The organism is uncultured Clostridium sp., from assembly GCF_963527835.1.
In the GTDB taxonomy this organism is placed as follows: Bacteria; Bacillota; Clostridia; order Clostridiales; family Clostridiaceae; genus Clostridium.
In genome coordinates this window covers 1-115,343 of record NZ_CAURTC010000001.1, presented here as the reverse complement: position 1 = coordinate 115,343, position 115,343 = coordinate 1, and the positions used below count along the sequence as shown (strand labels likewise).

The window sequence follows — 115,343 nt, the reverse complement described above, 5'->3', positions numbered from 1 at the left end:
AAATATATTAAATAAAAATAAAAAGCATATAGATATAGCTTTAAATGAAATTATAGATGAAATAGAAGAACATGAAGATACTCATAATGGAAGCATAATAATTATGAAAAACAATATGTAAATTAAGTTAAATGCAATGTTTTAAAATAGTGTTGATATTGTAGTATAAAGCTCATGGACAGGGGAATTTACTTTAAGAACTCTAAAATAAAGCTTAGTCCAATTAATGCATGCTCCCAATCATAGATTGTTGACAAGCAATTAATTGTAAGACTAAAAGGAAACTCGACTCATGTACATTCGCTGAGTAAGTTCGAGTAGCAAAATATAAAATTTTGACTCTTACTTAAGAGTTCTAAAAAGTAAATTCCAATGCCAGTTCGCCCTTATACTACAATATCAACATTCACTTAAAACATAGCCTAATAGATAAACCTCATGGATTGAGGAATTTATTTAAAACATAGAGTAAAAATAAGCGCATTTTAATAAGTTAGGGTGAGACAAATGAGAAAGTTGAATTCAAAATTTAAGACAAGCTTTATATCAGAAGAAGGAACATATCTTCAAAATAAAGATTATTTTGCCTTTGTAGAGCTTGATAAGTTTGGATGTTATGCAATTGCTGATGGCATTGATAATGACACAGAAAATGACACTGCTCAAATTGCAGTAACAACATTCATTAAATTATTTACACAAAATCCTACTATGAATAAATTTACACTAAAAAAGTATTTAAATAAAGTTAACGAAGAAATAGTAAAGACAAGTAAAAATGTACGACTTAAAGCATCTATGACAATAGCTATAACTAATTACAGTAAAGTTAGGTACATTGTAATAGGAAATTCAAGATTCTGTTTTTTCAAGGATGGATATTTAAAAGAAAAAAGTAAGGATTTATCTTTAACACAACAACTTAGTGATAAAGAAATGATTGCCTTAGACAAGGTATCAAAACATATAGAAAGAAATAATCTTTCATGTTATTTAGGACAAAATAAATTAAGCTCACCATTTATATCTAAAAAAATCAAACTTAACGATGGTGATGTATTTACATTGCTTACAAAAGGTATATGGGAAAATTGTGATGAAAAAGAAATAGAAGATGCTCTAGAGGGGGCAACAGAACCACAAGAAGTTGCAGATAGAGTTGAGGATATGATTTTATCAAAGCAATTAAATAAGTTAGAAAACTATACACTAGCTGTAACATTTGTTGAAAAAGCATATATAAATCCAAAGAAAAAAGCTATGATAAAAAAAATCTTATTTGCAGCAATTCCAATAATCTTAGTTTTAGTTATAGCATTAGTAGTATTTAATGTAAAGCAAAATAAAAAAAGAGAAGAAATTGCATCTATGAATAATTATATAAGTGAAGCAAATGGATACATAGAAAATGAACATATTGAAAAAGCAAATTCAAAATATGAAGAAGCATTAAAAATAGCAAATAAATATAAACTTAAAAATGACATAAAAGAAATAGATGGTGAATGTAAGTATACAGAAATAATACTTGAAGGTGACAAAAAGCTTGAAGAAAAGAAATTTAATGAAGCTTTAGATCAGTACTTATTAGCAATGCAAAAAGGCGAAGATGTTGATGATAAAGCAAGAGATTATATTTCAAAGAAGATAGATATAACTAAAACTTGTATTAGTGTTGCTGATCTTTTAGAATTTGCAGATAGCCAGTTGGAAGCTGGAAAAGAAGAAGAAGCAGAAGCAAATTATTTAGAAGCAAAAAGACTTGCTTCAAATTATTATTTAAAAGATGAAAAGCAAGAAGCTATAGATAAACTTAAAGGAATATATGAAAAGCAAGGCAAAGAAGCAGAAGCACAAAAGCAAGATGAGGAAAAGGCTAAGGCAGAAGAGGAAAAAGCAAAAGAAGAAGAAGAAAAAACTAAGGAAAAAGAAGAAAAAGCTAAAAAGGAAGATGATGATCTCCAAAGTAAAGCTATAGACCTTAGAAAAAATGGTGATACACAATATGTAGCAGGTGACTATGTAGGAGCAAAAATGTATTATGCTTTGGCAAAAGAGGCATTTGAAAAAATAAATTCAAATAGTTTAGCAAATGAATTAGAAGAAAAAATAGTTCTTATGGATAAAAAAATAGAAGGGCAATCGCAAACAAAAGCTGAAGGTGATATATATTTAAATGAAGCTAATGAAAGATATGTTAAAGGTGATATAACTTCTGCTAAAGTTTTATATACACTAGCAAAAGATGCATATACTCAAGTAGGCCTTACAGAAGAAATAAAATCAATAGATGAAAAATTAAAGGTATTAGATAAAGAAATAGCTAGTACAGGTGGTAAAAATGAATAGAATTTATGAAAAATTAAATGAAATAAGCGATTTAAATGATAGAGTAATGCTAAAAAAAATAATGAATAGTGTATTTACTTCATTAGAACAACATAGTGAAGATAGATTTAATGATTTAGAAGAAAGAGTTTTTGATGAAATACAATATTTAGAAGAAAAATATAATGTGTATTCAACAATAATTGATAGAAAACATTTAGATGTAACTAATGAATTTTTATTTCCAATGATAGAAGAAGATACAGAGGAAAAAATATATGATGTAAAAACAATTATAGATAATTTAAATGATGATGTATCATCTAAAATGTTTAATATATTTCTAAAATGTGACTACAGTACTTTTAAACAATTTATATCTGAGAATTCAGAAATAACAGGAACTATTGAAACAAATAAAAAAATCCATAAAGCTTATTTTAAAGTAAAACCAAATACTGAATATAAAGAGAAGATAAATACTCTATATAAGTCTTTTATAAATAATAATGCTATGTGGAAAACAGTTAATATGCCTTATATTAATAAAATAGCACAAATATTTCTCACAAAATGTGAAGATCAAATAGATGAAGAAGAAGAAATTGTAAAGATTAACATAGACTTTGGTGATTATAGCAAATATATAAAATACGATATGGTGCCACTTTGGAACATTAAAGAGATTAAATTAAAATGTGCAGGGTTTCCAGTACCTTGTATAGATAAAGTTAATTATGAACATGATATTTCAATTGAAAAAGAAGGAACAAATCATGGTTACTTAGTTAATTTAGATGAAGAAAATATGGATTATGTAACAATAAAAAAGAATTATATAACCATAACATCAAAAATCTCTGCTTCATCTCCATGGCTAGTCTATAAGATTGTAAATTATAAAGAAGATAATACTAAAAAAGATAATTATGAAATTATGAGTAATTACAAGAACGTTAATTTTTCAAATAGATTTTTATTTAATAATAGGTATGTTATAAAAACAAAAAGTGAAATAGCAAAGCTTATAAATTCATTTGAAGTGTCAAAACATTTAAGATTTAGAGATTTAAAAATAGAAGAATTTAAATTCGATGAAGACAAAGAAACCTACGATGCTAATGATTTTATAATAGATGAAATAAGAGAAGATAACATAAAAAAATCTTTAGTTCTATACTTTGAAGCAAAGAATAAAGAATATTATTTAAATAATGATATTTTAAGTTTTTTAGTATCAGAAATACAAATTATTTATCCGGAATATAAATGTGAAGGAAGATTAATATGAATTACATTTATGACATCTTTATAAAAGCAATAGAAGAAAATACGCCAACAGAAGGAATTAAATTTAAACAAGCTGAGATATATAGTCCATATATGGAGTTAGCTATTCAAAACATTAATACAAATAAATTACCACAAAGTGAATACATTGAAATAAATGCTTTATATAGATTTCAAGAGATATTTGGAGAATTGTTTGATATTAATTTTAAAGAAAACACAGAATTAAAAGATGTATTATTTGATATATTAATTCATTATTTATGTGAGTTAGATTTAAAACAAGGATTAAACAAAAATGAATTTTATAAGAAGTTTTTATTTAAAGACGTAATAAATAATGTATATGGAGAAGAGTTAGCTAAAGATATACTTTGTTTTAATAAAGAAGAAATAGATATATTTTTAAATAGTTTTATAACTTTATATAAAACAGGAACTTCACTGCAACTTTTTAATGAAATTTTAGCAAAAATATTTAAATACAGCATAGTGTATTTAAATAAAGAAAGTTCAAAAGATATATATATTTATTTAAGTGAAGTTGAAGATAAAATTCTAAAAGGCAAAATAAATGCCATTATAAATACCTTTTTACCTATAAATATGAATGTGTATTTATTTTGGGACAAACATTTTGGAATTTTAGGTTCTGATAATACCATGAAAATTGATGACATAGTAATGATTGAATAAAAAGTTATAAATATAATTTGTATGTTTTTTCTTTTTCATTGAAAAAATGAATTGAAAAGTATAGATGTTATTAACAATTTAAAAACAACCAAAAATCAGGAGGAAAAAATGGGATTATATACATACAAGTTGCATAAAAAACAAGAAGAAAATATTTCAAAAAGATATAAAGAAAAAGACTTAATATTAATGACAACTTTTCAATTAAGAGAGATATGTAATAAAGAAAAGTTGGTAAAAAGTATAGTAAATCCTTTAGATAAAGAAGAACTTATAAAACTTATAATGAAGTATAGAGGAGAAAAAGATAGTCGTTTAATAAATCATAATATAGATGGCGGTATAGAAAGAGTAGAAAAATTTATAAAGAGAAGTAATAAAAAAGAAATGCAAAGTCATATTACAGACTACTCAGGAAAAATAGTAATTTATAAAGGCTTATCTCTTGATATTTATGATGAATATGAAGTGAAAAGTACTAAAGAACTAGAAGAGGGTAATGTACTTTTAGTTGATAATAATTTTAATATTTCTACTGTACTTAATATAAAAAAGATAAAAATGAATAATGAATATAAATACTTTTTAGTAAAAGGTAAAGATGTTTTTATTCAAGAAAATGAAAGTAAATTTTATAATCTAATATTTTTACTTCAAAAAGAGTCAGAGCTACTTTATGATATATATGAAAATAAAGTGGATTTTCAAAATTATAATTTAGAGTACTCATCTGTGCCTATTTTACAACTTGAAATAAAAGAATTAGAAGAGACAATAATGCCAATTGCTATAGATTTTGGAACATCAAATACTACAGCAGGGATTTATATAGATAAAGAAGTATTTCAAGGATTAAATGATAATTTAATTAGAAATATAAATTTAGAGGATTATGAAGATGATAAAGTAAAATTAGTAAAACTTTTAGATACAACTAAAAAAGATTATAGCATAACTCCACTAATTCCAAGTGTAGTAGGCATTAAATATATAAATGAAAATGAAGATGAAGATAATGTGAAATATATCTTTGGTTATGATGCATTATTTGCATCAAAAAAGAGATATATTGATGACAGTTTAACAGTTTTTTATGATATAAAAAGATGGATAAGTGATTTTGAAAAAAGTGAAAAAGTAATAGACATTCATGGAAAAACAACACTTGTAAAGAGAAAAGATATCATAAAAGCATATTTAGAATATGTCATATCTTTAGCAAACCAAAGATTTAAATGTAAATTTAAAAATATTTACATTTCATGTCCATCAAAACAAAAGTATAAATTTCATAAATTATTTGAAGAAGTATTAAGTGATTATAATGTTGAAAGCAAAAATATGATAGAGGAAAGTGTCGCTGTCCTTTATAACACAATAAGTGATTTTATAGATAGAGATAAGTATTCAAACGGAGATGAATATAAGGCATTAATCATAGATTGTGGAGGGGGAACTACAGATCTTTCAGGATGTAGTTTTAGTATAAGAGATAATAGGGTTTCATACAAAATAGATATAGAAACATCTTATGAAAATGGAGATACAGACTTTGGAGGTAATAACCTTACATTTAGAATTTTGCAATTTATAAAAATATTAATGGCAAATGCATTAGCTAGAGATAATTATTTAGAAATTAAAAAAGCTATAGTGGATGAATTTAAAATAGATATATTTAGAAACATAGATAAATATGGAATTGATCAATTATATGAAGACTTAAACCGTGAATATGAAAGAGCTGAAGAAATAATCCCAACAAAGTTTAAATTATATGAAACTAGAAATAAAGAAGACTATTGCAAAGCTAGAAACAACTATTATTTCTTATTCAATTTAGCAGAAGAAATTAAGAAAATATTCTTTAGTAATCCAGAGCTTATAAAGATAATATTAAGTCCAAATGAAGTAAAAGAAAATCTAGAAATAATATATAGTGCTCAAATTATATATGATAAATGGAAACTATCATATATAAACAATGGAAAATTGCAAATTATAAAAGAGGCACCAACATTAAATCTTACAACATATGAAATAAGTACATTAATAAAAGGTGATGTATATAACATAATAAAGAAATTCTTAGAAACTTTATATAAAAATGATGAGCTCTACGAGTATTCATTAATTAAACTTACAGGTCAATCATGTAAGGTAGACATATTTAAAGATGCTTTAAAAGAATTTATACCAGGAAGAATAATTGAAATAAATAAAAGTAAAAAAGATGCGAGTGAAGATTATGATCTAAAGTTAAGTTGTATTAAAGGAGCATTAAAGTATCTTTATTCTAAAAATTTTGGATATGCTGATATACAAATTCAAAATAATATGCCAACACTTCCTTATACACTTACAGCATTTACACATAAAGGAGACGAAATCACATTAATTAAAAATAAAGCAATAAAAAGAGGTTTCGTTTCAAGATTTATGGACCGAGTTATATTAAAGCTTTATTTAAAAGATAGTAGCAATAATGTGAAATACGAGTATGATTATAAGTTTAATAATGAAGAATTAGAAAAAACTGATGCTGTTAGCATTATAGAAAATTATTCTAATATAAGTCAGCATGAAACAGATAATATTGAAAATGATGAAATAAAGTTTTTTGTTTGGGCAGAAGAAGAACTTTGGGGATTTTATGTACTTGCTATATTGAGAAAAGATCATGAATTGTACATCAGTAAAGAAAAGTTCTTTTATTTTGAAAATGATAAATGGGAGAAAAATTTCTTTGATGGTCTTAAGTAGTTTTAAGGTTAGTGGCAAAAATCGAAATGAAAGGCATACGTTTGCTCGGTTACTGAAAAGTTTATTGGGTGTTTCTAACATTACAAGTTGTACCCAAAATGCTAGCTTCAAAGATAAACTTTGAACAAGCACATTTGGAACAACTTATAATGAAGAAACACTAACCAAAAACTTTTTTAATGTAACACTACACAAAAGATACCTTTCATTTCTAATTTAACAATTAGCTTAGAGTATCACATCTATTAAAAATATTTTAATACGGTGTTGATATATGTATAAGTAAAATGGACTGAGTAATTAAACTTAGGAATACTAAAATGACTATAGTCCCATTTTAGCTTGCTCCAATATAAAATTGAGACAAGCAGTAAATGTGACAATACTCATTAAGAATTCTCAAAGTCCAATTACAATGCCACTTTACCTATTACATATATCAACACATGTTTAAAACAAATATAGAATTTATTGCAAAGAATTAGATAAAGAAGGTGATTTGGTGTTTGAAAATAGATATCCACTATTTGAGAGTGGTAGACTTTTGAAAATAGATATGCTTAATGAGCTTAGGGATTATCCAAGAACATTTATTGACATAATGCTTAAAGAGTATTGTGATGGAATAATCTCTGGATGTTCAATAGATGTAGTAGATGATTTTTTGATGATAAGAAAAGGGATAATTAAATATGATGAAGTGATCTATATTTTAAAAGAGGATACAAAAATAAAATATGAATGTAACAATAAACTTACTATATTAAAGGTAAGATTTTTGAAGCAGGTAATAGAAAAGGATTGTATAGAAAATTGTACAGAAATTTATTTGGATGATGAACATGAATTAAAGGAAGATGAAATGGAACTATGTAGATTTCAGCTTAGAGAAGGAGCACATTTAAGAATAAATTATACTGGTTTTGAAGATTTATCAACGGAGTATGACACTGTAAATTTAATTAATGTTCCTCATGCCACTAAAAGCATAAAAGGTCTATCACCAATTATTTTAAGTATGTTTGGCAAGGAACTAATAAAGTGCAATATTAATGAAGCATGGGACATAACTTTTGCTACTATGTGCATTCAAAATAAGGATGCAATTGAAAAAGATATAATAATAAGCTACTTATCATATAAGCTAAATATTAAAGAAAAAGATTATTCAAATGAAGAATTATATTTATATCTCTTAGAGGTACTAAAAAAACAAAGGGAAGATTCAGGAACAAGTAATAATCATAAAAGAGGAAGGTATAAAAAGATATTGATAGATTAAGGGAGGATAAGAAATTTTATGAAAGAAAATTTTATAGCATATGATAACCTTAGAATAGCACCATATGAACTTCAATATATACAAAATATGACTATAGAAAATGAAATTAATGATCATGGTATTTTAAAACTTACAGGTGTTATAGATGATCAATATAAAGATCAGTATGTTCAATCAACAGATGAAGATACTGTTATAGAAATATTTTACGAAAAAGATGGTTTGAAATCAGGAGTATTTTATGGTGTAGTTACAAATATAAAAGTTACTATAGTAAATTCGGTATATACATTATTTTTAGAAGCGAGAACTATTGATTATCAATTAGATTTAGAAAAGAAAAAAAGAGATTTTCAAGATGTAAATATGACAACACATGAGCTTATAGATGAGGTAATGAAAAATTATGGTAATGCTAATTATCAAATAAACATACCAAATGAAGCAATTGGTAAATTTGTACTTCAATATAATGAAACTGATTATGAGTTTTTAAAACGTATAGCATCTAAATACAATGAACCGCTTATAAGTGCAATGGATATGAAAAATATGCACATATATATAGGAGTACCTGATATTAAGGTAGAAAATAAAGAGAATATTATTGACTATTCCATTTCGAAAGAAATTAATGAATATAATAAAGTCAAAAATAATGATAAGGAAAATGTATCAGAGACAGCGTTTATAACTTACAAAATAAGAACTCAACAAATATTTAATGTTGGAGAAAACTTTAATTTTGCTTCACATAGATTTTATGTGAAAAAAGCAATATATAAAATCGAAGGTGGACTTTTAATAAATAACTATGAATTAAGAACAAAAGAGGGGATTAGAACTAATACTTTATATAATATGAATGTTATAGGAATATCAGTTAATGGGTCAATATTAGATGTTCAGAGAGATAAAGTAAAAGTTAAGCTTAATATAAATACTAATATTGATACTTCTAAGGCTTATTGGTTTCCTTATGCAACAGTAGCTTCTTCACCAGATGGTGGGGGGTGGTATTGTATGCCAAAGGCAGGAGAAGAGATAAGACTTAATTGTCCAACAAAAGATGAAAGTGAAGCTTTTGTTGTTAACGCTATATCAGGAGCATCAGGAAAGAGTGGAGCAGAAGCAAAAAATGATAGAATGTCTAATCCAGATATTAAATCATTACAAACTGATTCTGGTCAAGAAGTAAAATTTACATCAAGTGGTGTTGTTATAGAATGTGGTGGAAGTGCTGCATCTATGAACTTAAATAAAGATGGTACCATACAAGTTACAGGACAGAAAAACATAAATATAGCTTGCGCAAAAAAACTTTCATTAAGAGCAGAAAATGAAATGACAATTGGTGCACAAAAAAGTATTGACTTATTATGTGATTCAGGAAGCAGTTTGATTATGTCTGAAGGAGATGAAATATTGATCTCTGGAACTAGAACTCTTAATAATGGATAAATTTAAAAAATAGATTTGAATAAGGAGCATAAAAGTGAATAATATTGATGAAAAAATAGCCAAACTAAAAATGTCTCAAAGGTTACAAAAAGAAAATGTAGAAAAAGAAAGCTTAAAAGAAGAAGTTGAAATAAAAGAACAAAAAATTACTCTTGAAGAAGTTATAAAACAAATAGAACAAGGTGAGGTTAGAATACAAGAAACAAAATTAAAATTTGAGAAAACCTCATTTTTAAATGGAATATTAGAAATGCATATTCCAATAGGGTACTTTGAAGAAAAAGGAAATAATAGCAATAGTATTTCTTTAGTAAATGAATTTTATGGAGTTAGCTTTACAGCAAATTATATTCCAAAAGGAGCAGTAAAACAAAGTTTTGCTAAGTTTAAAAAAGGTATGGAAAAAGGATTTAAAGAAATGGAACTTTATTTGGAATGGATAGAAGAAGGGGAAATAGGAGAAGGCTTTAATAAGATAAATTATGGTGTATATAAAAATCCAACAGGGAAAGGTAATTTATATAATGTTATCTTTTATAGACAAAAAAAAGATACTGTATTTATTGGAAATTATAATTGCTTTTTTAAAGATATAGAAGTTTGGGAGCTTATTATAAAAGCCACTATGCATTTAATTAAAATAAATTAATTTATATGAGAATATGCAGAGAGAAGGCGGGATAAAAATATGGATACTAAAAAAACACCAGAAGCTATTAATTATGAAAAAATTAGAGTTGATGGTTATAATGTACTTTCAATAAAGTATATGAAAATAGATACAACTATAAATGAACATGGTACATTAAAACTTAAAGCGATATTAGAAAATGGAGATATTAATGATATATATTCAACGACAGATAATAAAACTATAGAAGTTTATTATGATGAAACTGAAAAAACAACATTGTTTTATGGGGTAGTTACTGATGTAGAAATAAGTGTAGAGCTAGGAGTATATACAATAGAATTAGAAGCAAAAACTTTGTCATATTTAATGGATATAAAATTAAAATTAAGATCTTTTCAACACATATCTTTATCAACTCATAAACTTGTGAATCTTATAATGAAAGATTATCTAAATGCAAATTACATTCTAAATATACCAGATGAAGAAGTAAAAGAACTTATTATTCAATACGAAGAAAGTGATTGGGAACTTTTAAAAAGAATTGCTTCAAAGTATAATGTTGGGTTATTTCCAGTTATAGATGATAAAACAATAAAATTTACTATGGCCATACCAAATCAGGAAAAAGAATTATTATCTGATAACATAAGCCATGAAATAAAGAAAGATGTAGAAGAATATAGATATATGCTTATAAATAATCTAGAAGATGCAAAAGAAATTGATTATATAACATATAAGATAACAAACTATGAAGTTCTTAAACTTGGGGATAGCATTAACTTTATGGGTCAAAAATTCTTTGTTTTTAAAGGAGAATATGAAATTAAAAATGGAATTTTAGAAAATACCTATGAATTAAGAATAAAAAATGGACTGCGTCAAAAAAGAATATTTAATACAGCAGTTATAGGAAGTTCAATTAATGGAAAAATAATGAAAATTCAAGGGAGTCAAGTGAAAATCCATTTAAATATTGATAAGTCCCAAGATGAAAGTAGTGCTTACTTGTTTGATTTTTCTACAATGTCAGCGTCAGAAGATGGAAGTGGATGGTACTGCATGCCTGAAATTGGAGATAGTGTGAAAGTTTATTTTCCAACAAAGGATGAAGATGAAGCTTTTGCTGTAAGTGCAGTTAGTGAATATAAGCAAATGGCTACAGAAAATGAAGATAGTATGGGAAATCCAGATAATAAATATTTGAGAACAAAGCATAATAAACAGGTTAAATTAACACCAGGTGGAATTTTTATATCTTGTGATAGTGGACAAGCACAAATGAACCTTTCAAATGATGGAGTATTAAGTATTTCAAGTCAAAAGGATGTAAATATAAATGCAAAGGGAAACATAAAAATTCAAGCAGAAAAAAGCTTTTTAATAAGTTCAACAAAAAGTATAAATTTCGCATGTGATAAAAATGGAGGATTAAACTTTGACAGTGAAGGGCAAATAAAAGAATTGGGTACTAAAGTAAATAATAATTAATTAGCTTTAAAGGGGCGATAATGTGAACAGAAGGGAAGCTTTGAAAGAATTTAAAGAAAAGGTTTGTTTAAATTTAATAGAAGATTGTAAAAGTAGATTTCAAGATAATGTGATAAAAAATGAAGAAAAATTAAGGGACTTAACAATAAAAGGTATTAAACAAGTAATAAAAAAGGCAAAAGATTTTCAAAAAATAAAAGAGGATTATAAAATAGCAGTTTTTCAATTTGAATTTTTAAGAGTAGACGTGTTAAATGAAAATTATAAAATATGTATACATGGTTATGACAGAATGTGGTATTTAGATGAAAATTCAATAGTTGAATATTTAGACTTGAAATTTTTATATGAACCGTTTATAGAGCTTAAAGAAAAATTAATTAAAGAGAAAAAAATATATATTGGAAAAGTAAATAATTATGATGTTCAAGAAATAATTATGAACTTAGCATACCAATGTTATGAAAATTTAAAAGAAAATATAAGAAATATTTTTTGGGATTGTGATGAAGAAGAATATATGAAATCAGATTCAATAGAAGATTTTTATACCATAAGGTGGAGTGATTACCATGGGAAAAGTGAAATTGTCTTTGCTATGGATAATAAAGAAAAAACAAAAGTAGATATTTTAAAATTAAAAAAAGAGGATAAAGAAAAATTACCATTTGTATATACTGTTTGGAAAAATAGTCTTATAGAAGATAGTAATTTAGCAAATGAAAATTTATTATTTATTAATTTTAAAGGAAGCACTTTAAAAAGAATTGACTTCTCAAAAAGTGAAATAGTAAGAAGTCAATTTAAAGATAGTAAAATAAATAACTGTGAATTTAAAGAAGCTAATTTGGTAGGAACAAGCTTTAAAAATTCAGATATTGAGTATACCAATTTTAATAAGTCTAATTGTATAGCTACAGATTTTCAAAATACAAATTTAAAAGATGTAGATTTTGAAAATGCAGATCTTAAAGGATCAAAATTTATAAATGCAAAATTTCATAATGTGGATTTTAAGGATGCAAATTTAGAAGATGCAATTTTTAATGAAAAAGATATTCCATTTATTCATCTAACTTCAGAACAATTACAAGCAATATATATATGTGGAGGAGATGAAATTTGAGGTATTTTATTTTAAAACAAGATAGAAATTTAGAAAATGCAATTGAAATAGAGGGATTTAATAATAGTCAAAAAATGATCTTATTAAAAGCAGATGAAGATAAATTCAAGGATTCTACTAATGTTCCTGTGAAAGGTAATGAAAATAGTGTGTATCCCGATTTAATTCAAGCACCAGTATTGCTTGTCTCAGAAAATCTACATAAGATTTTTAAAATACATGAGAATACAGTAATATATAAAATTGCTGTTTTTACTGATATAAAAATGGAAAAACAAAATGTATATAGGCTTGTTTTACCAGAGTTTATAGATGGTTTAAGTGAAAATACAATATATTTTAAAAATGGTTGGGTAGATAAAATAGTTTTAGATAAAAAGAAAGTAGGAGATTACAATGTTTTTCAGATAAAAGCAGGAGTAGAGTACTACTTTATTGTTTCTTTAGATGTAGTTGAAAGTATGCTGAAACGAAATTTATTTGTTGGAATAAATTTCCATGAAGTGGAGGTGGAATAAATGTCAAATGAAAATGAAGAAAAGTATGGACAACTTATAGGAACAGTAAAAAATGAGCTTGAAAAAGGTGTAAAAGATACTTATGATTCAGTAACAGCTATAGGCACAATGGCTAAAAATGTAGGTGGATATTTAAAAAGAGATGCTGAAAATGGAGTAGATTGGCTGTTATCTTCTAAAGAAGAAAAACAAGCTAAAAAAGAAAAGGAAAAAGCAGAAGAAGAGCAAAAGAAAAAAGAGGAAGAAGATGCACAAAAAGCAGAAGAAGCTAGATTAGCAGAACTTCAAAATAGCTATATTCTTCATACCGCTGTTATTTTATGCTCATATGCAGCACGACATAGCTTTCTTGTTGTACCTCAAAGTCATGGTGAATTTATACATGGAATACCTCAATTAAATGTTGAAGATAGTAAACCTAATATTAATATAATAAGTTTTGGTGTATGCACAAGTCCACAAAATCCTAATGTACAAGCAGCGGCAAAAGAAATAGCAAAAGAAATTAAAGAAAGGAAAAAAACTTTTACAGAAAAAGTTTTGGATTTATTTGCTAAAAAGCCATCTGAAGATATAGGAGATGATTTGGTTAAGCAATGTGCAGGTAAATGTGAAGCAACAATACTTACACCTTGGATAGATGGAAAAGAAGATGTGCTTATTGATGGAAAGTCAGCTTTACTTGGTAAATGTAAGCTTGAATGTAAGTATGATGGGGATATAACAATATATACTAGTGGACAGATTACTGAATAAATAAAAAGAAAGGGAGGAGCTATATGATACTCACCTATAGGGGATTAAAAGTAGAAGTACCTTATGATGGTCTAGAGGTACAGAATATAGAAATAATCGAGAAAATTAATGATCATAGTAAATTGAAATTAAGGATATTAGTGCAAGAAGAAAAACTATCTGAATATATAAATAAAGATATAAGTGAAGAAAAAGTAACAATAACCAATGCTTTAAAAGAGAAGTGTAGTGAAAATAAGTTATTTGTTGGAAAAATAAGTAATGCTAAGATATATTTTGAACGAGGACTTTATGTAATGGAACTTCAATGTATATCTTATACAAAAGACTTTGATATTAAAAAAAATAGCAGAACTTTTTGCAATTTAGATATGACTTATGTTGAATTTATAAATAAGATCTTAGAAAAATATGATAGAAAAAGTTTTATAGACAATTTAACACAAGAAAAAGCAATAGAAGAATTTATACTTCAATATGAAGAAACAGAATGGGAATTTTTAAAAAGAATAGCAAGTCGTTTTAATGGTGTTCTAGTTTCAGAATGTACAGAAGATTATGGAAGATTTCATTTTGGAATTCCTGAAATAAATAATAATAAGGAATTAAAAATTGATGAATATGAAGTAGTTAAAGATATACACAACTATAATAAGCATGAAGTAATGAATTTTCAAGAGAATTTTCTTCAAGAGTACACTAACTGGGAAATTATAAGCAATATTGAGATGAGTTTAGGAGAAGAAATTTTATTTAATAATGTAAAATGTGTTATATCAAAGATAAAAATTGAAACATATAAAGATGATATAAGAAGAATTTATACATTATCATTAAAAAGAGGACTTAGAAGCTTAGAAAAACTTAATCATAAAATTTTCGGAATGAGTTTACCCGCAACAGTTAAAGAGGTTAAAGGTAATACAATGTGTGTTCATTTTGAAATAGATAAGCAATATGCAACTTATGCAAATCAAAAGTATTTTACTTATGCAATAGAAAGTAGTAGCTGGTATTGCATGCCAGAGAAAGAAAGTAAGGTCCATATTTATTTTCCAACAAATGATGAAAAAGATTCAATAGCAATTCATGCAGTGAGAGCAAATTCAGGAGATGCTAAATATTCAAGTAAAACTCAAAATCCTGATATAAAATCATTTTCGCATACAGGTGGAAGTGAAATGCAGTTAACGCCAAGTGATATGAGCTTTGCAGCTGATGAGGGGAGAAGTGTTGTTTTAACTTTATCTCAAGGAGGAGACGTTTCTCTTAATGGTCAAGATATTACTTTTAATGCATCAGAAGATTTTCAGCTTGGAATAAGAAATGGTGATGGAGAAAATCCACCATTTAGACCAGAGACAGTTGAAATTTCAGCTAAAAATCAAATAGCTTTATCAAAGGGCGCTATTGGGGTTCAAATGGCAGAACAAATTTTTGTTAATGCTTCAGTTATAAAATATGATGGGAGTATTAAAGACGCAGTAGCTTTACCTGATGAAATCGCAAATGTCGGAAGTAAAGATGGTGATATGATTGAGAAAATTAATAATCAAGCTAAAAGTGAAATGGAGCAGAAACTTCAAGAGGCAAAAAGCAAAACTGGCTTTGGATTAGTTGCAGCAGCTATTGGAGCTGTTGCGGTTTGCGTTGGAGTTGCTGTATTTGCAGCGGCAACAGTTGCAACAGGAGGTTTAACATTAGCTATTGCAGGAGTAGCAGTAGCTTCAGGTGTAGCAGCAACTGCAGTAGGATTTGCTGAAGTAGGGGAAGGATTATCAGATTATAGTAAGGTTCAGAGTGGGGACTATTCAAAATCTACTAATTTTATGCGAGACACAATTTGTAAAGGAAATGAAGGACTTTACAAGGCAATAAAGTATGGGTCAGTTCTTATAGCTGGAGCAGCAACAGCAGTATTAACAGGAGGAGCAACAACAGAAGCTTTAGTAAGTACATTTAAAAAAATGGGTGTAGATGCTGCTATGGATGCAGGTTTTAATTTATTAGCAGATTATGCTGATGATGGAAAAATAAATAGTGGAATTGAAAGCTATATAAAATCTCTTGTAACTTCTAATTCATTATCTAATATGAATATTGCTGGAATGAATAAGTTTAAAAAACTAGAAAAAACTAAAAATATTTCTTGTGATACTTTAAAGGTAATTAGAATTTCATCAGATATTGGATTGGATGTATTAGGGCAAATTGGAACTAGTGGAGATGCTAATATTACAACAGCAGTTTTAAAGAAATATGTAGGAAATAAGCTTTGTTTTTCAGATCCAGTAGATGGAGCAACAGGAAGTTTATATATACCAGCAACAGATATAGTATTACCTGATATTCATGAAGAGTTTAAAGTAGAAAGAAAGTATGAATCTTTAAATCATAGATGTGGACTTTTAGGCAGAGGATGGACAGTAAATTTTGAGACACTTTTAAATGAAGTTGAAGAAAAAGTAAATATACTTTGCAGTGATGGCCATATTGAAACTTTTTATAAGATTAATAATGAGTATATAAATGATAAGGGTGGAGCTAGGTTATATTCATTAAATCGATATGAGGATTATTGGGAATTTAAATCTTATCCAGAAAAGAAGACTTATAGATATGATAATGAAGGAAAACTTATTGATATAACTGATAAAAATAATAACAAGCTCTATGTAACTTATGTTGAAAATCATATTGAAACATTAACAACCTTCTCAAATTATAAATTATTCTTTACTTATAAGAATAATAAGATAATTGAAATTAGAGATGAGTTAGGCAGAAGTGTCCAATATAAATATGAAGGAGATTATTTAACACATGTTGTTCATGTGGATCAAGGTATAACAAAATATTCATATAATGAAAATGGACTTATAGATTCAATAACTGATCAAAATGGACAAACTTATACAAAGAATTTCTTCGATAAAAAAGGAAGAGTAATAAGACAAGATTTCCCTAACAATGATAATTGCGTAATAACTTATGATGATATTAATAAAGAAGTTAGTTTTTATTATGAACAAAGTAAAAGAACCGAAAAAACAAGATTTAATAAAGATGGATTAATAACACATTTATTTTATGAAGATGGTACAACAGAAGAATTTAAGTATGATGAATATGAAAATAAAAATTATATAAAAGATAGAAATGGATTTGAAACTTTCAAAGTATTTAATGAATATGGAAGTTTACTAAAAGAAACATTATCAAATGGTTTAGTTAAAGAGTATGTTTATGATGAAGAACAAAATTTATTAAAAGAAAGAGATAATTTAGGAAAAGAAATACTATTTTCTTATGATAGTAAAGGAAATTTATTAGAGAAGAAAACAAAGATTTCAGTTGGAGAATATAAAACTGAAAGTTACACATATGATTCTTATGGAAGAATATTAGCTAAGGTTGATGGAAATGGAAATATTTCAAACTATGAATATGATAGCGGTAGTTTTATAGAAGGTAAAAAAGGAAAAGCCCCTGTAAGAGTAACTACTAACAGTGGTTATGATTATGAATATGAATATGATGAAGTAGGAAGAAACACTTCAATATCAACAGGTTATGGAACTATCAAATTTGGTTATAATAATCTTGACTATGTTTCAAAAATAAAAGATGCAAATGGAAATGTAACATTAAAAAATTATGATAAAATGGGTAATCTTATAAGTATTTATACTCCTAATGCATGCTTAAATAATAGGCAAAATGGACAAGGTTATCACTATAAATACGATCACATGGATAGACTTATATCAATAAAGAACCCACTTGGAATTATAGATAAAAGTATACGAGATAGTGAAGGAAACATAATAAAAGAAATAAATCCTAATTATTACGATGATAAAACTGAGAATGGATTAGGAATAGAACATGTTTATGATAAAGATAATAGAAAAATAAAAACTATTTACCCAGATGGTGGAATTGAAAGATTTTATTATGATGCAAATGGAAATGTTATAAGGCATATAAGCCCAGAATACTACAATAAAGAAACTGATGATGGAATAGGATTTAGTTATACTTATGATAGTATGAATAAATTAACTTCTATATATAATGAAGAAACAGAAATTACAGAAAAAACTTTTGAATATGATCTTCATGGAAATATAATAAAAGAAATAGATAATGATAAAAATGCTACATTGTTTAAATATGATTTATCTAACAACTTAATTGAAAAGAAGGTTCCTGTTGAAATAATAAATTCAGATTCAAATGAAAGCTCAGATAATAAAAATTCAGAAAGTAAAACAAAGTATCAAGTAACTTCTTATTGTTATGATAAAAATGGAAATAAGATATTAGAAAAGCATGGAATTGATGCTATATTTGAAGATGAAATATGCAACAATTATAATGAAATTTACTTTACTTATGATAAAGAAAATAGACTTATAGAAGTTAAAGATAAATGTGGAGCTAAAGCAAGATATAAATATGATTGCTTAAACAATAAAATATATGAAAGTTTTAAAATTAATGATAGTACAAATAAAATAATTCATTATGTTTATGACAAAATAGGAAATTTAATTGAGAAGAAAGAAGAGATAGATGGTAAATTTATATCTTCTAAGAATAAAGGAAAAAATATTTGGTCTATAACAAAATATGAATATGATAAGAATGGAAATTTAACGAAGATAATAACTCCAAAAGGTTATGAAATAGTAAAAGTTTATGATGAAATTGATAGAATTATAGAAGAGCATGAAAAAGATGAAACAAATAATATATTTAGAAGTCGTGTTTATACCTATGATAAAGCTAACAATATAATAAGCATAAATGAATATAGTGGCGAAGAGGCAAAACTTATAAATTCTAAATATTCAAGTGAATTTAATTATGATTTAGATATATTAAAGAGATATGAAAACAAGAAGGAAAACGAAAAACTATTTAAAGAGATTGACTTTAAAATCGATAAAAGGAAAAAGAACTATACTTATGATTCACAAAATAGACTTACTCATTTCACTAATGTAAGTGGAAACACAGCAAGATTATTTTATGATAAAAATGATAGAATAATAAAACAAATACTTCCAGAACAATATGATAATGAAAAAGATAATGGGGTAGGAACAACATATAAGTATAATATTAAAGGACAAGTTGTAGAAGTTAAGAATGCTTTAGGAGAAACAGTTACTAAAAATACTTATGATCCAAAAGGAAATTTAAAAACTTCAATTGATGGAGAAAATAATAAGGTTGAATATACTTATACATTATTAGGGCAAATAAAGGATGTTGTAACTCCAAATTCAAGAAAAGAAGAAAGATTAGCTCAAAGCTATAAGTATGATGCTAGAGGAAATATCACAGGAATTGCCGATGGTAATGGAAATGAAACAAGTTATCTTTTAGATGGTTGGGGAAGAATAATTCAAATAACAACTCCTGAAGGTGGAATAGAGAAATACACATATGACTATGCAGGAAATATAACTTCAACTACTGATGCAAATGGTGGAACTATTGAATATTTCTATAATAGTTTAGGACAAGTATGTGAAATAAAAGATCAAGAAGGAAGTAGCGAATACTTCTATTATGATGAAGAAGGAAATTTAATAAAGCACATTGATAGAAATGAAAATCATATTGATAGAAAGTATAATGTCGATAGAAATATAGTTTCAGTTGAAGCATATAAACTCGACAATAAAGCTATAGAAAATGAAAAAATAGAATTAAAACAAAAAGAAAGACCTAGAAGAACAAGAGACTTTAGAAAAAGAGTATTAGAAAATCTGGAAAGAAAAGAAAACGGCTTAGAAAACAATTATCCATATAAGACAGAAAATAATATTAATAATAACTCTAATGATGAAGTCAATGAATATGAAAAGTATAAGCTAAATGTAATAAGTCAAAGATTTAAATATAATCCAGATGGAACACTTAATAATGCATACACTGGAAATATGATATATAATTACACATATAATGATGAAAAATTACTTGAAAGTAAGAGTGCATCAGGAAGAACCTTAATAAGTTATACTTATGATAAAAATAATAATATCAAGAGTATAAAAGACATCACAGGAAAGAACAGTATTTATAGTTATGATGATGCTGATAGAGTAAAGACAATAGTAGATGATAATCAAAACACTTTAGCATCTTATGATTATTACCAAAATGATAATATAAAATCTGTAACTTTAGGAAATGGAATAAAATCAGATTATACCTATGATGGTGATGGAAATGTAGAAAGTCTAGTTACAATAACATCAAATGGTGAAGTATTAGTAGATTATAAATATGCTTATGATTTAAATGGAAATAGACTACAAAAAGTAAGTTCAAAGCACAAGAATTTCTATTCTTATGACAGCATGAATAGATTAGTTGATAGTAGCTATGATGAACGATGCGAAAGCTTTACTTACGATAAAGTAGGAAATAGATTAAGTAAGACAACTAATGATATAACAGAAAAGTATGTTTATAATGTAAAGAATCAATTAAAAGAGCTTCATAATAAAAATGGGGTAAACTACTTTACTTATGATAAACAAGGAAATACAATAAAAGAAGAAACAAAAGATGGAAATGACATCTTTGAATATAATACCTTAAACCAAGCAGTAAAAGCTATAACTAAAGAAGGAAACACTTTAGTTAGCAGGTATGATACAGAAGGTTTAAGATGTGAAATAGAAGAAAATGAGAAATTAAGAAGATTTATTTTCAATAAAAATGGAAATATATTAGTTGAAAGTGATGAAGATTATAATGTAATTTCTAGATTTACTAGGGGTTATGAAGTTGTTGCAGCTGATATTGCTGACAAAACAAACAGCTCCATAAATTACAGTTTGTCACGATATTATTATTCTGTTGATGAACAGGGCAGTACTGATTTTATAACAGATGATTCTGGAAATATTAAGAATGAATACTATTATGATGCTTTTGGTAATGTACTACATTCAAGAGAAGAAGTTCATAATAGAATAACTTATACAGGACAACAATTTGATGGCATTACAGGGCAATATTATTTAAGAGCTAGATTCTATAATCCTGTTGTTGGCAGGTTTACTCAAGAAGATGTATATAGAGGCGATGGGTTAAATCTTTATGCTTATTGTGGAAATAATCCAGTTAGGTATTATGATCCTAGTGGGTATTCTTGTGAGACTAAAGCGAGTGCTTTTGGAGAAATGTCTTATGAGGATGGAAAAAGATATAAAGAGCATTGGGAAAGTTTAAGTAATGGTAACGTAGATTATGAAACAAAAATAAGAAATTATAGGGGAATTGATATTAGTGGAATTGATTCTAAATATTTAGGTGATCCAAATTATATTGTAGAAATGCCATATGTAGGCAAGAATAAGAACAATAGTAATTCTCAAGGATGGAAGAGGGATTCTAAATTTTTCTTCAAACAACTACAAGCTCAACAACCAGAAATTTTTAGTAAAAAAAATTTAAATCGAATAAATAAGGGTAAGATCCCGATAGTAGATGAAAAATTTATAAAATATTTTCCTCAGTATTCTGATAACCTAGATGAAGTAATTAGGCATCATCATATAGGAGGAGGTAGTCAAGCTATGCCAATACCAGATAGTTTACATCCAGGATATGGAGGTATTCATAATATAGAAAAAGATTTTGGGATTTTGGTAGAAAATACATTAGATGAACTATTTGCTAATGAAGCAGAAATAATAAAAAATAGTACAGTTAGAACTAAAAATTGGAATAAAATTAAATAGAAGGAGTATAAAATAAAATGAGTGTGAAAAAAGCATTAAATAAATATTTTGAAAAAATGATAAATGGATATAGTAAAACAAAACAAGGATTGCCAATGAGACCAAAAAAAGTTTTAGATAATGAAAATATATATGTAGGTATGCCTGATGAAGAAGGATGGTGTAAGTGGAAACCTATAAAGAAAAATAAAATAAGTAATTTTGAGGATATAGAGAAGATTTTTGGGGTTAATATAAACGAAGATATTAAAGAATATTTTAATTCATATTGGTTTTTAGAATTAGAAGGGGAATTTAAGAAAAAAGATATAACTCTTGAGGTTGTAGTACCAGAAAGAGAACTAGAAGTGTTCCAAAAGAAGTTAATAGGGTATAAAGAAGCTCATAACAATGAATTAAAATATATACCTATAGGTATGGAAGAAGAACATGGATACTTAATTGTTATGGAAAATAGTACAGGAAAAATAAAAATTGAAAATCATGATAAAGGTACATTTAGAACAATTGCTAACAATTTAGAAGAATTACTTACTATTTTAGAACCATCAATAATTGATTTAGATTAGTAATAAATAATTTTTTGTAATTAATATCCCTCATTTTAGTATTAATTAAGGTGAGGGATTTATAATTATTAAAATTTCTACAAAAGTGAAAATATAAATCTAAAGTATAAATGATAAGATAAGAATGATAATGTAATTTCTAGATTTACTAGGGGTTATGAGATTGTATCAGCAGATATTATAGATAAAAATGTGGATTTAGATGAAAGTGAAAATTCAAATTTACCACTTGAAGCTAAATATAATAAATACTTCTATACTGTTGATGAACAGGGCAGTACAGTATTTATAACTGATGAAAATCAAAGAGTTAGAAATGAATATTATTATGATGCATTTGGAAATGTGTTAAGCAGTAAAGAAGAAATCCATAATAGAATAACTTATACAGGTCAACAATTTGATGGAATAACTCAGCAATATTATTTAAGAGCTAGATTCTATAATCCAGTTATAGGTAGGTTTACTCAGGAAGATGTTTATAGAGGCGATGGACTAAATCTTTATGCTTATTGTGGAAATAATCCTGTTGTCTATTATGATCCAAGTGGATATGCTAGCAATTCAGGGAAGTGTTGGAGTAAAGAAAATCCATTTAACTTAAATGATGAAAAAGAAAAATATAGTGATAAAGCAAAACAATCCACTAAAATAAATAGGGACTATATTGAGAGTGCTCAAAATAGTGATATTTTAAGATCAGAATTAAAGAATGCAGGAATTCAACCACCACCTTATGGAAATGCAGCTCATCATATTGTTGCAGCAGATGCACCAGATGCGCAAATTGCTAGAAATATATTATCAGAATATGGTATAGATTATAATTCTGCTTCAAATGGTGTATTTTTACCATATAAAAAGAATGATTATGTTTCAACAGAAACAATGCACGTAGGGTCACATAATGGTAAGTATTATGAATATGTAAATAACCAATTGCAACAAGCAATAGAGGAAATTGAAATAAGTGGTGGAACTGTGAGAGTTCATGATATTACAAATACATTAGATAATATTAGAAAAGGATTATTAAATGGAACTGTAAAGTTAAATAATCCTAAATAGGAGGTATTTTTATGAAGTTGTATGAAATTAAATTTAAAGAAGGCTATAGAGATGTAATTTTGAAAAATCATACTGATGATGTTAAATATATTAAAATGTTAATAAATGATTATAGTATAAAAGAACAATGGCCTAAAATAGAAATAAAAATAAACCATAAGGGAAAAAAAAGTGATGGGCCGTTTTTTTGGTCAGTAATAGGAGCTTTAATCATATCAGAAAAAGCTAAGAATGAATTAGAAGATTTTTGGAATAATGATAAATTTGAATTATTGCCACTTTATTTAGAAAATGAAATTTACTATATTGTGCATATCTTGGAATTGCAAGATGTTGAATTCAATATTAAGAAGGATGCAGAAGGTAATTTTAGCAAAATATTCAATAAAAAGGAATTGTCATCTAAAGATATAGCTTCTAAAGGAATTTTTAGAATTCGTTTAAAAAATGGGAAACCATATTACTCAATATTTATTACAGAAAAATTTATTGAAATAGTTAAAGATTCTACCCTAAAAGGATTTAATTTCGAAGAGATGTGGGATTCAAGTTCTACAGGAGAAGTATAAATGTTAATTGAATCTAAATTAATGAAATCAATAGAAAATGAAATCATAGAAGTATGTAAAAATGAAATAAAAGCAGGAAATTCTAAGGAATTATTAGGGGTAGAAATTCAGTATTTTTATGATGGTGAATTTGCTGATATAGGTTATAAGATTATTATATTTGATATTAAAAAAGATGAAGGATATAGTATATATAAATCACTAACTGTAGATTATCAAGAGATAAAGGAAAGTCTTTTAAGTATAGTTGATAAGGAAGAGGAATCAAATAAATATACTGTAATACGTACTATAGCAAAAGAAATAAAAGAGCATATAGAAAAAATTAAATGGAATAAAATAATGGAAATCTCAGAAGAACTTTATTTTGATTTAATAAATTATGATTAATTTATAATGGCACTGGATAGTTAAAATAACTTATGTTGTGCAAAAAATTAAAGCCTAGAGTTAAATTGCTTTAGGCTTTTTTTCTGATATATTCTAAATATAATAGATATTTCTATACTGTTGATGAACCGGGCAGTACAGTATTTATAACTGATGAAAATCAAAGAGTTAGAAATGAATACTATTACGATGCTTTTGGAAATGTTCTAGATAGTAAAGAGGAAATCTATAATAGGATAACTTATACAGGGCAGCAATTTGATGGAATTACGCAGCAGTATTATTTAAGAGCTAGATATTATAATCCTGTCATTAGTAGGTTTACTCAGGAAGATGTATATAGAGGCGATGGACTGAATCTTTATGCTTATTGTGGAAATAATCCGGTTAGGTATTATGATCCTAGTGGATATGATAAAGAAATACCTATGTGTGAAACTGTAGGTCAAATAAAAAATAAAAATAACGGAAAAGTAGTAGTTGGAAAAGACAAACACACAGAGGTATATAGAGTTATTAGACCAGATGAATTAGAAAATTTAAATAAAGGGATTATACCTAAAGATATAACCAATAAAGTATATACACCAGAAGATCATGTGGCAAATTCAAATAATAAAACATCTTATAATTCAGCATCAATTAATATATCAAAATCTAATACACAATCTAAAAGAAGTGAAAATAGGATTGTTCAAATTGATATAAATAAATTGTCTAATGATCAAGTAATAGTTGATTTATCAATAGATGATAAAACAAGAAGTGTAAGATTAAATGGAAATAAGAAAGCAATGAATTATGCAGCTAATTCTTCAGAGGTATTAATAAAAGGTAAAATACCACCAGAAGCTGTTACACTTTTAGATGAGTCAGACATAAAAAGAATTAGGAATACACCTAAACAAATAAGTACAATAGATAGAGATTATAAAGAAAAGGGAGAACGTCTTAAAAAGAAAAATGCATGTATTGGAAAGGGAAAAAGTTTCAAATAGGAAGAGGAATTAGATTATGAAAAATAACGAAATTATAGCTGATATTGAATTGTTAAATAAGTATGAATATTATGCATGGGAAATTTTATCTGAATTAAGGGCAGCAGAAGGACTAAATCATGAAAAAGTAAAAGAAGTTTTTGAAATATTGGAGCAAATGATAGAAATATATAAAAATGAAAATCAAATAGAAAAATTAGTAGCAGAAACATTTGTATTAATACCAGAAAATATAATGGCAATAGGTAAAATAGATATAATAGAAGGGCAGGAAATACAAGTTGTAGCTAATAAATATTTAGAGTTTAGAACTTTAATATTAGGGCAAAAGATAGATAGTAAACAGACAATAGTAAATAAAGAATTAATAGATGAGTTTAAAGAAAACAGCATAGGAAAAAAAGGATTTTTACCTTTAATTAAAAAAAATAATAAATTAGATATGGAAAAGTTAAAAAATACATTTAAAGCTTTGAATGATATGGTGAAAATATATGAAGATTATCATATAATAGATAAAGAACTTGTTGAAATAATAATATCAATTAATTTCTATCTATATGAAGAAAATTTACAAACTAATGGACAAATTTCAAATAATTTTGTTGGACAATTTCAAAATTATAAAAGAAAATTATTTGAAATTAAAGAGTAAAATTGAGGTGATTATTTTGAGTACAAAGAGAGTATTTAGAATTATAAATGATAGAGAAATAGAATCAGTAGATATAGAAATTAATGAACTTCATAGAGCAAGCTACAAAGAAAAACAAAATTATGTTAGGATATTGCATAAAAAATTTAATAATATTTATAAGAATGAAAAAGTTTTAGAAATATCAACAAAGTCCCCTATTGATTTAGGAAAGAAACTTAGTGCATTTAATTTAGAGTATGAAATTAAGAATAACAAATATTTTCTTGAATGTGTGTTCCAATCAAGTAAAATATTTAAAAATGGAGGACCATATAAAGATTTTCTTTTAATGGAGCCAGTAGATGTAAAAAGGGATAAAAGGTTAAGGAATTCAGGTGAACTAGTAGGATTTAGGCTTGAAGGTGTAGACTATCCTTTAGAACCTAAAACGTTATTCTATGATTGGATTTATGTAAATGCATTGTACAAGCAACCTAATTTATACAAGAAAATTATTGAATATAGTGCATTTACAGATATTGAATTTAATCCTCAAAGAGCTATAAATTGTCAAGCAAAATCTGTTGCATTATTTGTATCTCTATACAAAAGAGGATTAATTGAACAAGCATTATCAGATATAGATATATTTAAACAATATGTGTAGTTAATAGCAAATTACTCGTAAACTTATGATAGCTACCTTGGAGGTGTAAAATTTTCTAAATATGAATTTCAAATAAATAAAAAAATTATTAAAGCAGATGATAAATGATATGCTTCCTTTATAGTAGACAGTAAAAATAATAAAACTGTTTCTATAAAGGGAGTATTTTTGTGTCAAGAAAGAGAAATTATTCATTAAGTAAAAGTCTTAAAGTAATCTATAACGTGTCAAAAAATTGCTGTCTAGATAATGCCAAATCTTATGGTTAAAAAGGAACAGATGTGAAATGGGGAAAACTTGTAGAAAAATTTTCTTCTTACGGAGGGATGTTAGATAGTTTCTATAAAGAAAATAGTATTAGTAGAAGTCAGTTTTACTATTACAGAAAAAAATTGAGAAAGACCTATCCCATTTAGAAAAAATAATACTAGTATATTAACAATAACTAATAATATTGTAAACATTAAAAATTCTAGGTTTACGTATATGATTTATCTAACAACTTAATTGAAAAGAAGGTTCCTGTTGAAATAAGGGAACCTTTGAATCTAGACAAGATATGATTGATAAATATAATATTCAGAAACCTACAAAAGAAGGAAAAACATACAATGTGAGAGGTAAAGAAGTAGACGAAGCTACTTTTAATAGTTTAAGGCAAAAGGCTGTAGATGGAGCGTGGAAACAGGAAAAAGAATTAGTAGTAGATACAGGAAAAGGATCTAGGGATTGGTCAGATGAAGAGAAGGTGATATTGATAGAGAATGGAAAGGTTCCAGGATATGAAGGTCAACATATGAAATCTGCAAAGGCATATCCTGATTTCGTAGACAATCCTGATAATATACAATTTTTAAAAGGTAGATACATGGATGATAATGAACATATTACAGCTCATGAGGTAAATTATCAGAACCCTACGAATTGGTATTATGATCCTAATACAGGAGTATTCGTAGATTTTGGAGATAAAGTACCGTGGGACCTTAATTAGGAGAAAAATAAATAATAAAAATTATACTAATATATAAGTCAAAAGGAGAAGAATTATGAAAAAAGAAAATATTGTTTTTGAACCAATATGTAGAGAAATTAAGAACTATGCAAACGGAATCCATAAAATGAATTCAGGAGCATTAAAAACAGATATAGAACAGGCAGAAAAGGATCTTAATCTTAAACTACCTAATTTGTATAAAGAGTTTTTACAAATATATAATGGTGGCGAACTTTTTGCTATCCCAGCAGGAACAACAATAGCAAAAGTAAAGGAAAGTTCAGAAGAAAAAAAACAAGGAATTGGATATATAAATGATGCATTTGATGAAAAAAAAAGGTGGCCAGGAATGCCTAATAATTTTATAATAATTGCAGATAGGTGTTATGGGGATTGTATATGTATGGATATTGAGACAATTACAGAAGATGATGCAATATTTATTGAATGGGATCACGAAGAAGGAAGAGTATCTAAATTTTGGGAAGGAATAATTAAATGGCTAGAAGATGAAATGAGAAATGGAAAAAGCCTCGTTAAATATGATGGAACAGAGATAGACGATGGTTTGTTTTAAGTAATATAAAAATTATAAGAAATTTGATATTTTTAAATTAGAATAATTATATTAGCCACTGTAAGCGTCAAAAAGGTTCTTTCCAATGTTATTGGAATTTTTATAAAAATACTGTATGATGTATCTATACATTAGTTGGAGGAATAATTATGGACGGCATAATAAAAATGTTAGATAGATCGTTAGATTATATATCACATGAGTTAATAGATAATACAATATATATAACTGTTGCTTCAAATAAAAAAGAACTACAATGCCCTATTTGCGGCAATGAAAGAAATAAGGTACATTCAAGATATCCTAAAAGATTTCAGGATCTACCTATACAAGGGAAAAAAGTGATAGTACTATTAAAAAATCGAAATATGTTTTGTGTAAATGAAAGCTGTGATAGATATACTTTTTCAGAAAAATTTGATTTCTTAGATTCAAAAGCTAAAAAAACAAAACGTCTAATAGAAGAAATTGTGAGAGTTTCATTGACTCAAAGTTCAGTTTCTGCCAGTAAATATTTAAATGAAACAACAGTAGATATAAAAAAGAGTTCTATATGTAATTACTTAAAAAAAACAATACAAATAAATAAGGAAAAAGTAACTCATATATGTATAGATGATTTTTCAATTAAAAAAAGACATACATATGGAACGATTATGATTGATATAAATACTAGATGTATTATTGATATCTTAAATTCAAGAGATACTCAAAATGTGGCAGAGTGGTTAAAAGAATACCCAAACTTAAAATTTATAGTAAGAGATGGTCTTATGTCAATATCTTGGACACCAAAAGTCAAATTTTTTAGGCTGCAATCCTTGCTGAAATTATAATTAATAAGATATAATAGAGATATGAAAAAGCGTATTAAAAATATAAAAAAATGAACTTTTTTAAAAAAAGTGAGGTGAATAGCTTGTCAAAGAAGCATGACTATGATGCAGCGTGGAAAACAATACTTGAAGCCTTTGAAGTGGAAGTTGTAGAAGTATTATTCCCTGAAATATTTGATGAAATAGCATGGGAACTTGGGACTGAAAGTTTAGATTTAGAGCTTCAAGAAATTCAAAGAGAAATTTTTGATAAAGATAGTGCTGAAAAAATAATTTCAGATAAGATAATAAATGTAAAACTTAAAGATAATAATATCAAGATTTTATTTATTCATGTTGAAGTTCAAAGTTATAGTAGTGATGAAGATGCTTTCGGCGAAAGAATGTTTAGGTATTTTTATCGAATATGGGATAAGTTTAGATATAAAAATAAAGATAAAAGTGAAGTTATTGCAGCCGCTATATATACATATAAAGGAGAACGCGGAAAAGATACAAAATATGTATATAAAATACCTAAACTTAATGACGAAATTTTAATTTATAATTTTAGAACTATAGATGTTGAAAAAATAGAGTTAGAAAACATAAGTTATGATAATCCATTAAAATTAGTATTTAAAATGGCAAAAACACTACTTGAAACAAAACCTAAAGATGAGGATATTTATAAAGCAAAAATACAGCTCGCAGAAGAGTTAGTTGAATACGATAAAGTTAAAAATGAAGAACAAATAAAAGCATTAGCAGATTTTTTAGAATATTTATTCTTAATTAAAGATAAAGAAGTTGAAAAGAAATTTGAAGAATATAAAAGAGAAAGAGGAGTGCTGTAAGAATGACTGTTGATCAAATAAGACAAAAGTATTATGAACAAAAAGGAATTGATAGAGGGATACAAAAAGGTAAAGAAGAAGAAAAATAAAATTGCAAAAAATTTATTAGATGTTTTAGATGATGAAACTATAGCATTAAAGACAGGACTAACGGAAGAAGAAGTAGATGCTCTTAGGAAGAAAGAAAGTCATTAATATATTTTAGAAACACTTAGGATTTATTTATCTTAGGTGTTTTTTATTTCTTTCGTTTATTTAATCTAAATAAATTAATTAAATGTACGAAAATATAAATAATATAATTAAAATAAAATGTAAGATTAGGTAAATTGTAGGGATTAATTTTAATACAGAAGGATGTGATAATTATATAGTAAAACATGTTCATTCAGATAAACAAGATATGTATGAAGATATAGAATCTTTTAAGCTGATATGAAAAAATAACTTAATAAATTATAAATTTTTTAAAGGGGTAAAATAATGACGGACGAAACAAAAAGGGGAACTTATAAATCTAATGAAGAGGATATTAGTAAAATAAATTATGAAAAATCAACTAAAATAGAAGCAAAAACTCAAATAGTTCAAAACAAAGAGAGTATTGAAGATGGAATTCAAATTAGAGATAATAATGAGAAAAAATTCCATGTAGATGATGAACAAAGTGATTATAATTCACAAGATAAAAAGATTAATAAAGATAATAAAAAATTAATAATAACCATGGGATCTATTATAGTAGCTATTGCATTAATTATAGGATTAACAAGCCTCTCTCTTATGAATAATTCAAAAATAAAAGTGATTAAAGCTCTTAAAGAAACTAATAATGAAATAAAGTCAAGGAAAACTTTTTTTGAAAAAGTAACTGAAAAAGATGATTTCCTAGCTTCATATAAACATGGAATAAGTGAACAAGCACAAATGAATATAGTACATAATACTATGATTGACACAGTTGATATTAATAATGCAGTGATTAATTTAAATGCACAAATAGATGAAGACAATAAAAAAGTTATGATGTCTTTAAATGGGTCAAATCAGGGCTACAACTTAGGAAGTATAAATTTGTATACAGATAATAATATAATGATGGTAAATTTTCCAAATGTTCATGATGCATGGTTTACATTTTATTGCAAAAACATTGAAAAGCAATATAATAGATCTTTTTTAGGGAAATATGGACAATTACCAGATGATGAAATTACATTGCAATTATTTGATGATGAAGTAGAAAAAATTGGAACCTATAAAGAAATTAACAAAATTTTAGTTGATGGTTATTTAGATTCTTATAAAGATCAATTAAACGAATTAATTGAGAACATGGAAGTTAAAAAATTAGATAATTCAAAGGAATTTGACATAAATGGGAAAAATGAAAATTGTACTGGATATAGTATAGATATTAATAAAGAAGATGTAGATAAATTTTTAGAAAGTATATATAATTATATTAATTACAATAATCAAGCTCGAGTTGCTTTAAATTCATATTTAAATATGATTAACTTTGTAGAAGGATTAGATGACTCTTCTATAAAAGAATTTAATGATTCAAGAGAGTTTATTAATTATTACAAAAATAAAATTTCAGTAAATAATATATCAATGAAGGTTTATATTGATAAAAAAGGAAGAGCAGTTGGAATAGATGTTGATACTAATATAAATAAAGAAGACAAAAACTTTAATATTAACTATTCAAGTAACTATAAAGGTATAGATAATATAAGAAATGATATAGATACATTTATAACAGTTGATGATGGACTTTCAAAAAATAATATTGAAATGAATATTAAAAAAATAGATGAAGGAAAAAGTACTAATAATGTTCTATCAATGAAAGTTATTTCTGATGATAAAGTAATAAATATTAATGGAAATGCTAAATACGATATTTTAACTAAAACATTAGAAGGAATATTTTCAGCACAATCAGATGATGAAAGTGTGAATTTTAAATATAATGGTACTTATGATTTTGATGAAACAACCCAGGGTTTACAATTTAATTTTGATCAAATTATGTTTGAATCAAATGAGGATAATACACCTAAAAATTTAACTTTTAGTTTATCATATGGAATGGAGCCATATAATGAACTTATTAAAGAACCATTTGGAGAAAAAATAGAATTATTTGATATGAGTGAATATAAATTTATAGATATTTTAGAGGAAATAGAAAATAATTCTGAAATATTAAAAGATGCTTTAAACTTATACTAAAAAATGATTAATAATCTAATTAAAACAAAGATACCTATATAACATGTAAAAACTAATTTGAAAGTTTTTACATGTTATATAGGTATCTCTTTTTATTGTTTAGACTAAATTGAATTGTTTTAAATTACTCTTTTTACTTTAGCTTGGAAACTTAATGTAAATAAATTGCCAATGTAGACTAAAATATACTTATATAAATTATATTACTAAAAATGGAATAAATTATTATAAATTTAAAGTAGCATAAGAAGCTAAAAAATATGGGGAATAACTTAATAATATGGTTGTAAAAATTATTAAAAAAAATATTGAACTATAAAATAAAAATCACTTTTTAAATCCATAATAGAGGTGATTATAATAAAAAATGTGAAGTATAACATAGGAAAACTAGAATTTGTAATATGAAAAAGGAAAACATGGGAATGAATAATTGCCATTATTGGAATTGATTTGGGAACTACTAATAGTTTGGTATCCTATTTTACTGAGGATGGGTCTGCTATTATACAAAATAGATTAGGAGATTTATTAACTCTATCTGTAGTAAGTATAGATGAAAATGAGCAAAAGTGTACCATCATATTTTAATGATGCTCAACGTAAAGCAACTAAAAGAGCAGGAGAACTTGCTGGATTAAAAGTTGAAAGATTAATTAATGAGCCAACAGCGGCTACAATAGTTTATGGACTTAATCAAAAGAAGGAACTAGTACCCATATTGGTAAGAAATCTTTTTCATCAAGAACTCAATTGAGAGATATAATAATTCACAAGGAATTACATCAAAGATGGTGGGAAAGAGGTATTTATGCCCATCATCCTGTTGGAACAGAAATGGAAGCTAAATTTTACAAAACAATTGAAAGATAATTTAGAATGAGAGGTTTGGAGACTTTAAAAGAATATGAGTCATCAAAATCAAGATTATTAGAACCGTAAAATATAATATAAAGTCTATATAAGTTCGAGTTAAATAGTAACTCTTATAAAAATGTAATTTAGGATTATGATGTAATTTGAAGAGCAAAATCAAATATATATTATAACTAAGAACAGAACCAATGCTTATAATTGAGGAAACATTGGTTCTATTTTTATGCAAATAAATTGAAGGGAGTAATAACAATGTGTCAAATAATTGAAAAATTCAAAGTAAGTCTAATTGAGGATGAAAAGAGTCCTAAAACAATAGAAAGCTATGTTGGTGATATAATAAGTGGGTATAAATAAGGAGGATGATTATGGAATTAGATAAAAATTATATTATTCATGAACTTGAAAGCCAGGTATCAGGATTATTAAAAGAAAGATATATGCCTGAAGAAAGATCTATTCAAAGTGTATTTCAAATAATTTATGAACCTTCATTTGAAGAAAAGGTAAGTTGGGAAGTATTCAAGACTATTAAACAAGAAAGTACAGAATGTTATTTTGTTGTAAAATCAATGTGGAATAAAACTGAGGATTGTAGTAATTTAGATATACCTTTAGTAGCACTAAAAGCTAAGTATAAAAAAGGTCAAATTATACCTACAATAAAACGAAAAAAAATACAGATTGATAAAGGAATTGTTGATAAAATGCTGTTACAATTCACAAATATTAAAGTTTCCCCTATACCAAATCAGGCGAGTGAAGGGTTTGATGGTACAACGTATGAATTGAAGATTAATTCAATATATCATAATTGTCATTTTAGATGGTGGGAAGAAGGGCCTAAAAATTGGAGTGAATTAACGGCATACACAGTAAAAGCATTGGGATATCTTCGTAATATCGAAAAAGACAGTTAAAGCTTCTTCATGTAGGGTAAAGTTGCTGCAGTAGATGAAAAAAGGTAAAGCTTCATTTAAATATAGATGAAAGTCAAGATGTTAGTAAAGCATCATGGTTTAAGTATGCTCCACCAACAGGAAACATAATGTATGCGATGCCTATAGTTGGAGAAAGCGTAATGCTCTATTTTCCTAATAGATATGATGAACCTATTGTAACTGGATGCGTAAGAAAAAACGGAAGTAGTTGCTCTAAATTATCAAATACAGATAATAGATACTTTTCAACTGAAAGTGGAAATAATTTAGAAGAAGTAAATTTTGATTTTGAATCTGTTGGAAAGTTAGATAGCTCTGGAAGACATAATCTTATTGTAAAATAGGTTTAAGCTAAAGAAAGGAGAGTTCGACTTAAATAATTATTTTGATGATTCGTTGAAAGAATATGTAGATAATATTAGTGAAATAGATATAGAAAATTCTCCAGCTTGCATATGGTATTTTGAATGTAGCAAATTTAATAACACTAAATATAGGACACTAGTATATGTATCAAAAATAATTTCTATATTTCACATTCAGCATGAGTTTGAGGTAGAAGATAATAATCCAGATAAAATGGGTCCAACGTTAGAGGGATTCGGAGTAGAATCATATAATAGACAACAAGCAGAGATAATGGGGATTATTAAAAACAGAATGACTAAATCTGGATATGAAGAAATTGACTATTATGATTTTAATGATATTATCTTAATGAAAAAGGAGATATTACAGAAATTTTGGATGGAGAAAATTATATCATATATAGTTTATTATTTAACGATGTTTTAGATATAAATGATGAAGAAGATTACAGGTAGTAATAAATAATTTAACTATGATTAATAGAATAGTATTAAAAATAATTAAAGAGTTCATATTTAACTTATATGTATAATGAAGAATTAATATACAGATATAGACTTTATAGAAAAAATGGAATATGCAAGAGAAAATATATAACCAGAAATTTAAATAGTGAATCAGATAAATCTGGCAATAAAGAGGTTCAAAAAGCAATAAATAAAGGGCTTTAAGTATTAGGTGAAGAAAAATATTTCAAATAATAATTTTCGGGAGGATATAATGATTAAGTATAACAAAAATATGATGGATTTCCTAAATAGAATAGATATATATCATAAAGATTTTTTAGATAAAATAATGAGGAGATGGTCAGAGTTCTTTGAGATAAAAGGGTTTGTGCTACTAAAAAAATATAAGGACACTGTTGAAGAATTAGATGAGAATAAAATATTATCAGTTTATTATGATAGAACTGGATATGAAGCGAGCTACAACGAATTTCGTATAGAAGATTATTTTGATTGGTACATAGGAAAACCTATGGAGGGCCTTGCATTGGCTATTAAGTTATCTGAGATTTGGGAATATAAGTTGAAAAGAGATTTTCCAAGTTACAAGTTCCATATAATCATCGGATTTGATGGTAATTTTACAACTATTAGATTTCATAGGCTTAGAGATGAGGATGGTAGTTGGATAGCATTAGACAATTTAGATGAGTACAATGGACAATCTATTGCTGTTAGAATTGTTGAGTAAAATCTAACTACATAACAAGGAACGACTTACTATAGAACTATTTAAGGTAGTTACTAGAATTTACAATACTATGATATTTATGAATTTCAGTCAAGCTGGTAAGTAAAAAGCTTACTAAGGAATATGGGGATTATAGGATTTACGAATAATACAATGAAATTTGCTAATTGATTTCAAAAATTAAAGCAAGTACACTGTTTCTAGATACATGGTATAATGACGGAATTATAGGGTCTGTACAAAAAGTATGAGATACTCCAAGTATAGCTGTACGTCCTAGAGATAGGGCAACACTCCACAGAGATATTGTAATTGTGTGCAAATTGAAGTTATTAAAGAAGGAGATATTGTAACTAGTGGGTATCCGATAGGTGGAGGGGCATCTGGATTTCTAGCAGAATTTCAATAATACCTGAAAAATTACATTAATACTTATTATATTTATTATAGAAGGCATCAAGTAAAAGAAAATTTATTATTATTCAGGAGGGATTAACATGTATGAAGAATTAGATGAATATCTATCAGGTTACTTTACAGAGGATTACTGGTATGATGAGGGCTTTGGAATTGCTAGTGATATTTTAGAGAAATTCAATAAAAAGGATTGGGAAAAGTTATTTAATAATATTTTTTCAAAGTCTATAGAGTGGCAAATAAGATTTGCTTATTGTACTGATTGTGGCATTAATGATGAAGCCATAATAAAAAGTTTAATTTTACTTTCTAGTATAGATAATGATGAGTTATTTGAAACATGTGTCGATGGTTTAAGAGTGATTGCTAATTCAGATAATATAGGGATAATATCAAGTGATAAAACAATAATACAACGAATTGAAAAAATACTGACAAAATGTGGTATAGCTACACGAAAAATGTTTGAGGATTTTATTAGAAAAGTACAAGAATAAAATGGAAGCATACAGCATAATTTTAATCATTAATATCTTTTAGAAACACTTAGGATTTAATTATCTTAGGTGTTTTTATTTGTTGTTTTAGAATTCGGATGTAAATAAATTACTAAAATGTACGAAAATATAAAGGGACTTGTTTCTTTAATATAATAAATAAAGTAATATAGAAGTAAATTTTAAGAAAAATATGGTTTGGAGGATTAAAGAAAAGGATAATCTAGGAGCTTGTGTAGGAAATAATAAAGATATTGGGAAATTTGATTGTTGTGTAAACGTAAGTGATTTTATTGGTGGAGAATTTTCAATATCAATGAGAGCAGCAGATTAAGGAGGTATAGCTTGAGCAAAGCAAGAGAATATTCATTTGGATTCAAAGAGTTAAAGTTCATGATATTTAATAAAAAATTTTGTAAGATATGTGGAACTAAAATGAAAAAAGTTAAAAATGAAAAGTATATAGGTAAAAAAAGGTATGTAAATGTTGATGGAATAGGTTCAGATGCAGAAGCATACGAAATTACAATTTTTTATTATTGTCCTAAATGTAATAAAAAATTCTCTTTAGAGGAATTATCAGATTGAAGTAAGGAAAATGGAGAAATGTAATATGAATAAATTATTAAATATGATATTAAAAACCAAAGTACATATAGTAAGTTTAATAATTTTGTTAAGCGTCACTAATATATTAAGTGGATGTGAAATACAAAATAAAAAAGTTAATGTAAATAGTGAACAAAATATAGAATTTGATAAAAATAAATTGTTACCAATAGGATCAATAGTGCTATTAAAAGATAGTGATAAAAAATTAATGATAGTAGGTCGTTTACAAAAACAAGTAGGAGATGAAAAAGAAATTGAGTGGGATTACTCAGCTTGTTTATATCCAGAGGGAAATCTAAGACCAGATAGTTTGTTTTTATTTAATAGTGATGTTATTGAAAAAGTATACTTTGTAGGTTATGAAGATGAAGAAGAAGTTAAATATAGTAAAAAGATAAATGAATATAGAAATAACAAAAAGTAGTATGACTAATTAAGAAGAATTATGAAGCTAATACGTTAATTGGGATGTATTAGCTTTGTTTAATTAAAGATTAATAACTTTAAAACAATAGAAATAAGAACTGGATTGACAGAAGAAATAGATGCTCTTAGGAAAAAAGAAAGTAATTAATTTAAAGAAAAAATTCACTAGAAATATAAGTTTTCTAGTGAATTTTTTTAATAATTATAGTTACTACAAATTTAGTTAGCGGATGCATTAAGAAGATTTAACACTAATTTAATTGCTATCATATCATCAATAAATCCAATAGGAAATATAAAATCAGGTATAAGATCAATTGGTAGAACAAAATAAATTAAGGCGGCTCCTATCAAAATAAATTCTTTTTCTGTTATATTTACAGAACAAAATTTTTCATAAAGTTCTTTAAGTGTTGATATAAATGAACCTGTTTGTGATAAATTTTCTATTTTATTATTAAAGTCTCTATGGATTAAATCTCTTCCCTCCTCTGTTTGTACATATTTTTCACATTTATTTAATTCTTTTTTTATATTTTTTTCTAAATTTGCATCTTTTAGCTTATCTGAAAATTTTAATATATTATCTGTATCAAAATAATCCTCTTCAATAGTTGTATGAGCTAAATCAATTTCTTCAGTTAAGCTATTTTCTTTTAAATCAACACCAGAGGCTTTAAATAATTCTTCTAATGATACATTTAATACTTTTGAAAATTTTTTCAAGTGATTTATATTTGGTTTTTGTTTGTTATTTGCAAGTCTAGATATAGTTGATTTATTAATACCCGTTTCAATACTTAATTTACCCATAGAAATTTTATTTTTTGAGAGTAATTGTTTTAAAAATTCACCGAAATTTTGATCATCTCCCATAATTACACCCCCTTTGTAGATAAGATAGTATAAACTTGTTTACACTACGCTTTTAATTTTTTCTTTATATATCAAGGGTTCGACCGTTTTTTTGTATAAAAAAACAATGACCCCCTTAATTTCGTGTTAAAATTGAATCTCTAACCAAACAAAATAACTACGAAAGGTTGTCATTGTCATGGATTCAATTATAACTTATTTACTTTTATATAATCAATACTTAGTTAAAACTATTTGTGAATTGCTACTATTCATTTCGAAATATATACCACTTAAACAAATGAGCTTTGATGATTCTAATAGTCCTGAATATCAAAAGTTTAAAGTTGATAAGCTACCTACAATTCTTAAATTTGAGAAAGTAGATTATAAACTTCTTTTAGCTTATTACAAACATAAATATAACAAGGTTTTAAAACCCGTCCAAAGACGTAACGGTAAGTCTATATCTGAATCAACTATATGCCCTAAATGTGGTGCTCCACATGAATACATATATGACAATAATGGGAATAAAGGTCAGTTTCAATGTAAAGTTTGTGGTCTTACATTTAAAGAAAATAATAATGCAACTAAACCTTTAGTCTTTAAATGTCCTTATTGTGGTCATACACTTGCTGTACAGAAAGAACGTAAACATTTTAAAATACATAAATGCCATAATTCAGAGTGCTCTTATTATGCAACAAACTTAAAAAAGATTCCAAAAGACTTAGATGATAAAGAAAAATACAAATATAAACTTCACTATATTTATAGAGAATTCAAAATCAGCTTTTTTAAGATGGATTTATATAACTTACCTGAAAATGCTGTGAACTTGAGTTTTAAGAAGTTTAATCCACATATATTGGGGCTTTGTTTGACTTATCATGTTAATCTTAAGCTTTCAACAAGACAAACCGCTCACGCATTAGCGGAGGTGCATGGAATCAAAATCTCACACACTATGGTTGTTAATTACGCATTAACTGCCGCAGCTGTTATAAAGCCATTTGTTGATACTTTTGATTACAAGCCTTCTAACATATTTTCTGCTGATGAAACCTATATTAAAGTTAAAGGAATCAAGCATTATGTTTGGATTGTTATGGACGCTTGTAAAAAATCTATCTTAGGTTATCAAGTATCAGATACAAGAGCTGTTGGCCCATGCATTCTAGCTATGAGGATGGCTTTTGATAAGTGTAAATCTATCGCCAACAGGACACTTAAGTTCATTGCTGATGGATATAGTGCTTACCCTTTAGCTAAACAACAATTCGAATTAGAATCAGATATAAAATTTAACTTAACCCAAGTTATAGGACTTACTAATGATGATCCAGTATCTGAAGAATATCGTTGGGTTAAACAAGTTGTAGAACGATTAAACAGGACTTTCAAGGCTTCTTACCGCGTTACCTGTGGGTACGGAAGTGATGACGGTGCTATTTATGGTTTTTCTCTTTGGGTTGCTTACTACAACTTTTTACGTCCTCATCCATACAACTACTGGCGTCCATTAAATGAGCTTAGTCAATTAAATACTGCTGATAACATGCCTGCTAAATGGCAGATTCTTATTAGTCTTGGTCAACAAACCATTATGCATATGCAAGAAAATAAATCCTGAAAAATAAAATTTAAAATATTTTCCATTGCCTGCGGCGCCGGAGGCCTTTTTCTAATACTCAAATTTAAGTGTATTTTTACTAATTTTAACTTATATTGATTATCTAGTTATTTTATTTTTTGTGTTATTTTTTCATAGCGTACTTTACACTATCTTTTTGAAACTAGTAATATTTCAATATTTTCTTTAAACCATGATAATTGTTCATTCGATAAAGGTGAATCTGTTATAAAAATATCTATATCCTCTAATTCATTACCTTTAAAGGAAGCACTTTTTTTGAATTTTTCACTCTCTGCTACAAGAACAACTTTTTTAGCATTTTTTATTGCAGCTGACTTAATCCATGCGTCTTCTTTATCCTCAAAGAAAACTCCGTGGCTACTTATGCTCGCAGCGCCTATAAACACAATATCAAAAGAAATTGAATTCAATTTTTTTATCTGATCTGGTTCATAAAAAAATCTATTTCTTGAATAAAAATCTCCTCCCAAAAGATTTAAACTCGGTTTCATTTTATTGGTGATTGCTATGCTGTTGTCTATGGAATGTGTATAAATTGAACAATTTATATTGACCAACTGTGAAAGCTTTGTCATAGTTGTTGAAACGTCAAAGAAACATATATCCTGTTCTTCAATTAACTTTAAAGCAGCTTCAGCCATTTTAATTTTTACTTTTGAAAATCTGATTAATCGTTCTTCATAGCTTGGTATGTGTGTATCAAAATCTAAAGAAACTATTCCACCGTGAGTTCTTTTTACTTCTCCTCTTTCGGTTAAAAGAAGAATGTCCCGTCTGACAGTGTCCTTTGAAACTTTTAAAAGCTCAATTAAATCATTTGTTGTAAGTTCTCCTTTTTGTGCTAGATATTCTTTAATGTATCTTAATCTTTTTTCTTGGTGCATTTTCTTATCACCTTCCTTAAATATATCATAACATATTTCTAAGTTTTTTCAAGCTTTTATAAGCTTTTGTAAGTGTTTATAAGTTTTTACTTAATCATTTAAGTTTGAAATTATTTTTTCAGCTTTATTCACAAATTTAATATGTCTTTTACATACCTAATTATGTCCTTAAACTTAATGTTGACATATATAGATTGAAAAGATTAAAGAAAAATATTCTATAATCAGTAAATTTAAAACTATAAAGAATTTAACTGATGCCATGATGCAAGCCATAAAAGAAGATTGGACAATAAATGGCATTAGTAATAGAGCATTTAATAATTTTGAACCTAGAGAATATGATTATGAGGATTTAGAGAAAAAGTTGCTTGGGTGGGATAAGTAGTAAAATCCTTTATACAATATAACTTAGATATAAGTATAAAAAGTTCAGTATTTTTAATAATTTTTTATTAAATTATTTTTAAAATATTGAGCTATTTTTTATTTTAAAATATTATAATAACTACTCATATTACTTATATTTACTAGATTTAACACTATATTTTTGTAACAAGAGTAGTAACTAATTTTGTTACATAATATGTGACATATAATATTACTTAAAATGTAACTTATTTAGTTATATTTTTTAAAAGAGAACGAGGGCTAAAACAGATATTGATGCAACAAGTGGAAAGATAATTTACTCAGGAGAAAAAACTTATGATGAAAATGGTGAAGCTATTTGGGCCCCATTTTAAATAATATTTATTAATAAGCATTATTTAATAAAGTAAGAAAAGGTCACTTGGTGGATATTTAAGGAACTTTTCTTTCTTGGAGTATATAGAGAATGTTTTTTATTTCCATATCAATTCTATATATTACTGTTACTACAACCCGGAATACTGACCTTTAAAGCCGCCTAACATCTTTAGCCTTTGCGGGAGCGTGAACGCTTTTCCACGCTCCTGTATTTTTTTATACCTCAGCTTGTATATTTCCGTCAAAAGAAATATAATAAAATTATGGAGGTGTTATGCGTGGATTATATAACGACAAAAGAAGTAGCGAAAAATTGGGGAATCACAGACAGAATGGTAGTGTACCATTGCTCTGCTGGACGGATTAAGGAATCTAAAAAAATGGGAAATACATGGCTTGTTCCGGTTGACGCTGAAAAACCGGCTGACGGACGATACAGGAGCAGTAAAATAAAGGATGGTGAAAATAAATGAAACGGATATTTTTGGTTGAGGACGATAAGGCAATCGCCAGAAACCTTGTACTTCTGCTCCGCTCGGAGGGATTTACAATCACTCACGCCCCTACGCGGAGTGAAGCCATTGCCGCGCTTGCCGGGAATAAATTTGACTTGGCGTTGATTGATATTTCTTTGCCTGATGGAAATGGCTTTACGGTTTGCACGGAAATCAAAGAAACGCAAGATGTTCCCGTTATCTTTCTGACGGCTTCCGGCGATGAGGCGAGTGTTGTTACCGGGCTGAACATTGGCGCGGACGACTATATCACCAAGCCTTTTCGTCCACGTGAATTGATTGCGCGAATTGGAACCGCCCTGCGAAAAAGCGGGCGTTCCGGGTCGGATTTTAAAATTCGCGGGCTTCATGTCGATACGGCAAGCGGCGTTGTGAAAAAAAACGGCAACGAGGTTTTTCTTTCAGCATTAGAATACCGCTTGCTGTTGGTGTTTATTAGCAACCCTAAAAGTATTATCACGAGGGGCAGGCTACTTGACGAATTGTGGGACGCGGCGGGCGAGTTTGTCAATGACAATACATTGACCGTGTACATCAAACGCTTGCGAGAGAAGATAGAGAACGACCCATCAAGCCCGCAAATAATTCTGACCGTTCGCGGGACGGGGTATAGATTGGGGGGCGAGTATGCTTCGGAATAGAGAGTTTCGGCAGTTTGCCATTTTGTTCTCCTTAATAGCTGCCGCCGCTGTAATGCTGGGATTTGCAATAAATACGGCGGCGGGAATCCTTGCCATTGCTTCTGCCGCCACCTTTGGCACAGCGTTTTTCGCGTTTACCAAAGCCCGATACAAAAGCATTGCGCGGATTTCAAATCAAATCGATCTTGTGCTTCATAATGCTGACCATCTGTATATTGGTGAATCGGACGAGGGCGAACTTTCCATTCTGCACAGCGAGATAACAAAAATGACGTTGCGCATTCGGGAGCAAAACGACACTCTGAAAAAAGAAAAAGAACATCTTGCGGATTCGTTGGCCGACATAGCCCACCAACTCCGAACCCCGCTCACATCCGTGAACCTCATTCTGTCATTGTTAGCGAATAACTCTGATGAAAATGAGCGGAAAGCATTTGTGCGGGAAACAGAGGAATTGCTTGTGCGGATGGATTGGCTGATTACTTCTCTATTGAAGTTATCCCGCTTGGACGCGGGCATTGTGGTGTTCCAAAGCAAGCAGATAGATGTAAACAACTTGATATGCGCCGCCCTTCGCCCGTTCCTAATCCAAATGGAACTGCACCATATTGATTTTCAAATAGATGCACCGAAAGGGATGATTATTCAGGGCGATTCAGGTTGGCTTTCGGAAGCAATTCAAAACATCCTGAAAAATTGCATAGAGAGCGCAGGCGAGAACGGGAAGATTGAGATTGTCTGCACGGACAACCCATTGTTTACCAAGATTGCCATCCACGACAGCGGCGCGGGCTTTGAAAAAGAAGATTTACCATGCCTGTTTGACAGGTTTTATCGTGGGAAAAATCCAAACACTACAGGATACGGCATTGGATTGGCTCTATGCAAGATGATTATAACACGGCAGGGAGGGACGATTACCGCAAAAAATCACCCGCAGGGTGGCGCGATATTTGCCATTCGTTTCCCAAAGTGACGAATCTCTCACCTGAAAGTCACAGAGATGTAAGTTGAAGGTTCTATTATATAGGTAAACCATGAGAAAGGAGACTCACATAATGGAATTTTTAAAAATTGAAAATTTATGCAAGGTCTACGGCAAGGGCGAAAACCAAGTTACCGCGCTTGACCATGTTTCGCTTACAATCGAAAAGGGGGAGTTTACCGCAATCATCGGCTCCTCCGGCTCCGGCAAATCCACATTGCTTCACATCATCGGTGGCGTGGACGTGCCGACAAGCGGAAAAGTGTATTTGAACGGGCAGGATGTATATGCCCAAAGCAATGAAAAACTTGCCATTTTTCGCAGGAGACAGGTCGGACTGATTTACCAGTTTCACAACCTCATTCCCACCCTGAATGTAGTGGAAAACATCACCTTGCCTATCCTGATGGACAAGCGCAAGGTCAACGAGGAACGGCTGAATGACCTGCTCGAAATGCTTGGGCTAAAAGACCGCAAAACCCATTTACCTAATCAGCTTTCAGGCGGTCAGCAACAACGTGTTTCCATAGGACGCGCTTTGATGAACGCCCCGGCGGTCATGCTTGCCGACGAACCAACAGGCAGTTTGGACAGCCGAAATGGACATGAAATCATCAAACTGCTGAAAGAAAGCAATAAAAAATATGGGCAGACCCTGCTTCTCGTCACCCATGACGAAAATATCGCCCTGCAAGCAGACCGCATTATCGGCATATCAGACGGTAAAGTAGTGAGAGACGAGAGGGTGAGACCATGAACATTTTTAACAAAGTTACTTTGCAAGGCATGAAAAAAAGCCGTACACGAACAATTGTCACGATTATCGGAGTTATCCTGTCCGCTGCCATGATTACGGCAGTGGCTACCTTTGGCGTTTCCCTGCTAAACTATCTGGCAAACGGCGCAGCCCAGAAATACGGCGGTTGGCACGTGGAGTTTTTGAACGTTGATTCCTCTTTCGCACAGGAACGAAACCACGATAATGAAGTTGCAAACACAGCAACATTTGAAAATATCGGCTACACAAAACTTGACGGAGGGAGAAACCCAAAAAAACCATATCTTTTTATAGCCGGATTTAGCAATGAAGCCTTTGATAACTTGCCCATAACAATGGTTTCAGGTAGATTGCCGAAAAACAATGGGGAGATTGTTGTTCCAATGGGCGTTGAAGCAACCGGCGGCGTTAAATTCGTGGAGGGTGACACGCTTTCACTTGATGTGGGAAGCCGCATGGAGGGCAACAAAAACCTTGGTCAACACGACCCTTACATTTCCGGGAAAGAAACTCTTATGCCAAAAGCCAAGAGAACCTACACGGTTGTCGGTATATACCAAAAACCCGGTTTTGAGGAATCTTCCGCACCGGGATATACCTTGATAACGAAAGCAGATGCTCAAGACAAAGGAGACAGCTTCAGCACATTTGTCACACTTAAAAACCCGCGTGATGTTCACGCTTACGCAAGCAGCACAGCCAAAAGCCAAGCTTACGTCTTTAACGATAATGTGTTGCGTTTTATGGGTCTTTCGGAAGATAATATATTCAACACGTTTCTATACTCACTTGGCGGTATTTTAGTTGTCATAATAATGATAGGTTCGATTTTTCTGATTTATAACTCGTTTAACATATCGCTAAATGAACGTACACACCAGTTCGGGATTTTCTCGTCGGTGGGAGCAACAGCAAAGCAACTGCGAAATTCGGTGTTGTTTGAGGGACTTTGCATTGGAGCGATTGGAATACCAATTGGCGTTATCATTGGTATTGGAAGCATCAAGCTTGTGATTTCCGTTGTCGCCAAGAATTTCGGGAACGTTATGTACAGCAACGTACCTTTAACCTTGAAAGTTTCCATCCCCGTGATTGTCGGCGCGGCGGCGGTCAGCATGGTTACGATTTTAATTTCGGCTTATATACCAGCTAGGAAAGCAGCAAATACTCCCGTTATGGAAAGTATTCGCCAGACAAACGAGGTCAAAGTTAAATCCAAAGCGGTGAAAACGTCAAAACTGGCACAGCGTATTTACGGTTTGGAGGGAATCCTTGCGCTAAAGAATTTTAAAAGAAACAAGAAACGCTATCGCAGCATTGTGCTATCACTTGTTTTAAGCGTAGTACTGTTTATATCAACCAATGCTTTTGTAACGTGTTTGAAACAGACCTCGAAGCAGGCAGTAGAGTCTTATACTTATGACATCGGTTTGGCCACGGAGGACATGGACGATAGCGAAATGTTGCAGCTTTACGACAAACTAAAAACTGCAAACAGTGTTTACGAAAGCTCGTACCAAGCGCTTATGAAGCATTCATCCCCTGTCAAAGGAAGCGATCTTTCAGACTATTACTGGGAATCCGCGGGTTTAGATTCGCCGGACGAAACTGTTAATCTTCCAATGGACATTCAGTTTCTTGATGACAGTACCTATTTGAATATTATCAAAGACTTGGGCTTGCCCGCAGAGGAATATACCGGGCAAAATGCGAAAATAATCGCTGTTGCCAAAATTACAGGCAATCAGAAAGAGGAGTTTGACACTCCTATTGATATGTTCAAGAGTTCTTCCATGAATTTTACCATCGCTCCCGAAACAAATGGCAATCCTAAGATGGAACATGAGCAAAGTGCAAGCATTACGTTTGTCGATACCGTGCCACCTGATATACTACCGAGCCTAGAAAACTCTGGATCGAATATCAATAATCCGTTCTTTTTTAGGGTGATGGCTCCTTATTCGCTCAAAGATAAATTTGAAACCCCTGATACTCATGTGGCTAGTAAGGGCTTGACATTTAACTCAAAAAATCCCACACAGTCGGCGTCTGAAATGGAAGCGATGGTTAAGGGTGCGGGAATTAAATCTAATTATACCCTGTACAATTCTCATGAAATGTTTGATGAGTCCCGAAATTATATATTCATTTCCAACGTGTTCTCTTATACTTTTATCATTATGATTTCGCTGATTGCGGTTGCCAATGTGTTCAACACCATTTCCACGAATATCAGATTGCGTAGGCGAGAACTTGCTATGCTCCGCTCTGTGGGGATGTCTGACCGCGATTTCCAAAGGATGATGAATTTCGAGTGTGCCTTTTATGGCATGAGGGCGTTGATTTTCGGGCTTCCCATAGCAGCAATTTCTTCGTGGCTTATTTACAAATTTATGTTTGACGGCGGGGCGGACAATATACATTTTGTATTCCCGTGGGGCAGTATGGTAATCAGCGTGTTCAGCGTGCTCTTTATCGTGTTCATTACAATGCTGTATGCCATTAGCAAGATAAAAAAAGAAAATATCATTGACGCGCTTCGAGATGATATGACTTAATTTAAAACCGATATTAACTTGATAGAAAATCAAAAAATATCTGCGTGATTGGGTTCAAGTGATTTGCAATCGCCCCGAAAGGCGATTTAGACATTGAAAATATGGAATCCATCCTACAGAAGTAATGTAAATTACAAAGTAATGTTACCCTGCGGTAATAAAAAAAACGGCAGTTGTGGCAGATGATGTTTTGCAGCAAAAATGTGGCCATGCGGGGGTTTTGAAATAACAATCAAAACTCCCGTTTTCCTTTTATATTTTTAATGCTAGAAACCTAGTTTAAAAATTAATTTCTCAGTACTTTTTATTAAATTTCATATAATTTTACTTATAAAATTAAAAATTAATAAAAAATACTCTAAAATCATTTAACCCCTTACAAATACTGAATTAATGTTCCTTAACGCTATAAGTCCGCAAAAAACGGACGCTATCCCAAGGTGCATTTATTATTAATAATATAATGCTATAAATATAAATGTCGAAAGATTTTTGTAATTTTTTTAAAAGATAGTCCTAATATTCGACACAATTACTGAAAATATTGTTATAAAATGAATACCAGAAATACGTAAGAAAACAAGATAAGGCTTATAAGAAATTATAAGGAGAGAATGATATGTTTAAAATTTTACTAATTGAAGATAACGATACAATTGCTTTTGCAGTTAAATCGTTTTTATTGAAAAATAATTACAGGGTTATTCATGGGAAAAATATAAAAGAAGGAAAAGATGTTTTTAAAACAGATATAGATTTAATATTACTGGATTTAAATCTTCCTGATGGATCAGGATTTGATTTTTGTCATTATATAAAAAAAATTAAAGATATACCTATTATTTTTCTTACTGCCATAGATGAAGAAAGTACTATGATAAAAGGGCTAGATATGGGCGGAGATGATTATATTACAAAACCTTTTAAATTAAGCATTTTGCAGTCACGTATTACTGCTGTTTTACGAAGAACCCTTAAACAGCACATAGAAGAAGATGTTTTATGGTGCAAAAATATTAAAATAATAAAGTCAGAAGCAAGGGTGTATAAAAATAACCATGAAATAGAGTTGACAGTTGGTGAGTATAATCTATTACTAAAATTATTAGAGAATAAAAATCGTACTTTGACCAGAACTATCTTATTGGAAAAGCTGTGGGACTATCATGGAGAATTTGTAAATAATAATACATTATCAGTAGCAATGAAGCGTCTTAGAGAGAAGCTAGACGATGATTCTATTATTAAAACAGTGAGAGGAATAGGCTATAGGTTGGAGGATTAAAATTTATATGAACAAAAAAAGTATGACAGTATGGTTTTTTACTAGTTTTTTATATATAACATTTTTTTGTGTTATATTTGGTGGATTCATTTATGCCCAGGCAGGGAATATCTTTTATGAAAAAACAGCACAACTTATAGCAGCTGGAGTTAATGCTAATTCTGATATTGAACAAGCTTTGGTATCGTCACTAAAAAAGAAAAATGAAACAGAGGTAAATAGGGGCAAGGAAATATTAGAGCAATATGGTTATGCTGAAGAATTTAAAATTAATTTTAATAATTATCAAATGTTTAGTAAAGTACTTATTAGTGTTTTGTTATTAATTGCTTTACTATTTTTTTATTTTGGAGGCTCACTAATAGTGTCAAATATTATAAAGCGTAAGCGTATAGATGATTTAGCAGAATATCTTTATGACATAAATCAAGGAATTTATAGAATGCAGACTAATAAAAAAGAAGATGAATTTTCAATTTTAGAAGATGAATTATATAAAACAGTTATGATGCTTAGAGAAAGTCGGGAAAAAGAAAAAGAAGAAAAAGAAAAGCTATGTAATAATCTTGCAGATATATCCCATCAACTTAAAACCCCACTTACATCCATGTCATTGATGATTGAATTATTAGAAATCAGCTCTATTGAAGGCGATGAAGTCTTATATATTGAAAGTATTTCAGCACAAATATATCGTTTAAATTATTTAGTATCCTCATTGTTAATACTTTCAAAAATAGATGCAGATGCAATGACATTAGAATATAAACCCATTAATGTTCATGAATTGGTATATACCGCTGTTGAGCCGTTACATTTAATGATAGAAAAAAAGAATCAACAACTTTTTATAAAAGGCAATAGTGATATATTTTTTACTGGTGATTTTCATTGGACCAATGAAGCTACTCTAACTGTTGAAAAAAATATATTATTACCTATGCTTTTAGATGGCAGAGAGCCTAAAAGAAAAGAATTTGATAAGATTGTAAAAATGCTTGGTTTAAACGAAAGGCTTAATCATCTACCAAACCAGCTTTCAGGTGGGCAGCAGCAAAGGGTTGCTATTGGTCGTTCATTAATTTATAGACCTTCTATTATTCTAGCAGATGAACCCACTGGAAACCTTGACAGGAAAAATTCTGAAAGTATTCTTGAAATGTTAAAAATTTCAAATAAGGAGTATAACCAGACTATTGTAATGATTACCCATGACGAAAAAATTGCATTATCAGCAGATCGAATGATTAGAATAGATGATGGTAAAATTGTATCAAATGAGGTGATTAAGTAATGAATATCATGAGCGAGTATACATATAATCATTTGAGAAAGAATAAGCGGCATACAATTTCTATAATAATTGCTATTACAATTGCCTCAGCACTTCTATGTTCATTATGTATATTTGTACATACGGTATGGAAAGGAAAAGTAAACTCAACAATTGAACATGCAGGTTATTGGCATGGGGAATTATGGGATTATATATCAGGTGATAAATTAAAATATGTAACAGAAAACCCAGAGGCTGAAGCCACCATGGTTAAAGGATCGTGGATTACTGCTAAACTTTCAAATACAAAACGTCCCTATTTAATAATGAGAGATGCAGATGCAAATTATTGGTCGGATATGGATTTGAAAGATAATCTTACGAAAGGTAAATTTCCTGAAAAATCTGGAGAAATTGTTGTATCACAATTATTCTTCTTGGATAATCCCTCCTATAAAATTGGCAATAAGTTAACTCTTCCCACAGGTGATCGTATGTTGGGTGATAAAATAATTAGAGGCAATAGTTACAAACAATCAGGGGAGACTTTCAAGGAAATAGATACTAAGACCTATACCATAGTTGGGGAAATAGATAATTCTGGAATATATATGTATCCTGGATATATTGCTATGGGATACTTGGATCCTTCGCAAATTCAAGCTGAAGATGAACTTACAGTTTATATGCGTTTGGTGAACCTTCGTAAAATATATGAGACATTACCTGAAATCGCTAAGTCTACGGGATTAACTAAGGATGAATATGGACAATATAAAGTTAATTACAATACACGTTTATTAACTTTATATGGAATTAGCAATAAAAATGATGAAAACACTCAAATCATTGAAATGATAGTAATGGTAATAATACTTGCTTTACTAGTTATGGGAACATTTATTCTTATTATCTATAATGCATTTTCTTTATCTGCTAATAGCAGAATTAAACAACTAGGTATTCTAAAAAGTTTAGGAGCAACTCCAAGGCAAATTAGGCATTCTGTTATATATGAAGGATTTTTGCTATGGATTGCTCAATTACCAATTGGTATCATCATAGGATATCTATTTAGTTATGGGGTTGTTTTTAAAATTAATGAAATTCTTAGTGCTACAGAAGATTTTAGGAAAATAGATATTTCCTTCTCATGGGTAGTAGTTGGTTTTGCTATTATTATTTCATTGATTACCGTTTTAATATCAGCTTATATTCCAGCAAGAAAAGTGGCGAAAGTACCAGCTATTGTTGGAATACGTCAGAATAGTAATAGAGTAAAATTAAAAAAACAAAAAAGCCACCCAATAATTAAAAAAATATTTGGTACAGAAGGTGAGCTAGCAAGATCACAATTTTCAGCTAACAAAAGAAGTTTACGCACGGCTGTACTATCTCTTTCAATATGTTTTAGCTTAATAGTTGGGTATATTGCCTTTATAGCTATATACAATTTTGGTATGTCCCAGAGCCGTGAAATGACCAAATATGATATGAGGGTTAATCTAAATATTGCTGATGAACCAAGTGATGAGATGATAAATAAAATTCTTTAGCTGCCTGAAGTTAAGGAGAACGTAATCAGAAGAGACGTACGTACTTCAACCTATGTAACATCAGAACAGGAATCAGATGTTTTTGCTGAATCGGGAGGGTTTGATGGGGTAAACACCGTGAAATATAATGTATTGAATGAAAATGGAAAGCATAGAATTATAGCAAATTTAGTTGGATTAAGGGATGAATCATTTAAAAAGTACTGTAAGGAAATTGGTATTGATTCTGAGAAGTATTATGAAGATGGTGTAACCACAGGAATATTATTAGACAGCACATGTGATCCAAAAACTAGACAAGAAATGCCATTGTTAAATATAAAAGAGGGTGATGAGCTAGTTTTAAATGAAAAAGTAGAGAATGATATGAATGCAAATTATGAATTTAATTTTCAAGTAGGAGCTGTTACAGAGGTTTTTCCAGGTGAACTAGGAATAGATAAATACAGCGTAGCTTGTATAATCCCTATGAAAACATATCAGAAAATAGTTAGTAATTTTATGCCAGAGCGTATAATTGAATCCGGCAGTATGTCAATTGATTTGTTGGTTGGTGATGAGGCTAGTCCAAGCACAAAGGAAGAATTAACTAAGATTTGTAGTTCTTATCTTGGAGCTGAAGATTTTAGGATATGGAGTCTATTGGAAGAAAAAAATCATGAAGAATTGGTTCAAAGATCTATAGATATTAGTGTTTTTGCTACAGCTTCCATGATTGGTTTAATTGGTATTTTTAACGCTTTTTCTACCATTTCCAATAATCTTAGATTACGCAAGAGAGAATTTGCTATACTTAGATCAGTAGGATTAACACCAAAGGGGTTAAATAAAATACTGATGCTAGAAGGTTTATTCTTCGCTGCAACACCCATTATGGTCAGTATTCCAATAGTATTATTTATTTGTTGGATTATATTAAAAATAACGCTAGTCACATTGGCTGAATTTATATCCGTTTTGCCATTAGGAGTAATTCTAGCGTATACTATGCTTATAATTGTATCTATTTTCTTATCGTATTATTTTTCTTCAACATGCGTTAAAAAAAGTAATGTAGTAGAATCAATTAAAAACGAAATAGTATAATAGCTATGATATGCCTATTATTAATTTGTCTAACTCTAATTCTGTCTAAGGTTTTAAATTGCTTATAAAATATGATACAAAAAGTGTAACAAAAAACGTAACATTAAATGTTACGTTTTTTGTTATGTAAATGGCTTAAATACTACTTCATAATAAGAATATAGAAATATATAATCTTAAAAATACATATTCTTATTATTATATATTTTTATAAAAATTAAATGTTTAGTTACATTTTACATTGAAATTCATGACAAATGTATATTATCCATAAATAATTTAAATTCCTATTAATTAGTTTTAATATATGAAGTTATTGGGTTATAAGAATCTTTTTTTATAAAAAATCTTTTTAGAGTTTTAAAAATTTCTGAAGCTATGATTACAGAAAAAGCAAGACAACATATCTTCATCCACATTCCATAAGTAAGAGGAACTGTTCTGAAAAATGCTCCGCCAAATTGTGTAATAATAATTTGTAATAAAAATGTAATTCCAAAAACAAGTAGCATAATTTTATTTTTTGTTAGATTAATAAAAATACTTGTGTTTGAAAGCTCACGACTATTAAAAGCATTAAATAAATGAAACACTACAAATAAAGTAAATAGTATTGTAGATTGTTGCTGTGCTGTTCCTCCTAAGATGTTTGTAGTAGTTTGCAACATGAAAATAGACGAAATAAAAACACCATTAAATACTATTCTTGATAACATTTCTTTTGATACAATATTTGAATCTCTTGCTATTGGTTTTCTGTCCAATAGATCATTTCTAATAGGTTCAAGTCCAAGTGTAAGTGCAGGTGGTCCGTCCATTATTATATTTATCCACAATAATTGTAATGCAGTAAATGGAGACTTAAATCCTGCTAACAGTGATACTAATACCACTATAACTGATGATAAGTTAACGGTAAGCTGAAACTGAATAAATCTTTGAAAGTTTTCGTAAATACCACGTCCCCAGTGAACAGCTTTAACAATAGTTGAAAAAGAATCATCTAACAGAACAATATCACTAGCCTCTTTAGAAACCTCAGTACCTGCAATACCCATTGCTATTCCCACGTCTGCATTCTTTATTGCAGGTGCATCGTTTATTCCATCCCCTGTAACTGCTACCACATTACCAATTGATTTAAGAATATTAACTACTCTCATCTTAATTATTGGAGTACTTCTTGCAATAACCTTAATTTTAGGGATAATTTCAAGTAGTTCTTTATCTGATAATTCATCAATTTCTTTTGCTTCTAATGTAAGGCTACCATCATTTAATATTCCTAATTTATTTGCTATAGCTTTTGCAGTGATGATATTATCACCAGTAAGAATTTTCAAGTCAATGCCAGCAGTTTTGCAATGCTCAACAGCTTCAAATACCTCTTTACGAAGGGGATCAGTTATAGCAACAAATCCATCATAAATCATTTCTGACTCAATAATTTTTCTACTGTTTTCATAATCTAACTTAACTGAAAACTCTTTATGTGCAAATGCAAGAACACGACATGCGTCCTTTTGGAATGACATTATTTTTTCTTCTAAATCAAAAATTATATCATTTGTTAATTGACAAACCTCACCTTTAATTATAATTTTGTTACATTGAGAGAGAATCTTTTCTGGAGATCCTTTTGAATAAGCAATAAACTTTTTATCATAGCTTACTACAGTTGTCATATTTTTTGTATCTGAACAAAATGGGTAAGAGGCCACAATATTCGCATTTTCTCTAACACTTCTATAAGCATCTTCCTTAGATACAGATTCTGTATAGGCAACAATCATTGCACATTCTGTAGGACTACCAATAAACTTAGGTTTATGCTCTGAATATTCAATATGTGCTGTGCTGTTTATACAGAAGTTATCTGCTAAGTATCCATTATTTAAATCCTTTGGCTTACATAAAGAGCCATTGGTATAAATATCTGTAACTGTCATGCGATTTTCAGTTAATGTACCTGTTTTATCTGAACAAATAACATTAATACATCCAATAGTCTCACAAGCGATAAGTTTTCTTACAAGAGCATTTTGTTTCGCCATCTTAATAATATTAATTGCAAGAGATACTGCAACTATTGTAGGCAGACCTTCTGGTACTGCTGCAACAATTAAAACTATACTTGTTATAAAAGCTTCTGAAACTGTTGCTAAAGAAAACGTGCCATTTAGAGTAAAGATTATAAGCTGTATAATAAATACTATAGCTGCCATGGATGCCCCTAAAATTGTAATTACCTTTCCTAATCGATCCATCTTTTCTTGTAATGGAGTACTTCCATTTTCACTGCCTGATAACTCTTTTGCAATGTTTCCAAACTCTGTATTATCACCAACTTCTGTAACAATTACGGTTCCACTACCACCAGTTATAAAACATCCTGAATAAAGCATATTACATCGTTCAGCAAGTGGTGTTTTGTCATCATAAAATACTATATTAGCATCTTTTTTTACTGGTAAACTTTCTCCCGTAAGGGATGATTCATCTACTCTTAGAGCCACAGCTTCAATAAGTCTACCATCAACTGGTATTCTATCTCCAGTTTCAAATTGAACAATATCTCCTACAACAAGTTCTTGTTGAGGTAATAAGAATATACTTCCATTTCTAATGACTTTTACCTTAATGTCTTCTTTAATCTTATTAAGAGATTCAAATGCTTTTTCACTTCGACCTTCCATTATAACTGTTATAGCAACAGCAAGTGAAATCGCTGCAAATATTCCTATACACTCAATAAACTCTGCTTCACCATTGTTAAAATACCTTATAAAATTTACACCAAGAGTAATAATTGCTGCAATAATTAACATTATAATCATTGGCTCTTTTGCAGCATCAACAATTCTCATAATGAGTGGTTTGGATTTTTCTTTTTTAAATTCATTGATGCCGTATTTTTCCCCATTGATTTTTACTTCTCCTTCATTTAATCCCACTTGTGGATTTGTTCCTAACCTTTTAAGTGTTTGTTCTGGATTCTCTTTGAATGCTTTCATAAAACTCCTCCTAATTATTTATGAAGTAAATAAAAAAAGACTTTTAGCATAACCAAAAAAGATTATGCTAAAAGTCTCGTTACCTTAAGGTCATAAAGCCAGGTGCACTTGCACCAATATGTTGACTTTATAGTTCCAACTACTCCCTTTTAACAATATAATTTTACAAAAAAAAGTTTATGTTTGTCAATAACAAAATTCACAATTTTCATCTTTATATTATATTCTTAAAAACAATCCTACCTAAGGTTTCAAAATTGCTTATAGAAAGTAATACAAAAAACGTAACATTAAATGTAACATTTTTTGTTACGCTTTTTAACTTAAATATTTTTAATACGGTATTTACTATTACCTATAACTACATTAGTTAAGCCATTAATAGATAGTGTTAGAGCATCTATTTTAGATTCAAATCTTATTAAAAGATAAGATGTAACTGCAATAGGAAATCCAACATTAGTTATTAACATTATCATATCTTCCATAAAAAGACCTCCTTTATTTAGTTGATAGTGTAAACAAGTTTACACTATCTTTTACATTTAGGAGGGGCAAAATGAATAGGATTTTTAAGTATATTCTCAAATATAAACTATGGGTAATCATAGGAAGTTTGGGAATGATGAGTGTTATAGGACTAGATTTATGTATACCGTATCTTCAAAAAGAGTTTTTAGATAGAGGAATTATTGGTGGAGAAACACAAGTAGTTAAGCCTATTATCTTAATTCTTATAGGAATAACAATATTAAAGGCTTTATTAGGATTATAGCTAGTAGTGAGATTCACGAAGAAATAAAAGATGATTTATTTAGTCATATACAGACTTTGGAATTTAAGTATTTTGATGATATGAATACTGGTGAACTTATGTCAAGAATAGGTGAGGATGCTGAAACGATTTGGGAAACCATAGGGTTTGGATTAAGATTTTTTATAGAAAATATATTGTTTTTTGTAGCATCATCTATAATTCTATTTTATCTAAACTGGAAATTAGCACTAGCATGTATAGTGGTTATGATTCCAATTAGATTTATAGGAATAAAGCTTGAAAATAAATTTGATAAAACTTATGGAAAAATAAGCGATAAAACAGCAGAGATAAATACATCTGCACAAGAAAACATTGCAGGAGTTAGATTAGTTAAGGCATTTACAAGGGAAAAATATGAAATTAAGAAGTTTATGAAATTAAACAGAGAGTATTGTGACTTAAATATGGAACAAGCAGATTCAATTGGAAAATATTTTCCACCTATTGAGTTTTTAACTAATTTATCTTTAGTTATTATGATTGTATTTGGTGGATATTTTGTGATGAATGAGGAAGTTTCTTTAGGAATATTAATAGCTTTTAGTGGTTATATATGGAATCTCATATGGCCTGTTAGAAATCTTGGAGAACTTTTAAATCTTTTATCAAGAAATACTGCTTCAGTTAAGAAAATTTTTAAGATTATGGATAGAAAATCTGAAATCATAAGTAAGAAAGAAAATTATTCACCTAAAAAGATAATGGGAGAAATTGAATTTAAAAATGTTACTTTTAAATATTGTGATGAAGAAGTATTAAAAGATGTTAATATTAAAATTCCAGCATGAAGTACAGTTGCTATTATGGGAACTACAGGTTCAGGTAAAACTTCATTGATAAGTTTAATTGGCAGACATTATGATATTCTAGATGGTGAAGTTTTAGTAGATGGAGTTAATGTTAAGGAATATGCTTTGAATTCATTGAGAAGTAATATGAGTATAGTACCTCAAGATACATTTTTATTCTCTGATACTATTATGAAAAATCTTAAATTTAGTAATAGTAAAGCTACCTATGAAGAAGTTGTTAATGCTTGCAAAACAGCTTGTTGTTATAAATTTATTGAGTCTTTAGAGGATGGATTTGAAACAGAGATAGGGGAAAGAGGATTAGGTCTTTCAGGGGGACAAAAACAAAGACTAGCAATTGGAAGAGCACTTTTAAGAAAATCATCTATATTAATTTTAGACGATGCCACATCTGCTCTAGATATGGAAACTGAACATCAATTATTATTAAATTTAAATAATAGAGAAATGTCGTGTACAACTTTTATTATTGCTCATAGAATTTCAGCAGTAAAGAATGCAGATATAATACTTTATATTGAAGATGGAAGAATAAAAGAAATGGGAAATCACAATGAATTACTTAATAAAAGAGAAAATTATTTTAAGATATATTCTGAGCAATTTAAAGATTTTGATGCGATTGAAAAAGAGGTGATATAATGGCTGCAAATACAATAAAAAAAGATGAAAAAACAACTAGAAGAAGCAAAAAAGAACTTATCAAAAACTTATTAGTTTATTTAAAACCATATAAGAAAGAATCATTGCTTGTTATCATATTAATGTTATATGTAATGTTATGTGGAGTTTTAAATCCTTATTTATTGAAAATAGCTATAGATGATAAGGTGATTAATGGTGATGTAAGAGGTTTAATTAATATTAGAATAATACTTATAGGATTAAATTTAGTTGCTTGGGTAGTATCTGTAATAAGGTGGAATAAAATATATTCAATTACTAATAATATATTGCTTAATATAAGAGGGGAATTATACACTCATATACAAACTCTATCTTTTGATTTTTTTGATAGCAGACCAGTAGGAAAGATATTAGCAAGAGTTGTTGATGATGTTAATTCTCTAAAAAATTTATTTAATCAAAGTATTCAATACTCATGAAGAATTTTCAGGGGTTAAAGTAGTGCAGTCTTTTGCAAAAGAAAAAGATACTAATGATGATTTTCAAAAATTAGTAACGGAGCAAAAGAAAACATGGAATGCTGCAGTTAGACTTAATGACTTATTTTGGCCTTTAGTTGAATTAGCATCAGGTATTGCAACAGTGGTAGTACTTGCAGTAGGATATAAATTAGTAACTAAAGGAGAGATAGAAATAGGGACTTTAATAGCTTTTTCAATGTATGCAGGAATGTTTTGGAGACCTATAATGAATCTTTCAAGTTTTTATAATACACTAATAACTAACCTTTCAGCAGCAGATAGAATATTTGACATTTTAGATGTTAAACCAGGTATAGTTCATGTTTGTAATGCTAAAAAGATAGGTGAAATTCAAGGTATGATAGAATTCAAAAATGTTAGTTTTGCTTATGAAGAAGGTAATTGAGGCTGCAAAAGCTGTAAATGCTCATGAATTTATTATTAAACTTGAAAAAGGATATGATACTGAAGTTAATGAAAGAGGATCTAGGTTATCATTAGGTCAAAGACAGTTAGTGTCATTTGCAAGAGCACTTTTAGCTAATCCAAGAATATTGATCCTTGATGAAGCAACTTCGAACATTGATACTCAAACAGAAAAATTAGTTCAAGATGGTATAGAAAAATTATTAGAGGGTAGAACTTCATTTGTTATTGCTCATAGATTATCGACTATAAGAGATTGTGATAAAATTATGGTTATAGATGATGGAAGAATTATTGAAGCTGGTAATCATGAACAGTTAATTAATAAGAAAATGGCTTATTATGATTTATATATGGCTCAATATGAATTTTTAAATCAAGGGGCTTAAAATAAAGTAATGAATAAAAATTATTTAAGGGCAATTTAGGTATTTAACATTTAATTAAAAATAATTAGAATTAAAATAAATATTACTATTATATAAAAATAAAATTAAAATTTTTAAAAGAATAATAAAAACATATCTATCTGTAATAATTTTCTTATATAAATATATTTATAAAAAAGTTAAAGTGACTCTTTACAAATAAAACCATATAATGTATTATAAATACATAAAGTCAAATTGATAATATCTAAAAGATATTATTAAAGAAAAACAATCTCTTAAAAAAATAAGTTAAATGTTATAGAGGTGAAAAGTATGAAGAAAGAAATTTTAGATATAGATGAAAAAATATTTTTAAATAACTATGATGTTAACGAATTTGAAAGGCCAAGTGTCACAAATGATGTAATAATCTTTACTACTGATGATATGGTAGAAGAAAATTCACGCAAAGTTCCAAGAAAAGGCATGCAAGTACTTTTGGTAAGGAGAAATGATTATCCTGATAAAGGCAAATGGGCAATTTCAGGAGGGTTTGTGAAAATGCAGGAAAGCTTAGAAGAAGGAGCTGTAAGAAGATTAAGAGAAGAAACTGGAATAGATAATGTTTATATTGAACAGTTATACACTTTTGGAGAAGTAGAAAGAGATTCAAGAACTAGGGTTATAAGTGTTGGAAATATAGCCTTAATAGCAAAAGAAAATATTAATTTTAATAAAGCAAAAGATACTATGGAAACAAAATGGTTTTGGATAAAAAAAGACTTAATTGAATCTATTAAAGATGAAAAATATATAATAAATAAATATATTTTAGAACTTAAAGCTGAAAATTGTGAAGAAACAAAGCTATCTTATGAAATAACTGAAAAAATAGAAAAACGGATATTAAGAAGAAAAGTTGTTGATTATAAAGTAATGAAGAATTCAAATGAGGAATTAGCTTTTGATCATTATAAAATATTAGATTATGCCATTGATAGAGTAAGAAATAAAATAGAATATGCACCAATTGCACTAAACTTATTGCCAAGATTATTTACGGTAAAGGAACTTCAATTTGTATATGAGGCAATTATGGGGAGAGATATTTTAAACTTCAGAAGAAAAATGGATGACATGATTATAGAGACTGATGAAAAAATAGAAGGTAAGCCTTTTAGACCTGCTAAGGTATTTAAGTTTAATGAAAATTTTGAACATAAATTTTAAGTTATTAAATTATACTGTTGATATTACAGCATAAAGCTCGTGGACAGAAAGATCTACATTAAAATTCTAAAGGTAAAATTAGAATGCTGATTTTTATCTATTTATTGTATGTATCAACACATATTTAAAACAGATAAAATTAAAAGTTATGTTACACAATATATGAGAGAGGTGGATTTGGAAATGCTATATTTAAATGGAAAAAAGGTTAATATAAAAAAATTTCCTAATGGAGAATCACTAATTAGTAGTGAAAACTTAATTATAAATGAACAAATTAATGAGATAAAATTAAAATTTGAAAGTGATGAAGATATAACTAAATTAATATTTCTTAGAGGTCATTTAGAGGAATTTAATTTAAGATGTAATTTAGTTATGGGATATATGCCATATAGCAGAATGGATAGAACTGAAGGTATGACAGTATTTACATTAAAACATGTTTGTAAATTGATAAATTCATTAGATTTTGAAAATGTATATATTTATGAACCACATTCAGATGTAAGTGTTGCATTACTTGATAGGGTAAGAGTAGTTAATATGTCTAAAGAATTAACAGAAAAAGCTTTAGATGAAGTTGAAAAAGTTAAAGACGAGCCTATTTATTTAGTTTATCCTGATGCAGGAGCGGCTAAAAGGTACAGTAAACAAATTGAATTTGATAAGGTATTAACTGCAAATAAGGAAAGAGATTTTAAAAGTGGGTATATTAAAAAGCTTGATATAAATGGAATTTTAGATAATAACAAGTTTAAAGCGATTATTGTAGATGATTTATGCTCAAAAGGTGGAACATTTACACTTACAGCAGGTAAACTTAGAGAAATGGGAGCTACAGAAATATATTTAGTTGTGACTCATTGTGAGGATACTATATTTAAGGGCGATATTCTAAAAACGGATTTAATTAAGAAAATTTATACAACAAATAGTATTTTAAATAGAAAACATGAAAAAATAGATGTAACTGAAGTAATCTAAAAAATAACAGATGTTTACATTTTCTATAAAGCTTGTGGACAGAGAAAATTACAATTATTTTTAGGAGGAATTTAAAATGAAAAAACTATTAGTAGTTATAGATTATCAAGAGGATTTTGTAAATGGAACTTTAGGATTTGAGAAAGCTGAAACTTTGGAAGAAGGTATATATAATAAGGTGAAAAGTTATTTAGATAATGGAGATAAAGTAGTATTTACTTACGATACTCATTATGAAAATTATCTAAATACTAGAGAAGGAAAGAATTTGCCTGTACCACATTGTTATATAGGAACTAAAGGTCATGAACTATATGGTAGATTAGAAGAATTTAAAGATGCAAAAAATACATTCCATTATAATAAAGAAGCTTTTGGAATATCACCAAAGGATATGATTAGGTTAGGTGAAGATGTTGGATTAGATATAGCTGAAATTGAATTTGTAGGTGTAGTAAGTAACATGTGTGTAATAAGTAATGTAGTTATATTTCAAGCTCAATATATTAATGCACAGCTTCTAGTAGATGGGAGTCTTTGTGCAAGTTTTGATGACATTTTACATGAGAAGGCATTAGATATAATAGAATCTTTGCAAGTTAAAGTAAATAGATAAGTTTAATTGTTAATTAAGCTATGTTTTAAATATGTGTTGATATATGCATAAACAAAATGGACATAGCAATTAAACTTAGGAATACTAAATACAGATATTAATTAAAATGGGGAAGTGTGAGATTATGAGTCCATTACTATTAACTGATTTTTATAAAACAATACATCATATGTGTTATGCAGAAGGAATGACAAAGCTCGTGAGCTATTGGACACCTAGAATGTCTAGAAAAGAAAATATGAATAAGGTTGTTATGTTTGGATTACAATCTTTTTTGAAAAAATATATGATTGAATATTTTAATGAAAATTTCTTTAGTGTTCATAAAGAGCAAATAGTAAGTTCATATAAGAGAGTTATTTCAAAAACAATGGGGGAAATGGCAGCTGATACTACTCATATTGAAAAACTACATGATTTAGGTTATTTACCTATTCAAATTAAAGCAGTACCAGAGGGGACAAGAGTTAATATAAAGACTCCTATGATTGAAATTACTAATACTCATGATGATTTTGCATGGCTTGTAAATTATTTAGAGACATTTATGAGCTGTAATATATGGCAACCGATGACAAGTGCAACCATTGCATATAGATATAGAGAAATTGTAGAAAAATATTTTGAATTAACAGTAGTGAATGGTGATGTGACTAAAGCTTGTGGAGACTTTAGTATGAGAGGTTTTAGTTCTATAGAAAGTGCACAAGTTAGTAGTGCTGGACATTTACTTTCGTTTACAGGAACTGCTACTATTTCTTCAATTCTTTATTTAGAAGAGTATTATAATTGTAATATAGAAAATGAAATTGTAGGTATTGGTACTCCATCAACAGAGCATAGTGTAATGTGTAGTTATGGCAGTGATGAACTTAAAGCTTATAAAAGATTAATTAATGATGTATTTCCAAGTGGAATTTTGAGTATAGTTTCAGATACTTATGATTACTGGAACTTAATAATTAATATTCTTCCAACATTAAAAGATGATATTTTAAATAGGGATGGAAAAATTGTTATAAGAGGTGATAGTGGAGATCCTGTTAAGATAATTTGTGGAGATAAGGATGCTCCAAAAGATAGTCCAGAATATAAAGGAACAGTTGAACTTTTATATGAGATATTTGGTGGACAAGTAAATGAAAAAGGATATAAAGTCTTAGATTCTCATATAGGAACAATTTATGGAGATAGCATTACAGTAGAGCGATGTGAAGAAATATGTAAGCAGTTGATGAATAAAGATTTTGCAGTAAATAATTGTACTTTTGGAATAGGGTCATACACATATCAATACAACACTCGTGATACATTTGGATTTGCATTAAAAGCGACTCATGCAATTATAAATGGTAAGGAAAAATTTATATTTAAAGATCCTAAAACGGATAATGGAAATTTTAAAAAATCACAAAAAGGTATGTGTTATGTTTATAAAAATAATGATGATGTTCTTTACAAAGATGAATTAACAATACAAGAACAGGAAAGCTGCAAAGATAATTTACTACAAGTTGTATTTAAAGACGGAAATTTAATTAAAGAGTATTCACTTAAAGAAATAAGAGAAAGACTGCATGGAAAATTTTAAGTATATATTAAAAGAAAGAAGAGTGAAATTGTGAATGAGTATAATATGAATAAATTAATGGCTCCTTTATGGATCAAATATCCTCATATACCAAATGGAAGTATTGGTTGGAGAATGGGGTATGGTGAATCATATAGTGAAAAATTTTATAGCTGGTTTTCAAAGTTAAGTGAAGAAAAGAAAAATCAATATAATGAATTGTTCGAAAAACCTAAAATGTGGGAGACTTCTACTTCATTTAAAAATATTAAATTTTGGACCAAGAATGGAAAGCCAGAATATTCAAGAAAACAATTAATAGAAGATTTCAGTAACAGAAATAGAATTAAGTATATTTTCTTTTGGGGACATCAACCTTCTAAAAATGGTGAAATTTCAGCATCTTGTTTTAGTCAGTGGTATGAAAGTGAATTTAGTATAGGACATATTAAGTATTTTTGTATGGAACAATATATGATGTCATATAAAGCAAAGCTTTTTGATGACAATGAAATAGAGGAAAAAATAATGAACAGTAAACATCCTAAAGAGATTAAAGTATTAGGTAGAAAAATTAAAAATTTTAATGAAGATACTTGGAATAAATACAAATATTCAATAATTTTAAATGGAAGTTATGCTAAATTTACTCAAGATGAAGAGCTTAGAAAATTTTTATTAAGCACAAAAGATAGAATTTTAGTAGAGGCAAGTCCTTATGATAACATATGGGGAATTAAAATGAGTAAAGATAACCCTAATATTGAAGATCCAATAGCGTGGAAAGGTGAAAATCTTTTGGGATTTGCTTTAACTGAGGTTAGATCTGAAATAAGTAGAGTATATAAAAATTATGATAAAATAGATTTATAGTTTATATAATTTAAAATAGTAGATAACTTTATGTGAAATAAGTTATCTACTATTTTTTAGTTAGAAATTTAAATGTTTTTAGGAGCTATTTATTTTGCTTAGTTTTTAGATTTTTATCTAAATTTTGTTTTAAGTTGTCTTTGATATTTTCTTGTTCTTTATTATCACTCACAACTTGTTTTTCTTTGTTGATTTTATCATCGTTAGAGTCAAGCTTTTTAGTAGCTATTTCAGTCTGGTATTGTATCCTTTTAGCAGCATTATTGATTTTATTAATTTCTTTAGATACACTATGTTCTAAAGATGATATACTTTTAGTGATTTGAGCTAGACGTTTGTCGTTATAATTGCTTGGATTGGTATATCCATTTAAGTCGGTAACATGTTTAATATACCCTTTTTCAACTAACTGCCTATTTTTACTATCTTTAAGCAAATGAATATTATCTTTAGAATGACTGAACTTTATAAGCTCATTTAAACTTGCAGAGATTATTATATCGTCTCTAACTTCATCTTCATCAGCTTTAAGCGCTTCTTCTTTAGCTTTTTTCTTTAACATTTCTTCTTGCTCTTTTTGAATTTCTTTTTCTTTTTCGTTCATGTTTAATTGTTGAATTTGAGCTTCAATATCTTGAAGATTTTCATTTATTTCCTCAAGTTTATATTTCTTTTCTTTAGAATCCATAGTTGTTTCAATTAAAGATTGTTTTCTTTCTTTTAAATCCTGTTTTTGTTTTTGAAGTTTTTCAATTAAGTCACTCTTAGTGTTATCTTGTTTTTGTATAGTAAGACTTGATGTTTTTTTATCATCATTATCTTTTTTCAAATCTTTGTTATAGTTATTATTAATTTCACCTATTCTTTTAAAATTATTAGATCTAACTATATTTATATTATTTGAATTTATATTTAAACTCATAATGGAAAATAGTCCTCCTTTCATAAAATAATTCATACAATTTAATTATCGGATATTTTTACAAAAAAATTACATTATAAGAATATAAAGAGAAAAATATTATTAAAAAGAAATTTTTATTAAAATTTATACATATTAATAACTATAAACAATATAGGAGAAAAATAAAATGAATTCAAGATTATGTCCTGGGTACTATTCTGGAAATTCACCTAATTTTTTAGTTGAATATAGAGGGGATTTTAAGAGTGAAATAGATAAGGTATCATATGCTTGTGGAGATGTATTAACCAATACCATAGGTGTTATATCATTACCTTATGAATATTTAGATCAAGTATTAATAGATGTTCCTTCAATTAAATTTATTGATTTTAGAAGCATGTCTGTATTACAAGATATTTCGCCAAGTTCAATTGATCAAATATTAACAATAAAGAAGAATCCATATTTAAATTTAACAGGAAAAGGTGTATTAGTAGGAATCGTAGATACCGGAATAGATTATTTAAATAATGAATTTATTAGGGAAGATGGAACATCAAGAATAGCTGCAATATGGGATCAAACTATAGAAAATGTTAAAGCTGAATCTGTATATCTTGGAAATATTTATTCTAATGAAGAAATAAATAAAGCAATAAATGCCCATAAAAATAATCAAGATCCATATGCTATTGTTCCTTCAAAAGATGATGTTGGTCATGGAACAGAAATGGCAGGAATTATTGGGGCTAGAGGGTATAATGGAAATTTTCAAGGAGTTGCTAATGATTGTGAATTTGTAATTGTTAAACTGCTAGAATCTTTAAATTCTCAAAAAATTTTACAGGGAAATAGTGTTAAATATACGCCGATATATAATGCATCTGAGATTTTAGCAGGTATAGAATATTTAAAGAATTTCTCAGTAAAGATGAAAAAACCTATAGTTATTTATTTAGGAGTTGGTACAACAGAAGGAAGTCATGATGGCAATAGCTTGATTTCAAAATATTTAACTTCTGTAGCAAGTATAAGAGGTATAGTATTGGTTACAGGAGTTGGGAATGAAGGAGCTGCAGAAGGTCATGCATCAGGTATTATTAAAAATGTGGGTGAAACAGATAGCATGGAATTAAATATACCTAGAGAAATGAAGAGCCTTTCCTTTAATATATGGGTAAAAAGACCTAATAAAATGTCACTTAATGTGATTTCACCTACAGGAGAAGAGAGTAGTTTTATTCAGGCTAAAAGAAACAAAAGAGAGGAAATTAATTTTGTTTTTTCAAAAACTAAATTAAAAATTAATTACCATATGCCTGAAAATTTTTCTGGCCATGAAGTTATTGAGTTAATTTTCGCTAATATAAATCCTGGAATATGGAAATTTGTTTTAAGAGGAGATTATATAAGTGATGGTGAATATAATACATGGCTTCAACCTCAAGTAACATTACCAGATAATACGAAGTTTTTAGAGCCAGATCCGTTTAGTACATTAACAATTCCATCAACTGCAAGGAAAGTGGTTACGGTTGCATATCATGGATTACTTAATGAGTCTTTAATTGCTACTTCTGGAAAGGGATTTAATACTAATAATTTAATTAATCCTGATATTGCTACAGTAGGGATAAATATTTTAACAACAAAAGCTTTAGGAGAAACTACTGTTGCATCAGGAAGTTCAGCTGCAACAGCTGTAGTTGCAGGGGGCTGTGCGCTACTATTACAATGGGGAATAGTTGATGAAAATGATACTACTATGTATTCTACTAAAATTAGGAGTTACTTAATATATGGTGCTTATAGAAAACCAGAATATACATATCCAAACAGAGAAACTGGATATGGAAGTTTTGATTTACTGGGTACATTTAATATTATAAGTAGAAAATATATAAAAACTAGGAATAATATGAATTTTAGAAATGACAACTTTATTCAATACCAAGTTGATGAATTATTTATAAGAATTCCAAAGGAGATGATGCCAAATGTTAAGATATGAGTCTAATATTCCTAGAAATCTTTTTCATAATACAAATTATAATCATTACATTGTACAATATCAAGGTGAAATAGATGAACAAGCATTACAAAAAAAAGGATATTATATAGCAATAATTAATGATAAATATGCTATAATTTCCGCTGAAAAAGGCAAGAAAATTAATGTTGATGATCCTTTATTTGATAATATTGTATATATTAAAGGTACAGAAACTTATACACTTCAAGAAATCACACCTATAGAAGCTTCACAAGTAAGAAGATTACAAATAAATCTGCCGCTTCAATTAACTGGGAATAGGGTGACTGTTGGTATTATTGATACTGGAATTGATTATTTGAGTAGTGAGTTTATGACTTTGCAGGGAGATACTAGAATAGAATGTATATGGGATCAGACAATAACATCAGATAAAGATGGTGAGATTGAGCTTGTACCATATGGAGCTTTATATGTAAAAGATAAAATAAATGAAGCAATAAAGGCTTACAATGAAGGAAAATCACCATATGATATTGTGCCTAGTATTGATGAAATTGGACATGGAACTAGTATGAGTGGAATAATCGGAGCTACTGGTAAAAATCCTGAACTTAAGGGTGTTGCGCCAGAGTGCAAGTTTGTAGTTGTAAAATTAATAGAGGATTATTCAAATAAAGCTCAATTTGGCGCAAAAGTGCCTATATATAATATTACTGCAATATTCTCTGCTTTAGAATTTTTATACGAATATGCACTAAAAAAATCTGAACCTATGGTTATATATCTTCCACTTGGAAGTAATTCTGGAAATCATAGAGGTAATGGGATTTTACCTGACTATATAGAATCAATTTCTAACAGCAGAGGTATAGCTGTAGTAACAGGTGCAGGAAATGAAAGAGCTAGAGGAGGACATGCATCTGGAACTATATCTAAATCTGGTGAAGCAAGAAGTATAGAGCTAAATGTATCGCCAGATCAAAAATATTTATGGGCAGAAATTTGGGCTGCTCCACCGAATATAATGACTGTGGATATAGTTTCACCATCAGGAGAAAATACAGGAACAATACCTGCAATAATTAATCTTAGTGAAGGTTATAATTTTATTTTTGAAAAAACATCAATAAAGGTTGAATTTTATATTCCAGAAGAAAATACAGGAGACGAATTAATACGTATAGAATTTTTTGATTTACAACCTGGAATATGGAAAATAAAATTAATAGCAAATTTCGTATTAGATGGAGCCTATAATATATGGATACCACAATATGGATTATCCATAGGGGACACTTCTTTAAGCCCTTCGGATCCTTTTGGTACATTTACAACACCAGGGGGATCAAATTCAATAATTACAGTAGCAGCGTATAATCAAAATAACAATAATATAGTAAATTATTCAGGAATGTCATTTTTAGATGATTATATAGATAGAATTGATGTTGCAGCAGGTGGAGTAAATGCTGTAGCTGTAGCTCCTAATAATTCGATTACAACAGTAAATGGAACCAGTGTTTCTGCTGCTGTTGTTGCTGGAACTTGTGCAATTTTATTTGAATGGGGAATTATAGATGGGAATGATCCTTACATGTATTCTCAAACAATGAAAACTTATTTAGCTAGAGGAACTAAACAGAGACCAGGAGATTCATATCCTAATCCTCAGTGGGGATATGGAATATTAGATGTGCTTGGGATTTTTGCTAATATGACTTAAAAATAATATTATAGTATATTTTTAGAAAGCATTAATGAAATAATAGAAGATATAGGAATTTAAGATTAAATACTTATATTAATATAAAATGTATGTTACTATTTAAAAGTTTTTAGGTTAATATAAATTATATAATATATAGTTTAAGGAGTATTAGATTAATGACATATAAAGAACTTGACTTGAAAGACGTAGAGGAGATGCTTAAAAAACATAATGAGTTTTTTGAATGTAAAGAAACTAAAAGCATTGAATTTAGAATAAAACAACTCAAATTACTTAAAATTGGAATAAAAAAATATGAAAATCACATTTATAAAGCATTAAATTTAGATTTAGGAAAAAGTGAATTTGAATCATATGCTACAGAAATAGGTTTCATATTATCAAGTATTAAGAATTCTATAAAAAAATTAAGAAAGTGGTCAAAATTTAAAAGAGTTAAAACACCTATTTATTTATTACCATCTAAAGGATATATAATGTATGAGCCTTATGGCACAGTACTTATAATGGGACCTTATAATTATCCATTTCAACTTTTAATTGAACCATTAATAGGTGCAATATCGGCAGGAAACTGCGCTGTATTAAAACCATCAGAACTTTCTCCTAATGTATCTCAAGTAGTTAGTAAGATAATTTCTGAAACTTATAATGAAAATTATATTACATGTATTGAGGGTGGGATAGAAACTAATACAGCTTTAATAAATTCTAAATTTGATTATATATTTTTTACTGGCAGTGTTAATGTTGGAAAAATAGTTATGAAAGCAGCAGCTGAAAGTTTAATTCCTATTACTTTAGAACTAGGAGGAAAAAGTCCTGTTATAGTTGATAAAAGTACAAATGTAAAAGTTGCAGCTAAAAGAATTATATGGGGAAAAACATTAAATGCTGGTCAAACATGTGTGGCACCAGATTATGTTTTAGTTGAAAAGTCCATTAAAGATAGTCTTATTGAAGAAATGAAAAAAGTTATACAAGAATTCTATGGTACAGATGCAGAGAAAAGCACTGATTTTGGAAGAATAATTAATGAAAAACACTTTGAACGTATAAAGAAGATTATTGACAGTGATAAAGATTTTATAGTTTATGGTGGTAAAACTAATGTTAAAATTAATTATATAGAACCAACACTTATTGATATTACAGCCTCTGATTGTGTTTGTATGAAAGAAGAAATTTTTGGACCTGTTTTACCTATAATTGGGTATAGTAATTTAGATGAAGCTATTAAAAAAATAAAAAAATCACCCAAACCACTAGCTCTTTATGTATTTACTAATGATAAAGTAGTAGAAAATAAGATATTAAATGAAATTTCATCGGGAGGAGCATGTGTAAATGATGTTATAGCACATTTAGTAAATCCTAATTTACCATTTGGAGGGGTTGGAAATTCAGGAATGGGTTCTTATCATGGATATAATAGTTTTTTAACATTTTCACATGAAAAAAGTATACTTAAAAAGAGTGATAAAGCAGATATAACTTTATTATTTCCACCTTATAATAAAAGAAAGTTAGATATAATAAAAAAGTTTATGAAATAAATATAAAAAGTTTTAACTGTAAATATTATAGACAAAATTCTTTTTAGAGAATATAATACACATAGATGTTTATCTATGTGTATTGATTAAAGTATATTGGGAGGAAATATGAAAAGAATAGATTTAACAAAAGGTAAAGTTATTTCTGTATTAACAGCATTAGCTATACCTATTATGGGAAGTTCACTTCTCCAATTTACCTATAATTTAATAGATATGTTATGGTTAGGGAGACTTGGAAGTGATGCAGTTGCAAGTGTTGGATCAGCAAGACTTATATAACAACATGATTAAATTTCAATTATTTTTAAGTCAAATTCTTTTTCTGCGCCTTTCCAGGTCACATATTCAAAAATTTTTCTTATTTCAATTTGCTTTTCTTCAATAGTTAATTCATTAAAATTATCTAAAAAATAATCAATAGCTTTATTTAAAGTTTTAATATTGTCTTTCAATTTTGAATTATAATTATTTTTTTGTTCTAAAATAATTAGTTTTTCTTGTAAATTTTGTTTTGTTTTAGCTAATTCCTCCATTCTTTTAATTAAAGTCTTAGCTAAAGTTTTAGAAGCTAGTGCAAATTTATCTGTCAGCCCAGCTAACATTTCATCTATATTATTTATATCTTTTTCAATTTTTTTTAATTCGTTATTTTTTTTATTTATTTTTCCATAATTTTTATTAAGTAAATCATCAATGCCATTTAATTGTGCGGTTTTTAAAATTTCCAAAACATATTTTTCAGCTTTTTCTATGGTCAATCTACTGCCATTTCTAACAGCACCAGAATGATCACATTTACAAGTCTTTTTAAAAAAACGAATATAAGTATTATTTTTACGATTTTCTCTCCATACATTCATAGGAACACCGCAATACCCGCATTTAACCATTTGAGCAAGAAATGTATATTTACTTATACGTGGTTTAGGATCAATCGATATTTCTTTCAATCGTTCCTGAGCTTTAAGCCATATATTTGATTTTATAATTCCTGCATGTTTACTTGGAACAACTATTGTTTTATTTTTCTTATCCAATTTCTTTGAACCACTTTGGGCAGTTGTTCTTTGATATGTTAAATAACCATTTCCATTAATTGCACCATAAATTTCATAATTATTTAATTCTAAATATTTATTAACTAATTCACATGAATTGACGTATGTAGGACTATTTAAAACATTTGAAATTCTAGTTGGACTAGTATAAATTTGATACTTTTCTTTAACCAAAAAAGATATTTTTCTTGTACTATATCCATCAACAAACCAATTAAATATATCCTTAACAATGCTAATTTCGTCTTCATTTAAGGTCAGATAACTACATTCTTTATCATTTTCTATTACTCTTATAGAACTATAACCTAAAGGCAGAGTGCCACCAGTCCATTTTCCTTTTTTAGCAAGTTCTGTCATATTATCTTTAACTCTTTGTTTTATATTCATTCTTTCCATTTCTGCAATTCCTGCTAGCATTGTCATCATCATCATTCCACCTGAAGTACTGGGATCAAAACCTTCACTTATGGAAACCAGTTTTACATTATATATTTTAAATTTATTAAAAATATTAAAGAAATCAACTATATTTCTAGCAATTCTATCTATTTTGTATATTGCAATTGTATCAAATTTTTTAGTTTTAACCTTTTCCATCATTAGTTGGAATGCGGGTCTTTTGGTGTTTCCACCTGTAAATCCTTCATCTTGAAATATTTCAAATTCACAGTTTTCATTTTTAAAATAATCTTTAACCAATTTAATTTGTGTACCAATACTATCACCTGTATCAGTTAGACGAGACTTTCTTGTATATATTGCTATCTTTTTCATAATAAATACTCCTCAATATCTATTTAAGTAAGGTTAGTTTTATTTTTTTGTTTTAGTAATAAGATATTCTATGTCTGTTTTTAGTGCCGTTAAAATTAATTGATCAACCAAATCTAAACTATCAAAATCAATTGATTTAAAAAGTTTAGATTCAACATCTGATTCTTCTTTTAAGGCATTACTTTTAATCAATAATTTAACTGCTTCAAAAGTGCTTTTAAGATCATCTCTTGAATTTAAATAATTGTTTTCATCTATACCATAAATCCAATATTCCTCTGGTTTGTTACTAAAATTTACAAGTTTTATCATGAAAGTTTTAGAAGGATTTCTTTTACCATTTTCTATCATATTATAGTAACTTTCACTTACTTCTAATTTATCTGCTAACTCTCTTTTATTTAAATTTAAACTGTTTCTATAGTTTTCTAATCTAGTATAAAACATAAATGAATCAATCCTTTCATTTACATTATATCAAACTTAACAAAAATGTAAAGCTATTTAGTAAACTTAATTATTTAGCACTATATAATGAGATAAATTCAATAAAACTTAACAAAAATGTAAAATTGAAAATAAAAGTAATATTGCGAAAAATGTAGATAGAAGGAGATATTTTCCATAAATAGTTAAATATCGTTTAAAATGATACTTAACAAAAATGTTAAGTTGAGTTTATAATAAGTACATGGGAGGTGATAAAGTGAAATTAAAGCAAATGAGAAAGGAAAGTGGACTTAAAACTTGCAAAATAGCCGAAATATTAGGGATAAGTAGAATACAACTTTACAATTTAGAAAATGGTAAATATAAAATTAATATTGAAAAAATTGAAAAGTTTAGTGAAGTTTATAGAAAACCTAAAGAAGAAATAATCAAAGCCATAAAGGAGGGGATTGACAATGAGTGAGAATGAAAAACTTACTTATAAATTAATGCTTGAGCTTATAAGTAGGACAAGGAGTGATAATTATAAAAACTAAAATAATTGTCGATGGAGTAAAAATTAGAATAATAAATCCAGAAGCTATTGCCATAGCAGAACAAAAAATTATTGATTTTGTTTTGAAATATGAGTCAAGTACAAGATATTAGATATAGAATGCAAGCACATCTAAAACTTAAAAGCAATTACATTCAGTAATTTTCAGCTTTTTTATTATCGGAAAAATATAAACACTTTCTCAATATATTCTATGCGAGTAAGTGGATATTATTACAAAAATTTAATAAGGTGGGGTAAAAAATGTTGGAGGATGGAAAAATATTTTTAAATCTTTATTCAATATTAGTTATTGCAATTTTAACTTTAAGAACATTTAAGTTAGCAGGTACTGAAAAAGATTTGGAAGGATCTATTACAGTAGCAGCAGTTATTCCAATACTAATTTATCTAATAAATATTTAGGTGAATGTTATGGAAGCTAAGTGTTGTAAATGTAAAGAGTTTTGGAACATCAGCATAAAAGCTCAAATACCTCAAAATGGATATAAGTGTCCTAAATGTAGAGCTAAAGAAACAAAAGATAGAGAAAAGGCTAGAGAGGCAAGAAAGGGGAGAGTAAGTAATGTTTTGCTTAGGAATAGGCGAAGAGTTCATGCATAAGAGTAATAAATTTGAAATTATAAATATTTCAAGAAATTATTTCTTAGCACAAGATGAATTTAAAACTACAATTAAAAGATTTCCTATATTTAATGTGATTAAGGGAGGTGAGTAATTTGGTTTCAATTTACGATCCAAAACAAGACATTATAGAGGTAAGAGGACAATTAGATGATGGAAATTTAGAAGGAACAAAAGATGTATTTAGAAAACTTGAAGATGATATGAATGAAGTAATGAAAGTATTTGATAGGTTACTTTCAGATGTTAAAAGATAAAGAAAAGCTGCTAAGCAAACCGACCAAAGTAAAACTTAGCAACTTAGAAATATATTCAAAGAGATTATAACATAGTCTTGTGAAAATTAGGAGGGGTATTACATGATTAAACTTAAAAAATTAGAAATTAAAAACTTCAAAGGGATCAAAGAATTAACAGTTACATTTGGAACAGTTACTACTATTTTAGGAGAAAACGGAACAGGCAAAAGTACTATATTTGACGGATTTAACTGGTTACTATTCGGAAAAGATAGCCATGATAAGAAGAATTTTGAAATCCAAACATTAGACGAAAACAATGATGTAATTCATGGATTAGAACATTATGTAACAGGTTATTTAGATGTTGATGGAACAGAAAAAACTTTTAAAAGAACTTTAAATGAAAGATGGGTAAAGCCTAATGGAAAAGCTGAAGAAGAACTTAAAGGTTGCACTACAGATTATGAAATAGATGATATTCCAGTAAAACAAAAAGAATATCAAGCGGCTATATCAGAACTTGTAGATGAAAATTTGTTTAAGATGATTACTAATCCGTTATATTTTAGCTCACTTAACTGGACCAAGCAAAGAGAAATCTTACTTGACATTATTGGTGATATTTCAGAAGAAGATGTAATTAACTATAACAAAAGTTTAGAACCACTTAAGAAGCTGTTGACTGATGGAATTGATAACTTTAACAAAAGAACTAAGGCTAGTATTTCAAAACTTAAAGATCAAGTAAAGAGTATTCCTTATAGAATTGATGAATGTAATAACTCTATTGCAGAAGTAGATTTTTCAAAATTGGAACTTAAAAAATCATATATCCAAAGTAAGATTAACATTATTGATGAACAAATAGCAGATGCATCTAAAGCTAATGAAGGTAAGTTAAAGTTTCAAGATGAACTTTATAAAGCTAAATCTGAACTAGCAAATAAAATAAATGAATCATTAAAAAATTCCAATAAACCTTTGGAAGAAATAAATAAAAAAATAAATAATACTATGAACGAATTGCAATCTATAGCTTGGAACATAAAAGAAGCTGAAAGAGGAAGAGATTTAGCTTGTGAAGATGCGACTGGAATTAGAAAGACTATAGATATCAAGACTAATGAAAAGTCTGGTTTATTAAAGCAATATCATAGTGAAGAAGATAAAGTGTTTGAATTTGATGAATCTTTATCTAACTGTCCTTACTGCAGAAGGGAATATGATCACTCAAAGATAGATGAAATTAAAAAGGACTTAGAAGAAAGATTTAATAAAACAAAGTTTGATACAGTTGAAAAGATAAAAGAGCAAGGTATTAAATTAAAATCTCAAATAGAAAATTTAGATATAGAAGCAAAAGAATTAGATGATAAAGCTGAAAAATTGAGATTAAAAATCATAGATTCAGAATCTTCTAAAACAAATTTAGAAAAAGAACTTGAGGACTTAGAAAATACTAAGACAGGATTAAGTATTACCAAAGAAGTTCATGTTGAAGGAGAAGAGGAACTAAAAGCTAAAATATCAGAATTACAATTTCAAATAGATAACTTTATAAGTGCTGATAATACAGAACTTATAAAGCAAAAGAGAGTACTTCAAGAAGAATTAGAAGATATTACAAAAACATTAGGTAAGAAAGACACTAATGCTGAACTTAAGAAGAGAATGGAAGAGCTTAATCAAGAAGAAAAGGAACATCAAATTAAAATAGCAGACTTAGAAGGACAACAGTATCTTGGTGAAGAGTTTATAAGAACTAAAGTTGAGTTATTAGAAGATAGCATAAATAAAAAGTTTAAAGGAGTAGTAACATTTAAACTTTTCAATCAACAAGTAAATGGTGGATTAAGCGAAACTTGTGAAGCATTGATTAATGGTGTTCCCTTTAGTAATGCAAATACAGCTAGCCAAATAAATGCAGGACTTAGCATTATTAATACTTTATGTGAACATTACAAAGTGTCAGCACCTGTATTTATAGATAATGCAGAAGCGGTAAATGAAATAGGTTCTACAGATAGTCAATTAATTAAGTTAAAGGTTAGTTTGGATAAAGAATTAAAAGTAAAGGTGGGTAAATAAATAATATGAGTGAAAATAAAGAATTAACAGAACAACAAGGGACAAACATTGCAAATGATTTAGATACATTCGGTAGCATAAAAGGTTTTGAAAATACTTGCAGAATGGCTAAAGCACTTGCAAGCAGCACAATAGTACCAAAAGAATATCATGATAACATAGGAAATTGTCTTATTGCATTAGATGTTGCTAATAGAGTTGGATTAAGTCCTATTATGGTAATGCAAAATTTATATGTAGTAAATGGGAGACCTGCATGGGGTTCACAAAGCATAAGTGCATTAATCAATACATCTAAAAAATATGCTAAACCGCTTCAATATAAGATAGATGGCTCTGGAGATAAATTAAGCTGTTATGCATATACGCTTGACCATGAGGAAAATGAAATTAAAGGTCCAGTTATAACTATGAAAATGGCACAAGAGGAAGGATGGATAAATAAGAGTGGTTCTAAGTGGAAGACTATGCCTGAGGTAATGATTAGATATAGGGCAGCTAGTTTCTTTGGAAGATTGCATTGCTCAGAATTATTGTTAGGAATATATTCAGCTGATGAAGCTGTAGAATTAGAACCTGCAACAGTAATTGAGGTTACACATGAAGAAGTAAAGCAAGAAATTAAAGAAAATGCTAATCAAGAAATAATTGATATTCAAATTGAAGAAGTCAAAGAAGACGATAAAGAAAAATCTAAAAATGAAAATCCTACAGTAAAACAAACTGTAATGAAAACAGAGCCATTCTAATGATTAAAGTTGTAGCTACTGGATCAACAGGAAATTCATATATTATTCAAGCTGGAGAAGAAATTCTCTTGCTTGAATTAGGAATAAACTTCAAGAATATCAAAAAAACTTTAAATTACGATTTAAGTAAGGTTGTAGGTGCATTAGTAACTCATGAGCATAAAGATCATAGCAAAGGCGTAAATGATGCAATGAAAAGTGGAATTGATGTTTATATGAGTGAAGGAACTGCAGCAGGAATTGAATTTAAAGATACATCTTATGGTTATAGATTAAATTATTTAAAACATTCAGAATCCTATAAGATAGGTGGATTTTTAGTAGTTCCATTTAACACACAACATGATGTAAATGAACCTTTAGGATTTTTAATATATCATCCAGAGATAGGAAAGTTATTATTTGCAACGGATACCTATTATCTTAAATCTAAATTTCAAAATGTGGACCACATTTTAATTGAATGTAATTATTCAGAAGATGTACTACTAACATTACCAGCATGGAGAGCAAGGACGATTAAATCTCATATGAGTTTAGAAACATTAAAAGAAACTCTTAGAACTTGGAATTTGGAAGGAACTAAAGACATAATGCTTATCCATATAAGTGGAGAGAATGGTAATCCTAATAGGTTTAAAGAAGAAGTAGAAGAACTTACAGGAATTAAAACTTATGCAGCAATGCCAGGATTAGAAATAAAATAAGCTCCCAACTAAGGAGGATAGCAGAAATGGCTAAATATGAAAAAGATAGAAAATTTTACTGGTTGCAATTGAAAGAAGATTTTTTTGAAGAAGGAGCTATAGATTGGCTAGAAGAACAGGAAAATGGAATAGCATATAGTCATTTTTATTTAAAACTTTGTTTAAAGTCTTTAAGAAATGATGGAATATTGATAAGAAAAGTTGGAAGTGTATTGATACCATATGATGCTAAAAAGCTATCTGAAATTACTAAAACTGATTTAGATACAGTTATAGTAGCTATGGAACTTCTAAAAAAAATAGGATTAATCCAAATATTTTCAACCGGAGAAATTTATCTTACCCAAGTTGAAAATATGATAGGTTCAAAATCTATAGGAGCTTTTAAAAAGCAACAACAAAGACAGTTAAAAAAAGAAAATGATGAAGCATGTCTACCTGGAAGTACAAGCAGTGGACAAATGTCTGAAAAGTGTCCACCAGAAATAGAACAAGAAATAGAACAAGAAATAGAACAAGAAATAGAACAACAACAAGATATAGAAGAAATTCTAAATAAAAATTTCAATAATCAAGATATAGAATTTATAAAAAAATATTGTATAGAAAATAATGTTGTTGTTGATGCTGTTGTTGAAAAACTTCAAATAATAAATCATATGAAAACAGTTAGAAATAAAGTTGGAGCATTATTAACAGCTATAAAAGAAGACTGGAAGGCATCAAAATCACAAAATAATTCAATTTCAGTTCGTGGATTTAATAACTTTGAAGCAAGAGATTATGATTATGACGATTTAGAAAAGAAATTATTAAGTTGGGAGAATGAGAAATAAATGAATGTAGAAAAGACTAGAGAAAATTTACATTTAAAGATAGATCAATTTGGCAGAGGAAGTGAAGAGGTCCAAAAAGCTAGTGAGGAAATGGACCAAAAGGTTTTAGAAGAAATGTTAAAACAAAATCCAAAGATAGAAAATAACTATCTTAAGAGAGTTATAAAAGCTAAAGATATTCAAATATCTAATTTGCAAAATGAATTAAGTAATAGGGAACAAAGGATAAGAGAACTTATAGAGATAGCAGTTAGGAATGTAGAAGCTGGATTGACTATACAAAGTGCATTAAAAGCTATGCAAATAATCGCTGTGAAAGAAGGGATTTTATGATATTAAATTTCATGCAGCTAGGTAAAAACATTAAAACTAAAGAAGACAACGAAAAAGACAACTGGGAGTCTATAAGAAAAAAACTTAAAGAAGAATATAGAGAACTTGATGAAGCAATAGAAGAGAGCGATCTATGTCATATAGCGGAAGAGGTCCAAGATTTAATTCAAGTATGTATAAGAGTTCTAGTTCTATTAGTAAAGAAAAATATGAACTTAGTTGAATTAAACAGGAGACATAACAAGAAACTTGTTAATAGAGGATGGCAAGTTATAAAAGCTATTGGAGTGTTATGGAATGAAGATGAATAATATGCTTTCGCTAGATAAGAAATTAGAGCTTTGGGAAAAATCATTACCACAAGAAGAATTAGTCTTATTAACTTATGCAATTAAAAACGAGGTTAAAAAGCTTGATGAGCTAATAAATAGCACATTAGATAATTGCTACGGAGCAGCAATAGGAGATTATACGGATTTAAGCATAGAAGGAATCAAAAAAATTATTAAAAGAGCTTATGACTATATGGAAGATAGTAAAGAATTTATAAAAGAAAGTGGGATGGATTGGATGAATAAAATAGAGAAATTCGAGAAAGATGTAAAGCAATTTTTAAGAAAGGAAATGACAGCAGGTACATTAAAATCAGATGCTATAACAAAAGCTAAGAAGAAGTTTGATATTCCAGCTAAGGATATTTCAAATCTTTGGTTAATTATTAAGGAAGAAGAGTATCCAGAAAAATGTATTAACTTTGGAAACAACAAAGAAAAGGGGAAAATGCTTAAAAAGGCTTATACAGAAGTTGAAAAAGAAAGCAATGCAATTACACCTAAAGAGGTGGAAAAGCCTATAGAAATTAACAAGAAGACTATTCAACATGAACACAAAATAATATCTAAAGAAACAGTTGTTGAGGCTAAATTTGGAGTATATAAGATAAGTTTGAATGGTGTACAAGCTAATAAAGAGTATTTTAAAGATGTAGAAGCATTAGAAGCTTATAAACATGAAGAATTAAAAGCGTTTAATGCTAGGATAGATGAAATTAAAACAATGTTTGATTATATGTAGGTGATTTTATGGCTAAGTATGGAACTTGTGAAGTGTGCGGAATTAATGGAATAGTAACAGAGCATCACAAAATAAAAAGAAGTCAACAACCTGCATTAATTAAATGCAAAATGAATCTAATAGATTTATGTGAGAAGTGCCATTATTCAATACATCATGGAAGAGATGGACACGATTTAGATGAAACAATAAAATTACAATTTCAAAATTATTTAGAGATTGTGTTTAATAAAGATTATTTTAGCAGAGTAGAAGTACAGACTATACTAGATATTAATTCTAAGTCTACAGATAGGCTATTAAAGACGTTAAAACAATATAAAGGTCTATTCGCTAGAGAAGATATTGTAAGAGCAAGCATGGGCGGAAAATTAATAATATTGGAGGAATACAAAAATGAATAAAGCAGTTCTTATCGGAAGATTAACAAAGGATCCAGAACTAAGATTTACTCCTGGGGCTGGAACAGCAGTAACTACCTTAACATTAGCAGTTGATAAGTATAATTCTAAATCTGGTCAAAAAGAAGCGGATTTTGTACCTGTAGTTGTATGGGGAAAACAAGCTGAAAGTACTGCGAATTACATGACTAAGGGTAGCCAAATGGCTATAAGTGGTAGAATTCAAACAAGAAATTATGAAGCAAAAGACGGTACTAAGAGATATGTTACTGAAGTAGTTGCTACAGAAGTTCAGTTTTTAAGTAAGTCAAATACTTCAGGAGGTTCAAATAATTCATCTAATAATCCGTTTGATAATATGAATTTTGAAGAAGATTTAACTCCAGTAGATGATGGGGACATGCCGTTTTAATTTTACAATAGTCAGATATTGCGTAGTAAATAATTGACTTGAAACAAAGAAATAAGAGAATGAGTTGACAGAATAAAACAAAGGGAGGAAATAAGAAAATGGCAAGAATAAATGAGTTATTTAAAAAGTTAAAAGATTTAACTGGATATAGTTATGAAATGATAGTCAAAGAATTTGGAGTATCAAAGCAGCATATATACAGCTCCTTTGGTAATTATTCATTAACTTATTCTAATTCAAATAAATTTATGGCTTTAAAGATAACTGATATAAAAATCAAAGAGCACCAGGCGGAAATTGAAAAGCTAGAAAATTTCAAGAAAGAAATTATGGAAAGTGAAGTGGAGTAATGATTGAATTAAAATTTTATTTTAAATTAGGTAAAGAACTTAAAATGGCAATAGATGAAAATGGCAATTATGGAGAAGTATTTTCTTGCTGTACATTAACAGTAGAAAAGCCACCTACAGATGAACAAATGAAAAAGCTTGAAGAAGGATATAGCAAGGCAATAGCTGGACAAGTTAAGGGCGAACTTAAGTATATAACTCCAATATCAAAAGAAGAATATGAGGAAAATGTTGACGAAGACTAGTCAGAAAGGACGAAGAAAGATGAATAAATTTCAAAAAGTAGCTTATCAAATAGCTAGAGATGATGCTAAGAAAGAAATTTACAAAGGTCAATCTGTAATTAAAAGAAGTAGATTAGGCTATTCAGTCTTTGCAAGAAATAAAGATTCATGGCCATATGAAAAATGTGTTGATTTCAAAAACAGGTCAAAAAGTAAAAGCTGGTAGTCAGAAAGGGTGTAGATGCAATGAAAGATAAGCTAATAGTATTGAATGCAGCTATTAAAACTAAGCTAGGATTATGCTGCAGTAAAGGCTGTTTTCATAGAGCAGTAGTAGATGTAAATTTGCCACAAGTAAATGTTAAAAGATGTTTATGTGATAAGCATCTTAAGGAATTACAGAAAAATTTATCAGGTGGAACTTTAGTTATGGAGGTAGAGCAATAATGAAACCAATTTTATTTAACACAGCAATGGTTCAAGCTATATTGGACGGTAGAAAGACTTGTACTAGAAGAGTAATTAAGAGAACTCCAAGTAATGATGAACCCTGTGGATATGGACTTTGGAAAGAGTTTAACGAAAGAGATAATATCTGGTATATCAAAGATTATACTCATGGATGTGTATGGTGGCAACTAGATGAATATATAAATAGATTTAGTAAATTTCATGTTGGAGATGTACTTTATGTAAGAGAAACATGGAAGCAGTATAAGAAAAGAATAGGACAAGGTGAGCATTGTTGTTTAGCACAGTTTTATGGATATAAAGCTGATGAAGATAATCCTAATAATCCAAGTGAATTTTATGAAGGTAATTGGAAACCATCAATTCATATGCCGAAAGATGCAGCAAGAATATTTCTTAAGGTCACTGATGTGAGAGTTGAAAGACTTCAAGATATTGATTGCGAAACGGTACAGAGGGAAGGAATAAAAGCTTGTGAGCACTGGTTAATGGAATGGAAGGATTTATGGGATAGTACATTAAGAAAAGACCAGTTGGAACAGTACGAATTTAATGCTAATCCTTATGTTTGGGTAATTGAATTTGAAAGGTGTGATAAACCAAATGAGTGATAATGTTGAAAAAGCAGTAGATCAAATTGTTAACCTACTACAGCACAGAGTAGAAAAATTAAAAGATAGAATTACAGAAGTTTGTGAAAGTGAGGCAGAGTAATGAGTGATGTTTCAATTCTAGGATTTACAGAAACGTATCCAAAAATTAATTTAAAATTTAAAGAAAATAAAAAGCAAGATTATGATTTGGTGATATTAGGGTTATATATAGAAAAATGCAAAGATGGATTTAAGGTTAAGAAAATATATAAGACAAGCAAGCAAGGAACAAAAGTAAAATATGAAGCTATAAAAGATAAAAATGATTTTGCTGATTATATAGAAAAAGTTAAAAAATTAGTAGACATACACAATAAGGAATATAGCACAAAATTGAAACTTAGTTAGTTCAGAATATAAAGGAATTGATTTTAATGAATAAAAAATCAGATTTGGAGCAATTAAATTTCTTTGCAAAAGATGAAGTACAAGAAAAGCCAAAGATAATTCCACCATATGATGCAACCATATGCGATAAATGCTTATGTAGTAAGTGTATGAAAAATTGTGAAACTCATGTTTCTAATACAACTGTAGAAGAAGCACGAACGTTAAAAGAACCGTGTTGGAATTGTGACGAATGTTATTTCTATGGAATGGATGATCCTACATTAAGTCAAAGCATAGTTAGATTTGAATGTGATGAATTTAAAATGAGTAAATATTATATTGACCTGTATGCAAGGAATCAGAGAAGAAAATTAAAAATAATAAAAGAGAGGTAGAGAGTAATGATTAAAGGCATAAAGACATTTACAGCAAAACCATTAGATGCTGAAGTTATAAAGAAACAATTGAATGATAGTAAAAAGCAATTAACAGTAAAGGATATTAGAGAGTTTATAGAAGATTTACCTGATGATATGAAAGTATTCATTGTTAGTGATGATGATATGCCAATACGTAAGCTGGTTGATATTACAAGCGAAGTAAGAACTGGTTATTATTCAGAATTATATTTAGATACAGTTGAATGCTAATACACAATATGTAGATTTAACGAACAATAGTGAGGTGATTAAGTGGTACAAATATTAGAGCTATTTGGTGGGATAGGAAGCCCACGAATAGCATTAAGAAACTTAGGAATAGATGTTAAGGCAATAGATTATGTTGAGATAGATGAAAAGGCAGTAAGAAGTTACAACGCAATGTTTGAGAAAGATTTGGCATACAAGACACAATCAGTTGTAAATTATAATCTTAAGCCTGATATTCTTATACATGGTTCGCCTTGCCAAAGTTTTTCCATAGCAGGAAAACAAGAAGGAGCAGACGAAGGCTCTGGAACGGAAAGCAGTTTAATGTGGGAAACAATCCATATAATACAGCAGATGGGAATGTGGAAGCCACGAATTGTTATATGGGAGAATGTTAAAAATGTACTTAGTAAACATATGAAACATCATTTTAATAAGTACCTGGATGAAATGCAGAAATTAGGATATACAAGTAGATATGATGTACTAAATGCTATGGATTTTGGATTACCACAGAATAGAAATAGAGTTTTTACAATAAGTTGTTTAGATGGAACGCTATTCAATTTTGAAACATTAGAAAGAAGTCCAATGAGAAATATATCTGAATTTCTTGAAAGCAATGTATCAGAAGAATATGAGGTAACACAGCCAAGCATTTTAAGGGGAATAGGGGCTAAAGGGGTTAATAGAGCAACAGTTATAAAGGATTATGCCTATACAATAACAGAAAGACAGGATAGATGTCCTGCACAAGTTATTGATTTAGGTAATGGAAAATATAGATTTCTTACAGATTTAGAGTGCTGGAGGTTGCAAGGATATGAAGATGAAGATTATTGCAATGCAGCTAAAGTGAATAACAGACGAGCATTATATAAACAATCTGGTAATAGTATTCCAGTAACCATATTTGAAAGCATATTTAAACAAATATTAGCAAGTTAAATATTCGCAATACTACTATTTATACATTGTAAAGTTATGAGGTGAAATTTATGAAAGCTAAAAAGTTAGTAAAAGAATTAAATAAGCTAATTGAAAAATATGGAGAAAATATTGATGTACAAACATTTAGTTGTCAATTAGGGATATATAAAGAATGTGATGAAGTTAGCAGAATTAATATTAAAGATTGATTCACATTTCTAATATTGTAAAAAGGACGGAGAAAGGAAATAAAAAATGATTGATGTTAATGAAGTTAAAAATAAAACTATAGGTGAAGTAATGAAAGTAATTGACGGAGATGGGTTTGTAGTTATTACAAAAGATAGTGTCAATTATTACAAAAATGAAGATAATAAAAGTGAAGTTGATGAAACAAGAGAATACTTTAAAATTAAGGCTAAATATGATTTTCAAGATCAATTTGACAATGTGAGATTAATTGCCAATAAAGAATATAATCTTATCAACGAAGATGATGAAGCTTATACAACCGTTGATGAATTAGGAAAAACAATTAGGTTAGGGAAAGAACATTTTTATTATGTTCCAGAAGAATAATTCTACGCAATACTTTAATGAGTTGCCGAGGTCGGCAAAATGTAAATTTTGCGAATCAAATTTAAGGAGGAATCTTTATGGAAAGATTGGATAAAAAAGAAGTATTACCAACGTTAGAAAGTTTACTTGAAAAAATTGAAAAAGGTGAAGTAGAAGTTCTTCAATATGAAAAGGATGCATTAAAACAAGTTATAGAACAATATGAAACAAAAGAACGTCCTATGAGTGCATACTTCGATTTAGAAGATTGGCTATATAACAAAGGTGGAAAGGATAAACCGATTGAAATTAAATCTGCTATTGTATGGGGTGGATTATGGATAGTGAAAAACATGGGTTGTATTGATTGGGATAGCATGAGAAATATGTATGGTGAATTTATGAGTAAGCAAATGAATTTGCGATAGTTCGCAATACTAAGTTCTGGTGCTGACATTAATGTCGGGAGCAAACTGTAGAAAGTGCGTACTAACTAGGGGGTGAGAATATGGAGCAATTAGATACTCCAATATATACAGTTCATCAAGGAAGAAATTCAGGATTAATAAAAAGTGTTGCGGAGTTATATTTCAATGAAGGCGATAAAATTGCAGATGTTACTTATGGCAAAGGTGTCTTTTGGAGAGAAATAGACTTAAGTAAATATGAGGTAGTTGGAACTGACTTAAAAACTGGTACAGATTTTAGGGACTTGCCATATAAAGATAATTCATTTAACCATAGTGTAATAGATCCACCGTATGCAAGAATTACAAATTTAAAAGGTATGGTGGATTGCTATAACACAACTAGATTTACAACTCATGAAGAGATAATAAAGCTTTATGAAGATGGATTGAAAGAACTTGTTAGAATAACTAAAGAGGATGGATATATTCTTTGTAAATGCCAAGATGAAATATGCGGAGGTAAGCAAAGATGGAGCCATATAGAGATATTAGATATAGCAAATAAATTAGGATTATATGCTAAAGACTTATTTATATTAGTGAATAGTAGTAAGCCTAAACCAATTCATAAGCAGCAACATGCAAGAAAAACACATAGCTATTTATGGATTTTTCAAAAATAGTAAATATAAATTGATCTTTGAAAATTGAATAGTGCGGTGTAATAAACTATGGTAATATATTGTTATAACTGGAAATGAGGAGGGGGATTCATGATTCCTGATAGATTTACAATAGGGCAGAATTTAGATCCTGAAATGAAAGTTTACAGGTATATGAGCTTAAAACAATTCATGCATTTTATTGAAAATAACAAAACTTATTTGACTAGAATATCATCATGGGATGATACATGGGAAGCACCAACAATAAAATTACCAACGCAACTTGATGATAGTAAAATATCTAAAGCAGGATATTCTTCAGGAATTGACTTATTTGCTCAGTGTTGGACAAGTAAAAAAGAATCAGATGCAATGTGGAGGATATATTCTACTTCTAAGGATGGTATCAAGATTGGAACTACTATAAAGAAGTTTGAATTGTTAGAAGGACCTAAACATTATGCAGTTGATAAAATTTTTTATTATAAAAAATTAATTGATGGTTTGAATTATTGTAATGAACGTGGTTCGGTTAATCCGATTTTTAGGGAAGGGTTAATTAAGCGAGATGAGTTTGAACATGAGCAAGAAGTACGATTAATAACTTTAAATGCTCCAAATATGTTAGAGAAAGAAGTAAAGTATGGAGAAAACCACCTAGAACTTAATTTAAACGCAAAAGACTTTATAGAGGAAATAGTTGTTGATCCAAGAGCAGAAGAATATTATGTAAAAACAATTAAAACATATTGTAAAAGAGCAGGAATTGAAGTTATTCCTAAAAAATCTGATTTATATAGAGAAGATATATTTGAACAGACACAATTAGTTCGAAAATGGATTACAGTTAAATAAATAATAAAGTTTTAGATACCGCATTATTCAAAAATGAATTTGCGGTATTTTTTGTTGTACAAGTAATACGCAATACTAAGTAGGTGTAAAGGAAGGTTGAAGTAAAATGAAGATAATAAGAGCAAATAGGGGAACGGGGAAAACTACTGAATTAGTGAAACGTTCAAATAAGGAATGGAAATATATTATTTGTAAAGATAGGCAACGTGTAGAGGTTATTGTAAAAACATCAAATAAATTGGGATTAGATATACCATTTCCAATAACAGTATCAGAACTACCATTAAGAAGTTCATTTATTAAAAGTGTATTAATAGATGATATTGAAGATGTACTTCAATATATAATTGGTAAAAAAGTTGATTGTGTTACTACATCATGTGAAATAGAGAGAATAGAATAAGCTACAATATACTAAGAACAGATGTAGAAAAGGAGAGTTAAAGAAATGGTTGATTTTATTGGAAAAGTAGTAAAGGTAGACTTTGCAAGTAACGAATATGTTGTGATCATGTCTAAAGTTAATAAGAAAAATGAATATAACAAAGATTATATTTTAGTTAATTATGATGATTTCAGCAAGTATTTGAAAGAAAATAAATCAAGTATGTATGTTATTGATGACATTATTAGTTTATGTGAGATTAGAAGATTTAATTATATAGGAATTAAGCCACCATTTATTACAACAGGAAGATATTTTGATATTGATAAATTTATGGCAGTGGAAATTTCAGAAGAAAAATATGAATAAAGCAATATAACAAATGAATAGGGAGTAGATGCTTACTACACTATTGTCTTAAGTATCTATTCTCAATAAATAATCAATTTCACAAAAGGAAGTATGAATATGGAAGAGATAAAAAGAATTCCTAATAAAATTTATATAGGGGAATTTGTAATAACCTTTAGTTATGAAACTAAAAAAGGATATTACAGAGAACAACAAAGAAAAATATCTGCTACTGATAAATCAGTTGCAGAATGGAACTTCAATGTTTGGGCAAATAAGCAAAGAACTATGACTAATGTAAAAATTCTAGGAATAGTTGAGAACAAAAATAATTCTAAAATTATAGATGTTTAGAATTATAATTCAATTCAATCAAATCCTGGTAACCCAGGTTGCATAGTAATTATTAAGTTAGCCACTTTATAATTGTGAAAAAAGATATGAGTTAAAGCGTAAAATGCACTCTCCTTTATGGATAGGAACTCCTTACTATAAGTAAGCAAGCCTAAATAACCATTTCCTTATAGACTAGGCAATTTAGTTTATAGGGTGATTGGATTGGTAAAAAGCAATATATCAATTTTAGGTGTAAGAACTAGAGTTGATTATCAGCCTTTGGTGTGCACAACTACATTAGAAGCTAAATCAATAATGCGATTTAAAGAATTTCAAAATAGAGATCCTAACAGAACATCAATATTAGCATTTAGTGGCGGAAAAGACAGCATAGCAATTTACATGTTAGCTGTAAGAAGTGGAATTAAATTTATTCCAATATATTCACCAACAAGTGTGGATCCACCAGAATTAATTTATTTTATTAGAGAGTTTAACATTTGGGCAGAGAAAAATGGTTATCCATTAGTAAAATTTAAAAAATATAATGAGTGGAAAAGTGGACCATTAAAAGGGAAACAAAAAACTATGTGGAGCTTATTAGCTAATAGAGCATTGCCGCCTACACGAGTTGCTAGATATTGTTGTGATGAACTAAAAGAAAGAACAGGAGAAAAAGGAGATACAGTTTTTACAGGAGTTAGATGGGAAGAAAGTAAAAACAGAAGAGAACAACAAATGGTTAATTTTTACAAAGGTAAAATAATGGTTAGACCTATAGTAGATTGGTCAGAGATAGAAGTTTGGAGCTATATTATTCAAAATAATATTCCTTATTGTAAATTATATGACCAAGGATTTAACAGAATAGGTTGTATTGGATGTCCTTTAAGTAGTAACCAAAGAAAAGAATTAGCTTTATATCCTAATTATAAAAGGCTTTATATAAGGGCATTTAATCATATGCTTGAATATAGAAAAAATAAAGGAATGGAAACTGAATGGAAAACTGGAGAAGAAATTTATAGATGGTGGATAGGTGAAAGTAAAGCTAAGAGAAAAGAGATAGAAGGCCAATGTAGTATGTTTTAAAATCTAAAGATAATTTAAGCAGGGAGGAAGAAAGAATGAGCAATCTGAACGAAGAAGTAAGCATAAAGCTAGTGGGAAAATTAACATTGTTATTACCTTTTTTAGAGCATAAATTGGATTTACAACTAGAAGTTAAGAAAACTATAGATGAGACTTTGTATAACTATGAAGTACAAACTAAGTGTACAGATTTAGTTTGTAGCGATATAGAGGAAAAGGCTCAATTATATCTTGCTTGCAAAAGATTGGAAGGTTTAAGTAGTAAAACATTATATAATTACAGATTGTTTCTTAATAAGTTAGATCAATATTTTACTAAACCATGCAGCACGATTTCAACAATGGACTTGAGAATGTTCTTAGCTCTATTGGGCAAAGGAAAGCAACCTAGTACTGTTAATGGATATATAACTTGTTTAAAAAACTTCTTTGGATGGTTGCAAAATGAGGAATATATAATAAAAAACCCTGCTTTTAAATTAAAACAAGCTAAAGTTCCTAAAGTTATTCTTGAAGGATACAAAGCTGAGAACTTAGAGAAATTAAGAGAAGCTTGCAGAACAGAAAGAGAAAAGGCACTGTTTGAATTGCTAGATAGTACAGCCTGTAGAATAAGTGAAATACAAAACATTAAATTACAAGATATCAATTGGCATGAAAAATCTATAAAAGTTACTGGAAAAGGCAATAAGCAGAGAATTGTATATTTTTCAACTAGAGCTAAATTAGCATTAGAAAAATATTTGCAAGATAGAGATGATGATAATAATTCATTATTTATAAGTGAAAAATTTCATAATCGAACTTTAGGGGTTAGATCCCTTCAAAAAACAATAAAAAAGATTAAAGAACGTTAAGGAGTAACAGAAAGAGTTCATGCACATAAATTTAGAAGGACTCAAGCAACACGATTGCTAAATCAAGGAATGAGAATTGAAGGAGTACAAGGCATATTGGGACATACTACTCCAACTACAACTCAAATTTATGCCCAATTGAGTCAGGAGAATCTTAAAAATGAATATAGAAGATTAGTAGTTTAATTAACTTTTAGGAGGAAAAACAATGGAATATATAAATGACATTAATATAAATCAAGCTGTAATTCATGTATTAGATAGAAATGCAGCAGAACCAGTTTTAAATGAATTTACTTTAGAACTAAATGAGGAAGTGTATAAGTTTCTATTAAAGCATATAGAGAAGTGTCTTAAAGATGATGAACTTAAATATGCAAAATTTAATTCAGGTACTAGCTTAGTAAAGGAAACTATAAAAGATTATCTAAATGGAATAGATGATGATTTTATAGGATTATCTAAAAGTTTAGCAAAGCAAATGTTTGCGATTATGCAAATGGATGAAAGCATAGATTCATGTGATTTAATAATAGTTTCCATAATTACAGATCAAGGGCCTATGATTGGAATTTTAAAACTTGACTATGTAAAGAATTTTACTCATGAAATTCAATTTATAGATGAAAAAATAGGGGTAGGAATAGTACAACAAACAGCAGGACTTCCTGGAAGTGGTCAAAAAATTGAAAAAGCTGCTTTTATAAAACCTTTTAGAGAAGATGATTTATTTAATCTTTATGTACTAGACAAGAAAAAGAGGACAAAGGAAGATACAGAGTTAGGAATTAATTATTTATTAGCAGATTATCTGTACTCAACACTTATAACTAATGAAAGAGATAATACAAAGAATTTTATAAATAATTCTGAGACTTGGATAAGAAAAAATGTGCAAAGTGCAGAGGATCAACAAAAAATAAGAGATTCTTTTAAAAATAAAGTTATAGAAGAGGACATTATAAATATAGAAGAAGTTGCAAAAGAAGTATTAAAAGAACCAGGAGCCGCAGACAATTTTAAAGTGTATATGGCTGGAAGTTGTGAAGAAGAATTTGGAGTAGACAAGACTTATGTTGAGAAGAAAGTTAAAAAAGTAAGACTTAATATAGACAGAGAAATATATATATATATATCAAACGCAGCCTATAATGACCAGGATAAATTCGATATAGTTCCTAACGGTGATGGAAGTGTGAATATGATAATTAAAAATGTTATGAGCTATATAGAAAAGTAAAAAAACTAAATATGAGAGTATAAAAATTCTACGATACTAGTTTTGTATTATCATATGATAATTAATTGATAATAGGAGGGAGAAAAATAAATGAGTAATATACAAATATTTAATAATGAAAATTTAAAGTTAAAAGTTAGAACAATTCAAAATGGTGATGGAAGTATTTCAATTAATGCTGAGGATACTGCAATAGGATTTGGATGGTATGAAGAAAAAGCTGGGAAGATATATCCAAGATGGAGAACAATCAACGGGTATATTAAGGAATTTGGATTTTCGCAAGATGTTGCGAAAGATGATTATATTCCAGAAAGTTTATTCTATATGTTGGGAATGAAAGCAAATAATAAAGCAGCACAAGATTTCCAAAAGTGGTTAGCAACAGAAGTTATTCCTTCTGTAAGAAAAACAGGATCATATCAACTTCCTAAAATATCTAAGGAATTACAAGCCATTTTTATGATAGATGGAAAGCAACAAAGGCTAGAAAATGAAGTAAAGGACCTAAAAGATAATATGCCATTATTCAATATAGACTGCGAAGAACTTCAAAAAGCAGTTAAAAAGAAGGCGGTTAAATGTTTGGGAGGATATAACAGGAAAGCTTATTATGATAAATCATTAAGAGCTAGAGTATTTGGAGATATACAAAGAGAGATAAAAAGACAGTTTGAAGTTAATAGCTATAAAGCAATAAAAAGGAGTCAATTGGAGATAGCCAAGGAAATAGTAGATAAATATGAAGTACCATTTGTTCTTAAAGATGAAATAACATTAGTAAATAATCAAATAGCTATGTAAGAAGGTGAGAAAGTGATATTAGCAATAGATCCAGGAAATATAGAAAGTGGATATGTAATTGTAGGTGAAAATTTAGAAATATGGGACAAAGGAAAAGTTAGTAATTATGATTTAATACACATTATTAATGATTGTATCATGTCAGAATATGAGAAAAGAAATGAAAATATAAATATTGCTATTGAAATGATAGCTTCTTATGGAATGCCAGTAGGTGTAGAAGTATTTGAAACTTGCGTATGGATAGGTAGATTTAAGCAAGAACTAATTAGATTAGGATGTACAGAAGAAGATATAAAATACATCTATCGAAAAGATGAAAAATTAAATTTATGTCAAAGCATGAAAGCAAATGATGCAACAATTAAACAAGCTTTAGTAGATAGATTTGCAAAGGGACAAAAGAATTATGGAAAAGGTACTAAAAAAGAACCAGGATTCTTCTATGGATTTAAAGCTGATATTTGGGCAGCATATGCAGTTGCAGTTACTTATCATGACATTTATATAAAACAAACTTGCAAATAAAAACAGAATTACAAGGCACGGTACAAACTTAATTGCAAGTAGACATGCCTTAGTAATTCAAAGAAGGAGGGATTGTATGAATGAGTTAAATTGTAAATTCATACAAGAAGAAGATCTAAAAGTATATAGTGATATTTTATCTAGGTTTAAAATGCTAAATGATAATGATTATGCAGAAGCATTCAGACTTCATCAAGAAGCATTAATGGCATACGAAAGATGGAGCTATATCTTCTATGAAATAAGAACAAGTGAAAAGCGTGGGATACCTAAAGATGTTCCACTTAAAGATAGAATTAAACATATGTTAGATATAGTTGAGTGGATTTATACAAGTAGTAGAACGGTATTTGTAAAAGGAAAAAATGATTTAAATTCAAAGGGATATTAGGAGGTCTAGCCTATGGGAAAAGAAGAAAATATATACATTTCTAAAGATGTATATAAAAAAGTAGAAGAAACATTAGAGGGATATTATTCAGATAAGATTGAAATGAGAAATATGAAATCTGAAATTGAACAGTTAGAAAAAAATATAAGGGAAACCAAAGAAAATATAGCAACAACTAACGTAAATATAGATTATCACCAAAGTGGAATAGGCATAAGTGAAAGAGTTCAAACATCAAGCGCTGGTACAAGCTATGCAGAAAAAGCGATAATGGATGCTATTGATAAATTAGAGAAGGAGCTATCTTATTATATAAGAAGATTAAACAAGCTAAAGGGAAAAGTAAGAAGGATAAGATTACAGAATAACAGAATCGAACAAAATATAGGAATGTTAACAAATGAGCTTCAGTTATTTTTAAAATATAAATATCAAGATAAATTATCTATTCCACAAATAGCTATGAAACTTAATTATAGTGATGCTACAGCAAGTAGGAGAAGAAGTGAACTAGTATTAAATGTGGCCCGATTTATGCATTGGATTTAGATATATAAGACTTAAATTAATCCAGTTGTTGTGTAAAATGCAACAACTGGAAATGTAGATAGGAGGAATAAAATTGAATAAAAGTAATATAGATTCAATTATAAGAGCGTGGAAAACTGATGATAGAAAAATTTTTATTGATGAAAGTAATATAGAAAATTTTATAAAAGATATATTATCAGACGTTGAAAAAAATCAAAAAGAGATTTTAGAAGATAAAGAAAACCATATAAGAGGATTAGCTGCTAACTGTGATGAATTAGAAAAACAATTAAATGATGCAAAACGTTTTTCAAGGCACCAAGCAGCAATGATAAAAACATTAAAAGAGGAAAATGAAAATTTAAAAGACGAGACATTAAAACAAGATGAATATAGACAAGTTATAAAAACAATAGCAAAGTTAATTTAATGATAAGAAGTTGAAAGAAAGTTGACAGTAAACATAAACGTAAAAGAGATATAATAATAAGTAAGAGGTATCCAGTAAAGCGTGACCCCTTATTTATAAGATACCTTTGGTTATTATTATATAACCTCTCATAAATTCTCAATACCCTTTTATATTAGAAAGATACCTATAAATGTATAGGTATCTTTTAATTTACAAATGATTAATCAAAAATAAATATGAAGGAGAACAATAATGATAAAAATATTAAGTTTATTTAGTGGAATAGGAGCATTTGAAAAAGCATTAGAAAATTTAGATATAAATTATGAGTTAGTAAATTATTGTGAAATAGATAAATTTGCAAGCTATGCTTATAGTTTATTACATGATGTTAAAGAAGAAATGAATTTAGGTGATATATCTAAAGTTGATACAAATAATATAGGAGAGTTTGATTTAATGACATATGGTTTTCCATGCCAAGATATTTCTTTGGCCGGTAAAAAAAGAGGAATAATTGCTGGACAAACAAGATCAGGTCTTTTATATGAAGCATTAAGAATTATAGCAGATAAAAAGCCTAAATATGCTGTAGCTGAAAATGTTAAAAATTTAGTAAGTAAGATGTTCATTGATGATTTCAATAATATGTTAAAAGAGTTAGACGAGTTAGGATATAACTCATATTGGAAAGTACTTAATAGTAAAGATTATGGAAGCCCACAAAGTAGAGAAAGAGTTTTTATAGTATCTATTAGAAAGGACATTGATAATAAGACATTTAAATTTCCAGAACCACTAAATGAAGTAAAAATATTAAATGATATAACTGAAAAATCTAATATAGATGAAAAGTATTACTGTAAAGATAATAGTTATATTAAAAAATTCATATCAAATATAAATAGAAAGATAGTAGATTTTAAAGAACCTTCTAAATTTGGTTTAGTTAGAGTAGGTAAAATAAACAATCCTAATATGCTACAAATGAACCAAAGAGTATTTTCAACAGAAGGATGTTCTCCTACTATAGTTACTGGAAGTGATAGTATACCTAAAATAGTTCAATGTAGAGTTAGAAAGCTAACACCATTAGAAACATGGAGGGCAACAGGATTTACAGACAAGGATTATTGGAATGTAAGAAAGGGATTAGAAGATAAATTTTATAATGGAAAAGACAGATCAGACACCCAAATGTATAAAATGGCAGGAAATAGTATTGTTGCTGATGTGATGAAAAATGTATTTAAAGAATTATTCAAATAACAATCAGATTGATTTAAATTAGTAAAAATAAAATTATAAGTTAAGAGCTCTAGAAATAGGGTTCTTTTTTTATTCAATGAAACAGAAAGAGGTGAGAAAGATGAACGTAAAATGCTACACAAGATGGAAAGGAAAAGAACTAAGATGTTTATGTAAGAAAGATAATCCAGGATGTGATAGATATAAAAGTTGTGAAGAAGAAAGAGTAACATTAGATCAATATAAAGGAATAAGAGAATGTATGGAAAATAGTGAGAGGAGAAGATAAAATGATAGCTCCATTAGAAAATCCATGTATGGAATGCTGTTTTGGCTGTAAGAAATATAAAACAGCAAAAGAAATGAAAAGTAAGTGTGAAACTTATAAAGAACGTAATAGGATAATTAAGAGGGAAATATATAAATCTAAAAAGGAAAGAAGGTTATAAATTGTATGTAATGACACTACTTGTTATAGGAGTAGCAATAACACATATATTAAATATAATTGAGTGTGCTAAGAAAATAAAAAACAATAATAATAAATTAATAAGCTTTGCATCAGCTATTTTAAGTATAGTAGTTGAATGTTTAGCTTATTTTTATTTAGCAACAGTTTATATTATATGAAAGTAATAATATGGGCAGAGCGAGGTGGTGATAATGAGATATGGCTAGAGAAAAGAATCCAAAGATAGAAGAAGCACATGAACTTTATAAAAAAGGTTACAAGCTTATAGATATATCTAAAAAATTAGAAACAGCTGAAAGTACTATAAGAGTATGGAAGAATAGATATAATTGGGATGATAAAAATAATGAAACGTTACAAAATAAAAAGCGAAACGTTACAAAAAAGAAATGTAACAAAAAGCAGAATAAAAGTAATGATTATAAAGAGCCTATTGCAGAAGTTAAAGAAGTCATGGAGAATGAAGAACTTAACGATAAGCAAAGGCTCTTTTGCGTTATATACTCTAAGTGTTTTAATGCTACTAAGGCATACCAAAAAGTTTATAAATGTACTTATGAGACTGCAATGGTTAATGGAAGTAATCTACTAAGAAACACTAAGATAAAAGAACAAATAGATAAACTAACAGAAATTAACCTAAATAAAGAAGCATTAAAAAGAGGTGTTATACAAAAATACATTGATATAGCTTTCGCAGATATAGGTGACTATGTTAAGTTTGGTAAGAAATACAGACCAGCATGGACTAAAGATAAGGATGGAAAAGATATACCAGTTATGGATCCAAACACAGGAGAACAAAAAATCAAAGAATATAATTATTTAGATTTAAAAGAAAGTACTCTAGTAGATACAGCATTAATAGGTGAAGTATCTGAGGGCAAGGATGGTATTAAATTCAAATTAGCAGATAAGATGAAGGCATTAGACTTTTTAACTAAACATTGTAACCTATTATCTGATGAAGAAAAGATTCAACTTGATATTGAGAATAAGAAGCTACAAAATGTTAAGCTACAAGCTGAAACGGAAAAGATAAAGGGCAAAGATAAGGATGAACAAATAAATATAGTAATCAAAAGAAAAGAGCGTGATTAAGCATGGACATTGAAAGAGAGATTAATCCACACTTTGAAGATTATATATTTAATTGGGATTATAAATTTTACTTTCTTGTTGGTGGTTATGGATCAAGCAAATCATATAATACTGCATTTAAAATTATTCTTAAGCTATTAGAAGAGAAAAGAACAGCATTAGTAGTTAGAGAAGTATATGACACTATGAGAGATTCATGTTATTCGTTGTTAGAAGAAATTATAACTGAAATGGAACTTGATGATGTTATTCAATGTAAGACTTCACCAATGCAGATAAGGTTTCCTAATGGTAGCAAGATAATATTTAAAGGTATGGATAAACCAGCTAAGTTGAAATCAATAAACAATGTTTCTATTGTATGGATTGAAGAATGTTCAGAGGTTAAATATGAAGGATTTAAGGAATTATTAGGAAGATTAAGACATCCAACATTAAAGTTACACATGATATTAACTACTAATCCAGTATCAAAAAGCAACTGGTGCTATAAGTATTTCTTTATAGATAAAAAGAGGAAACTCTTTGCGTTGGATGATAAGGAACTATACAAAAAAAGAATAATTATAAAGAATAACACATATTATCATCACTCATTAGCAGATGATAATTATTTTTTGCCCAAATCTTATATATTGCAGCTTGATGATTTAAAATCTCATGATGAAGATTTGTGGAGAATTGCAAGAAAAGGTCAGTTTGGTGTTAATGGATTAAAAGTATTACCGCAGTTTGAAAAGAAACAACACTTTGAGGTTTTAAATATGATGCATAGTACTAAGAAACTAATATCTAGAGTTGGAATGGACTTTGGATTTGAAAAATCCTACAATGCATTAATTAGATTAGCAATAGATGATGATAATAAAATATTGTATATTTATTGGCAATATTATAAAAACCACATGACAGATGATAGAACATCAGTTGAAATAGAAGAGTTTAAAGGTACTCAAGAGTTAATAAGAGCAGATAGTGCAGAACCTAAGACTATTAAATATTATAGGCAAGAAGGTTTCAACATGAGAGGTGTTCCAAAACCACCAGGAAGTAGATTACAAAATACTAAGAAAGTAAAGAGATTCAAAAAGATAATTTGTTCTGAAGATTGCACAGATGTTATTGATGAATTAGAAGATTTAACGTATGCAGTTGATAAAGATGGAGAAATAATTGAGGATGAATTCAGTATAGATCCACATACATTTAGTGCTATTTGGTATGCATTAGATGGATATGAGGTATCTAATCTTAAAGAACACAAATATGACGATTCAGTATATGAAAAAGGAAAAGGAGTTGTTGCAAAAAATGCAACTACTGATCCATATGGAAGAGGAGGAACAGTATTTTAATGGAACAACAAGCAAAGAATATAAGAGATACATTATTAAAGCTGCCTGACAATGAAATAGCAGAAAGAAAAAGAGTTTTTGTTGATTATTATTTTTACAAGGGTAAATCTATAGATTTAAATAAAGCAAAACAAAATCCAGCTTTATACGGTCAAAACTGGCCAATAGATGATAATGTTGATTATGAACCTACACAAGATATTAGAAATAAAGTCAAGCCATTGCTTAAGAAACAAGCACGTTGGATGTTTGGCAAGAAACCTACACTTATATTTAAAGCTGATGATTTGAAGGATAAAGAGAAGTGTGAAGAGTTAAGGAAGTTTATAGAGGATGTATTTGAATATAATAGCTTTTGGAATAATACTAGAAAAGCTTTCTTAGAAGCAACTATAAAGAAAAGAGCACTTCTAAGAGCAGAAGCTAATCCAGGACAACCTATTACAATCAAATATGAGAGTATAGAGAATTTCTTTTATAAAGAGAAGAATGGAAAGTTACTGAAAGCTATCTTCTTTGAAGAAGATGAAATGAATGTTTATAGAGAAGAGGATAAGGACAAGATTTATTATCTTCATACTTATTATTATAAAGTTGATGAAAATACTAAGGCACTTCAAGCTTGGTACAGAAAAGAAATTTATAAGAATACAGATTTAATAGAAACAGTTGAGTATGACACAGGATTTTCTATTATTCCCTGTTGGCTTATAAGAAACGGCGGGGAATTGAATAATACCTTTGGTGAAAGTGATATAACTGACTTAAGAGATCCGCAAAATCAATACAATAAAAGAAATTCAGATTTTGATGATGCTTTAAGGTTTCAAATGTTTGGTACTGAAACTATAGTAGATGGAAAAGAAGAGGATGTAAATAAATTAAATGTTGCACCAGGAGCATTACATGCTATAAGAACATCTGATGAAGCACTAGCAGGAGGAAAACAAGCTACTATTCAAAGACAAGAATATAATATAGGCAATAGTGAAGCAATAAATTCTTTTTTAGATAGAGCAGATAGCGACATGAAAGAAACTTTAGATATGCCTAAGATAAGTGATTTAAATAACATACCATCATCAAAAGCTATGATTTACTTGTACAATGACTTAATTGCTAGAATGGAAGAGAAGTTTAATGATTGGGAAAAGCCTTTATTATCTTTAATAAATTTTATTATAGAAGTAGGTTCTGTATGTTATCCAGGTATATTTAATAAAGCATGGATTAATTTGAAATATACTAAGCTCATAAAACAAAACTATCCTATTCCTAATGATTTAGGCGAAAAGAAAAAGCTTGCAATGGATGAAGTAGATAGCAATGTTAGAAGTAGAAAATCTTATATTAAAGAGTTTTCGGATGAAGAGGATGATGAAAAAGCGTTTGATGAAATATTAGAAGAGACTGCTTTATTAAATCAAGCACAAGATACGCTGATTAATGGAACTAATAGTGATATAGATAATATAGACAATGAATTAGAAGCTGATGAAGAATAGTGGTGAAAACTATGAATTCTTATAAAAAGAAAATACTTGAAGCTAGAAAACAAGTACTTAAATTAACACTTGCACAAGAAAAACAGGTAATAGAAATATATAGTAAAGCTGCAAGCAAACTTATTGATGATATACTTGATATGCCAGATAGTAGAACTAAAACACATAAAATAGATTGCGCTAAGATAATCAATAATTATACTAAAGAACTGTATGAAAATCTTAACAATAATATTCTAGAAAATACTTGGGAAAGTTCTTATATACAAAGAAAGGTAATATTAGATTTTGCAGATCAAGTTGCACCCAATAGACATATAAGTGATAGACTAAAGAATAATATTACAAAAATATCTGATAATGCTGTAAGAACACTTATATCTGGAGGATATTATGAAGATGGCAAAACACTTAGTAAAAGACTATGGAATATTACAAAAGAAAATGGAAAAAACATTGATACTCTAATAAAAACGAATATTGCTAGTGGTGCAAATGTAAGAACTCTAGCAAATGAGTTAGAGAAGTATGTTAATCCTAAAAAAAGAATTGTAAGTAAGAGTTTTAAAGCAGGGATAAATAGTTATAAAATTTCTTATAATGCACAAAGATTAGCAAGGACAAGTATCACTCATGCCGCTGCAGAAACACAAATTCAAAATGCAAAAAAGAATCCCTTTAGTTTAGGATTAAAATGGAATTTGAGTGCCAGTCATTCTGCACGTATGCATGGAAAACAAGATGAATGTGATGATAGAGAAGGAAAAGTATATAAGCCTAATGAGACACCACTTCAACATCCTAATTGCTTATGTTTCTTTACAGAAGAAGTATCGGACATAGATGATGCAATAGCAAAGATTAATAAATGGGTAGATGGTGGAAACAATGAAGAATTAGATAAATGGTGCGAAGGATATGACAGGACTAACAAAGAAGAAGTTAAGCCTATTAAACAGAATGTAAAAGTTAATGGGAAAGATGGTACAATGCAAGTTAAAGTTCCTAAGAATGAAGAAAAATGAGAAGAAAATGAGAAAAAGTTGAGAATATATAATAAAAATATATGGTAAAATAAAGATAGTGAGAAATATGATTAAGCGCTTGAAGTAATTCAGGTGCTTTTTTCATGCTCAAAAAGTAGAAAGGCAATACAGGACAAGTTACTATATTGCCGACAGTCTACTCTACTTTATGAAATATGAACATAAAATAAAAAGGAGTTGGGTGGAATTAATGTTAAGTGGAAATGAAGTTAAATTATCAACATATACCAGTTTGAGAATTAATGGTGTTAAAGCTGGCACAAATGTGAAGTCTATAATCCTCAAAGATAGAGATAAGATAAGCAAAGGCATTATAGTAATGTACGACATAGACGAAGAGAAAACCAAAGAACATTTTAGGAAAGAAGACTTTTATAAACTTTTAGGAAGAGGATTTACACTCGAAGTTAAAGATAATGATCCGGACTGTAGCATTAATAATATTATTACAATATCAAAATGTTTTATGAATGAATGTGGAACAGTTATATCAGCAGGAGAAATAAGATTATTTGTATGTAAGTTTACATATTTAAAAGAAAATAAAAAAGTAGAAAAGTATAAAAATAGGAAGTGATAATTTTGGATGCATTTCAATTAATAATAATCTGTGTAACTATCACACTTTGTATAGCCACTATTGCAGAAATTTTTAAAAAATAAATGGGAGGGGTATTGATGAATGTTAAATGTGAGAATATAAATTGCAAACATGAATTTGAACCACAAATGAAAGAACAGTATTTAGGTGCTATGATAAGTGAAACTTACTTTGAGTGTCCTAAGTGTGGCGCTAAGTATATTATTTGCTTAGATAATCCAAAGACAAGAAAGCTTAAAAATAATATTGAAAAAATTAGAGTAGCACTAAATAGTAATTTACCAAGAAAATTTAAAAATGTACTTAATGTTGCTTTAAAAGATAATATAAATGTTCATAAACAGGCTATGAGTAAATTAATGAAAGGAGAGTATGAATGGAGATGTCAAGTAAAGTAAATATACTAGGTTCTGAATGGACTATTGAAAAAAGAAAGAAATCAGAAGATAAAGGACTAACAAACTGTGATGGTTATTGTGACTATAGTGTTAAATTAATAATTGTTGAAGATTTTAATAAAGAAGAAACAGAGCTAAATACTTTAATCAATTTAGAAATCTATCAGAAACAAGTAATAAGACATGAGATAATACATGCTTTTTTACATGAAAGTGGACTTGCAGAATGTAGTACATGGGCAACGAATGAGGAAATGGTAGATTATTTTGCTAAACAATTTGAAAAGTTAAATAAAGCTTTTGAAGAAGTTGAAGTATTAGAAAATGCTAAATGTGGTTGTAGTAAATCATTAGGTGAACAATATGCAGAAGCAAAAGGAATTAAAATGCCTAAACATCCTATATGCGAACATACTTTTAATATAAACATTGAAAGTAATGAAAAATCTATAGAAGAGATACAGAAAAATATATGTAATGGTATTAAAATAGCACTGAAGAACATTAATAATTCAGAAAGGTAATTATATGAATATAAGAAAAATTTATATTATATGTGCGATTCTATGGACAGTTATTTTAGTGTTATCCTTTTTTATTAAAGATATTATTCTTCTTAAGATAGACATGGTTATTGCATATATAACTATAATCATTCAATTTTATAAAGAAATCAGGAAAGGTTAAGGTGATCCACATATCTCGTTTAGTCTATGCGTTAATAGGCTTATTTTTATTTAGGAGGAATTGAAAGATGAAAGAATTAAGTACAATCCAAAAGAGAGAAAAATTAAATTTTATTAATGTGGCTGATGAAGTTGGACCAGGAGGAGCACATCATAAATATGAAATTAAAAGCTATTCTATGGATAGTCAAGGAAATTATGATGTTTATGAAACAATTAAATTTCAAAAAGGGCCAAGAAATGAAGAAGGTTCAACACATGGAGTAATTGATACGGATCTATTAGAAATAGTAAGAGACAGATTAAAGGCATTTCAAACAGGACCATTTAGTTCAAGGGAAAATGCAATTGCACTAACTCATATTGAAGAAGCTTTAATGTGGATGAACCGAAGGGTAGAAGATAGAATTGAAAGAAATGTTCTTGGAAAGAATGAGAAGTAATGCAAGGTATCATTAATTTAATTATAGGCTCTATATTAGCAGTAATAATTAATGTTATATTTTATTATTTAAAGTCTTAAAAATAAGGCTTTATTTTTTCGCCTTTTTAGCTTAATTGCAGGCACTAAAGAATAATTGAGCATAATACTCTAACGTGGTTCAGTAGCACGCTAAAAACTGTAATTAGAGATTAAGGAGGACTTAAAACATGGCACATATTAAAGACATTATCGGAGAAGAAGCATTTAATGCTCTTTCAGAAGATAAAAGAAAAGAATTAGGGAAAAAAGATTTTGAAGATATAGGTTCAGGCAACTTCATTCCAAAGATTAGATTCGACCAAGTAAATGAACAGGCTAAGGAATATAAGAAGCAATCTGAACAGAAAGATACTCAATTATCTAAGCTCAAAGAAGAATACAAGGATGTTGATGGACTTAAGGAAAAAGTTGAGAAGTTAGAGTTAGATAATAAAACTCAAAAAGAAACTTATGATAAACAGTTATCTGATATTAATTTTAGTAATGCTTTAGAAAAGGGATTAGGTGCTTTTAATGTTAAAGATAAAAAGTTAATCATGGCACTTATTGATAAAGATAAACTTAAAGTTGATGGTGATTCTGTTATAGGTCTTAAAGAACAAATAGAACCACTTAAAACATCACATGATTATTTATTTGCTAAAGAGATTCCAGGAACAGGTTCATTTAGCACTGGTGGAGATACTGGAAGTGGTGGACAAGAAGAAAAGAAAAACACTATGGAAATTGGAGAAAGATTAGCAAAAGAAAAAGCAGAGCAAATGAAAGGAACAGAAACATTAAATGATTTTTTTAAATAGGAGGTAGAAAAATATGAGACAAAGTGGGTATTCAATATCAGTAGGACAAAAAGACATTAGAGCAATAGCAGGAGATCATTATATAAATATTAATAAAAAAGTAGCTAAAGAAGATGTAGTTTCTAAATTGGTAGATGATATATTACCAGCAGGAACATTAGTTGATAAAGATGGTAAACCATCAAATGGAACTAATACATGGGGACTTACTTTTACAGATGTAGATTTCAAAAATTCAAGAGGAACAGAAATTTTACCAGTAACAATACATGGATTTATTAATAGTAAAGCTATTGCAGACAAACCAACAGCTGAAGCTATAGCTGCATTAAAACAAATAACATTTATGTAAGGAGGAATACTTAATGAAAATAAGTGAATTTATAAATTCAAAACAAATAGCACTTTATATTAACAATTTACCACCACAAACTAATATTGATGAGGCTTTATTTCCATCAGACAAGCAATTGAGTATGGAACTTGAACTTGCCAAAGGTGCTAAACAAAGACCAGTTGCTTTAAAAATGTCTACATTTGATGTAGCTGCAAAGGTTAGAGCTTTAAAAGCTAATGTAAATGTAGAAAAGAAGGAAATGCCCTTTTTTAAAGAAGCAGTAGGGATTAAAGAGAAAGATAGAAGAAAGCTAATTGAAGCTAAAAACTCAAACAATCAAAATCTTATAGATTTCATGCTTAAGCAAGTATTTGATAATTATGCTAATTTAGTTGGCGGCGCTGATGTACAAGCCACTAGAATGAGAGCACAAGTAATTCAAAAAGGTGAAATAAATATTGTAACAGATGATGGAGATATAGTAGTAGATTATGGAATACCACTAGAACATAAAGAAGTATTATCAGGTAGTGCAAAATGGAGTGATCCAAGCGCTGATATAGTAGGAGATATAAAAAGATGGCAAAAGAAATTTACTGATGCTGGATCCGAAAAACCTACAAGAATGTTATTAACTGAAAAAACTTTTAGTTATATAACTATTAATGAAGCAATAACTAAAGATTTAAAATCTAGAACATTAGGAGAAGTAATAATAACAGATGAAGACTATATTTCATTCTTAAAGAAGAAGTTAAGTTTAGAAATAGCCTTTTTAAATGGTGTATATGTAGATGAACAAGAGAAAAAACAAAATTATTATGAAGATAATCTAGTTACGTTAATACCTAAAGGCACGCTAGGAAAAACAATTTATTCAATAACTCCTGAAGAATACGATAAAATTTATGGAAGTCAAACAATAGATACAGAGGTAATTAAAACTGGTATAGCAATTACAACTATGGTCAAAGAAGATCCAGTTGCAGTAGATACTAAGGTATCTCAAATTGTATTACCATCATTTGATAATGCAGAAGAATGTTTCTTTGCAACAGTAGGTTAAGAGCGTGGTTAATTTAAACCATGCTTTTTTATTATATTAAAATGAAGGGATGATAGATATGGCAAAATCAAAACAATGTGTATGCAAAGCTACAGCTTTAGTATGCATTAAATATGATAAAACATCATACAAACCAGGAGAAGAATTTTTAATCAGAGAAGATGATGTAAATGAATTAAAAGAAAAAGGATATGCATCAGTAGAAATTTTAGAAAATGATGATAAAAAAGGAGAAGGACAGGAAGGTGAATAAGAATGGAACTTACACCTTTAGAAATATTAAAAATTAATCTTAATGAAAATCAATATCCAGTATTTGCTGATGAAGAACTTCAAAACTTATTATTAGTTAATGATAACAATGTCCTTAAAGCAAGTTGGCGTGGTTGTTTAATGAAAACTAATACAGATAAAAAAATAAAAGTAGGGCCTATAGAAATAGAAAATGCTGATCCAGATTATTGGAATAACTTAGCAAGTATTTATCAAGCTGATTATTTGCAAGAACAGGCTAATTTAACACCAAATAAAACTACAGGATATAAAACATCTATGAGAAGGGCAGATGGCTGTTAATGGCTAGATTGAAAGCTAAAAAGATTATAGATGCAATTAATAAAGGAATATCAGTAAATCCAACTACATTTACAGTAGAACATATTGAAAAAATATTAGTAGATGGGGCTTTTGAAAATAATCAAAGTACAATAACATACTCAGGCATTGTATATTTAGAAGATAGCTCAACTCAAATAAATATAGATAGTAAAATAGCAGGTACTTCATATTCTACTAATAGATACAAAATGCTTCTGAACAATGAAAATAATATTAAAGTAGATCCTAAAAATTTAATTACATTTGAAAGCAAAGAAGGTTGTTTCGAAATACAAGCAGCTTATCCAATAGTAATAGAAGATACAATTTGTGGTTATATATGTGATTTGAAACGAGTAGATTAGGTGGTGTTAATATGGGGTTTGAAGTATTTGACTTTATAGATAGAAAGATGTCAGGAATGTCATTATTACTAACTGGTGTTATTTCTCCAATATTAATTTCACAAGCCAAATCTAAAACATACTGGAAAGATAGAAGCGGTAATGCAAGGCAACTTATAAATGGTGGAAGTGAAGGCGGAAATGGAAGTTATGAATTATATCTAGCACATGGAACAGAATATGGTGAATGGCTTGAAGAAGGTACTGGTATTTATGGACCAACTAAAAGAGCTATAGTACCGGTATCTAAAAAAGTACTAAGTTGGCTTGATGAAAATGGCAAAAGACATTTTGCAAAAAGTGTAAAAGGAATAAAAGCTAGACCAGTTCTTAAAGATACACTTAATGAAAACAAATCATTAATAATAAATACAATTGAAAAATATTGGAGTGATTAAGTATGCGGTATGGAATAAGAGAAAAACTATTACAAAGTATTCCGGAATTAAAAGGGTGCTATGAACCTAATATTCCAGACAAACAGACAATTAAACCATATGCAATTATTCTACAAAATGATGATACTAAAAATAATCAAGCGGTGGGATTTAAGAGAACTATTGAAATTTACATTTACAATGAGAGAACATCTTTTAATTATGTAGATGCATTAATGGGTAAAGTAATTAAAACATTGAATATGCAGACTATTGAGGATACTAAAACAGGAGAAACATTTACATGTATATTTAATGGAATAATCGGTCAAGATGGTGTTGATGAAGATTGGGACGCAATATACAGGGGATTACAATTTACTGTTATATCCTTACATGAAGAAAATGAAGTTAATACAGATAAATGGTTAGATGCTCTGAGTGATTATACCAAAGACATTATTAAATTACCTATTTATCTTAATAATTGGAAACAAAACTTTGAAGTACCTTCAATTCTATGGAGAGTACAAGATCAGGAAAAAGAAAGAGAATCTAATGCTCTTATAAAAGAAAGTAAAACTCTTATATGCCATATAGCTAGTAATAATAAATCAGAAATTAATGAGTTCTTAGAAAATATAGAAGATAATTTGATTTCTGATTTGAAGATACCATTTGATTTAGCAGACAGGCGTTATCTTACTATAGAGAGTATAGAAGAAGATAGAGAAGCAGATATGCTAAGTAAAGGACAATTAACAGTAAAGATATATAAGAGAAAAATGGTTAAAAGAAAAGAAGTCCCTAAAATAAATAAAATTTATGGATCAGGAACATTGAAGGAGTGATGAATTTGGCTAAAGAGAAAGAAAATGTAGTTGATAAACCTAATGAACCGACTTATCCAATTCAAACATTTGTAGATAATGCAGAAGCACTTGGCTATAACAAGGTTATAGTTACAGGTGCTTTATCTATTTGCAATAAGAATGAAATAAGTAAGAGTGAATTTGAAAAGATAGTAAAAGATTTTTTAGGAAAGAAGGTTAAATAAATGGCAAAAGGTACATGGGATGAAAAAAATAAGCCTAAAATTCCTGGATTTTATAACCGTATGCAGATAGTAGCAGAAGAATCAGCAAATAATATTCAAGGTGTTTTAGCTATGCCAGTAAAAAGCGATTGGGGGCCAGTAAATAAAGTAGTTTCTGTTTCTCAAGAAAGACATTTAAAAAATGCTTTTGGCGATAATATTGAGTTTACAGCATATAAGCTAGGAAATTTAGCATTGTTAGGGAAACCAAAAGAGTTATTACTTTATAGGCTTGTAGATAATGCTGCTAAACCAGGAGAGTTAACACTTAAAAATACGGAATCTGATGGAGAAATAAAATTATCAACTATATATCCAAGTTCAAAAAAGTTTAATATAACTATTAGAACTAACTTAATAAATGATGAAGCAAAAGATATTATTCTATATGAAAACACTACTCAATTAGTTGAAGTTAGTGCTTTACTTGGAACTATTGATGAAATAGTAAACAAAATAAATAAATCTGCCCTAAGTGATTATATTGTTGCTTCAAAGGTTGAAGGTGCAACAGGAACACTAGCAGATATAGTAAATGAAGCATTTTCGGGTGGAAATGATGGTACTTCCAATATTACTAATGCTGAATACTTAAAGGCAATGAAAGCTTTTGAAAGTTACAGTATTGATGGTTTTGTTTTAGATGGAGTTACAGATATAGGATTGCATACAAGTATTAAAACTTGGGCGGATAAGTGTAAAGAAGAAGGTCTTGATGTATTAGCTTTTGTAGCAAGCAATTCAGAAAGTTTAAGTCAAGCTAATGCGAAATCAAAAGAGTACAATGATTACTTGATGCATAATGTTTATTTAAAATCCGTTACTTATGATGGAGTTACTTATACAGCAGCAGAAGTTGCAGTTTATATAGCTGCTTTAGCAGTAGGAAAAAATTTGAAGGGGTCAATCTGTAATGAAACTACTATCTTTGATAGTGTAGAACCTAGATTAACAAGAACTGAAATAGAGAGTGCTTTAGAATCTGGAACTATAGTATTAGCTGTAGAGGATAATGAGGTAATTGTTGTAGATGATGTTAATACCTATAAGAACTATAAAAATGAAAAAGAGGAATCACTAGGTAATATCAGAGCAATTAGATTCATCAATACAGTAAATAAGCAAACAGCTATAGCTGGAAAAGATTATATAGGAGATAACTCTAATGATGAAACAGGACATACTGTAATACTTTGTGGACTAAAAACATTCTTTGAAACATATCAAAAGCTAAATATTATATCAAAGTTTAATATAGAAACAGATGAAGAACTACAAAAGAATGCTCAGTCAGATGAATTTTTCTGGAAGTGGGATGCTGAATATATAAATGTCATAAAGAAAATTTTCAGTACAGGTAATTTAAAATAGAGAGGATGTGTTTAAATGTCTACAAAAAAAGAACTTGATTCAAGTAGAATTTGTTCAGGTACTTATGGAAGAGTTTTTAAAGATGGAAAGGAATATCCGCAAGTATCTGAATGTACTGCTGATGTAGAAAGAGATATGAAAGAGACTCCAACTGTAGGTTCTGAATGGATAGGATATAAAGGTGGACTTAAAAAAGGTTCAGGAACACTTAAAGGTTGGAAGGTTACATCAGAAATGACTCAACAAGGATTTAATAGGTTTGAGTTATTAACTGAATTAGATGATCCTGAAGCTTATGGAGCTGAAAGAATAAGATTAAAGAATTGTCAATTTACAAAGATAAATTTAGTAAACTTTAAACCTGGAGAAGTAATAGAAGAAGAGATGCCTTTTGTATTTTCCGGCTTTGATTTACTTGACCCGATAACTGCTGATTAAAATTAGCAGTTATTTTTATTTATTAGAATTTTAAAAGATGAAAGTGAGGAATTATTAATTATGAATACAGAAAACAATGTTTTAGAAATGCAAGAAGAGGATATAATCAACAAATTATTAGGTGAAGTAGAAGCACCGAAAGCAACAATAGTTCTTGGAAGAATAGGTATACCAGTAGAATTAAAAGGCCTTAATAGTACAGAAATAGCTCAAATAAGAAAAAAATGTACTTCAAAAAGAAAAGTTAAAGGTGTAATGGAAGAAAAATTAAATGGTGAAGAATATGATGCAGGATTAATTCTTGGAGCTACTACTAACTTTAATTGGAATGAACCTAGATTATTAGAGAAGCATGGTGTAAGTGATGGAAAACAATTTATACTAAGAAAACTACTAGGTGGAGAAAGAACTAATTTAGTTAACAAAGTGTTAGCGCTAAGTGGATATGATGATGAACTAAGTGATGCAGAAGATATAAAAAACTTATCAGGCGAGGAGGAATAATAACTCGCCTTTATAATATTTTTACTATGCATCATATAATGCCACACATTTTTTACGGAATAGCTAATAATAAAATTTCACAAAAATTAATGATGGTATTTAGTGATTATGAAGTAGAAAAACAGAATAAAGAAATTGAAAAATCAAAGAGGGGGAACTAAATAAAAATAGTTCCCCCTTTATTTTTTTATTCTTAAGGAGGTGAAAGTTTGGCTAAAAAGGAAGTTTACAGATTAGGAATAAATATAAAAGTTGATGGAGATAAACAGTCTAAAAAAGTATTAACAGAAGTAGAAAAAAGTACTGAAAAAGTTAAAAAAAAAGTTAGAGATTTAGACAAACTAACAGCTAGTCCTAGTGCAAAACTTAAAGATACTGCATCAACAGCAATAGATAAAATAAAGTCTAAAACAGAAAAGTTAGATAATAAGACAGCTACAGCAAAGATTAAAGCTAAAGACGAAGCAAGTTCTGTTATAAATAAAGCACAAAATAAAATAAATGGCTGGATCAAAACAGGTGCTAAGAAAATAATCAGTATAGGATTAGCTGGAACTGTAGCATTGGGCGGTCTAGGAATAGGTTCAGCTATTAAAACATTTAGTGATTTTGAATATGGTATGAAAACTGTACAGGCAACAAGCCAAGCAAGTAATGATGAACTACTTAAATTAACTGATACAGCTAAAAATTTAGGAGCAACAACCTCCTTTAGTGCAGTAGAAGTAAGTCAGGGTATGAACTATCTTGCTATGGCGGGATATAAAACACAAGATATTATATCAGCTATGCCAGGTTTGTTAGATGCTGCAGCAGCAAGTGGGGAAGATTTAGCAAGCACAAGTGATATTATTTCAGATGCAATTACAGCATTTGGAATGAAAGCTAGTGATACTACACATTTAGCTGACGTTATGGCTCAAGCTAGTGCAAATGCAAATACTAATATAGGTCTATTGGGAGAATCTTTTAAGTATGTTGGTGCAACTGCAGGAGCTATGGGGTATAGTGTTGAAGACGCCAGCCTTGCACTTGGATTAATGGCTAATGCAGGTGTAAAAGGTAGTATGGGAGGTACTTCTCTTAAAAATGCTATAGTCAATATGGCAAGTCCAACTGATACTATGGTAACGGTAATGGATAAATATAATTTATCTCTTACAGATAGTAATGGAAAAATGAAATCATTAAAAAGTGTTATGGATATGCTTAGAGAAAAAATGGGCGGAGTAGATAAAGCTACTCAAGCAGCAGCAGCAAGCCACCTTTTTGGAAAAGAAGCAATGTCCGGTATGCTTTCAATTATAAATGCAAGTGAAGCTGATTATAATAAATTAACTAATGCTATTTATAATGCGGATGGTGCAGCTAAACAAATGGCTAATACTAAGCTTGATTCTTTAAGTGGGCAATGGACCATTTTAAAAAGTGCTATAGAGGGTGCAAAAATAACATTAGGAGAAAGACTTGCTCCTAATGTTAAACAATTTGTAACATGGTTTACTGCTAAAATGCCTAGTATCACAGATTCAGTAGTAAAATTTGTAGATACTATAAGCAATAATATAGGGACGATTAAAGTTGCTGGAGGTGCTTTTTTAGGATTAACAGGAGCATTTGTTGGAATGTCTGCAATTAATAAAGTATCAACTACAGTAGGAACATTTGGAAAATTATTAGGTGGATTTAAAACAGCTGCAACAGCAGATGCACTTGTAAAAACTACTGGAGCAATGCAAGGCTTAGGACTAGCATCTAAAATAATACCAGCTTTATTATCTCCAACTGGATTGGTTATAGCTGGAGTAGGAATTGCTGGATTAGTAGCAGCTAAACAATTAAGTAAAGAAGTTGTTCCAGCAGTGGATTTATTTGCAGATAAAATAGAATATTTAAAAGATTCTACAAATGTTTCGGGTATGGGTGGAATGAGTCAAGAAATCACCAAAATATCTGATGCAACTAAAAAAGCTGTAGGTGCTTATATGGAAATGGACAATAGTGTACAAAGAACATTGTTGAACTTAAAATATAAAAATACTACTATAACAAGCGATATTGCTAATAATGTTATAGAGCAGTTTACTAATATGAATAAAATTATTACGAACAAATTAGATGAGAATTTAAAATCAAACTTAAGTAAAATACAGATAATGTTTAATAACAATAGTAAGTTAACAACAGAAGAGCAAAATAATATTATGGCACAAATAGAAAATCATTATAACAAACAAACAACTACAACTGAAAATGCTTTAAAAGAAATAAGTTCTATTTATAAGGATGCAAGTGAAGCAAATAGAAGCTTAACACAAGATGAAAATAATAAAATAAATGAACTAAGGTCACAAATGACTACTACAGCTATTACAAACTTATCTGAAACTGAAAAAGAAAGTGCAGTTATTTTAGGAAGAATTAAAGACCAAACAGGAAGAATAACTGCGGAAACTGCTGCTGAAATAGTACAACAATTAAATAATCAAAGGCAACAAACTGTAGATGCTGCTAATGCTGAATATGCAGAAAGAGTTAATATTGCAGAGCAAATAAGAGCTATGGGAGGCGAATATGCTGAACAAACTGCAAATAAAATAATAGAAGAAGCTGAAAGGCAAAGAGATGAAACAATAGCTGCTGCAGATGCAACTAGAAGTCAAGGGATTGATATGTTAAAGCAAGCTTATGGAGATTTAGAGCATAATGTAGAACTTAATACAGGGAAAATTTTAACCTTTTGGGGAAAAATAAAGCAATGGTGGGATAATACTAGTTTTAGTACAAAATTTGCTGATATAGAAACCCATGGTGTTGTTGGAATGGCTGGGCAAAAACAAGATAATTCAAGTAGTAAGATTACAAAACCAGCAAGCGAAATAGAAACTGATTTAGTAGGTGCCCCTAATAGTCTATCAAGAGAAACTATTAAATGGGGAAAAGAAAATTATACTGGAACAAACAACGCAATGCCTGGAATTAATTCAGTAGGTGAGCGTGGAATGGAATTGGTATTAGGAAGAAGTTTATATGACTTTAAAGGTGGAGAAAAAGTACTTAATAATGGAGAAACTAAATCAATTCTAAATAATTTAGGTCAAGCGCCTGTTTATGCGCCACAAGTACAAGGCTCAGGTGGAGGAAATTCATATAGTTTTAATTTCGGAGATATAATTGCAGGTGGAAATGATAATATTGATGAAATAGTCAAAGAAGCAACTTATCAATTCGCATCTCAATTTAAAGAAGTTCTTACAAATATTAAAAAATAATGTACTATATGTTATAATTCAAATAAGGGGTGATAATGAATGAAAAAACATATATTATTGATTTTTAGTTTAATATGTGTATTGGGATTTTCTTTAGTAGGATGTACAAACAATGATAAGGTAAACAAAAGTACAGAAAAAGAAACACATAGTATAATTGAGGTGGATAATACTAAAACAGAGAATAGTAAAAAAGAAGAAAATAATAAAGCAGATGATATAGTAGATTCAAAACAGGATTATAGAAATAAGTGCGTTGAAGCGAACTTTGTAGAAATTAATGGTGATAGATGGAATAAAAAAGATGTATTTGTAGAGGGAACAATTGAGAGTATAGATAATGATAGCAAATTATATGTATTTCCTACTATATTTTTAAAAAAAGAAACTGCTAAAGGTATAGAATCGTATGCAATAATATTACCAGATAATAATAAAAAATTTAAAATAGGTGATAATATTAAAATTTATGGTTCAGTGTATGAACAAAGGGTTATTGGAGCCCCAAGTATAATTAGTATAGATATTGAAAAAATATGATAAGAAAATGATAAGAAAATGAGAAAATACAAGTTAAAAGTTTAGTATAATAATTATAGAAATATTTTTAAAGCACTTACATTAGTTGTAGGTGCTTTTTATATGCTCAAAAGTAGAAAAAGGAGCAGATTATATGGATATTTATCTAATAGATGAAGCTAAAAATTATAAATTTCATTTTCCTGTTAATCCTTTAAATTCTTTATCTTTATCAAAAGAAAAACGATACATTACAGCAGATATATTAGACTTTGGAGAAGTTGATATAACTCAAAAGGGTGAAAAAATAAGAGAAATAAGTTTTAATTCTTTATTTCCTGCTGAATACGACGAATCTTATTGCAAAGAAATGTATTTAGATACACCTTTGAACAGTAAAAAGTTAATAGAAGGCTGGCAAGATATTGAACAACCATTAAGATTAGTAATTACCGATATAGATGTAAATGAATTAGTATCTATAAGTAAATTTACTTCTGAATTTGTTGCTGGAGAACTAGAAGATATTTATTTTAGTATAACTTTCAGAACTAATAGAGAAATAAAGATAGAAACTATAACTAGTACTAGCACAAATAGTTATAGTGGTGGCTTACAAGATAATAGACCTTCACAAGAACCAAAATTTAAAGATGGTGATACAGTAAAAGTAACTGCAAGTGCATTAAATGTTAGAAATGGTCCAGGAACTGAACATAATATTATCGGTACATTATACAAAGGACAAATGGTAACAGCTTATAGAGTTGAAGGACAGTGGTTACATACTTATTATGGTAATCATGGTGGTTATGTTCATATGGATTATATAGTAAAAGTTTAAGAAGTAGGTGACTCTTATGGAATTAGTTTTAAAAAATAAATATAAAATACAATTACTTTCAGAACAGGCAATACTAAAAGAGAGCATAGATAGTATAGCATATACTTTAAATTTATCTTTAATAGAAACTGATGAATTAAAAAACATAGGACTAGTTAAAGGAGATAGTATTCAACTATATGATTATATGTTTAATAGCAATGAATATAAAAAAATATTTGATGGTACTGTTAGAGATATAAGTGGTTCAAAGAAAAATAAAAAACTATCTATTGTTTGTAGAGAAAGAACTGTAAGTATAGAGGAATCAGATGATGAATACTTGTGGAATGATGGGCAAACTGCTACTCAAAGAACTAAAATAATATGCAAAGATTGGAGTATACCAGTAGGAAATTTTGTAGAAACAAGTATAGGTTTATCAAAGGACCTGAGAAAAGAATCTCTATTTGGTATGTTGAAAAAGGATTTAAAAGAAACAGCTCAAAAGGGTGGGAGTCTTTATAAATTTAGAATGTCAGAAAGCTTAGATTTAATTGAATTAGGAAGTAATGGTGTAGTTTATAAATTAGATAATATAGCAGAAGATGTTCAATCAAAATCAAGTCTTAATGGAGCTGTAACTCAAGTTAAAGTATTAGGAAAAGAGGAAACTAAAAAAACTACTGATAAAATTAAAAAGTCTAATAATAGTGAAGAAAAAGAGTTAATATTATCTCCTATACTAGGTGTATTTAAAAAAGATACAGAGAGATATGGAAC

Annotated in this window: 129 protein-coding genes and 8 pseudogenes (1 of these 137 running past the window's edge); 130 read left to right on the top strand and 7 right to left on the bottom strand. The window is 28.7% G+C overall.

The window, feature by feature from the left end:
* The 37 genes and pseudogenes from RYM86_RS00680 to RYM86_RS00500 form a co-directional block, all read left to right on the top strand.
* Window positions 1-121, top strand: partial view of a protein phosphatase 2C domain-containing protein gene (locus tag RYM86_RS00680; RefSeq protein WP_315076457.1) — the end only. 710 nt of this gene lie to the left of the window's left edge; only the last 121 of its 831 coding nucleotides appear in the window; its start codon lies off the left edge, out of view; its stop codon occupies window positions 119-121.
* Window positions 122-507: 386 nt separating this feature from the next.
* A complete protein-coding gene (locus RYM86_RS00675; protein ID WP_315076455.1) occupies window positions 508-2,349 on the top strand; it encodes a serine/threonine protein phosphatase in 1,842 nt (613 codons plus the stop codon).
* A complete protein-coding gene (locus RYM86_RS00670) occupies window positions 2,342-3,619 on the top strand; it encodes a normocyte-binding protein (protein WP_315076453.1) in 1,278 nt (425 codons plus the stop codon). The genes RYM86_RS00675 and RYM86_RS00670 overlap by 8 nt, the downstream gene beginning before the upstream one ends.
* Entirely contained in the window at window positions 3,616-4,314 is a 699-nt protein-coding gene (locus tag RYM86_RS00665) for a hypothetical protein (RefSeq protein ID WP_315076451.1), read from the top strand. The genes RYM86_RS00670 and RYM86_RS00665 overlap by 4 nt, the downstream gene beginning before the upstream one ends.
* 108 nt (window positions 4,315-4,422) lie before the next feature.
* Window positions 4,423-7,077, top strand: coding sequence for a molecular chaperone (locus tag RYM86_RS00660; protein ID WP_315076449.1), 2,655 nt, complete (start codon window positions 4,423-4,425; stop codon window positions 7,075-7,077).
* A 502-nt stretch (window positions 7,078-7,579) separates the two neighbouring features.
* On the top strand, window positions 7,580-8,359 hold the full coding sequence (locus RYM86_RS00655; RefSeq protein ID WP_315076447.1) for a hypothetical protein: 780 nt from the start codon (window positions 7,580-7,582) through the stop codon (window positions 8,357-8,359).
* An 18-nt stretch (window positions 8,360-8,377) separates the two neighbouring features.
* On the top strand, window positions 8,378-9,820 hold the full coding sequence (locus RYM86_RS00650; RefSeq protein ID WP_315076445.1) for a contractile injection system protein, VgrG/Pvc8 family: 1,443 nt from the start codon (window positions 8,378-8,380) through the stop codon (window positions 9,818-9,820).
* A 34-nt stretch (window positions 9,821-9,854) separates the two neighbouring features.
* On the top strand, window positions 9,855-10,469 hold the full coding sequence (locus tag RYM86_RS00645) for a hypothetical protein (protein WP_315076442.1): 615 nt from the start codon (window positions 9,855-9,857) through the stop codon (window positions 10,467-10,469).
* Window positions 10,470-10,508: 39 nt separating this feature from the next.
* Window positions 10,509-11,948, top strand: a complete 1,440-nt coding sequence (locus RYM86_RS00640; protein WP_315076439.1) for a late control protein D — start codon at window positions 10,509-10,511, stop codon at window positions 11,946-11,948.
* 22 nt (window positions 11,949-11,970) lie between these two features.
* Window positions 11,971-13,074, top strand: a complete 1,104-nt coding sequence (locus RYM86_RS00635; protein WP_315076437.1) for a pentapeptide repeat-containing protein — start codon at window positions 11,971-11,973, stop codon at window positions 13,072-13,074.
* The gene (locus RYM86_RS00630; RefSeq protein WP_315076434.1) at window positions 13,071-13,592 is read left to right on the top strand and encodes a hypothetical protein; all 522 of its coding nucleotides are present in this window, start codon (window positions 13,071-13,073) and stop codon (window positions 13,590-13,592) included. Before RYM86_RS00635 ends, RYM86_RS00630 begins: the two co-directional genes overlap by 4 nt.
* Window positions 13,593-14,348 carry a DUF4280 domain-containing protein gene (locus RYM86_RS00625; RefSeq protein WP_315076432.1) on the top strand — a complete coding sequence of 252 codons (756 nt, stop codon included), beginning with the start codon at window positions 13,593-13,595 and terminating at the stop codon, window positions 14,346-14,348. It begins immediately after the preceding gene.
* Between the two features lie 23 nt (window positions 14,349-14,371).
* A complete protein-coding gene (locus RYM86_RS00620) occupies window positions 14,372-22,117 on the top strand; it encodes an RHS repeat-associated core domain-containing protein (protein WP_315076430.1) in 7,746 nt (2,581 codons plus the stop codon).
* A gap of 17 nt (window positions 22,118-22,134) precedes the next feature.
* The gene (locus RYM86_RS00615) at window positions 22,135-22,686 is read left to right on the top strand and encodes a SecY-interacting protein Syd (protein ID WP_315076428.1); all 552 of its coding nucleotides are present in this window, start codon (window positions 22,135-22,137) and stop codon (window positions 22,684-22,686) included.
* Window positions 22,687-22,878: 192 nt separating this feature from the next.
* On the top strand, window positions 22,879-23,754 hold the full coding sequence (locus RYM86_RS00610; RefSeq protein WP_315076426.1) for an RHS repeat-associated core domain-containing protein: 876 nt from the start codon (window positions 22,879-22,881) through the stop codon (window positions 23,752-23,754).
* Window positions 23,755-23,765: 11 nt separating this feature from the next.
* Complete coding sequence (locus RYM86_RS00605; protein ID WP_315076423.1) at window positions 23,766-24,323, top strand: hypothetical protein; 558 nt, start codon at window positions 23,766-23,768, stop codon at window positions 24,321-24,323.
* A complete protein-coding gene (locus RYM86_RS00600; protein ID WP_315076420.1) occupies window positions 24,324-24,713 on the top strand; it encodes a hypothetical protein in 390 nt (129 codons plus the stop codon).
* A gap of 83 nt (window positions 24,714-24,796) precedes the next feature.
* Window positions 24,797-25,063 (top strand): annotated as a pseudogene (locus RYM86_RS00595) (RHS repeat-associated core domain-containing protein); the annotation flags it as partial.
* Between the two features lie 78 nt (window positions 25,064-25,141).
* The gene (locus tag RYM86_RS00590; RefSeq protein ID WP_315076417.1) at window positions 25,142-25,711 is read left to right on the top strand and encodes a hypothetical protein; all 570 of its coding nucleotides are present in this window, start codon (window positions 25,142-25,144) and stop codon (window positions 25,709-25,711) included.
* Between the two features lie 16 nt (window positions 25,712-25,727).
* On the top strand, window positions 25,728-26,366 hold the full coding sequence (locus tag RYM86_RS00585) for a hypothetical protein (protein WP_315076414.1): 639 nt from the start codon (window positions 25,728-25,730) through the stop codon (window positions 26,364-26,366).
* Window positions 26,367-26,382: 16 nt separating this feature from the next.
* Window positions 26,383-27,015, top strand: coding sequence for a DUF6977 family protein (locus tag RYM86_RS00580; RefSeq protein ID WP_315076412.1), 633 nt, complete (start codon window positions 26,383-26,385; stop codon window positions 27,013-27,015).
* A 559-nt stretch (window positions 27,016-27,574) separates the two neighbouring features.
* The gene (locus tag RYM86_RS00575) at window positions 27,575-28,009 is read left to right on the top strand and encodes a hypothetical protein (RefSeq protein WP_315076410.1); all 435 of its coding nucleotides are present in this window, start codon (window positions 27,575-27,577) and stop codon (window positions 28,007-28,009) included.
* Window positions 28,010-28,064: 55 nt separating this feature from the next.
* Window positions 28,065-28,589: an SMI1/KNR4 family protein gene (locus RYM86_RS00570; protein ID WP_315076408.1), complete on the top strand. Its 525-nt coding sequence runs from the start codon at window positions 28,065-28,067 to the stop codon at window positions 28,587-28,589.
* Between the two features lie 149 nt (window positions 28,590-28,738).
* Window positions 28,739-29,425 (top strand): transposase family protein, encoded by a 687-nt coding sequence (locus RYM86_RS00565; protein WP_315076406.1) that lies wholly within the window; start codon window positions 28,739-28,741, stop codon window positions 29,423-29,425.
* A 50-nt stretch (window positions 29,426-29,475) separates the two neighbouring features.
* Window positions 29,476-30,456: pseudogene (locus RYM86_RS00560) on the top strand (Rpn family recombination-promoting nuclease/putative transposase).
* A gap of 288 nt (window positions 30,457-30,744) precedes the next feature.
* Window positions 30,745-32,505 (top strand): hypothetical protein, encoded by a 1,761-nt coding sequence (locus RYM86_RS00555; RefSeq protein WP_315076403.1) that lies wholly within the window; start codon window positions 30,745-30,747, stop codon window positions 32,503-32,505.
* 432 nt (window positions 32,506-32,937) lie between these two features.
* Window positions 32,938-33,241, top strand: a pseudogene (locus RYM86_RS00550) (Hsp70 family protein); the annotation flags it as partial.
* 17 nt (window positions 33,242-33,258) lie between these two features.
* A complete protein-coding gene (locus RYM86_RS00545) occupies window positions 33,259-33,378 on the top strand; it encodes a hypothetical protein (RefSeq protein ID WP_315076400.1) in 120 nt (39 codons plus the stop codon).
* A gap of 371 nt (window positions 33,379-33,749) precedes the next feature.
* Complete coding sequence (locus RYM86_RS00540; protein WP_315076398.1) at window positions 33,750-34,301, top strand: hypothetical protein; 552 nt, start codon at window positions 33,750-33,752, stop codon at window positions 34,299-34,301.
* A gap of 128 nt (window positions 34,302-34,429) precedes the next feature.
* Window positions 34,430-34,666: a hypothetical protein gene (locus RYM86_RS00535; protein WP_315076397.1), complete on the top strand. Its 237-nt coding sequence runs from the start codon at window positions 34,430-34,432 to the stop codon at window positions 34,664-34,666.
* Between the two features lie 52 nt (window positions 34,667-34,718).
* Entirely contained in the window at window positions 34,719-35,117 is a 399-nt protein-coding gene (locus RYM86_RS00530) for a hypothetical protein (protein WP_315076395.1), read from the top strand.
* Window positions 35,118-35,215: 98 nt separating this feature from the next.
* On the top strand, window positions 35,216-35,362 hold the full coding sequence (locus RYM86_RS00525) for a hypothetical protein (RefSeq protein WP_315076393.1): 147 nt from the start codon (window positions 35,216-35,218) through the stop codon (window positions 35,360-35,362).
* 49 nt (window positions 35,363-35,411) lie between these two features.
* Window positions 35,412-35,891, top strand: a complete 480-nt coding sequence (locus tag RYM86_RS00520; RefSeq protein ID WP_315076391.1) for a hypothetical protein — start codon at window positions 35,412-35,414, stop codon at window positions 35,889-35,891.
* A gap of 497 nt (window positions 35,892-36,388) precedes the next feature.
* Complete coding sequence (locus RYM86_RS00515; RefSeq protein WP_315076388.1) at window positions 36,389-36,805, top strand: hypothetical protein; 417 nt, start codon at window positions 36,389-36,391, stop codon at window positions 36,803-36,805.
* Between the two features lie 193 nt (window positions 36,806-36,998).
* Window positions 36,999-37,139: a hypothetical protein gene (locus RYM86_RS00510; RefSeq protein WP_315076385.1), complete on the top strand. Its 141-nt coding sequence runs from the start codon at window positions 36,999-37,001 to the stop codon at window positions 37,137-37,139.
* Window positions 37,140-37,150: 11 nt separating this feature from the next.
* On the top strand, window positions 37,151-37,393 hold the full coding sequence (locus RYM86_RS00505; protein ID WP_315076383.1) for a hypothetical protein: 243 nt from the start codon (window positions 37,151-37,153) through the stop codon (window positions 37,391-37,393).
* Window positions 37,394-37,418: 25 nt separating this feature from the next.
* Entirely contained in the window at window positions 37,419-37,841 is a 423-nt protein-coding gene (locus RYM86_RS00500; protein WP_315076380.1) for a DUF4176 domain-containing protein, read from the top strand.
* Between the two features lie 221 nt (window positions 37,842-38,062).
* Here the strand turns inward: RYM86_RS00500 and RYM86_RS00495 are convergent, their stop codons facing one another.
* The gene (locus RYM86_RS00495; RefSeq protein WP_315076377.1) at window positions 38,063-38,719 is read right to left on the bottom strand and encodes a DUF1232 domain-containing protein; all 657 of its coding nucleotides are present in this window, start codon (window positions 38,717-38,719) and stop codon (window positions 38,063-38,065) included.
* A 178-nt stretch (window positions 38,720-38,897) separates the two neighbouring features.
* Here RYM86_RS00495 and RYM86_RS00490 point away from each other — a divergent pair, with 178 nt between their 5' ends.
* The gene (locus RYM86_RS00490; RefSeq protein ID WP_315076374.1) at window positions 38,898-40,334 is read left to right on the top strand and encodes a DDE-type integrase/transposase/recombinase; all 1,437 of its coding nucleotides are present in this window, start codon (window positions 38,898-38,900) and stop codon (window positions 40,332-40,334) included.
* A 149-nt stretch (window positions 40,335-40,483) separates the two neighbouring features.
* Here RYM86_RS00490 and RYM86_RS00485 read toward each other — a convergent pair whose 3' ends face one another.
* Window positions 40,484-41,266 (bottom strand): DeoR/GlpR family DNA-binding transcription regulator, encoded by a 783-nt coding sequence (locus RYM86_RS00485; RefSeq protein ID WP_315076746.1) that lies wholly within the window; start codon window positions 41,264-41,266, stop codon window positions 40,484-40,486.
* A 238-nt stretch (window positions 41,267-41,504) separates the two neighbouring features.
* Between RYM86_RS00485 and RYM86_RS00480 the strand changes: the two genes are divergently transcribed.
* From RYM86_RS00480 to RYM86_RS00430, 11 genes and pseudogenes are all read left to right on the top strand, one after another.
* On the top strand, window positions 41,505-41,630 hold the full coding sequence (locus RYM86_RS00480) for a hypothetical protein (RefSeq protein WP_315076373.1): 126 nt from the start codon (window positions 41,505-41,507) through the stop codon (window positions 41,628-41,630).
* 640 nt (window positions 41,631-42,270) lie between these two features.
* Window positions 42,271-42,465, top strand: coding sequence for a DNA-binding protein (locus RYM86_RS00475; RefSeq protein WP_315076370.1), 195 nt, complete (start codon window positions 42,271-42,273; stop codon window positions 42,463-42,465).
* Entirely contained in the window at window positions 42,462-43,148 is a 687-nt protein-coding gene (locus RYM86_RS00470) for a response regulator transcription factor (RefSeq protein WP_315076367.1), read from the top strand. Before RYM86_RS00475 ends, RYM86_RS00470 begins: the two co-directional genes overlap by 4 nt.
* A complete protein-coding gene (locus RYM86_RS00465; RefSeq protein ID WP_315076364.1) occupies window positions 43,135-44,124 on the top strand; it encodes a HAMP domain-containing sensor histidine kinase in 990 nt (329 codons plus the stop codon). The genes RYM86_RS00470 and RYM86_RS00465 overlap by 14 nt, the downstream gene beginning before the upstream one ends.
* Before the next feature lie 82 nt (window positions 44,125-44,206).
* On the top strand, window positions 44,207-44,890 hold the full coding sequence (locus tag RYM86_RS00460; RefSeq protein ID WP_315076359.1) for an ABC transporter ATP-binding protein: 684 nt from the start codon (window positions 44,207-44,209) through the stop codon (window positions 44,888-44,890).
* Window positions 44,887-47,469 (top strand): ABC transporter permease, encoded by a 2,583-nt coding sequence (locus RYM86_RS00455; RefSeq protein ID WP_315076356.1) that lies wholly within the window; start codon window positions 44,887-44,889, stop codon window positions 47,467-47,469. The genes RYM86_RS00460 and RYM86_RS00455 overlap by 4 nt, the downstream gene beginning before the upstream one ends.
* Window positions 47,470-48,088: 619 nt before the next feature.
* Window positions 48,089-48,754 (top strand): response regulator transcription factor, encoded by a 666-nt coding sequence (locus RYM86_RS00450; protein ID WP_315076354.1) that lies wholly within the window; start codon window positions 48,089-48,091, stop codon window positions 48,752-48,754.
* 7 nt (window positions 48,755-48,761) lie between these two features.
* Window positions 48,762-49,487 (top strand): annotated as a pseudogene (locus RYM86_RS00445) (histidine kinase dimerization/phospho-acceptor domain-containing protein); the annotation flags it as partial.
* Window positions 49,488-49,661: 174 nt separating this feature from the next.
* A pseudogene (locus RYM86_RS00440) lies at window positions 49,662-50,048 on the top strand (ABC transporter ATP-binding protein); the annotation flags it as partial.
* The gene (locus RYM86_RS00435; RefSeq protein WP_315076352.1) at window positions 50,048-51,586 is read left to right on the top strand and encodes an ABC transporter permease; all 1,539 of its coding nucleotides are present in this window, start codon (window positions 50,048-50,050) and stop codon (window positions 51,584-51,586) included. The pseudogene RYM86_RS00440 and the gene RYM86_RS00435, both read left to right, overlap by 1 nt.
* Before the next feature lie 117 nt (window positions 51,587-51,703).
* Window positions 51,704-52,672: an ABC transporter permease gene (locus tag RYM86_RS00430; RefSeq protein ID WP_315076349.1), complete on the top strand. Its 969-nt coding sequence runs from the start codon at window positions 51,704-51,706 to the stop codon at window positions 52,670-52,672.
* A gap of 290 nt (window positions 52,673-52,962) precedes the next feature.
* Here RYM86_RS00430 and RYM86_RS00425 read toward each other — a convergent pair whose 3' ends face one another.
* A complete protein-coding gene (locus tag RYM86_RS00425) occupies window positions 52,963-55,686 on the bottom strand; it encodes a calcium-translocating P-type ATPase, PMCA-type (protein ID WP_315076347.1) in 2,724 nt (907 codons plus the stop codon).
* A 323-nt stretch (window positions 55,687-56,009) separates the two neighbouring features.
* Window positions 56,010-56,174, bottom strand: coding sequence for a YvrJ family protein (locus tag RYM86_RS00420; protein ID WP_315076345.1), 165 nt, complete (start codon window positions 56,172-56,174; stop codon window positions 56,010-56,012).
* A 71-nt stretch (window positions 56,175-56,245) separates the two neighbouring features.
* Here RYM86_RS00420 and RYM86_RS00415 point away from each other — a divergent pair, with 71 nt between their 5' ends.
* The 10 genes and pseudogenes from RYM86_RS00415 (at window position 56,246) to RYM86_RS00375 (ending at window position 64,539) form a co-directional block, all read left to right on the top strand.
* On the top strand, window positions 56,246-56,461 hold the full coding sequence (locus RYM86_RS00415) for a hypothetical protein (RefSeq protein ID WP_315076343.1): 216 nt from the start codon (window positions 56,246-56,248) through the stop codon (window positions 56,459-56,461).
* The gene (locus RYM86_RS00410) at window positions 56,437-57,294 is read left to right on the top strand and encodes an ABC transporter transmembrane domain-containing protein (protein ID WP_315076744.1); all 858 of its coding nucleotides are present in this window, start codon (window positions 56,437-56,439) and stop codon (window positions 57,292-57,294) included. Before RYM86_RS00415 ends, RYM86_RS00410 begins: the two co-directional genes overlap by 25 nt.
* 15 nt (window positions 57,295-57,309) lie before the next feature.
* Window positions 57,310-57,960, top strand: coding sequence for an ATP-binding cassette domain-containing protein (locus RYM86_RS00405; protein WP_315076341.1), 651 nt, complete (start codon window positions 57,310-57,312; stop codon window positions 57,958-57,960).
* Entirely contained in the window at window positions 57,960-58,424 is a 465-nt protein-coding gene (locus RYM86_RS18480; RefSeq protein ID WP_399546979.1) for an ABC transporter transmembrane domain-containing protein, read from the top strand. Before RYM86_RS00405 ends, RYM86_RS18480 begins: the two co-directional genes overlap by 1 nt.
* Window positions 58,417-59,281 (top strand): annotated as a pseudogene (locus RYM86_RS00400) (ABC transporter ATP-binding protein); the annotation flags it as partial. The gene RYM86_RS18480 and the pseudogene RYM86_RS00400, both read left to right, overlap by 8 nt.
* Window positions 59,282-59,596: 315 nt before the next feature.
* Entirely contained in the window at window positions 59,597-60,493 is an 897-nt protein-coding gene (locus RYM86_RS00395) for an NrtR DNA-binding winged helix domain-containing protein (RefSeq protein WP_315076338.1), read from the top strand.
* Window positions 60,494-60,676: 183 nt separating this feature from the next.
* Window positions 60,677-61,480 carry a ribose-phosphate pyrophosphokinase gene (locus tag RYM86_RS00390; RefSeq protein ID WP_315076336.1) on the top strand — a complete coding sequence of 268 codons (804 nt, stop codon included), beginning with the start codon at window positions 60,677-60,679 and terminating at the stop codon, window positions 61,478-61,480.
* Between the two features lie 76 nt (window positions 61,481-61,556).
* The gene (locus tag RYM86_RS00385; protein ID WP_315076333.1) at window positions 61,557-62,096 is read left to right on the top strand and encodes an isochorismatase family protein; all 540 of its coding nucleotides are present in this window, start codon (window positions 61,557-61,559) and stop codon (window positions 62,094-62,096) included.
* Between the two features lie 121 nt (window positions 62,097-62,217).
* Window positions 62,218-63,687: a nicotinate phosphoribosyltransferase gene (locus tag RYM86_RS00380; protein ID WP_315076741.1), complete on the top strand. Its 1,470-nt coding sequence runs from the start codon at window positions 62,218-62,220 to the stop codon at window positions 63,685-63,687.
* Window positions 63,688-63,717: 30 nt separating this feature from the next.
* Window positions 63,718-64,539: an NADAR family protein gene (locus tag RYM86_RS00375; RefSeq protein ID WP_315076330.1), complete on the top strand. Its 822-nt coding sequence runs from the start codon at window positions 63,718-63,720 to the stop codon at window positions 64,537-64,539.
* Between the two features lie 85 nt (window positions 64,540-64,624).
* Here RYM86_RS00375 and RYM86_RS00370 read toward each other — a convergent pair whose 3' ends face one another.
* The gene (locus RYM86_RS00370) at window positions 64,625-65,461 is read right to left on the bottom strand and encodes a FlxA-like family protein (protein ID WP_315076328.1); all 837 of its coding nucleotides are present in this window, start codon (window positions 65,459-65,461) and stop codon (window positions 64,625-64,627) included.
* 169 nt (window positions 65,462-65,630) lie between these two features.
* Here RYM86_RS00370 and RYM86_RS00365 point away from each other — a divergent pair, with 169 nt between their 5' ends.
* The 4 genes and pseudogenes from RYM86_RS00365 to RYM86_RS00350 all read left to right on the top strand — a co-directional run.
* A complete protein-coding gene (locus RYM86_RS00365) occupies window positions 65,631-67,457 on the top strand; it encodes a S8 family peptidase (protein ID WP_315076327.1) in 1,827 nt (608 codons plus the stop codon).
* The gene (locus RYM86_RS00360) at window positions 67,444-69,165 is read left to right on the top strand and encodes a S8 family peptidase (protein ID WP_315076324.1); all 1,722 of its coding nucleotides are present in this window, start codon (window positions 67,444-67,446) and stop codon (window positions 69,163-69,165) included. Before RYM86_RS00365 ends, RYM86_RS00360 begins: the two co-directional genes overlap by 14 nt.
* 161 nt (window positions 69,166-69,326) lie before the next feature.
* A complete protein-coding gene (locus tag RYM86_RS00355) occupies window positions 69,327-70,727 on the top strand; it encodes an aldehyde dehydrogenase (RefSeq protein WP_315076319.1) in 1,401 nt (466 codons plus the stop codon).
* Window positions 70,728-70,835: 108 nt separating this feature from the next.
* Window positions 70,836-70,997: pseudogene (locus tag RYM86_RS00350) on the top strand (MATE family efflux transporter); the annotation flags it as partial.
* Between the two features lie 20 nt (window positions 70,998-71,017).
* On the opposite strand, the gene RYM86_RS00345 reads toward RYM86_RS00350, so the two are convergent.
* Entirely contained in the window at window positions 71,018-72,565 is a 1,548-nt protein-coding gene (locus RYM86_RS00345; protein WP_315076316.1) for a recombinase family protein, read from the bottom strand.
* 39 nt (window positions 72,566-72,604) lie between these two features.
* On the bottom strand, window positions 72,605-73,012 hold the full coding sequence (locus tag RYM86_RS00340; RefSeq protein WP_315076312.1) for a helix-turn-helix transcriptional regulator: 408 nt from the start codon (window positions 73,010-73,012) through the stop codon (window positions 72,605-72,607).
* Window positions 73,013-73,271: 259 nt separating this feature from the next.
* Between RYM86_RS00340 and RYM86_RS00335 the strand changes: the two genes are divergently transcribed.
* From RYM86_RS00335 to RYM86_RS00005, 67 genes and pseudogenes are all read left to right on the top strand, one after another.
* On the top strand, window positions 73,272-73,478 hold the full coding sequence (locus tag RYM86_RS00335) for a helix-turn-helix transcriptional regulator (RefSeq protein ID WP_315076310.1): 207 nt from the start codon (window positions 73,272-73,274) through the stop codon (window positions 73,476-73,478).
* 336 nt (window positions 73,479-73,814) lie between these two features.
* On the top strand, window positions 73,815-73,976 hold the full coding sequence (locus RYM86_RS00330; RefSeq protein ID WP_315076306.1) for a hypothetical protein: 162 nt from the start codon (window positions 73,815-73,817) through the stop codon (window positions 73,974-73,976).
* 9 nt (window positions 73,977-73,985) lie between these two features.
* Window positions 73,986-74,174, top strand: coding sequence for a hypothetical protein (locus RYM86_RS00325; protein WP_315076740.1), 189 nt, complete (start codon window positions 73,986-73,988; stop codon window positions 74,172-74,174).
* 116 nt (window positions 74,175-74,290) lie between these two features.
* Window positions 74,291-74,452 (top strand): hypothetical protein, encoded by a 162-nt coding sequence (locus tag RYM86_RS00320; protein WP_315076305.1) that lies wholly within the window; start codon window positions 74,291-74,293, stop codon window positions 74,450-74,452.
* Window positions 74,453-74,554: 102 nt separating this feature from the next.
* Window positions 74,555-76,525, top strand: a complete 1,971-nt coding sequence (locus RYM86_RS00315) for an AAA family ATPase (RefSeq protein ID WP_315076303.1) — start codon at window positions 74,555-74,557, stop codon at window positions 76,523-76,525.
* Between the two features lie 5 nt (window positions 76,526-76,530).
* On the top strand, window positions 76,531-77,274 hold the full coding sequence (locus RYM86_RS00310; RefSeq protein WP_315076301.1) for a hypothetical protein: 744 nt from the start codon (window positions 76,531-76,533) through the stop codon (window positions 77,272-77,274).
* A complete protein-coding gene (locus RYM86_RS00305; RefSeq protein ID WP_315076299.1) occupies window positions 77,274-77,981 on the top strand; it encodes an MBL fold metallo-hydrolase in 708 nt (235 codons plus the stop codon). Before RYM86_RS00310 ends, RYM86_RS00305 begins: the two co-directional genes overlap by 1 nt.
* A 26-nt stretch (window positions 77,982-78,007) precedes the next feature.
* The gene (locus tag RYM86_RS00300) at window positions 78,008-78,817 is read left to right on the top strand and encodes a phage replisome organizer N-terminal domain-containing protein (RefSeq protein ID WP_315076296.1); all 810 of its coding nucleotides are present in this window, start codon (window positions 78,008-78,010) and stop codon (window positions 78,815-78,817) included.
* Window positions 78,818-79,150 (top strand): glucose-1-phosphatase, encoded by a 333-nt coding sequence (locus RYM86_RS00295; protein ID WP_315076294.1) that lies wholly within the window; start codon window positions 78,818-78,820, stop codon window positions 79,148-79,150.
* Complete coding sequence (locus tag RYM86_RS00290; RefSeq protein WP_315076290.1) at window positions 79,147-79,461, top strand: MazG nucleotide pyrophosphohydrolase domain-containing protein; 315 nt, start codon at window positions 79,147-79,149, stop codon at window positions 79,459-79,461. The genes RYM86_RS00295 and RYM86_RS00290 overlap by 4 nt, the downstream gene beginning before the upstream one ends.
* A complete protein-coding gene (locus tag RYM86_RS00285) occupies window positions 79,448-80,224 on the top strand; it encodes a hypothetical protein (RefSeq protein ID WP_315076287.1) in 777 nt (258 codons plus the stop codon). Before RYM86_RS00290 ends, RYM86_RS00285 begins: the two co-directional genes overlap by 14 nt.
* 8 nt (window positions 80,225-80,232) lie before the next feature.
* Window positions 80,233-80,628 carry a hypothetical protein gene (locus RYM86_RS00280; protein ID WP_315076285.1) on the top strand — a complete coding sequence of 132 codons (396 nt, stop codon included), beginning with the start codon at window positions 80,233-80,235 and terminating at the stop codon, window positions 80,626-80,628.
* Window positions 80,621-81,037, top strand: coding sequence for a single-stranded DNA-binding protein (locus RYM86_RS00275; protein WP_315076283.1), 417 nt, complete (start codon window positions 80,621-80,623; stop codon window positions 81,035-81,037). Before RYM86_RS00280 ends, RYM86_RS00275 begins: the two co-directional genes overlap by 8 nt.
* A gap of 98 nt (window positions 81,038-81,135) precedes the next feature.
* Window positions 81,136-81,387: a hypothetical protein gene (locus RYM86_RS00270; protein ID WP_315076281.1), complete on the top strand. Its 252-nt coding sequence runs from the start codon at window positions 81,136-81,138 to the stop codon at window positions 81,385-81,387.
* On the top strand, window positions 81,387-81,632 hold the full coding sequence (locus tag RYM86_RS00265) for a hypothetical protein (protein WP_315076278.1): 246 nt from the start codon (window positions 81,387-81,389) through the stop codon (window positions 81,630-81,632). Before RYM86_RS00270 ends, RYM86_RS00265 begins: the two co-directional genes overlap by 1 nt.
* Window positions 81,633-81,651: 19 nt before the next feature.
* Window positions 81,652-81,837, top strand: coding sequence for a hypothetical protein (locus RYM86_RS00260; protein ID WP_315076276.1), 186 nt, complete (start codon window positions 81,652-81,654; stop codon window positions 81,835-81,837).
* A 20-nt stretch (window positions 81,838-81,857) separates the two neighbouring features.
* Window positions 81,858-82,058 (top strand): hypothetical protein, encoded by a 201-nt coding sequence (locus RYM86_RS00255; RefSeq protein WP_315076274.1) that lies wholly within the window; start codon window positions 81,858-81,860, stop codon window positions 82,056-82,058.
* On the top strand, window positions 82,058-82,693 hold the full coding sequence (locus RYM86_RS00250; protein ID WP_315076272.1) for a hypothetical protein: 636 nt from the start codon (window positions 82,058-82,060) through the stop codon (window positions 82,691-82,693). Before RYM86_RS00255 ends, RYM86_RS00250 begins: the two co-directional genes overlap by 1 nt.
* Before the next feature lie 102 nt (window positions 82,694-82,795).
* Complete coding sequence (locus tag RYM86_RS00245; RefSeq protein WP_315076270.1) at window positions 82,796-83,083, top strand: hypothetical protein; 288 nt, start codon at window positions 82,796-82,798, stop codon at window positions 83,081-83,083.
* A 26-nt stretch (window positions 83,084-83,109) separates the two neighbouring features.
* Window positions 83,110-83,460 carry a hypothetical protein gene (locus tag RYM86_RS00240; protein ID WP_315076269.1) on the top strand — a complete coding sequence of 117 codons (351 nt, stop codon included), beginning with the start codon at window positions 83,110-83,112 and terminating at the stop codon, window positions 83,458-83,460.
* Between the two features lie 6 nt (window positions 83,461-83,466).
* Window positions 83,467-83,715, top strand: a complete 249-nt coding sequence (locus tag RYM86_RS00235; protein WP_315076266.1) for a hypothetical protein — start codon at window positions 83,467-83,469, stop codon at window positions 83,713-83,715.
* 42 nt (window positions 83,716-83,757) lie between these two features.
* Window positions 83,758-84,663, top strand: coding sequence for a DNA cytosine methyltransferase (locus tag RYM86_RS00230; RefSeq protein ID WP_315076263.1), 906 nt, complete (start codon window positions 83,758-83,760; stop codon window positions 84,661-84,663).
* Window positions 84,664-84,713: 50 nt separating this feature from the next.
* On the top strand, window positions 84,714-84,854 hold the full coding sequence (locus tag RYM86_RS00225; protein WP_315076261.1) for a hypothetical protein: 141 nt from the start codon (window positions 84,714-84,716) through the stop codon (window positions 84,852-84,854).
* 46 nt (window positions 84,855-84,900) lie between these two features.
* On the top strand, window positions 84,901-85,224 hold the full coding sequence (locus RYM86_RS00220) for a hypothetical protein (protein WP_315076259.1): 324 nt from the start codon (window positions 84,901-84,903) through the stop codon (window positions 85,222-85,224).
* 77 nt (window positions 85,225-85,301) lie between these two features.
* The gene (locus RYM86_RS00215) at window positions 85,302-85,631 is read left to right on the top strand and encodes a hypothetical protein (protein WP_315076257.1); all 330 of its coding nucleotides are present in this window, start codon (window positions 85,302-85,304) and stop codon (window positions 85,629-85,631) included.
* A gap of 80 nt (window positions 85,632-85,711) precedes the next feature.
* The gene (locus tag RYM86_RS00210) at window positions 85,712-86,296 is read left to right on the top strand and encodes a DNA methyltransferase (protein ID WP_315076255.1); all 585 of its coding nucleotides are present in this window, start codon (window positions 85,712-85,714) and stop codon (window positions 86,294-86,296) included.
* Window positions 86,297-86,386: 90 nt separating this feature from the next.
* Entirely contained in the window at window positions 86,387-87,133 is a 747-nt protein-coding gene (locus RYM86_RS00205) for a hypothetical protein (protein ID WP_315076253.1), read from the top strand.
* A gap of 106 nt (window positions 87,134-87,239) precedes the next feature.
* On the top strand, window positions 87,240-87,536 hold the full coding sequence (locus RYM86_RS00200) for a hypothetical protein (protein ID WP_315076251.1): 297 nt from the start codon (window positions 87,240-87,242) through the stop codon (window positions 87,534-87,536).
* Between the two features lie 45 nt (window positions 87,537-87,581).
* Complete coding sequence (locus RYM86_RS00195) at window positions 87,582-87,887, top strand: hypothetical protein (protein WP_315076248.1); 306 nt, start codon at window positions 87,582-87,584, stop codon at window positions 87,885-87,887.
* 99 nt (window positions 87,888-87,986) lie between these two features.
* On the top strand, window positions 87,987-88,223 hold the full coding sequence (locus tag RYM86_RS00190) for a hypothetical protein (RefSeq protein ID WP_315076245.1): 237 nt from the start codon (window positions 87,987-87,989) through the stop codon (window positions 88,221-88,223).
* A gap of 204 nt (window positions 88,224-88,427) precedes the next feature.
* Window positions 88,428-89,297, top strand: a complete 870-nt coding sequence (locus RYM86_RS00185; protein ID WP_315076243.1) for a phosphoadenosine phosphosulfate reductase family protein — start codon at window positions 88,428-88,430, stop codon at window positions 89,295-89,297.
* Window positions 89,298-89,332: 35 nt separating this feature from the next.
* Window positions 89,333-90,340: pseudogene (locus tag RYM86_RS00180) on the top strand (tyrosine-type recombinase/integrase).
* A gap of 22 nt (window positions 90,341-90,362) precedes the next feature.
* Window positions 90,363-91,394 carry a nucleoid-associated protein gene (locus tag RYM86_RS00175; protein WP_315076241.1) on the top strand — a complete coding sequence of 344 codons (1,032 nt, stop codon included), beginning with the start codon at window positions 90,363-90,365 and terminating at the stop codon, window positions 91,392-91,394.
* 90 nt (window positions 91,395-91,484) lie between these two features.
* Window positions 91,485-92,198 carry an ORF6C domain-containing protein gene (locus tag RYM86_RS00170; RefSeq protein ID WP_315076240.1) on the top strand — a complete coding sequence of 238 codons (714 nt, stop codon included), beginning with the start codon at window positions 91,485-91,487 and terminating at the stop codon, window positions 92,196-92,198.
* 12 nt (window positions 92,199-92,210) lie between these two features.
* The gene (locus tag RYM86_RS00165) at window positions 92,211-92,726 is read left to right on the top strand and encodes a hypothetical protein (protein WP_315076239.1); all 516 of its coding nucleotides are present in this window, start codon (window positions 92,211-92,213) and stop codon (window positions 92,724-92,726) included.
* Between the two features lie 76 nt (window positions 92,727-92,802).
* On the top strand, window positions 92,803-93,117 hold the full coding sequence (locus RYM86_RS00160) for a hypothetical protein (protein WP_315076237.1): 315 nt from the start codon (window positions 92,803-92,805) through the stop codon (window positions 93,115-93,117).
* Window positions 93,118-93,129: 12 nt separating this feature from the next.
* Window positions 93,130-93,666: a sigma-70 family RNA polymerase sigma factor gene (locus RYM86_RS00155; RefSeq protein WP_315076236.1), complete on the top strand. Its 537-nt coding sequence runs from the start codon at window positions 93,130-93,132 to the stop codon at window positions 93,664-93,666.
* Window positions 93,667-93,739: 73 nt separating this feature from the next.
* A complete protein-coding gene (locus RYM86_RS00150) occupies window positions 93,740-94,078 on the top strand; it encodes a hypothetical protein (protein ID WP_315076234.1) in 339 nt (112 codons plus the stop codon).
* A gap of 234 nt (window positions 94,079-94,312) precedes the next feature.
* Window positions 94,313-95,329: a DNA cytosine methyltransferase gene (locus tag RYM86_RS00145; protein WP_315076232.1), complete on the top strand. Its 1,017-nt coding sequence runs from the start codon at window positions 94,313-94,315 to the stop codon at window positions 95,327-95,329.
* A gap of 100 nt (window positions 95,330-95,429) precedes the next feature.
* Complete coding sequence (locus RYM86_RS00140; protein WP_315076230.1) at window positions 95,430-95,597, top strand: hypothetical protein; 168 nt, start codon at window positions 95,430-95,432, stop codon at window positions 95,595-95,597.
* Between the two features lies 1 nt (window position 95,598).
* Window positions 95,599-95,757 (top strand): hypothetical protein, encoded by a 159-nt coding sequence (locus tag RYM86_RS00135; protein ID WP_315076228.1) that lies wholly within the window; start codon window positions 95,599-95,601, stop codon window positions 95,755-95,757.
* Window positions 95,758-95,767: 10 nt separating this feature from the next.
* Window positions 95,768-95,938, top strand: a complete 171-nt coding sequence (locus tag RYM86_RS00130; RefSeq protein ID WP_315076227.1) for a hypothetical protein — start codon at window positions 95,768-95,770, stop codon at window positions 95,936-95,938.
* Between the two features lie 40 nt (window positions 95,939-95,978).
* Window positions 95,979-96,881: a terminase small subunit gene (locus RYM86_RS00125; protein ID WP_315076226.1), complete on the top strand. Its 903-nt coding sequence runs from the start codon at window positions 95,979-95,981 to the stop codon at window positions 96,879-96,881.
* A 2-nt stretch (window positions 96,882-96,883) separates the two neighbouring features.
* A complete protein-coding gene (locus RYM86_RS00120) occupies window positions 96,884-98,236 on the top strand; it encodes a PBSX family phage terminase large subunit (RefSeq protein WP_315076224.1) in 1,353 nt (450 codons plus the stop codon).
* Window positions 98,236-99,741 carry a phage portal protein gene (locus RYM86_RS00115; RefSeq protein ID WP_315076222.1) on the top strand — a complete coding sequence of 502 codons (1,506 nt, stop codon included), beginning with the start codon at window positions 98,236-98,238 and terminating at the stop codon, window positions 99,739-99,741. Before RYM86_RS00120 ends, RYM86_RS00115 begins: the two co-directional genes overlap by 1 nt.
* 11 nt (window positions 99,742-99,752) lie before the next feature.
* Complete coding sequence (locus tag RYM86_RS00110; RefSeq protein WP_315076219.1) at window positions 99,753-100,766, top strand: hypothetical protein; 1,014 nt, start codon at window positions 99,753-99,755, stop codon at window positions 100,764-100,766.
* Between the two features lie 211 nt (window positions 100,767-100,977).
* Window positions 100,978-101,364, top strand: a complete 387-nt coding sequence (locus tag RYM86_RS00105; protein WP_315076217.1) for a hypothetical protein — start codon at window positions 100,978-100,980, stop codon at window positions 101,362-101,364.
* Between the two features lie 101 nt (window positions 101,365-101,465).
* Window positions 101,466-101,786: a hypothetical protein gene (locus RYM86_RS00100; RefSeq protein ID WP_315076215.1), complete on the top strand. Its 321-nt coding sequence runs from the start codon at window positions 101,466-101,468 to the stop codon at window positions 101,784-101,786.
* Window positions 101,765-102,310, top strand: coding sequence for a hypothetical protein (locus tag RYM86_RS00095; protein ID WP_315076213.1), 546 nt, complete (start codon window positions 101,765-101,767; stop codon window positions 102,308-102,310). The genes RYM86_RS00100 and RYM86_RS00095 overlap by 22 nt, the downstream gene beginning before the upstream one ends.
* A gap of 230 nt (window positions 102,311-102,540) precedes the next feature.
* A complete protein-coding gene (locus tag RYM86_RS00090; RefSeq protein ID WP_315076210.1) occupies window positions 102,541-102,915 on the top strand; it encodes an ABC transporter ATPase in 375 nt (124 codons plus the stop codon).
* 208 nt (window positions 102,916-103,123) lie between these two features.
* Window positions 103,124-103,756 (top strand): phage scaffolding protein, encoded by a 633-nt coding sequence (locus RYM86_RS00085; RefSeq protein WP_315076207.1) that lies wholly within the window; start codon window positions 103,124-103,126, stop codon window positions 103,754-103,756.
* Window positions 103,757-103,769: 13 nt separating this feature from the next.
* The gene (locus tag RYM86_RS00080; RefSeq protein WP_315076205.1) at window positions 103,770-104,108 is read left to right on the top strand and encodes a hypothetical protein; all 339 of its coding nucleotides are present in this window, start codon (window positions 103,770-103,772) and stop codon (window positions 104,106-104,108) included.
* Window positions 104,109-104,121: 13 nt separating this feature from the next.
* Window positions 104,122-105,159 carry a major capsid protein gene (locus RYM86_RS00075; RefSeq protein ID WP_315076202.1) on the top strand — a complete coding sequence of 346 codons (1,038 nt, stop codon included), beginning with the start codon at window positions 104,122-104,124 and terminating at the stop codon, window positions 105,157-105,159.
* Between the two features lie 58 nt (window positions 105,160-105,217).
* Window positions 105,218-105,412, top strand: coding sequence for a hypothetical protein (locus RYM86_RS00070; RefSeq protein ID WP_012424276.1), 195 nt, complete (start codon window positions 105,218-105,220; stop codon window positions 105,410-105,412).
* 2 nt (window positions 105,413-105,414) lie between these two features.
* Window positions 105,415-105,735, top strand: a complete 321-nt coding sequence (locus RYM86_RS00065) for a hypothetical protein (RefSeq protein ID WP_315076197.1) — start codon at window positions 105,415-105,417, stop codon at window positions 105,733-105,735.
* A complete protein-coding gene (locus RYM86_RS00060) occupies window positions 105,735-106,121 on the top strand; it encodes a hypothetical protein (protein ID WP_315076195.1) in 387 nt (128 codons plus the stop codon). The genes RYM86_RS00065 and RYM86_RS00060 overlap by 1 nt, the downstream gene beginning before the upstream one ends.
* Before the next feature lie 11 nt (window positions 106,122-106,132).
* Entirely contained in the window at window positions 106,133-106,558 is a 426-nt protein-coding gene (locus tag RYM86_RS00055) for a hypothetical protein (RefSeq protein WP_315076192.1), read from the top strand.
* A 2-nt stretch (window positions 106,559-106,560) separates the two neighbouring features.
* Window positions 106,561-107,388 (top strand): hypothetical protein, encoded by an 828-nt coding sequence (locus RYM86_RS00050; RefSeq protein WP_315076191.1) that lies wholly within the window; start codon window positions 106,561-106,563, stop codon window positions 107,386-107,388.
* A 5-nt stretch (window positions 107,389-107,393) separates the two neighbouring features.
* Entirely contained in the window at window positions 107,394-107,594 is a 201-nt protein-coding gene (locus RYM86_RS00045; protein WP_315076189.1) for a hypothetical protein, read from the top strand.
* Window positions 107,595-109,004 carry a phage tail sheath family protein gene (locus tag RYM86_RS00040; RefSeq protein WP_315076187.1) on the top strand — a complete coding sequence of 470 codons (1,410 nt, stop codon included), beginning with the start codon at window positions 107,595-107,597 and terminating at the stop codon, window positions 109,002-109,004.
* A gap of 15 nt (window positions 109,005-109,019) precedes the next feature.
* Window positions 109,020-109,442: a phage tail tube protein gene (locus RYM86_RS00035; RefSeq protein ID WP_012422818.1), complete on the top strand. Its 423-nt coding sequence runs from the start codon at window positions 109,020-109,022 to the stop codon at window positions 109,440-109,442.
* 60 nt (window positions 109,443-109,502) lie between these two features.
* Entirely contained in the window at window positions 109,503-109,946 is a 444-nt protein-coding gene (locus RYM86_RS00030) for a phage tail assembly chaperone (RefSeq protein ID WP_315076178.1), read from the top strand.
* Window positions 109,947-109,972: 26 nt separating this feature from the next.
* Window positions 109,973-110,107, top strand: a complete 135-nt coding sequence (locus RYM86_RS00025) for a hypothetical protein (protein ID WP_260532965.1) — start codon at window positions 109,973-109,975, stop codon at window positions 110,105-110,107.
* 48 nt (window positions 110,108-110,155) lie between these two features.
* A complete protein-coding gene (locus tag RYM86_RS00020; protein WP_315076173.1) occupies window positions 110,156-113,218 on the top strand; it encodes a phage tail tape measure protein in 3,063 nt (1,020 codons plus the stop codon).
* A gap of 39 nt (window positions 113,219-113,257) precedes the next feature.
* Window positions 113,258-113,758: a hypothetical protein gene (locus RYM86_RS00015; protein WP_315076172.1), complete on the top strand. Its 501-nt coding sequence runs from the start codon at window positions 113,258-113,260 to the stop codon at window positions 113,756-113,758.
* Between the two features lie 133 nt (window positions 113,759-113,891).
* Window positions 113,892-114,581 (top strand): SH3 domain-containing protein, encoded by a 690-nt coding sequence (locus RYM86_RS00010; RefSeq protein WP_315076170.1) that lies wholly within the window; start codon window positions 113,892-113,894, stop codon window positions 114,579-114,581.
* A 16-nt stretch (window positions 114,582-114,597) separates the two neighbouring features.
* A partial coding sequence (locus RYM86_RS00005; protein WP_315076168.1) for an XkdQ occupies window positions 114,598-115,343 on the top strand: 746 nt, incomplete at its 3' end.

What these genes read in the sequence shown, in the direction of transcription:
- RYM86_RS00590 (WP_315076417.1), top strand. Translation starts at nt 25,142, where the DNA reads ATGTGTGAAACTGTAGGTCAAATAAAAAATAAAAATAACGGAAAAGTA.
- RYM86_RS00085 (WP_315076207.1), top strand. Translation starts at nt 103,124, where the DNA reads ATGGCACATATTAAAGACATTATCGGAGAAGAAGCATTTAATGCTCTT.
- RYM86_RS00455 (WP_315076356.1), top strand. Translation starts at nt 44,887, where the DNA reads ATGAACATTTTTAACAAAGTTACTTTGCAAGGCATGAAAAAAAGCCGT.
- RYM86_RS00285 (WP_315076287.1), top strand. Translation starts at nt 79,448, where the DNA reads ATGAAGATGAATAATATGCTTTCGCTAGATAAGAAATTAGAGCTTTGG.
- RYM86_RS00310 (WP_315076301.1), top strand. Translation starts at nt 76,531, where the DNA reads ATGAGTGAAAATAAAGAATTAACAGAACAACAAGGGACAAACATTGCA.
- RYM86_RS00465 (WP_315076364.1), top strand. Translation starts at nt 43,135, where the DNA reads ATGCTTCGGAATAGAGAGTTTCGGCAGTTTGCCATTTTGTTCTCCTTA.
- RYM86_RS00470 (WP_315076367.1), top strand. Translation starts at nt 42,462, where the DNA reads ATGAAACGGATATTTTTGGTTGAGGACGATAAGGCAATCGCCAGAAAC.
- RYM86_RS00575 (WP_315076410.1), top strand. Translation starts at nt 27,575, where the DNA reads ATGATTGATAAATATAATATTCAGAAACCTACAAAAGAAGGAAAAACA.
- RYM86_RS00240 (WP_315076269.1), top strand. Translation starts at nt 83,110, where the DNA reads ATGAATAAAAAATCAGATTTGGAGCAATTAAATTTCTTTGCAAAAGAT.
- RYM86_RS00615 (WP_315076428.1), top strand. Translation starts at nt 22,135, where the DNA reads ATGAGTGTGAAAAAAGCATTAAATAAATATTTTGAAAAAATGATAAAT.
- RYM86_RS00245 (WP_315076270.1), top strand. Translation starts at nt 82,796, where the DNA reads ATGAGTGATGTTTCAATTCTAGGATTTACAGAAACGTATCCAAAAATT.
- RYM86_RS00270 (WP_315076281.1), top strand. Translation starts at nt 81,136, where the DNA reads ATGGCAAGAATAAATGAGTTATTTAAAAAGTTAAAAGATTTAACTGGA.
- RYM86_RS00305 (WP_315076299.1), top strand. Translation starts at nt 77,274, where the DNA reads ATGATTAAAGTTGTAGCTACTGGATCAACAGGAAATTCATATATTATT.
- RYM86_RS00390 (WP_315076336.1), top strand. Translation starts at nt 60,677, where the DNA reads ATGCTATATTTAAATGGAAAAAAGGTTAATATAAAAAAATTTCCTAAT.
- RYM86_RS00495 (WP_315076377.1), bottom strand. Translation starts at nt 38,719, where the DNA reads ATGGGAGATGATCAAAATTTCGGTGAATTTTTAAAACAATTACTCTCA.
- RYM86_RS00650 (WP_315076445.1), top strand. Translation starts at nt 8,378, where the DNA reads ATGAAAGAAAATTTTATAGCATATGATAACCTTAGAATAGCACCATAT.
- RYM86_RS00250 (WP_315076272.1), top strand. Translation starts at nt 82,058, where the DNA reads ATGAAACCAATTTTATTTAACACAGCAATGGTTCAAGCTATATTGGAC.
- RYM86_RS00480 (WP_315076373.1), top strand. Translation starts at nt 41,505, where the DNA reads ATGATGCAAGCCATAAAAGAAGATTGGACAATAAATGGCATTAGTAAT.
- RYM86_RS00460 (WP_315076359.1), top strand. Translation starts at nt 44,207, where the DNA reads ATGGAATTTTTAAAAATTGAAAATTTATGCAAGGTCTACGGCAAGGGC.
- RYM86_RS00345 (WP_315076316.1), bottom strand. Translation starts at nt 72,565, where the DNA reads ATGAAAAAGATAGCAATATATACAAGAAAGTCTCGTCTAACTGATACA.
- RYM86_RS00620 (WP_315076430.1), top strand. Translation starts at nt 14,372, where the DNA reads ATGATACTCACCTATAGGGGATTAAAAGTAGAAGTACCTTATGATGGT.
- RYM86_RS00290 (WP_315076290.1), top strand. Translation starts at nt 79,147, where the DNA reads ATGATATTAAATTTCATGCAGCTAGGTAAAAACATTAAAACTAAAGAA.
- RYM86_RS00145 (WP_315076232.1), top strand. Translation starts at nt 94,313, where the DNA reads ATGATAAAAATATTAAGTTTATTTAGTGGAATAGGAGCATTTGAAAAA.
- RYM86_RS00275 (WP_315076283.1), top strand. Translation starts at nt 80,621, where the DNA reads ATGAATAAAGCAGTTCTTATCGGAAGATTAACAAAGGATCCAGAACTA.
- RYM86_RS00025 (WP_260532965.1), top strand. Translation starts at nt 109,973, where the DNA reads ATGCATCATATAATGCCACACATTTTTTACGGAATAGCTAATAATAAA.
- RYM86_RS00280 (WP_315076285.1), top strand. Translation starts at nt 80,233, where the DNA reads ATGGCTAAGTATGGAACTTGTGAAGTGTGCGGAATTAATGGAATAGTA.
- RYM86_RS00570 (WP_315076408.1), top strand. Translation starts at nt 28,065, where the DNA reads ATGAAAAAAGAAAATATTGTTTTTGAACCAATATGTAGAGAAATTAAG.
- RYM86_RS00110 (WP_315076219.1), top strand. Translation starts at nt 99,753, where the DNA reads ATGAATTCTTATAAAAAGAAAATACTTGAAGCTAGAAAACAAGTACTT.
- RYM86_RS00315 (WP_315076303.1), top strand. Translation starts at nt 74,555, where the DNA reads ATGATTAAACTTAAAAAATTAGAAATTAAAAACTTCAAAGGGATCAAA.
- RYM86_RS00660 (WP_315076449.1), top strand. Translation starts at nt 4,423, where the DNA reads ATGGGATTATATACATACAAGTTGCATAAAAAACAAGAAGAAAATATT.
- RYM86_RS00585 (WP_315076414.1), top strand. Translation starts at nt 25,728, where the DNA reads ATGAAAAATAACGAAATTATAGCTGATATTGAATTGTTAAATAAGTAT.
- RYM86_RS00115 (WP_315076222.1), top strand. Translation starts at nt 98,236, where the DNA reads ATGGAACAACAAGCAAAGAATATAAGAGATACATTATTAAAGCTGCCT.
- RYM86_RS00120 (WP_315076224.1), top strand. Translation starts at nt 96,884, where the DNA reads ATGGACATTGAAAGAGAGATTAATCCACACTTTGAAGATTATATATTT.
- RYM86_RS18480 (WP_399546979.1), top strand. Translation starts at nt 57,960, where the DNA reads ATGGCTGCAAATACAATAAAAAAAGATGAAAAAACAACTAGAAGAAGC.
- RYM86_RS00010 (WP_315076170.1), top strand. Translation starts at nt 113,892, where the DNA reads ATGGATATTTATCTAATAGATGAAGCTAAAAATTATAAATTTCATTTT.
- RYM86_RS00520 (WP_315076391.1), top strand. Translation starts at nt 35,412, where the DNA reads ATGATTAAGTATAACAAAAATATGATGGATTTCCTAAATAGAATAGAT.
- RYM86_RS00260 (WP_315076276.1), top strand. Translation starts at nt 81,652, where the DNA reads ATGAATAAATTTCAAAAAGTAGCTTATCAAATAGCTAGAGATGATGCT.
- RYM86_RS00215 (WP_315076257.1), top strand. Translation starts at nt 85,302, where the DNA reads ATGGAAAGATTGGATAAAAAAGAAGTATTACCAACGTTAGAAAGTTTA.
- RYM86_RS00175 (WP_315076241.1), top strand. Translation starts at nt 90,363, where the DNA reads ATGGAATATATAAATGACATTAATATAAATCAAGCTGTAATTCATGTA.
- RYM86_RS00130 (WP_315076227.1), top strand. Translation starts at nt 95,768, where the DNA reads ATGACACTACTTGTTATAGGAGTAGCAATAACACATATATTAAATATA.
- RYM86_RS00220 (WP_315076259.1), top strand. Translation starts at nt 84,901, where the DNA reads ATGATTGATGTTAATGAAGTTAAAAATAAAACTATAGGTGAAGTAATG.
- RYM86_RS00235 (WP_315076266.1), top strand. Translation starts at nt 83,467, where the DNA reads ATGATTAAAGGCATAAAGACATTTACAGCAAAACCATTAGATGCTGAA.
- RYM86_RS00075 (WP_315076202.1), top strand. Translation starts at nt 104,122, where the DNA reads ATGAAAATAAGTGAATTTATAAATTCAAAACAAATAGCACTTTATATT.
- RYM86_RS00170 (WP_315076240.1), top strand. Translation starts at nt 91,485, where the DNA reads ATGAGTAATATACAAATATTTAATAATGAAAATTTAAAGTTAAAAGTT.
- RYM86_RS00190 (WP_315076245.1), top strand. Translation starts at nt 87,987, where the DNA reads ATGGAAGAGATAAAAAGAATTCCTAATAAAATTTATATAGGGGAATTT.
- RYM86_RS00665 (WP_315076451.1), top strand. Translation starts at nt 3,616, where the DNA reads ATGAATTACATTTATGACATCTTTATAAAAGCAATAGAAGAAAATACG.
- RYM86_RS00040 (WP_315076187.1), top strand. Translation starts at nt 107,595, where the DNA reads ATGGCAAAAGGTACATGGGATGAAAAAAATAAGCCTAAAATTCCTGGA.
- RYM86_RS00625 (WP_315076432.1), top strand. Translation starts at nt 13,593, where the DNA reads ATGTCAAATGAAAATGAAGAAAAGTATGGACAACTTATAGGAACAGTA.
- RYM86_RS00555 (WP_315076403.1), top strand. Translation starts at nt 30,745, where the DNA reads ATGACGGACGAAACAAAAAGGGGAACTTATAAATCTAATGAAGAGGAT.
- RYM86_RS00565 (WP_315076406.1), top strand. Translation starts at nt 28,739, where the DNA reads ATGGACGGCATAATAAAAATGTTAGATAGATCGTTAGATTATATATCA.
- RYM86_RS00405 (WP_315076341.1), top strand. Translation starts at nt 57,310, where the DNA reads ATGGGAACTACAGGTTCAGGTAAAACTTCATTGATAAGTTTAATTGGC.
- RYM86_RS00015 (WP_315076172.1), top strand. Translation starts at nt 113,258, where the DNA reads ATGAAAAAACATATATTATTGATTTTTAGTTTAATATGTGTATTGGGA.
- RYM86_RS00365 (WP_315076327.1), top strand. Translation starts at nt 65,631, where the DNA reads ATGAATTCAAGATTATGTCCTGGGTACTATTCTGGAAATTCACCTAAT.
- RYM86_RS00080 (WP_315076205.1), top strand. Translation starts at nt 103,770, where the DNA reads ATGAGACAAAGTGGGTATTCAATATCAGTAGGACAAAAAGACATTAGA.
- RYM86_RS00210 (WP_315076255.1), top strand. Translation starts at nt 85,712, where the DNA reads ATGGAGCAATTAGATACTCCAATATATACAGTTCATCAAGGAAGAAAT.
- RYM86_RS00140 (WP_315076230.1), top strand. Translation starts at nt 95,430, where the DNA reads ATGAACGTAAAATGCTACACAAGATGGAAAGGAAAAGAACTAAGATGT.
- RYM86_RS00360 (WP_315076324.1), top strand. Translation starts at nt 67,444, where the DNA reads ATGTTAAGATATGAGTCTAATATTCCTAGAAATCTTTTTCATAATACA.
- RYM86_RS00330 (WP_315076306.1), top strand. Translation starts at nt 73,815, where the DNA reads ATGTTGGAGGATGGAAAAATATTTTTAAATCTTTATTCAATATTAGTT.
- RYM86_RS00355 (WP_315076319.1), top strand. Translation starts at nt 69,327, where the DNA reads ATGACATATAAAGAACTTGACTTGAAAGACGTAGAGGAGATGCTTAAA.
- RYM86_RS00160 (WP_315076237.1), top strand. Translation starts at nt 92,803, where the DNA reads ATGAATGAGTTAAATTGTAAATTCATACAAGAAGAAGATCTAAAAGTA.
- RYM86_RS00030 (WP_315076178.1), top strand. Translation starts at nt 109,503, where the DNA reads ATGAATACAGAAAACAATGTTTTAGAAATGCAAGAAGAGGATATAATC.
- RYM86_RS00090 (WP_315076210.1), top strand. Translation starts at nt 102,541, where the DNA reads ATGAAAGAATTAAGTACAATCCAAAAGAGAGAAAAATTAAATTTTATT.
- RYM86_RS00385 (WP_315076333.1), top strand. Translation starts at nt 61,557, where the DNA reads ATGAAAAAACTATTAGTAGTTATAGATTATCAAGAGGATTTTGTAAAT.
- RYM86_RS00395 (WP_315076338.1), top strand. Translation starts at nt 59,597, where the DNA reads ATGAAGAAAGAAATTTTAGATATAGATGAAAAAATATTTTTAAATAAC.
- RYM86_RS00600 (WP_315076420.1), top strand. Translation starts at nt 24,324, where the DNA reads ATGTTAATTGAATCTAAATTAATGAAATCAATAGAAAATGAAATCATA.
- RYM86_RS00300 (WP_315076296.1), top strand. Translation starts at nt 78,008, where the DNA reads ATGGCTAAATATGAAAAAGATAGAAAATTTTACTGGTTGCAATTGAAA.
- RYM86_RS00670 (WP_315076453.1), top strand. Translation starts at nt 2,342, where the DNA reads ATGAATAGAATTTATGAAAAATTAAATGAAATAAGCGATTTAAATGAT.
- RYM86_RS00135 (WP_315076228.1), top strand. Translation starts at nt 95,599, where the DNA reads ATGATAGCTCCATTAGAAAATCCATGTATGGAATGCTGTTTTGGCTGT.
- RYM86_RS00100 (WP_315076215.1), top strand. Translation starts at nt 101,466, where the DNA reads ATGAATGTTAAATGTGAGAATATAAATTGCAAACATGAATTTGAACCA.
- RYM86_RS00155 (WP_315076236.1), top strand. Translation starts at nt 93,130, where the DNA reads ATGGGAAAAGAAGAAAATATATACATTTCTAAAGATGTATATAAAAAA.
- RYM86_RS00500 (WP_315076380.1), top strand. Translation starts at nt 37,419, where the DNA reads ATGAATAAATTATTAAATATGATATTAAAAACCAAAGTACATATAGTA.
- RYM86_RS00095 (WP_315076213.1), top strand. Translation starts at nt 101,765, where the DNA reads ATGGAGATGTCAAGTAAAGTAAATATACTAGGTTCTGAATGGACTATT.
- RYM86_RS00640 (WP_315076439.1), top strand. Translation starts at nt 10,509, where the DNA reads ATGGATACTAAAAAAACACCAGAAGCTATTAATTATGAAAAAATTAGA.
- RYM86_RS00035 (WP_012422818.1), top strand. Translation starts at nt 109,020, where the DNA reads ATGTCTACAAAAAAAGAACTTGATTCAAGTAGAATTTGTTCAGGTACT.
- RYM86_RS00105 (WP_315076217.1), top strand. Translation starts at nt 100,978, where the DNA reads ATGTTAAGTGGAAATGAAGTTAAATTATCAACATATACCAGTTTGAGA.
- RYM86_RS00675 (WP_315076455.1), top strand. Translation starts at nt 508, where the DNA reads ATGAGAAAGTTGAATTCAAAATTTAAGACAAGCTTTATATCAGAAGAA.
- RYM86_RS00370 (WP_315076328.1), bottom strand. Translation starts at nt 65,461, where the DNA reads ATGAGTTTAAATATAAATTCAAATAATATAAATATAGTTAGATCTAAT.
- RYM86_RS00515 (WP_315076388.1), top strand. Translation starts at nt 36,389, where the DNA reads ATGTATGAAGAATTAGATGAATATCTATCAGGTTACTTTACAGAGGAT.
- RYM86_RS00255 (WP_315076274.1), top strand. Translation starts at nt 81,858, where the DNA reads ATGAAAGATAAGCTAATAGTATTGAATGCAGCTATTAAAACTAAGCTA.
- RYM86_RS00265 (WP_315076278.1), top strand. Translation starts at nt 81,387, where the DNA reads ATGATTGAATTAAAATTTTATTTTAAATTAGGTAAAGAACTTAAAATG.
- RYM86_RS00435 (WP_315076352.1), top strand. Translation starts at nt 50,048, where the DNA reads ATGAATATCATGAGCGAGTATACATATAATCATTTGAGAAAGAATAAG.
- RYM86_RS00295 (WP_315076294.1), top strand. Translation starts at nt 78,818, where the DNA reads ATGAATGTAGAAAAGACTAGAGAAAATTTACATTTAAAGATAGATCAA.
- RYM86_RS00415 (WP_315076343.1), top strand. Translation starts at nt 56,246, where the DNA reads ATGAATAGGATTTTTAAGTATATTCTCAAATATAAACTATGGGTAATC.
- RYM86_RS00225 (WP_315076261.1), top strand. Translation starts at nt 84,714, where the DNA reads ATGAAAGCTAAAAAGTTAGTAAAAGAATTAAATAAGCTAATTGAAAAA.
- RYM86_RS00535 (WP_315076397.1), top strand. Translation starts at nt 34,430, where the DNA reads ATGTATGCGATGCCTATAGTTGGAGAAAGCGTAATGCTCTATTTTCCT.
- RYM86_RS00125 (WP_315076226.1), top strand. Translation starts at nt 95,979, where the DNA reads ATGGCTAGAGAAAAGAATCCAAAGATAGAAGAAGCACATGAACTTTAT.
- RYM86_RS00055 (WP_315076192.1), top strand. Translation starts at nt 106,133, where the DNA reads ATGGGGTTTGAAGTATTTGACTTTATAGATAGAAAGATGTCAGGAATG.
- RYM86_RS00200 (WP_315076251.1), top strand. Translation starts at nt 87,240, where the DNA reads ATGAAGATAATAAGAGCAAATAGGGGAACGGGGAAAACTACTGAATTA.
- RYM86_RS00540 (WP_315076398.1), top strand. Translation starts at nt 33,750, where the DNA reads ATGGAATTAGATAAAAATTATATTATTCATGAACTTGAAAGCCAGGTA.
- RYM86_RS00205 (WP_315076253.1), top strand. Translation starts at nt 86,387, where the DNA reads ATGATTCCTGATAGATTTACAATAGGGCAGAATTTAGATCCTGAAATG.
- RYM86_RS00060 (WP_315076195.1), top strand. Translation starts at nt 105,735, where the DNA reads ATGGCTAGATTGAAAGCTAAAAAGATTATAGATGCAATTAATAAAGGA.
- RYM86_RS00420 (WP_315076345.1), bottom strand. Translation starts at nt 56,174, where the DNA reads ATGGAAGATATGATAATGTTAATAACTAATGTTGGATTTCCTATTGCA.
- RYM86_RS00340 (WP_315076312.1), bottom strand. Translation starts at nt 73,012, where the DNA reads ATGTTTTATACTAGATTAGAAAACTATAGAAACAGTTTAAATTTAAAT.
- RYM86_RS00450 (WP_315076354.1), top strand. Translation starts at nt 48,089, where the DNA reads ATGTTTAAAATTTTACTAATTGAAGATAACGATACAATTGCTTTTGCA.
- RYM86_RS00425 (WP_315076347.1), bottom strand. Translation starts at nt 55,686, where the DNA reads ATGAAAGCATTCAAAGAGAATCCAGAACAAACACTTAAAAGGTTAGGA.
- RYM86_RS00325 (WP_315076740.1), top strand. Translation starts at nt 73,986, where the DNA reads ATGGAAGCTAAGTGTTGTAAATGTAAAGAGTTTTGGAACATCAGCATA.
- RYM86_RS00490 (WP_315076374.1), top strand. Translation starts at nt 38,898, where the DNA reads ATGGATTCAATTATAACTTATTTACTTTTATATAATCAATACTTAGTT.
- RYM86_RS00195 (WP_315076248.1), top strand. Translation starts at nt 87,582, where the DNA reads ATGGTTGATTTTATTGGAAAAGTAGTAAAGGTAGACTTTGCAAGTAAC.
- RYM86_RS00070 (WP_012424276.1), top strand. Translation starts at nt 105,218, where the DNA reads ATGGCAAAATCAAAACAATGTGTATGCAAAGCTACAGCTTTAGTATGC.
- RYM86_RS00525 (WP_315076393.1), top strand. Translation starts at nt 35,216, where the DNA reads ATGTATAATGAAGAATTAATATACAGATATAGACTTTATAGAAAAAAT.
- RYM86_RS00605 (WP_315076423.1), top strand. Translation starts at nt 23,766, where the DNA reads ATGAAGTTGTATGAAATTAAATTTAAAGAAGGCTATAGAGATGTAATT.
- RYM86_RS00065 (WP_315076197.1), top strand. Translation starts at nt 105,415, where the DNA reads ATGGAACTTACACCTTTAGAAATATTAAAAATTAATCTTAATGAAAAT.
- RYM86_RS00510 (WP_315076385.1), top strand. Translation starts at nt 36,999, where the DNA reads ATGGTTTGGAGGATTAAAGAAAAGGATAATCTAGGAGCTTGTGTAGGA.
- RYM86_RS00050 (WP_315076191.1), top strand. Translation starts at nt 106,561, where the DNA reads ATGCGGTATGGAATAAGAGAAAAACTATTACAAAGTATTCCGGAATTA.